Origin of the sequence: Nocardiopsis sp. CA-288880 (assembly GCF_050955985.1) — a bacterium.
GTDB classification, from domain to species: Bacteria; Actinomycetota; Actinomycetes; order Streptosporangiales; family Streptosporangiaceae; genus Nocardiopsis; species Nocardiopsis tropica.
Genome location: NZ_CP192105.1, coordinates 285,380 through 400,722, shown reverse-complemented (window position 1 = coordinate 400,722; position 115,343 = coordinate 285,380). Strand labels below are relative to the sequence as shown.

91 protein-coding genes (2 of these 91 running past the window's edge) are annotated in these 115,343 nt (G+C 73.6%); 53 read left to right on the top strand and 38 right to left on the bottom strand.

Features of this window, described 5'->3' with window-relative positions; all coding sequences use genetic code 11:
* The 4 genes from ACQPYD_RS01805 to ACQPYD_RS01790 all read right to left on the bottom strand — a co-directional run.
* On the bottom strand, positions 1–250 hold the start of the coding sequence (locus ACQPYD_RS01805; protein ID WP_433699487.1) for a fibronectin type III domain-containing protein. 1,961 nt of this gene lie to the left of the window's left edge; 250 of the gene's 2,211 nt are visible here — the first part of the coding sequence; it begins with the start codon at positions 248–250; the stop codon falls past the left edge of the window.
* Between the two features lie 286 nt (positions 251–536).
* Positions 537–2,015, bottom strand: a complete 1,479-nt coding sequence (locus ACQPYD_RS01800) for a PQQ-binding-like beta-propeller repeat protein (RefSeq protein ID WP_433699486.1) — start codon at positions 2,013–2,015, stop codon at positions 537–539.
* Between the two features lie 116 nt (positions 2,016–2,131).
* The gene (locus ACQPYD_RS01795) at positions 2,132–2,752 is read right to left on the bottom strand and encodes a YigZ family protein (RefSeq protein ID WP_267947673.1); all 621 of its coding nucleotides are present in this window, start codon (positions 2,750–2,752) and stop codon (positions 2,132–2,134) included.
* A 125-nt stretch (positions 2,753–2,877) separates the two neighbouring features.
* Complete coding sequence (locus ACQPYD_RS01790) at positions 2,878–4,464, bottom strand: SLC13 family permease (protein ID WP_433699485.1); 1,587 nt, start codon at positions 4,462–4,464, stop codon at positions 2,878–2,880.
* A 403-nt stretch (positions 4,465–4,867) separates the two neighbouring features.
* Between ACQPYD_RS01790 and ACQPYD_RS01785 the strand changes: the two genes are divergently transcribed.
* A complete protein-coding gene (locus ACQPYD_RS01785; protein ID WP_433699484.1) occupies positions 4,868–5,485 on the top strand; it encodes a superoxide dismutase family protein in 618 nt (205 codons plus the stop codon).
* Between the two features lie 22 nt (positions 5,486–5,507).
* On the opposite strand, the gene ACQPYD_RS01780 is transcribed toward ACQPYD_RS01785, so the two are convergent.
* Positions 5,508–6,227, bottom strand: a complete 720-nt coding sequence (locus ACQPYD_RS01780) for a YidC/Oxa1 family membrane protein insertase (protein ID WP_433699483.1) — start codon at positions 6,225–6,227, stop codon at positions 5,508–5,510.
* A 111-nt stretch (positions 6,228–6,338) separates the two neighbouring features.
* Positions 6,339–6,629: a DUF6412 domain-containing protein gene (locus ACQPYD_RS01775; RefSeq protein ID WP_330161725.1), complete on the bottom strand. Its 291-nt coding sequence runs from the start codon at positions 6,627–6,629 to the stop codon at positions 6,339–6,341.
* Between the two features lie 225 nt (positions 6,630–6,854).
* Here ACQPYD_RS01775 and ACQPYD_RS01770 point away from each other — a divergent pair, with 225 nt between their 5' ends.
* Positions 6,855–7,172, top strand: coding sequence for a hypothetical protein (locus tag ACQPYD_RS01770; RefSeq protein ID WP_267947668.1), 318 nt, complete (start codon positions 6,855–6,857; stop codon positions 7,170–7,172).
* Positions 7,173–7,303: 131 nt separating this feature from the next.
* Here ACQPYD_RS01770 and ACQPYD_RS01765 read toward each other — a convergent pair whose 3' ends face one another.
* From ACQPYD_RS01765 to ACQPYD_RS01750, 4 genes are all read right to left on the bottom strand, one after another.
* Positions 7,304–7,537 carry a helix-turn-helix domain-containing protein gene (locus ACQPYD_RS01765; RefSeq protein WP_433699482.1) on the bottom strand — a complete coding sequence of 78 codons (234 nt, stop codon included), beginning with the start codon at positions 7,535–7,537 and terminating at the stop codon, positions 7,304–7,306.
* Positions 7,537–8,034 carry a DUF2975 domain-containing protein gene (locus ACQPYD_RS01760; RefSeq protein WP_433699481.1) on the bottom strand — a complete coding sequence of 166 codons (498 nt, stop codon included), beginning with the start codon at positions 8,032–8,034 and terminating at the stop codon, positions 7,537–7,539. Before ACQPYD_RS01760 ends, ACQPYD_RS01765 begins: the two co-directional genes overlap by 1 nt.
* Positions 8,035–8,287: 253 nt before the next feature.
* Positions 8,288–9,190, bottom strand: a complete 903-nt coding sequence (locus ACQPYD_RS01755; protein WP_433701919.1) for a sugar kinase — start codon at positions 9,188–9,190, stop codon at positions 8,288–8,290.
* An 89-nt stretch (positions 9,191–9,279) separates the two neighbouring features.
* Positions 9,280–10,878: an N-acyl-D-amino-acid deacylase family protein gene (locus tag ACQPYD_RS01750; RefSeq protein ID WP_433699480.1), complete on the bottom strand. Its 1,599-nt coding sequence runs from the start codon at positions 10,876–10,878 to the stop codon at positions 9,280–9,282.
* Between the two features lie 186 nt (positions 10,879–11,064).
* Between ACQPYD_RS01750 and ACQPYD_RS01745 the strand changes: the two genes are divergently transcribed.
* Positions 11,065–11,445, top strand: a complete 381-nt coding sequence (locus tag ACQPYD_RS01745; RefSeq protein WP_402915277.1) for a RidA family protein — start codon at positions 11,065–11,067, stop codon at positions 11,443–11,445.
* A gap of 180 nt (positions 11,446–11,625) precedes the next feature.
* Here ACQPYD_RS01745 and ACQPYD_RS01740 read toward each other — a convergent pair whose 3' ends face one another.
* Positions 11,626–12,312: a class I SAM-dependent methyltransferase gene (locus ACQPYD_RS01740; RefSeq protein WP_433699479.1), complete on the bottom strand. Its 687-nt coding sequence runs from the start codon at positions 12,310–12,312 to the stop codon at positions 11,626–11,628.
* Positions 12,313–12,554: 242 nt separating this feature from the next.
* A complete protein-coding gene (locus tag ACQPYD_RS01735; RefSeq protein ID WP_267947662.1) occupies positions 12,555–13,154 on the bottom strand; it encodes a TetR/AcrR family transcriptional regulator in 600 nt (199 codons plus the stop codon).
* Between the two features lie 257 nt (positions 13,155–13,411).
* Here ACQPYD_RS01735 and ACQPYD_RS01730 point away from each other — a divergent pair, with 257 nt between their 5' ends.
* A complete protein-coding gene (locus ACQPYD_RS01730) occupies positions 13,412–15,127 on the top strand; it encodes an MDR family MFS transporter (RefSeq protein WP_433699478.1) in 1,716 nt (571 codons plus the stop codon).
* Positions 15,128–15,172: 45 nt separating this feature from the next.
* Here the strand turns inward: ACQPYD_RS01730 and ACQPYD_RS01725 are convergent, their stop codons facing one another.
* On the bottom strand, positions 15,173–15,622 hold the full coding sequence (locus ACQPYD_RS01725; protein WP_267947661.1) for a GNAT family N-acetyltransferase: 450 nt from the start codon (positions 15,620–15,622) through the stop codon (positions 15,173–15,175).
* Positions 15,623–15,771: 149 nt separating this feature from the next.
* Complete coding sequence (locus ACQPYD_RS01720; RefSeq protein ID WP_433701918.1) at positions 15,772–16,989, bottom strand: cell division protein DivIVA; 1,218 nt, start codon at positions 16,987–16,989, stop codon at positions 15,772–15,774.
* Between the two features lie 394 nt (positions 16,990–17,383).
* Between ACQPYD_RS01720 and ACQPYD_RS01715 the strand changes: the two genes are divergently transcribed.
* From ACQPYD_RS01715 to ACQPYD_RS01705, 3 genes are all read left to right on the top strand, one after another.
* Positions 17,384–17,947, top strand: a complete 564-nt coding sequence (locus ACQPYD_RS01715) for a gamma carbonic anhydrase family protein (protein WP_433699477.1) — start codon at positions 17,384–17,386, stop codon at positions 17,945–17,947.
* Positions 17,948–18,218: 271 nt separating this feature from the next.
* A complete protein-coding gene (locus ACQPYD_RS01710; protein WP_433699476.1) occupies positions 18,219–18,776 on the top strand; it encodes a hypothetical protein in 558 nt (185 codons plus the stop codon).
* Between the two features lie 154 nt (positions 18,777–18,930).
* Entirely contained in the window at positions 18,931–19,683 is a 753-nt protein-coding gene (locus ACQPYD_RS01705; RefSeq protein WP_433699475.1) for a hypothetical protein, read from the top strand.
* Between the two features lie 115 nt (positions 19,684–19,798).
* On the opposite strand, the gene ACQPYD_RS01700 is transcribed toward ACQPYD_RS01705, so the two are convergent.
* The 7 genes from ACQPYD_RS01700 to ACQPYD_RS01670 form a co-directional block, all read right to left on the bottom strand.
* Positions 19,799–20,986 carry a sensor histidine kinase gene (locus tag ACQPYD_RS01700; protein WP_433699474.1) on the bottom strand — a complete coding sequence of 396 codons (1,188 nt, stop codon included), beginning with the start codon at positions 20,984–20,986 and terminating at the stop codon, positions 19,799–19,801.
* Entirely contained in the window at positions 20,983–22,239 is a 1,257-nt protein-coding gene (locus ACQPYD_RS01695; protein WP_433701917.1) for a sensor histidine kinase, read from the bottom strand. The genes ACQPYD_RS01700 and ACQPYD_RS01695 overlap by 4 nt, the downstream gene beginning before the upstream one ends.
* Positions 22,240–22,618: 379 nt before the next feature.
* Positions 22,619–23,494: an ABC transporter permease gene (locus ACQPYD_RS01690; RefSeq protein WP_433699473.1), complete on the bottom strand. Its 876-nt coding sequence runs from the start codon at positions 23,492–23,494 to the stop codon at positions 22,619–22,621.
* A gap of 75 nt (positions 23,495–23,569) precedes the next feature.
* Positions 23,570–24,568 carry an ABC transporter ATP-binding protein gene (locus ACQPYD_RS01685; protein ID WP_433699472.1) on the bottom strand — a complete coding sequence of 333 codons (999 nt, stop codon included), beginning with the start codon at positions 24,566–24,568 and terminating at the stop codon, positions 23,570–23,572.
* Positions 24,569–25,600: 1,032 nt separating this feature from the next.
* Entirely contained in the window at positions 25,601–26,503 is a 903-nt protein-coding gene (locus ACQPYD_RS01680) for a serine hydrolase (RefSeq protein WP_433699471.1), read from the bottom strand.
* Positions 26,500–27,393 (bottom strand): LysR family transcriptional regulator, encoded by an 894-nt coding sequence (locus ACQPYD_RS01675; protein ID WP_433699470.1) that lies wholly within the window; start codon positions 27,391–27,393, stop codon positions 26,500–26,502. The genes ACQPYD_RS01680 and ACQPYD_RS01675 overlap by 4 nt, the downstream gene beginning before the upstream one ends.
* Positions 27,394–27,470: 77 nt before the next feature.
* Positions 27,471–28,106 (bottom strand): TetR/AcrR family transcriptional regulator, encoded by a 636-nt coding sequence (locus ACQPYD_RS01670; protein WP_433701916.1) that lies wholly within the window; start codon positions 28,104–28,106, stop codon positions 27,471–27,473.
* A 64-nt stretch (positions 28,107–28,170) separates the two neighbouring features.
* Between ACQPYD_RS01670 and ACQPYD_RS01665 the strand changes: the two genes are divergently transcribed.
* Positions 28,171–29,505 carry an alpha/beta hydrolase fold domain-containing protein gene (locus ACQPYD_RS01665; RefSeq protein WP_433699469.1) on the top strand — a complete coding sequence of 445 codons (1,335 nt, stop codon included), beginning with the start codon at positions 28,171–28,173 and terminating at the stop codon, positions 29,503–29,505.
* Positions 29,506–29,997: 492 nt separating this feature from the next.
* On the opposite strand, the gene ACQPYD_RS01660 is transcribed toward ACQPYD_RS01665, so the two are convergent.
* Positions 29,998–32,205 (bottom strand): (Fe-S)-binding protein, encoded by a 2,208-nt coding sequence (locus tag ACQPYD_RS01660; protein ID WP_433699468.1) that lies wholly within the window; start codon positions 32,203–32,205, stop codon positions 29,998–30,000.
* A gap of 688 nt (positions 32,206–32,893) precedes the next feature.
* Here ACQPYD_RS01660 and dnaK point away from each other — a divergent pair.
* From dnaK to ACQPYD_RS01625, 7 genes are all read left to right on the top strand, one after another.
* Complete coding sequence (gene dnaK / locus ACQPYD_RS01655; RefSeq protein WP_433699467.1) at positions 32,894–34,747, top strand: molecular chaperone DnaK; 1,854 nt, start codon at positions 32,894–32,896, stop codon at positions 34,745–34,747.
* A 37-nt stretch (positions 34,748–34,784) separates the two neighbouring features.
* Positions 34,785–35,555: a nucleotide exchange factor GrpE gene (gene grpE / locus ACQPYD_RS01650; protein WP_433699466.1), complete on the top strand. Its 771-nt coding sequence runs from the start codon at positions 34,785–34,787 to the stop codon at positions 35,553–35,555.
* 139 nt (positions 35,556–35,694) lie between these two features.
* A complete protein-coding gene (gene dnaJ, locus ACQPYD_RS01645; RefSeq protein ID WP_267947647.1) occupies positions 35,695–36,861 on the top strand; it encodes a molecular chaperone DnaJ in 1,167 nt (388 codons plus the stop codon).
* Positions 36,858–37,466: a heat shock protein transcriptional repressor HspR gene (locus ACQPYD_RS01640; protein WP_433699465.1), complete on the top strand. Its 609-nt coding sequence runs from the start codon at positions 36,858–36,860 to the stop codon at positions 37,464–37,466. Before dnaJ ends, ACQPYD_RS01640 begins: the two co-directional genes overlap by 4 nt.
* Positions 37,467–37,551: 85 nt before the next feature.
* Positions 37,552–40,164 (top strand): ATP-dependent chaperone ClpB, encoded by a 2,613-nt coding sequence (gene clpB / locus ACQPYD_RS01635; RefSeq protein WP_433699464.1) that lies wholly within the window; start codon positions 37,552–37,554, stop codon positions 40,162–40,164.
* 410 nt (positions 40,165–40,574) lie between these two features.
* On the top strand, positions 40,575–40,991 hold the full coding sequence (locus tag ACQPYD_RS01630) for a spore-associated protein A (RefSeq protein WP_433699463.1): 417 nt from the start codon (positions 40,575–40,577) through the stop codon (positions 40,989–40,991).
* A 243-nt stretch (positions 40,992–41,234) separates the two neighbouring features.
* Entirely contained in the window at positions 41,235–42,683 is a 1,449-nt protein-coding gene (locus ACQPYD_RS01625; protein WP_433699462.1) for a BTAD domain-containing putative transcriptional regulator, read from the top strand.
* Positions 42,684–42,753: 70 nt separating this feature from the next.
* Here ACQPYD_RS01625 and ACQPYD_RS01620 read toward each other — a convergent pair whose 3' ends face one another.
* The 3 genes from ACQPYD_RS01620 to ACQPYD_RS01610 all read right to left on the bottom strand — a co-directional run bounded on the left by ACQPYD_RS01620 (position 42,754) and on the right by ACQPYD_RS01610 (position 45,655).
* A complete protein-coding gene (locus ACQPYD_RS01620) occupies positions 42,754–43,740 on the bottom strand; it encodes an NAD-dependent epimerase/dehydratase family protein (RefSeq protein WP_433699461.1) in 987 nt (328 codons plus the stop codon).
* A 171-nt stretch (positions 43,741–43,911) separates the two neighbouring features.
* The gene (locus ACQPYD_RS01615; RefSeq protein ID WP_433699460.1) at positions 43,912–45,174 is read right to left on the bottom strand and encodes an RNA polymerase sigma factor; all 1,263 of its coding nucleotides are present in this window, start codon (positions 45,172–45,174) and stop codon (positions 43,912–43,914) included.
* 55 nt (positions 45,175–45,229) lie between these two features.
* On the bottom strand, positions 45,230–45,655 hold the full coding sequence (locus ACQPYD_RS01610; protein ID WP_433699459.1) for a YciI family protein: 426 nt from the start codon (positions 45,653–45,655) through the stop codon (positions 45,230–45,232).
* A gap of 396 nt (positions 45,656–46,051) precedes the next feature.
* Here ACQPYD_RS01610 and ACQPYD_RS01605 point away from each other — a divergent pair, with 396 nt between their 5' ends.
* From ACQPYD_RS01605 to ACQPYD_RS01590, 4 genes are all read left to right on the top strand, one after another.
* Positions 46,052–46,774, top strand: coding sequence for a DUF1449 domain-containing protein (locus tag ACQPYD_RS01605; RefSeq protein ID WP_433699458.1), 723 nt, complete (start codon positions 46,052–46,054; stop codon positions 46,772–46,774).
* Between the two features lie 192 nt (positions 46,775–46,966).
* Entirely contained in the window at positions 46,967–49,012 is a 2,046-nt protein-coding gene (locus ACQPYD_RS01600) for an SPFH domain-containing protein (RefSeq protein ID WP_433699457.1), read from the top strand.
* On the top strand, positions 49,009–54,048 hold the full coding sequence (locus ACQPYD_RS01595) for a DNA repair ATPase (protein WP_433699456.1): 5,040 nt from the start codon (positions 49,009–49,011) through the stop codon (positions 54,046–54,048). The genes ACQPYD_RS01600 and ACQPYD_RS01595 overlap by 4 nt, the downstream gene beginning before the upstream one ends.
* A gap of 286 nt (positions 54,049–54,334) precedes the next feature.
* Positions 54,335–55,369, top strand: coding sequence for a hypothetical protein (locus ACQPYD_RS01590; protein ID WP_433699455.1), 1,035 nt, complete (start codon positions 54,335–54,337; stop codon positions 55,367–55,369).
* 70 nt (positions 55,370–55,439) lie between these two features.
* Here ACQPYD_RS01590 and ACQPYD_RS01585 read toward each other — a convergent pair whose 3' ends face one another.
* On the bottom strand, positions 55,440–56,045 hold the full coding sequence (locus ACQPYD_RS01585) for a suppressor of fused domain protein (RefSeq protein ID WP_433699454.1): 606 nt from the start codon (positions 56,043–56,045) through the stop codon (positions 55,440–55,442).
* A gap of 802 nt (positions 56,046–56,847) precedes the next feature.
* Between ACQPYD_RS01585 and ACQPYD_RS01580 the strand changes: the two genes are divergently transcribed.
* The 3 genes from ACQPYD_RS01580 (at position 56,848) to ACQPYD_RS01570 (ending at position 58,527) form a co-directional block, all read left to right on the top strand.
* The gene (locus tag ACQPYD_RS01580) at positions 56,848–57,609 is read left to right on the top strand and encodes a hypothetical protein (RefSeq protein WP_433699453.1); all 762 of its coding nucleotides are present in this window, start codon (positions 56,848–56,850) and stop codon (positions 57,607–57,609) included.
* A gap of 406 nt (positions 57,610–58,015) precedes the next feature.
* On the top strand, positions 58,016–58,192 hold the full coding sequence (locus tag ACQPYD_RS01575) for an FAD-dependent oxidoreductase (protein ID WP_433699452.1): 177 nt from the start codon (positions 58,016–58,018) through the stop codon (positions 58,190–58,192).
* A 29-nt stretch (positions 58,193–58,221) separates the two neighbouring features.
* A complete protein-coding gene (locus tag ACQPYD_RS01570) occupies positions 58,222–58,527 on the top strand; it encodes a YrhK family protein (protein ID WP_433699451.1) in 306 nt (101 codons plus the stop codon).
* 51 nt (positions 58,528–58,578) lie between these two features.
* On the opposite strand, the gene ACQPYD_RS01565 is transcribed toward ACQPYD_RS01570, so the two are convergent.
* On the bottom strand, positions 58,579–59,061 hold the full coding sequence (locus ACQPYD_RS01565; RefSeq protein ID WP_433699450.1) for a hypothetical protein: 483 nt from the start codon (positions 59,059–59,061) through the stop codon (positions 58,579–58,581).
* On the bottom strand, positions 59,061–61,520 hold the full coding sequence (locus tag ACQPYD_RS01560) for a molybdopterin oxidoreductase family protein (RefSeq protein ID WP_433699449.1): 2,460 nt from the start codon (positions 61,518–61,520) through the stop codon (positions 59,061–59,063). The genes ACQPYD_RS01565 and ACQPYD_RS01560 overlap by 1 nt, the downstream gene beginning before the upstream one ends.
* A 360-nt stretch (positions 61,521–61,880) precedes the next feature.
* Between ACQPYD_RS01560 and ACQPYD_RS01555 the strand changes: the two genes are divergently transcribed.
* The 3 genes from ACQPYD_RS01555 (at position 61,881) to ACQPYD_RS01545 (ending at position 64,685) form a co-directional block, all read left to right on the top strand.
* Positions 61,881–63,698, top strand: coding sequence for an acyl-CoA dehydrogenase (locus ACQPYD_RS01555; RefSeq protein ID WP_433699448.1), 1,818 nt, complete (start codon positions 61,881–61,883; stop codon positions 63,696–63,698).
* Positions 63,699–63,919: 221 nt separating this feature from the next.
* Positions 63,920–64,351, top strand: coding sequence for a hypothetical protein (locus ACQPYD_RS01550; protein ID WP_433699447.1), 432 nt, complete (start codon positions 63,920–63,922; stop codon positions 64,349–64,351).
* Positions 64,352–64,376: 25 nt separating this feature from the next.
* Positions 64,377–64,685 carry a winged helix-turn-helix domain-containing protein gene (locus ACQPYD_RS01545; RefSeq protein ID WP_267947629.1) on the top strand — a complete coding sequence of 103 codons (309 nt, stop codon included), beginning with the start codon at positions 64,377–64,379 and terminating at the stop codon, positions 64,683–64,685.
* Positions 64,686–64,751: 66 nt separating this feature from the next.
* Here ACQPYD_RS01545 and ACQPYD_RS01540 read toward each other — a convergent pair whose 3' ends face one another.
* Positions 64,752–65,534, bottom strand: a complete 783-nt coding sequence (locus ACQPYD_RS01540; RefSeq protein ID WP_433699446.1) for a GNAT family N-acetyltransferase — start codon at positions 65,532–65,534, stop codon at positions 64,752–64,754.
* A gap of 164 nt (positions 65,535–65,698) precedes the next feature.
* Between ACQPYD_RS01540 and ACQPYD_RS01535 the strand changes: the two genes are divergently transcribed.
* Positions 65,699–66,541: an SDR family oxidoreductase gene (locus ACQPYD_RS01535; protein WP_433699445.1), complete on the top strand. Its 843-nt coding sequence runs from the start codon at positions 65,699–65,701 to the stop codon at positions 66,539–66,541.
* Between the two features lie 672 nt (positions 66,542–67,213).
* Complete coding sequence (locus tag ACQPYD_RS01530) at positions 67,214–68,074, top strand: SigB/SigF/SigG family RNA polymerase sigma factor (RefSeq protein WP_433699444.1); 861 nt, start codon at positions 67,214–67,216, stop codon at positions 68,072–68,074.
* Between the two features lie 338 nt (positions 68,075–68,412).
* Here the strand turns inward: ACQPYD_RS01530 and ACQPYD_RS01525 are convergent, their stop codons facing one another.
* Positions 68,413–69,699: an MFS transporter gene (locus ACQPYD_RS01525; protein WP_433699443.1), complete on the bottom strand. Its 1,287-nt coding sequence runs from the start codon at positions 69,697–69,699 to the stop codon at positions 68,413–68,415.
* A 575-nt stretch (positions 69,700–70,274) separates the two neighbouring features.
* Between ACQPYD_RS01525 and ACQPYD_RS01520 the strand changes: the two genes are divergently transcribed.
* From ACQPYD_RS01520 to ACQPYD_RS01485, 8 genes are all read left to right on the top strand, one after another.
* On the top strand, positions 70,275–70,655 hold the full coding sequence (locus ACQPYD_RS01520; protein ID WP_330160857.1) for a hypothetical protein: 381 nt from the start codon (positions 70,275–70,277) through the stop codon (positions 70,653–70,655).
* A 148-nt stretch (positions 70,656–70,803) separates the two neighbouring features.
* Positions 70,804–71,127, top strand: coding sequence for a putative quinol monooxygenase (locus ACQPYD_RS01515; protein WP_267947623.1), 324 nt, complete (start codon positions 70,804–70,806; stop codon positions 71,125–71,127).
* A gap of 83 nt (positions 71,128–71,210) precedes the next feature.
* Positions 71,211–72,260, top strand: coding sequence for an aldo/keto reductase (locus tag ACQPYD_RS01510; protein WP_267947622.1), 1,050 nt, complete (start codon positions 71,211–71,213; stop codon positions 72,258–72,260).
* Between the two features lie 379 nt (positions 72,261–72,639).
* Entirely contained in the window at positions 72,640–74,724 is a 2,085-nt protein-coding gene (locus ACQPYD_RS01505; RefSeq protein WP_433699442.1) for a WD40 repeat domain-containing serine/threonine protein kinase, read from the top strand.
* Between the two features lie 146 nt (positions 74,725–74,870).
* Positions 74,871–77,006, top strand: coding sequence for a WD40 repeat domain-containing serine/threonine protein kinase (locus tag ACQPYD_RS01500; RefSeq protein WP_433699441.1), 2,136 nt, complete (start codon positions 74,871–74,873; stop codon positions 77,004–77,006).
* A gap of 13 nt (positions 77,007–77,019) precedes the next feature.
* Positions 77,020–79,071, top strand: coding sequence for a protein kinase domain-containing protein (locus ACQPYD_RS01495; protein WP_433699440.1), 2,052 nt, complete (start codon positions 77,020–77,022; stop codon positions 79,069–79,071).
* A gap of 132 nt (positions 79,072–79,203) precedes the next feature.
* The gene (locus ACQPYD_RS01490) at positions 79,204–81,306 is read left to right on the top strand and encodes an acyl-ACP thioesterase (RefSeq protein ID WP_433699439.1); all 2,103 of its coding nucleotides are present in this window, start codon (positions 79,204–79,206) and stop codon (positions 81,304–81,306) included.
* 161 nt (positions 81,307–81,467) lie between these two features.
* A complete protein-coding gene (locus ACQPYD_RS01485) occupies positions 81,468–81,965 on the top strand; it encodes a hypothetical protein (RefSeq protein ID WP_433699438.1) in 498 nt (165 codons plus the stop codon).
* Between the two features lie 149 nt (positions 81,966–82,114).
* Here the strand turns inward: ACQPYD_RS01485 and eccD are convergent, their stop codons facing one another.
* Positions 82,115–83,449 carry a type VII secretion integral membrane protein EccD gene (eccD, locus tag ACQPYD_RS01480; RefSeq protein ID WP_433699437.1) on the bottom strand — a complete coding sequence of 445 codons (1,335 nt, stop codon included), beginning with the start codon at positions 83,447–83,449 and terminating at the stop codon, positions 82,115–82,117.
* Positions 83,450–83,722: 273 nt separating this feature from the next.
* Here eccD and eccCa point away from each other — a divergent pair, with 273 nt between their 5' ends.
* From eccCa to ACQPYD_RS01420, 12 genes are all read left to right on the top strand, one after another.
* On the top strand, positions 83,723–87,637 hold the full coding sequence (eccCa, locus tag ACQPYD_RS01475) for a type VII secretion protein EccCa (protein ID WP_433701915.1): 3,915 nt from the start codon (positions 83,723–83,725) through the stop codon (positions 87,635–87,637).
* A 333-nt stretch (positions 87,638–87,970) separates the two neighbouring features.
* Positions 87,971–89,311 (top strand): PQQ-binding-like beta-propeller repeat protein, encoded by a 1,341-nt coding sequence (locus tag ACQPYD_RS01470; RefSeq protein WP_433699436.1) that lies wholly within the window; start codon positions 87,971–87,973, stop codon positions 89,309–89,311.
* 277 nt (positions 89,312–89,588) lie between these two features.
* A complete protein-coding gene (locus tag ACQPYD_RS01465) occupies positions 89,589–90,728 on the top strand; it encodes a hypothetical protein (protein WP_433699435.1) in 1,140 nt (379 codons plus the stop codon).
* Between the two features lie 262 nt (positions 90,729–90,990).
* Complete coding sequence (locus ACQPYD_RS01460; protein ID WP_355014066.1) at positions 90,991–91,317, top strand: hypothetical protein; 327 nt, start codon at positions 90,991–90,993, stop codon at positions 91,315–91,317.
* A gap of 105 nt (positions 91,318–91,422) precedes the next feature.
* Positions 91,423–93,951, top strand: coding sequence for a hypothetical protein (locus ACQPYD_RS01455; protein ID WP_433699434.1), 2,529 nt, complete (start codon positions 91,423–91,425; stop codon positions 93,949–93,951).
* Positions 93,948–94,544, top strand: coding sequence for a hypothetical protein (locus ACQPYD_RS01450; protein ID WP_433699433.1), 597 nt, complete (start codon positions 93,948–93,950; stop codon positions 94,542–94,544). Before ACQPYD_RS01455 ends, ACQPYD_RS01450 begins: the two co-directional genes overlap by 4 nt.
* A 331-nt stretch (positions 94,545–94,875) precedes the next feature.
* Entirely contained in the window at positions 94,876–95,211 is a 336-nt protein-coding gene (locus ACQPYD_RS01445) for a hypothetical protein (RefSeq protein ID WP_433699432.1), read from the top strand.
* Positions 95,212–95,257: 46 nt separating this feature from the next.
* The gene (locus ACQPYD_RS01440; protein ID WP_267947611.1) at positions 95,258–95,551 is read left to right on the top strand and encodes a WXG100 family type VII secretion target; all 294 of its coding nucleotides are present in this window, start codon (positions 95,258–95,260) and stop codon (positions 95,549–95,551) included.
* Positions 95,552–95,565: 14 nt separating this feature from the next.
* Positions 95,566–95,922, top strand: coding sequence for a hypothetical protein (locus ACQPYD_RS01435; protein ID WP_433699431.1), 357 nt, complete (start codon positions 95,566–95,568; stop codon positions 95,920–95,922).
* Between the two features lie 96 nt (positions 95,923–96,018).
* Positions 96,019–98,481, top strand: a complete 2,463-nt coding sequence (locus ACQPYD_RS01430) for a serine/threonine protein kinase (RefSeq protein WP_433699430.1) — start codon at positions 96,019–96,021, stop codon at positions 98,479–98,481.
* Positions 98,482–98,628: 147 nt separating this feature from the next.
* The gene (locus tag ACQPYD_RS01425) at positions 98,629–99,558 is read left to right on the top strand and encodes an AEC family transporter (protein WP_267947608.1); all 930 of its coding nucleotides are present in this window, start codon (positions 98,629–98,631) and stop codon (positions 99,556–99,558) included.
* A gap of 111 nt (positions 99,559–99,669) precedes the next feature.
* The gene (locus ACQPYD_RS01420; RefSeq protein ID WP_433699429.1) at positions 99,670–101,577 is read left to right on the top strand and encodes a serine hydrolase domain-containing protein; all 1,908 of its coding nucleotides are present in this window, start codon (positions 99,670–99,672) and stop codon (positions 101,575–101,577) included.
* Between the two features lie 311 nt (positions 101,578–101,888).
* Here ACQPYD_RS01420 and ACQPYD_RS01415 read toward each other — a convergent pair whose 3' ends face one another.
* From ACQPYD_RS01415 to ACQPYD_RS01400, 4 genes are all read right to left on the bottom strand, one after another.
* Positions 101,889–103,304: a dihydrolipoamide acetyltransferase family protein gene (locus ACQPYD_RS01415; protein WP_433699428.1), complete on the bottom strand. Its 1,416-nt coding sequence runs from the start codon at positions 103,302–103,304 to the stop codon at positions 101,889–101,891.
* Between the two features lie 21 nt (positions 103,305–103,325).
* The gene (locus ACQPYD_RS01410; RefSeq protein ID WP_433699427.1) at positions 103,326–104,306 is read right to left on the bottom strand and encodes an alpha-ketoacid dehydrogenase subunit beta; all 981 of its coding nucleotides are present in this window, start codon (positions 104,304–104,306) and stop codon (positions 103,326–103,328) included.
* A gap of 3 nt (positions 104,307–104,309) precedes the next feature.
* Positions 104,310–105,425 carry a pyruvate dehydrogenase (acetyl-transferring) E1 component subunit alpha gene (pdhA, locus tag ACQPYD_RS01405; protein WP_433699426.1) on the bottom strand — a complete coding sequence of 372 codons (1,116 nt, stop codon included), beginning with the start codon at positions 105,423–105,425 and terminating at the stop codon, positions 104,310–104,312.
* A gap of 924 nt (positions 105,426–106,349) precedes the next feature.
* On the bottom strand, positions 106,350–106,973 hold the full coding sequence (locus ACQPYD_RS01400) for a sigma-70 family RNA polymerase sigma factor (RefSeq protein WP_267947603.1): 624 nt from the start codon (positions 106,971–106,973) through the stop codon (positions 106,350–106,352).
* 291 nt (positions 106,974–107,264) lie between these two features.
* Here ACQPYD_RS01400 and purS point away from each other — a divergent pair, with 291 nt between their 5' ends.
* The 5 genes from purS to purL all read left to right on the top strand — a co-directional run bounded on the left by purS (position 107,265) and on the right by purL (position 112,237).
* Entirely contained in the window at positions 107,265–107,510 is a 246-nt protein-coding gene (purS, locus tag ACQPYD_RS01395; protein WP_267947602.1) for a phosphoribosylformylglycinamidine synthase subunit PurS, read from the top strand.
* A 243-nt stretch (positions 107,511–107,753) separates the two neighbouring features.
* Positions 107,754–108,233: an ATP-binding protein gene (locus ACQPYD_RS01390; protein WP_433699425.1), complete on the top strand. Its 480-nt coding sequence runs from the start codon at positions 107,754–107,756 to the stop codon at positions 108,231–108,233.
* Positions 108,234–108,615: 382 nt separating this feature from the next.
* Positions 108,616–109,311 carry a phosphoribosylformylglycinamidine synthase subunit PurQ gene (gene purQ, locus ACQPYD_RS01385; protein WP_433699424.1) on the top strand — a complete coding sequence of 232 codons (696 nt, stop codon included), beginning with the start codon at positions 108,616–108,618 and terminating at the stop codon, positions 109,309–109,311.
* A 31-nt stretch (positions 109,312–109,342) separates the two neighbouring features.
* Positions 109,343–109,870: a hypothetical protein gene (locus tag ACQPYD_RS01380; RefSeq protein ID WP_433699423.1), complete on the top strand. Its 528-nt coding sequence runs from the start codon at positions 109,343–109,345 to the stop codon at positions 109,868–109,870.
* Positions 109,871–109,942: 72 nt separating this feature from the next.
* Entirely contained in the window at positions 109,943–112,237 is a 2,295-nt protein-coding gene (gene purL / locus ACQPYD_RS01375; RefSeq protein WP_433699422.1) for a phosphoribosylformylglycinamidine synthase subunit PurL, read from the top strand.
* Positions 112,238–112,291: 54 nt separating this feature from the next.
* Here purL and ACQPYD_RS01370 read toward each other — a convergent pair whose 3' ends face one another.
* A complete protein-coding gene (locus tag ACQPYD_RS01370; RefSeq protein ID WP_433699421.1) occupies positions 112,292–112,576 on the bottom strand; it encodes a helix-turn-helix domain-containing protein in 285 nt (94 codons plus the stop codon).
* A gap of 203 nt (positions 112,577–112,779) precedes the next feature.
* Here ACQPYD_RS01370 and ACQPYD_RS01365 point away from each other — a divergent pair, with 203 nt between their 5' ends.
* Positions 112,780–113,019 carry a hypothetical protein gene (locus tag ACQPYD_RS01365; protein ID WP_433699420.1) on the top strand — a complete coding sequence of 80 codons (240 nt, stop codon included), beginning with the start codon at positions 112,780–112,782 and terminating at the stop codon, positions 113,017–113,019.
* Positions 113,020–113,162: 143 nt separating this feature from the next.
* On the opposite strand, the gene ACQPYD_RS01360 is transcribed toward ACQPYD_RS01365, so the two are convergent.
* Both ACQPYD_RS01360 and ACQPYD_RS01355 read right to left on the bottom strand, forming a co-directional pair.
* Entirely contained in the window at positions 113,163–114,104 is a 942-nt protein-coding gene (locus ACQPYD_RS01360; RefSeq protein WP_433701914.1) for a glycine betaine ABC transporter substrate-binding protein, read from the bottom strand.
* Positions 114,105–114,228: 124 nt separating this feature from the next.
* Positions 114,229–115,343, bottom strand: partial view of an ABC transporter permease gene (locus ACQPYD_RS01355; RefSeq protein ID WP_433699419.1) — the 3' portion only. 847 nt of this gene lie beyond the right edge of the window; the window shows 1,115 of its 1,962 coding nt (coding positions 848–1,962); the start codon falls outside the window, past its right edge; its stop codon occupies positions 114,229–114,231.

Sequence of the window (115,343 nt, the reverse complement as noted above, 5' to 3'; positions counted from 1 at the left end):
CGTTGTTCCCGTTGACCCGTACGGCCTCGCCGACGGGGCTCGTCCACAGCCAGACGGTGCCGTCGGACATCTCGTCGGCGCGTCCGACGGCGCCGGTCCCGAGGACGGAGCTGACGACGGCCGCCGCCAGGAGCGTGACGGTGATCCCGGAGGCGTGGGAGCGGGTGCGCTCGCCGACCGCCCGCGCCCAGCGCCGCAGGGGGGCGGGGCGGGGAGCCGGCGGCGCCGGGTCGGAGGAGGGGTCCACCATGCTTGGCTCCCGTTTGCGAGTGGCTCACCATCCCGTCGGCCGGCGTGGGCCGGAGGCGTCGACGGGGGATTCGGCGCGGATCAGGGGCCGGGGAGAGGATGAAGGCACAGAATGTCTACCAGGGCACCGACAGCACAGTCAATGTCGTTCTGTGGTGTTCTGTACGGTCACCGGCGCCGGAGCCCCTCCTGGGCGCGCGCTCCCGGGACGCGCTCCTCCGGACGGCCTCCGGGGCGTCGAGCGGCCTCCTGCCGCCCCTCCCCTCCGGTCGGTGCGCCCGGCCCGGTCAGCCCCCGTCGCCGGGGGCACCGGACGGGTCGCCGTCCCGCTCCGGGCCGTCCGCCGGCGCCTCCGAGGGGCCCTCCTGCGGCGGCGGGCCGTACACGAAGCGCTGACGGTCGTGGACGAGGATCGCGTACCCGTCCTCGGTGACCGCCTCGACGTACGCCGACAGGTCGTCGCCCACCACGTCCATGGTGACGGCGTCGAGCACCAGCTGCTCGTCCGCGCCGGTGCTGCCCCGGGAGTCGCCGTAGACGAGGCCGTCGAAGGCGAAGGCGGGGGAGATCGATCCTGCCTCCTCCTCCAGCCCCCAGAGGACCTCTCCCCCGGCGAGGTCGACGGCGACCGTCGTGGCCTCCCCGCTCGCCTGGGGCAGCAGGAGGACGCCCGTGGAGGCGTCGTACAGGTTGCCGACGGTTCCGGCCGGGTCGAACGCGCCCGCGACGGGGTTGGCGCCCGGCTCCTCCAGGGTCCACATCAGGTCCCCGGTGGCGGGGTCGTGGGCGGAGAGCGTCGAAGGGGCCTCGGGCTGGGCCCAGCGCAGGAGCACGACCGCCTCGTCCTCGCCGTCCTCCCCCCGGGCCTCCCCGTCCCCGTCCGCCCCGCCGTCCTCCTCCGGGCCGGGCAGCGGGTAGACGCCCATCACCTGCGGCGGGAGGAGGGGTCCGGAGGCGTCCAGGCCGGCGTCCTCCCCGTCGACCGTCCACAGCTCCTCGCCCGCCGTGTCGGCGGCCACGGAGCGCGCCTGGAGCGAGGGGCCGCCGGACGCGAGCACCACCATGTCGCCGCGGGCGGCCACGGGCACGCCCGGCCCGGGTTCCCCCGCGCCACCGTCCCCGTCGGCGCCGTCCCCGTCCCCGGCGGGCTCCTCGGACTCCTCCGACTCCTCGGGCTCCTCCGGTTCGGCGAACTCGTACGACCACAGCTCGCCGCCGTCGGCGTCGAGCAGCGTGAACTCCCCGTGGGGCTCCTCCGCGCTCCACCCCTCGGGGCGCCGCACCGCCAGTCCGTCGAGGTAGGCGTCGCCCTCCTCCTGCGGCTCCCACACCGGTTCGCCGCGGGAGTCCAGGACGAACGGGACCCCGTCGGCGTCCGCCATCGACAGGACCCGGGCGCCGTCGGCGGCGGAGTCGAAGCCCCGGAAGCGCGCCTCGCCCTCCCACAGGGTGGCGCCGGTCGCCGCGTCGTGCAGGAGGTGGCGGTCCTCGCCGCCGGAGCTGATGAGGAAGGACTCGCCGACCGGGCTGATCCGCACTCCGAGGGGGTCGTCGAGGATGTCGTGGGCCTGCGCGGAGTCGCCGTGCAGGTACCGCAGGACCTCGCCCTCGACCCCGGGCGGCGCCTCACCCGCGAACGAGGTCGGGAGCGGGGCCGGCTCAGCCTCGGGAGAGGGAGCGGGAGGTTCCGGGTCGCCGGTACAGCCGGCCGCCAGCAGCGCCGCGAGGCCGCAGGTGAGGGCCTGGGGCACCCGTGAGCTGCGCATGGACGGTTTCTCCCCGGGAACGACGACGTATACGGCAAATCCTAGGCTGCCCCGTCGTCCGCCGATACACGTGGACCGCCACTGTTACAGCCACGTGAACGTGGCGTCCGGCGGGATCAGGGCTCGACCTCGACGACAGTGGCGCCTCTCACCTCGAACTCGGCCCGGCCCCCGGTCATCTCGGCCAGGCGGAGCCCGAAGCCGTCCAGGTCGGACTCGGGGAGGGCGACCTCGATGCGGACGCGGTCCTCGTAGGCGACCCCGCGCACGGTCAGCGACGAGTCGCGCAGGTCGCTCTCCAGCCGTCCGCCGAGCACGTAGTCGGCGAACACGTCCACGAGGAGGAGGCGCCGGCGTTCCAGGACCCCCACCCGGTCCACCGCGGCGGACACGGCGCCGCCGTAGGCCCGGATGAGGCCCCCGGCGCCGAGCTTGGTCCCGCCGAAGTAGCGGGTGACCACGGCCACGGTGTCGGTGAGCCCGCGGTGGCGGAGCACCTCCAGCATGGGCACGCCCGCGGTGCCCGCGGGTTCGCCGTCGTCGCTGGAGCGCTGCACGCCGCCGTCCTCGCCGAGCACGTACGCGGTGCAGTTGTGGGAGGCGTTCCAGTGCTCCTTGCGCCGCTCGGCGATGAAGGCGCGGGCGGCGTCCTCGCCGTCCGCCCTGGCCAGGGCACAGACGAACCGGGACCTCTTGATCTCCAGCTCGTGCTCGCCGCCGCGTCTGATCGTTCGCATGTCGCCTGTTCGGCAGGGGTCGTGGTCTGCGACCAGTGTCCCATCCCGCCGCGGCCCCGCCCGCCCGGAGGGCGGGGGCCGCGGCGGAGGCCGGGGTCCGGCCGTGCCGGACCCCGGCGGCCCCGTCAGGCGCCGAAGACCCACATGACGGTCGTGTACATGCTCAGCATGATGAGGACCAGCGCGACGACGTTGAGCAGGACGCCCGCCTTCACCATCTGGCCGATCCGGATGTGGCCGGTGCCGAACACGATGGCGTTGGGCGGGGTGGCCACCGGCAGCATGAACGCCATGGACGCGGCGAGGGCGGCCGGGACGACCAGGGTCATGATGGGCAGCCCCAGTCCCAGCGCGACGCCGGCCATCACGGGGATGAAGATGGAGGCGGTGGCGGTGTTGCTCGTGAGCTCGGTGAGCAGCAGCACGACGGCGGCCACGATCAGCACGAACACCCAGCCGGGCACGTCACCGAGGTCCGCGACCAGGTCGCCGATCCACAGGCTCAGGCCGCTGGAGCCGAACTGGCCCGAGAGGCTGAGCCCGCCGCCGAACAGCAGCAGCACGCCCCAGGGCAGCTTGCTCGCCTGCTCCCAGTCGACGGCGCGGACCCCGCGGGCCCCGTCCACGGGCACGATGAAGAGCACGATGGCGGCGGCGATGGCGATCCCCCCGTCGGTGACGGAGGCGAGCCACGGCAGCGCGGCGCTCACCGCCGCGCTGTCCGCGAGGAACGGCACCGTGACCCAGGCGACGGCGGTGAGGACGAACACGGCCAGCACGGTCCACTCGCCGCGCGACATGGGCCCCATCTCGCGCAGTTCCCGGCGGATGTGCTCCCTGGCCTCGCCCATGTCCCCGGCGGCCGGCGGGTAGACGACCTTGGTGAGCAGGAGCCAGCAGACGACGAGGAAGACGGCGGCGAGCGGCGCTCCGACCAGCATCCACCGGCCGAAGCCGATGTGGATGTCGTGCTCCTGCGCCAGGTACCCGGCCATCAGGGCGTTGGGCGGGGTCCCGATCAGGGTGGCCACCGAGCCGATGGACGAGGCGTAGGCGATGCCGAGCATGAGCGCGGTGGCGAAGTTCGGGTCGGCCTTGCCGCCGCGCAGCTGGGCGACCAGGCCGATGACCGCGAGGCCGATGGGCAGCATCATCATGGCGGTGGCGGTGTTGGAGACCCACATGGTGATGAAGCCGGTGGCGAGCATGAACCCGCCGATGATGGTGACGGGTCCGCTGCCGACGGCGGCCACGATCGCCAGGGCCACGCGCCTGTGCAGGTTCCAGCGCTGCATGGCCAGGGCGATGATGAACCCGCCCATGAACAGGAAGATGATCTCGTTGGCGTAGGGGGCGGTGACGTCCCCCATCGGGACGCCGTCCAGGAGCACCGGGAAGAGGACGAGGGGGAGGAGGGCCGTGGCGGGGAGGGGCAGCGCCTCGCTCATCCACCAGACGGCCATGACGACGGCCACGGCGGCGACGATCGCGGCGTTGGAGGAGACCTCGCCCTCGGGGACCATCACGCCGTCGCCCCCGTCGACGGGGAGGGCGATGCCGGGCATGGCGAGGTAGGCGGCGAAGCCGAGGACGGGGCCCATGAGGAGGCCGACGACCTTGCGGACGACGGTGCGCCGGCTGTCGGTCGTGTTCTCGTCGACGGTGGGGGATTCTGGCGACGTCCGGGGGGACGCGCCGGTTTCACTGCTCACAAATCAGTCCTCCGATGACGGCTCTCATTGTGACGACAGTCTCATACTGTCTGTTTCGGGACAAACGAACCCGACTCCGACCTGCACCGGCGCATGCCGGGCGCGGGGCGGGGTGCGCCCCGATCCTCGGCGCACCGCCCGCGTGGGACGCCCGGCGCGCCGGGCCGCGCACCCCGGGAAGGCGCTCCTGGTTCCGCCACGGCCTCCCGGCGGTACGATCCCCACTGTCAGGGGACCGGAAGGCGTCTCGACCTGGTGCGCGAGAACGGCCCCTCCCCCGCGGCCCTCACACTCAGGACGGCCTTCCCGCCTCCGACGCATCACGTTCCGCACAGCTGGTCATACCTTTGTCACCTTGGGTAATGTTGCGGACGACCGTCGAGAACACACCGGGAGTTCCGTCATGCGCACGTCACCGCTCACCATCGGCCTGGCCCTGACCGCGATCCTCGCCACCGGGTGTGCGCAGGAGGAGTCCGGGACCAACGGCGGGTCGGCCGACTCGGAGCCGCCCGTCGCCCAGCCGACCGCCTCCCCCAGCGTGACCGCGTCCATCTTCATGCTGCCGGCCGAGGGGGTGGGGGCCGTCACCTACGACGAGACCGCCGTTCCCGAGGGGGCGACCTCCGACGTGCAGGTCCGCGTCCAGGACGGCCAGACGCACGTGCAGTTCACGGGCACCAGCCTGGAGGCCGACCGCGAGTTCGGCGCCCACGTGCACACCCGGCCCTGCGGCGAGCGGCCCGAGGACGCGGGCCCGCACTACCAGAACGAGCCCGACCCGGCGGCGACCGAGGACGAGCCCTCCTCCGACCCCGCCTACGCCAACCCCGAGAACGAGGTCTGGCTCGACTTCACCACCGACGAGGGCGGCAGCGCCCAGTCCACCGCCACCGTCGACTGGGAGTTCCGCGACGGGGAGGCCCGGTCCCTGGTCCTGCACGAGCAGCACACCATGACCGGGCACGGCGAGGCGGGCACCGCCGGGGACCGCCTCGCCTGCGTCACCGTCGAGTTCTGACCCGCGGGGCGCGGGCCGGCCGTCAGTCCGGGAGCAGGCGGCGCAGCAGGAGCCGCTCCCCCAGGGCCCACGCCGTGGAGGTCAGCAGGTAGAGGACCGCGGCGAGCGGCACGAACGCGGCGATCACGACGGTCGTGTACTGCATGTAGGTGAGCGGGCCGGTGATCTGCGGCATCCCGGGGTTGGCCGCCGCGTTCGCCCGCATCACGGGAAGCATCAGGTAGCGGCGGTTCGCCCACGCCACGAGCGCGATGAGACCGACCAGGACCGCGAACACCGGGGCCACCAGGAGGCCGTCGGCGCTCGACGCCATCGTCGCGCCCAGCCCGACGCCGCCGAACGTGTGCGCCAGCATCGGGTCCTCCGTTCCCCCCGCCCCGATGAACACCCCGTAGAGGGCGATGACCACGGGCATCTGGGCGAGGGCGGGCAGGCAGCCCGCGAACGGCGAGGTGCCCTCCTCGCCGTACACCCTGCGCTGCTCGGCGACAAGCCTCTCGGGGTCGTCCCGGTGCTTGGCGGTGATCTCCGCCAGGCGCGGGGCGATCCGCGCCCGCGTCTTCTCCGCGCGGACCTGCATCACCCCCAGCGGGACGAGCAGGAGGCGGACGACGACGGTCAGCGCCACCACCGCGAGCCCGGTGGCCAGGCCCCCGGTGAGCGGGGTGAGCAGGGTGGTGAACGAGGCGAGGATCGCCGAGAGCAGGGTCATGCCGGCCGCGATCGGCCCGAAGCTGTACAAGGTGGGTCGGCCCTTCGTCTGGGGTGGGAGACAGACGTCAGGCCGCTCGGACCGCGCCCGGGGGCGCGGGCACACGCGTGGAACGGTCGTCGTACGGGTGTGCCGTGACGGTCAGCGAGCGGCCGGAAGGGCCGCGCCGGGAGCCCTGGGACGGGGCCGTCCGGCCGCGTCGGGGTCCCTGAAGGTGAGCACGGGAAGGCGTGCCGACCGGCGGCGCATCGCGTGCGCGGCGCCCGTGGCGGTGTCGCCGACGGGCCACAGCGCGGCGCCGTGGAGGACGAACAGGGCGATGGCCGCGCCGACGGCGGCGACCAGCAGCGCCAGGGAGCCGGGCGCGGGCAGGAGCTCGGAGGGCACGAAGCCGACCATGAGGAACTCGAAGAACGCGAGCAGGAGCCCCATACCGGCCTCCTTCCCCGTTTTCTCCGCACATGCCGGTCGGGACGCATCCTATCCGCGGCGGTGCGGTCCGACAACGCCCTGGGCCGGGCCCGAGAAATCCGCCGACACTCCGCCGGGGCTCCTCACCTTTCGCGGGGCCCTGTAGCTAAATGACACGGAGTAACCATCTCCGCACTCGCCAGGCGCCGTCGTGCCCGTGCGAACCCGGTCGAAAAGGGGAGTCCCGTGCCGATCCGCCCTGCGAACCTCGCCACCATGTCCGCCACCATCGCCGGAGCGATCGCCGGGCTGTCGAGCAGGGACGACCAGGCGCCCCCGGTCAGAGTCACCTTCGAGTCGGGCTACCAGCAGACCGTGGAGAACGGCGGGTGCCGCACCCTCAAGACGGGGCAGGGCGGCGTCACCGAGGTCTCGACCGAGGCGAAGGTCAAGTTCGCGCTGTTCTCGGGCACGAGCTGCCAGGGGAGCCGTGCCCTGGCCTCGGGCCACGGCACGGTCACCTTCGGCGACCCGGTCCTGGCCGGGGCGATCGTCATCGGCTGAGGGCGCCGCGCCGGCGGTCGGCCGCCCCTGGCGGGAGGGTCCGCGTGCTGCCGGTCGCCGGGCCGCCTCTCACAGGAGGGGCGGCGGTGGCCGCCCGGAAGGGGGCGTCGCGGGGCCCGCGAAGGGCCCCGCTACCCCTGGCCCGCCTCCGGCGCCCCGTCGTCGGGCACCCAGCGCAGGACGTCGCCGGGCTGGCACTCCAGCGTGCGGCAGATCGCGTCGAGGGTGGTGAACCGCACCGCCTTGGCACGGCCGTTCTTCAGCACTGCGATGTTGGCCGGCGTGATCCCGACGGCCTCGGCGAACTCCCCGACCGACATGCCGCGCCGGACGAGCAGGAGGTCCAGGTCGACGACGATCGCCATCAGACCACCGCGGAGAGCTCGGTCCGCAGGTCCGTCGCCTTGCGCAGGAGGCCGCGCATGAGGACGAGCACCATCGAGAACACGGTGCCCGCGCAGGTGGTCACGAACGCCGCGCCCAGGGCGGCGAACAGGTCCATGCCGTCGTCCGGCGAGGGGATCTCGGCCACGAACAGGTGCACGGTCACCCCCGCCGTGAGCAGCGTCGCCACCACGGTGGCCCCGATGACGACGTCCACCCGGACGAAGGCCCTCTCGTGGAAGATCGCGTCGCGCTCGACCATGCCCAGGAGGGTCCACACCGCGATGAGCGCGACCTGGACGCAGGCGACCCCGAGGATCGCCACCGTCACGTAGGGCACCTGGAGCGGTGCGTAGGGCGGGAAGAACGCGACCTCGTCGGCCGCCGCCCCGGGGATGACCACGAACTGTCCGAAGAGTCCGAGCAGGAGGGCCATGGCGATCGCGGCGCGGAGGAGGAGGGTGAGGTACCTGTGCATGTATCGATAATCGATTGTTTTCTATCGCAAGTCAATACCCCCTGCCGTCTCGGAGGCCCGGGACCGGAGGCGCAGCCGCACCGCCGGAGGTGAGTTCCCAGGTCCCGGGACGTGTTCCGGGGGTCGTGTCCGCCGCGCCGCCCGCGCCCGGACGGCCGGACCCGGGCCGGCCCTCGCCCCCCGCCCCGCGGGAGGGGCCGGCGACCGCTCCCGGCGACCGGCGCGAGCGCCGAGCCCGCCGAAGGCACCCGCGCTAGTCCCCCGGGGCCTCCACGGCGCGGCCACGGATCCCCGCGAGGCCCTCGGGCAGGGTGTCCAGCGTGTCCCCGTGGGAGCGCAGGACCGCGCCGGCGACCGCGTGACCGAGCCGCAGCCGCCGTTCGGCGGACAGCCCGTCGATCAGCCCGGACAGGAACCCGGCGGCGAAGGCGTCGCCCGCGCCGACCGCCTCCACCACCTCGACCTCCGGGGACGGCTCGAAGACCGCTCCCGTGCCCTCGAAGCACGTCGCGCCGTGCTCCGCGTCCTTGACCACCAGCGTCCCGACCTCGGGCATCACCGCGCGCACGTCCTCGGCGGTCGGGGTGCCCCACAGCCGCTCGGCCTCGTCCCGGCCCACGAACACCACGTCCGCGCGGCGGGCGAGGTCGAGGAGCACGGGCGCGGCCACCCTCGCGGGCCACAGCGCGGGCCGGTGGTTGACGTCGAAGGACCTCAGCGCCCCGCCGCCCGCCCGCCGGTCCAGCAGGCGCTCGACCAGGGCCGAGGCGCGGGCGGACAGGGCCGGGGTGATGCCGGACAGGTGCACGATCCGCGCACCCCGCGACCACACCCGGTCGGCGTCGGCGGCCGAGAGCGCGGACGCCGCCGACCCCGAGCGGTAGTAGAGCACCCCGGCGCCGCCGGGAGCCGTGTCCTTGACGTACAGGCCGGTCGGGAGCGCGGGGTCCACGACGACCCCGCGCACGTCCACGCCCCACTGCGCCACGGCGTCGGTGACGATCCTGCCGAAGGGGTCGTCGCCGACCCTGCTCACCCAGGCGGACGCGTGCCCCAGCCTGGCCAGGGCGACGGCCACGTTGGACTCGGCTCCCCCGGTGCCGACATGGAGCCGTGTCCCGGCCGCGAGCGCCTCGGGCGAGGTGAGCACCGCCATGGTCTCGCCGACGCAGACCGCGTCGACCCCGCCCGGCACCACTCCCGGCGCCCCTTCCGTCCCGTCGGCCTCCCGCGCGGTGTGCTCGCTCACCCGCGGTTCCTCCGGACGGACCTTCCGGGCAGGCGGTCGGTGCGGCGCCCGTCCCTGACGGTGAACTCCCCGGAGACCAGGACGTGGTGGATGCCCTCCGGCGACCGCCGGGGCTCCTCGTAGGTGGCGAGGGCGTCCACGGTGTCGGGGTCGAACACGACCAGGTCGGCGACGGCCCCGGCCCGGATGACGCCCCGGTCGCTCAGCCCGAGTCTTCGGGCGGGCCTGGAGGTCAGGTGGTGGACGCACTCCTCCAGGGTGAGGACGCCGAGATCGCGCGCGTAGTGGCCGAGGTACCGGGGGAACGTGCCCCAGCCGCGCGGGTGCGGCTTGGCGCCGACGAGGATGCCGTCGCTCCCCCCGGTGTGGGAGCTGTGGCGCATGATGGTGCGGATGTTCTCCTCGTTGCCGACCTGGAGGAGGCAGCCGCTGCGCAGCCGGTCGGCGACGAGCAGGTCCATGTAGAGGTCGCCGGGCTGCTCCCCGCGCTCCTTGGCGAGGTCGGCGACGGACGACCCGACCGCCCACGACAGGGAGGGGTCCGCGACGCCGGTGACGACGATGGCCTCCCAGTCCATGGGGACGCCGTGGTTGCCGTCGGTCCCGTCCACCTCGATCTCGCGCAGGACGCGCGCGCGGGTCGGCGCGTCGCGCAGCCGGTCGAGGGTGGCGGCGGTGCCGCCGGTCTGCGCCCAGCTGGGCAGCGGGGCGCCGAGATAGGTGGCGCTCGCCCGGTAGGGGTAGCTGTCCAGGGTGACGTCGAGCCCGTGGCGGACCGTGGCCTCGTCGATGGCGTCGAGGACCTCGGGCGCCCGGCCCCGGTTCTGCGGGAAGTTGACGTGGCAGTGCGCGAGGTGGAGGGCCACCTGGGCGCGGCGGGCCACGTCGAGGCACTCCCGGTAGGACTCCACGACCCTGGAGCCGTAGTTGCGGTGGTGGGGGCAGTAGTAGCCGCCCGCCGCCCTGACCGGGGCGAGCAGGGCGACGATCTCGTCGTCCGTGGCGTACATGCCGGGGGTGTAGGTGAGCCCGCTGGAGAGGCCGTGCGCGCCGTCCTCCATGCCGTGGGCGACGATCGCGCGCATGCGGTCGAGCTCGTCCGGGGTGGGCGGGCGGTCCTCCCCTCCGAGCACGGCCATGCGCACGTTGCCCTGGGGGACGAGGTAGGCGGCGTTGACGGGGGCCCCGGCGTCGACGCGGTCGAGGAACTCGCCGACGGTGCGCCAGGAGTGGTCGAGGTCGGGGGCGCCGTTCCATCCGGCGAGCTGGGCGCGGAGCTCGTCGGCGGTGTCGTCGGTGACGGGGGCGTAGCCGAGGCCGTCCTGGCCCAGGACCTCCAGCGTGACGCCCTGGAGGGTCTTGGCCTCGTGCGCGGGGTCGGCGAGGACGGCCAGGTCGGAGTGGGAGTGCATGTCGATGAACCCGGGGGCGACGGCGAGCCCGGTCACGTCCACGGCGGTCCCCCGGCCGCGGGCCCCGCCGGGCGGGACGACGCGGGTGATGCGCCCGCCGCGCAGGACGAGGTCGGCCTGCCTGGACGGCCCTCCGGTGCCGTCGATGACCCGTCCGCCGGTGAGTACGGTCTCAGGCTGCACTGTTCCTCCGTTCGGGGCCCGGCCCCTCCGGTCCGGCGTGCCGCCGGGCGGTGACCGGTGTGGCCCAAGATACGCTGCCCCGAGGACAATTGGTAACTTTGTTGCCAATAATTCTGCCGACAACCGCCTGCGATTCCGTACGAGCACCGGCGCGCGCACGCGCCACCCGACCAGAGGAGTTCCCCGATGTCCAAGAAGGCGATCCGTACCGACAAGGCCCCCGCTCCCGCCGGCGCGTACAGCCAGGGGGTCGTGGCGGGCGGGTTCCTGTACACGGCGGGCTTCGGCCCCCAGGACCCCGAGACCGGCCAGGTGGCGCCGACCGTGGGCGAGCAGACCGCCCAGGTCCTGGCCAACGTCTCCGCGGTGCTCGCCGAGCAGGGGCTGACCCTGGACGACGTCGTCAAGGCGACCGTCCACCTGGAGAACCTCAAGGCGGACTTCCCCGAGTTCAACGCCGTCTACGAGGAGCACTTCTCCGCCCCCTACCCCGTGCGCACGACCGTGGGCTCCGACCTGGCGAACATCCTCGTCGAGATCGACGTCGTCGCCAAGCTCCGCGACTGACCCGTCCCGCCGGGCCGCGCCGCCCCGCCCGGGGGCGCGGCCCGGCGGCGGGAGGAGAACACCGCGGCCCCTGCAGCGGGGCCGCGGGCCGGCGCGACCGGTGGCGGCCGACCGTGTCGAGGCGCACGGCCGGCCGCCGCCCGCGGGGCCGCGCCGCGGTGCGGTGCGGCCCCGGGCCCGTCAGGGGTTCCGGCGGGCCCGGAACACCAGGTCGTGGGTCGTGTAGGTCACGCCTTCGAGGGTCTGCTCCCCGCGTCGGGCCTCGTCGACCAGCACGGTCCACCCGCCCTCCGGCAGGGCCGCGGCCAGCTCGTCGCCGGTGTAGAACATCTCCTCGACGGGCGGGCGCGGGACACCGTCCTCCAGGTCGCGCGGGTGGTGCGCGACGATCAGGAGCTCTCCCCCCGGCACGACGGACGCGGCGAGACCCGCGACGAGACGGGAGCGCGCGTCCGGGGGCAGGTGCATGTACTGCGCCGACACCAGGTCGAACGCGTCGGCGGGCGGTGTCCACGCGGTGATGTCGGCCTGGCGCCAGGTGATCCTCCCGGCGACGTCCGGACCGCGCTCCGCCGCGTGGGCGGCGGCCCGCTCCAGCGCCACCTCCGAGATGTCGACCGCGGTCACCTCCCACCCGCGTCCGGCCAGCCAGGCGGCGTCCGCGCCCTCGCCGCTGCCGACGTCCAGCGCCCTTCCTGCCGCCAGCCCCTCCGCCTCCGCCACCAGGTGGCGATTGGGGTTGCCGCTCCAGAGCGCGGGGGCCTCGGCGTACCGCCGGTCCCAGTCCTGCGCCGTCACCGGCACACCGGGCGCCCCCGTACCGTGCCCGTGCCCGTGCCCCGTGTGTTCGTGGTTCATGTCGACCACCTCCGCCCCCACTCTTCACGCCGGGAACGCCGAATCCGAAATCCTTTGCCGAAACGGCAAAGCACGTGTCGGCGTCCACGCGGAAAAGGCACGGTCCCGAAAAACGCCGTTCCCGGGAGAACGGGAACGGCGCGGAGAAGGGCGGGTGCTTCCGGGCACGGAAACCGGATCCGCGGACGTGCTTTCGGCCACAGGGGGCGGCCGGGGTGCGCGCCGACCCCGGCCCCGACGGCCCCCCGGCCCTACGCCCCGGGGTCGCCGAAGTCCTCCAGGCACAGGTCCAGCAGGGCCTGGATCCGCGCCGTGAGCCGTTCGCGGTCGAGCGCCCGCAGCGCGGTCGCGCCCTCCACCAACCGCACCCGGCTCAGCCCCAGCATGACCGCCGCCACCAGTGACGCGTGCGACCGCTCCCCCTCCCCGCCCAGGTAGGCGGACAGCGGGTCGATCATCGCCGTGGTGATCCGCCCCTGGTAGACCGCCTGGAGGTCGGGGTCCCCCGCCGAGTCGTCGAGGGCGCGCTGGAGCGCGGTGCCCTCGCCGTGGAGGCGGCTCACCGCGTGCTCGGCCAGGCGGCGGGTGAGGGTTCCGTGGTCCCCCTCGATGAGGCCGGGGAAGACGCCGTCCTCGCGCAGGATCTCGGTCAGGAGCCCGCGCTTGGCCCCGAAGTAGCGGTTGATCAGGGCGACGTTGACGCCGGCGTGGGAGGCGATCATCCGCGAGGAGACGGAACCGTACCCCTCATCGGTGAACAGTTCCCGGGCACTGGCGAGAATGCGCGCCCGTGTCGCCTCCCGGCCGCGCGTCGGCCCGGCACCGCTTCCGGTTTCGTCCGGACGGTCCATCTGCACACCCCTCGGCGGCCGCGGTCTGGCTTTCAGGATTCCAGGTTGACACCTCGGAAGGACCCGCGCATACCGAAACGGGAGCAGAGATACCGATTTGACAGGTCAACACCGTTTACCTATACCAGAGGGAGGACGTCGCCCCCGGCAGTGAGCCGCGGGGCTTTCGTGCGTCCGTGATCGGGGGGCCTGTGGAAGAGTCGTTGCGTCGAGAAGGAGAACCCGGGAGCGCCCCCTCGAAGAAGGCGCCGACCGCCATGACGGGCCCCGATTCCTCCGACCATCCCACCACTGGAACCCCCGACGCCTCCGCCGTCCGCACGGCCCCGGGCCCCGCGGTCGCGCCGGAGCCCCCCGCCGACGACGCCCCCGCGCTCCCCCCGAAGCGCGTCGTGCACCGCATCATGGTCGGCCTCGTCCTGGCCATGCTCACCTCGATGCTCACCAACTCGATCGTCGGCACCGCCCTGCCGACGATCATGGGCGAGCTGGGCGGGCAGGACCGGCTGGCCTGGGTGGCCACCGCCGCGCTGCTGACCATGACCGCCTCCACCCCCGTGTGGGGCAAGCTCTCCGACCTCTGGGGCCGCAAGCTCCTCTTCCAGGTGGCGCTGGGCATCTTCATCGTCGCCTCGGTCGCGGCGGGCCTGGCCCAGGACATCAACTGGCTGATCGCCGCCCGCGCCCTCCAGGGGCTGGGCGTCGGCGGCCTGGCCACGCTGCCCAACATCATCCTCGGCGACGTCGTCTCGCCCCGCGAACGCGGGCGCTACAGCGGCCTCATCGGCATGGTCTTCGGTGTGTCCACGGTCCTCGGCCCCCTGGTCGGCGGGTTCCTGGTGGACAGCCCGCTCGGTTGGCGCTGGTGCTTCCTCATCACCGTGCCGCTCGCGGTGGTCGCGTTCGTCGTCATCCAGTTCCTCTTCACCATGCCGTTCGTGCCCCGGCGCGACGCACCCGTGGACTGGGCCGGAGCCGGCCTGATCTTCAGCGCCGCGAGCACCGTGATCGTCCTGCTCAGCCTCGGCGGCACCCAGATCGCGTGGAACTCACCGCTGGCCTACGCCCTGGGCGCCGCCGCCGTGCTGCTCACCGCGGCGGCCGTGGTGGTGGAGCGCCGCGCCGAGGAGCCGATCATCCCCGCGCGCCTGTTCCGCGACCGGACCTTCGTGCTCGCCTCGCTCGGCTCGGTGTGCGTCGGCATGATGATGTTCGGGCTCATCATCTACATGCCGCAGTACCTCCAGATGGTGCACGGGATGTCGCCCACCGTGTCCGGCCTGATGACGCTGCCGCTGGTGGCGTCGTTCCTGTTCACCTCGATCGGATCCGGCTACGCGGTGAGCGGGAGCGGCCGGTGGAAGGCCTACCCGGTCGTCGGCATGCTGCTGTGCGTGATCGGGTTCCTCGCCCTGAGCCAGGCCCACCTCGACCCGGGGCTGACCACGGTCGTCGTCGGCCAGGCCCTGGTCGGGCTCGGCTTCGGCCTGAACATGCAGCTCCTCCTCCTGGCCACGCAGAGCTCCCTGCCCGTCGCGGACATGGCGTCGGGCACCGCCTCGGTGGTGTTCTTCCGCAACCTGGGCGGCGCCACAGGCGTCGCCGCGTTCGGCGCGGTGATGGTGGGACGGCTCGACACCGAGCTGGCGGAGGCCGCGGCGGCCGCGCAGGCCCAGGGCGCGGCGGACGCCGAGGCCGGGGTGGAGTCGGGCGCGTCCGAGCTCTCGGTCGGCCTGGCCGACGCCGCCGAGGCGGCCCAGGGGTCGCCCGAACTCGTGCACGCGCTCCCCGAACCGGTGCGGGACGTGGTCGTCACCGCCTTCGACCACGCGATGCAGGGCGTGTTCACGGCCGGTGTGCCGATCGCGGCGCTGGGGCTGGTGGCCGTGGCGTTCATGAGGGGCGTGCCGCTGCGCGGCGGCCGGGCGAAGGCGCCGAAGCCGGCGCGGAAGGCGCGTCGGGCACGGACGTGACGCCCGGTCCCCCGGGCCTGCCCGGGGGGCCGTCCCCCGCCCGCCTCAGAGGTAGCGGCGGAACCCCTCTGCGGAGTTGTCGAACCCGAGGGCCGCGTAGAACCGGTGCGCGCCGTGCCTGCTCTCGTGCGACAGCAGTTCGACCTTGTAGCACCCTGCCTGCGTGGCGCGGTCGAGCGCGTCCTCCATCAGGGCGCGGCCGATGCCGCGCCCCCGGGTCAGCGGGTCCACCACCAGGTTGTCCACGACGGCCCAGGGCTGGGCGTCGTGCGTGAGGTTGGCGACGACCAGCAGGTCGAGGGTGCCGATGATCTGGCCCCGCTGCTCCGCGACCAGGACCGTGCGGTCGGGGTCGGTCTCCATCCTGGTCCACGCCCTCACGGCTGCCGAGGACATGCGGACGTTCGCGCTCTGCGTGTCGGTGGTGTCGCCGAGTTCACGCAGAAGACGCAGGATCGCACCGAGGTCGGACCGGATGGCCGCGCGGATAATCATGGCTTCCGGAATCGTAGCCGACAGCCTGCGACAAGGCGGACGTCCCCCTACAACCAGTGACAAAACACCGAAGGGCGGGGACTGTGTCCCCGCCCCTGGAACCCCTGCTCCCCGGGGCCGGCGCACCGGTCGCGGAAAGGTGTCGGGGCCTACGGCTTCCGGATGACCCTGACTCCGTCGTCGCCCGAGGGCGGCTGGTTCTGACCAGTCTCCGGGCGCCGGTAGACACCGGTGATACCGGGGTCGCCGCCCGCCGCGTCACCGGCCGGGGCCTTGGCCTGCTGCCCCGGCTGGGCCTGCTGCGCCTGCGGCCCGTCCGGCGCGGGGCCGGTGAACCGGGCGCCCTGGGGCGGGCGGGGAGCCGAACCGGCGTCGCCGCCCTTGGCCCCCTCCTCCTGAGGACCGCCGGCCGCCTTCGGCCCGGCCTGGTCGGCCTGGTCCGGCCTGATCACCGGCTTGATGCGCACCGTGGCCTGGTCGGTCTCCTGCTGGAGCGGAGGCAGCTTGGCGGTGGCCTCGTCCTTCTGCTCCGGCGCGGGCCGGGGGCCGGGCCCCGCCTCGGGCGTGACCGCCCGGGCGGCCTGGGCCGCCTCGGACCGGACAGGCTGCGAGCCCTCCGCACCGGGTCCCGCCGGCTTGGGAGCGGGCTTGGGAGCGGGCTTGGCCGCGGGCCTCGCCGCGACGGGCCTCTGCTCGGCGGCCGGGCCGGAGGCGTCCTCCCGCGACAGGCCGGTCTCCAGCGCGCCCGCCTTGTCCTCGGCCTCGACCAGGTCGGCCAGGGTCGAGTGCATGTCCTTGAGGCGGCGCAGCGCCTCGGCGTGCGTGGCGGTGAGCGTCGCGAGCCGACGGTCCGCCGTGTCGTGGATCTTCTTCGCCCGCGCCTCGGCCTCGCCCAGGCGGCGGTCGCCCTCCTGCTTGGCCTGCTCGCGGAGCTGGTCGGCCTCCTGCTTGGCGCCGGAGACCATCTCGTGCGCCTCGGCGCGCGCGGAGGACACGATGCGCTCGGCGTGCTCCTCGGCGTCCTTGCGGTGCTTGGCGATCTCCTCCTGGGCCGACTTCTCGATCTCCTCGACCTCGGACTCGACCTTGGAGCGACGCTCCTTGGCCTCTTCCTCGGCGATCCGGAGGATCTCGGCCATGCGCGCGCTGATCTGCTCGTGCTCAGGCTTGACCTGGGCCTTCTCGCGGGCGATGGCGAGATCGCGCTTGTACTGCTCCAGCTCGTCGTCCATCCGCTGCAAGCGCTCGCGGATGCTCTTGAACTGGTTGTCCATGCGTACGTAGTAGTCGTCGACGTGCGCCTTGTCGTAGCCGCCCTTGCGCACCGTCGGGAATCGGTCCTGTTGCAGTCCGCCGCCCGGCAACATATCGCTCATGTGCCCTTCATGTCCTTACACCGTTTGACTGCACGTCGTACAACGTGAGAGTTGCCCCGTACCCCATTGTCCTAGGAACACCCATCGAGTCCTGGAAACGACATCCACTCGATTTTGTCCCTTTTGCCCTGGTACGGCCGCATGAGGGGCACCGGCCGCGAGCAGAGTATGACGCCGCGGACACCGTCCGGACGACCACGGCGGGCACGCGCGGCTCCGCGGCGTCAGGAGTCCCGAGGGGTGGATCGCCGCGCGGACCCCGGTCACGTTCTTACTAAGGTATGCGCGATCATCCCCGTACGGGGGCAGAGCGGTCAACTTCCCGCCGACCTCACCGTGCGCGGGGACGAGAAGCACAGCCGGAGGACGTATGGAGGGCCACGACATGGGTAGTGCGACGGACGGCCAGACGGAGGACGGGGCCCTCGGCCCCCGGATCGGCGGCGCGGCCTTCGGGAGGCCCGAGATCCACCCGACCGCGTGGATCGCCCCCGGCGCCACCGTGGTCGGCCGCGTGCGCCTGGGCGCGGAGAGCAGCGTCTGGTACGGATCGGTGCTGCGCGCCGACGGCGAGGACATCGTGGTCGGGGACAGGGTCAACATCCAGGACCAGTGCGGCATGCACTCCGACCCGGGCCAGCCGGCGATCCTGCACGACGACGTGAGCCTCGGCCACAAGGCCATGGTGCACGGGGCCGTCGTGGAGGAGGGGGCGCTGATCGGCATCGGCGCGATCGTGCTCGGCGGCGCCCGCGTGGGGCGGGGCGCACTGGTCGCCGCGGGCGCCCTCGTCCCTCCCGGCAAGGTGGTCCCGCCCGGCACCCTCTGGGCCGGCGTCCCCGGCAGGGTGGTCCGCGAACTCGACGACGAGGACCGGCTCGTCCTCGCGCACACCCCCTCCCACTACGCCGCGCTCGCCGTCCAGCACCAGGAGGTGGTCTGGGCCTGAGCACCGGACCGGCCCCGGGCGGACGCGGCGCCGCACCCGTCGCGTCCGCCCCTCCCCCACCTCCGGACCACCGGAGCGATGGGGTATTCGGGACTTCTGGCTAACCCGGGTGACCCCCGCACTGGTCCTCACGAGTCATGCGCGACCGATACGCCCCCGCGTAGCCTGAAATCCTCACGCCCGTGGGGCCGGGTTCGTCGCGCCCGCAACCACGAAGGCCCGGTCCGGGGGCCACCGGCACACGCTCGCGACACCCGGGAGGTGGGCGCGCGTGGAACACGACACACACCCGCGACCGATGGTCCGCTCCTCCCTGCACGACCGCGTGGCGCTCGACGAGATCGACCTGTACTCGGAGGTCCTCATCGCCGTGGCGTGCGCGGACCACCCGCTCAGCCCCGCCGAGATCGACCGCGTGCTGGGCCTCACCCCCGGGTCCCCCGGGGACGGGCCGCAGGGCGCCGCCGAAGCGGCCGGCCCCGTGTCCGCCCCGACCGGCCCGGCGCCGCGCACACGGCCGGACACGGGCGGGGCCCCGGGGGAGGACGCCCTCCGCGAGGGCGGATGCGCGGCCCAGGGCGCCGGGGGCGCACGGGACCTGCAGGGCTCCGCTCCGGCACCGCGCAAGGGCGGCGCCCCGTCCAGGTCGGCGAGGCCGTCGCCCCGGGGCCGGGTCCCCGAACAGGGCCGGCCGCCCGAGGCGCCGCTCTCCGGCCCGCGGTTCCTCCCCCGTCAGCGGCCCGCCCCCAAACCGTCCCCGCTCCCGCGCTCCGCGCCCTTCACGATGCGGGCGCTCCCGCGGCTGCCCCTGCCCCCCTGGTCGTACTGAACCGGCGAAGCGGTCTTCCCCTGTCCGCTCCTGTCCACCCGAAATCGGCCTGATCCGGCCACGTCCTTCCGCTCCACCGCGGCCCACACGGGGTATTGGCCTCTCGGGACCCCCTTCCGTCCCCCCGAGGCGCACACCCTTCCAGGAGCCGCAGATGTACCCAGACGAACCGGACCGCCAGGAGCCCCAGGGCGGTGTGGAGTCGCGTTCCCGGCGCAGGCCAGGAGGGGAGGAGGAGCCCGCGCGCAAGGTGACGCTCGCCATCGCGCTCACCGTGACCTTCGTCTTCCTGCTGGCGACCGCGGCCGGACTCGGCTGGTTCCTGTCCGACGGCGGCCCCTTCTCGGGCGGCGGCTCCGCGTCGGAGGAGGACGGGCGCGCCGCCGACGAGACGGGCGATGACGAGGCCGGCGGCGACGAGACGGGCGGCGGCTCCCCCTCCCCCGAGGGCGCGGTCGAGGACCCGCGCTCGGGACTGACCTACCAGCTCCCGGGGGAGGGCTGGCAGCGGCTCGGCGACGACGAGGTCCCCCCGGAGTACTACTCGTACGCCGTGTACGGCTCGGCGGAGGACCCGGACGCGATCATCGTCACCGGCAGCGAGCAGCTCCACGCGGCGGAGCCGATGGCCGTGGCCGGGGTGCGCCTCGCGGTGGAATCGCTGGGCGGCCTGGTGACCGACGTCGCCTCGCTCGAGGTCGAGCCCTCCGGCGCGACCGACGTGGGCGGCTCCCCCGCGTTCGGGGTGGCCGTGGACGGCGGCGGGGACGAGGCGTCCTACGGCCGGTTCCTGCTGGTGGAGACGGGTGACCGGAACGGCGCCTTCATGCTCGGCATCAACACGGACGGAGGGGAGGAGGCGACCGCGGCGATCGACGAGGCGTTCGCCTCGGTGGGCGTCCTCTGACGGGCCCGTGCCCTCCTCGCGGGGAGGGGCCGGCCCACGGGGTCCACGGGCGCCGGACGAGCGGCTCCGCCCGGCACGGCGCCCCCGCCGGGGCGGGCGGACCGGCGGAACCCCCTCACAGGGGCAGGACGGCCCGGAGCAGGAAGCCTCCGCCCCTCGTGCGCGCGGCCGACAGGGAGCCGCCGCCCAGGGAGACGCGTTCGGACAGGCCCGCCAGCCCGCTGCCCGAGGAGGTCCCGCGCTCGCCGCCGTCGCGCGCCCCGTCGTTGGACACCTCCACCACCAGGGCCCGGCCCACGGCGGTGTCCTTCGCCCGGGTGAAGGCGATCTCGCACACGGTGGCGTCGCTGTGCCGGAGCACGTTGGTGACGCCCTCCCGCACCACCCACGCGGCCAGCGACTCCCGGTCCGGCGGCAGGGACAGACCCTCCAGGCCGGTGACGGACACGGCGGTGCCGTTGGCCGCCAGGACCGCGCCGACCGACGCCACCTCCTCCGCGAGGTCGACCTCCCGGTACCCGCTGACGGCGGTGCGGACCTGCTGCAGCGCCTTGCGGGCGAGTTCGTGCACCTCCTCCATCTCGGCGGCGGCCCGTGCGGGCGCGCGGTCGACCAGCCTGCTCGCCAGCTCCGCCTTGACCGCCAGGGCCGACAGGCTGTGGCCGAGCAGGTCGTGCATGTCCCGGGCGAACCGGAGCCGCTCCTCGGTCACCGCCAGCCGCGCCCTGGCCCTCTGGCCCTTCACGGCGTCGTTGGTGACGTCCCACAGCCAGAGGGACGCGAGCGAGCCCGCGGAGAGCATGAGCGCCCACGCGATCGAGACGGCCCAGGTCACGAGGAAGGGCACGAACCGGACATCCACGGGGCTGAACGGGATCAGCGCCCAGGGGAGCGCGAGCAGGAGCGCGCTGACGGCCGCGCCACGCCTCCGGGAGGCCACGAAGACCCCGACGGCCCACCACGCGCCGAGGAAGAACATGCCGCTGATGGGGACCTGGAGGGCCGCGGCGGCGACCGCCGCCATCGCGATCGAGCCCCAGTAGAGCCAGGGCCGCGGGTCGCGCCGCCCGTCCATGCGGTCCCGGAACATGGCCATCAGGGCCACGCCGAGGGGGACGGCGACCGCCTCCGCCAGGAGGGTCCTCCACAGCGCGACCTTGTCGGTCCCGAGCGTCAGCTCCGTCAGGGGCAGGCCGACCAGGACGAGGAGGACGAACAGCATCGAGCCGAGGATGATGCGCCGGGCCACGCGGAGCTTGCGCTCGGTCTGCCGGCTCTCGGCGGGATCGATCCCGCGGTTCATCGACGGCCCTCCCCGTGTTCGGAGGCGGGCCCCGCCCCGGCGCCGACCTCCAGGGGGAGGACCGCCCGGAGCAGGAAGCCGCCGTCCTTCGTGCGCGCGGCCGAGAGGGACCCGCCGCCCAGGGAGACGCGTTCGGACAGGCCCGCCAGCCCGCTGCCCGAGGAGGTCCCGCGCTCGCCGCCGCTCCTCGCCCTGTCGTTGAACACCTCCACCACCAGCGCCGCCGGCCGGTCGTGCCGACCCGGCAGCCGGGAGAACGAGACCGAGCACCGGGAGGCGTCGCTGTGCCGGAGCACGTTGGTGCCGCCCTCCCGCACCACCCACGCGGCCAGGGCCGCGGTCCGCGGGGGCAGGTCGGGGCCGTCCAGGCCGCTGACGGCCACCCTGGTCCCGTTCGCCTCGAGGACGCCGCCCACGGAGGCGACCTCCCCGGCCAGGTCCACCTCGCGGTAGCCGCTCACCGCCCCGCGCACCTGCTGCAGTGCCGAGCGGGCCAGGTCCTGCACCTCGGACATCTCCGTCCTGGCGCGGTCCGGGGAGCGCTCGGCGAGCCGGCCGGCCAGTTCGGCCTTGACCGCCAGGGCGGACAGGCTGTGGCCGAGCAGGTCGTGCATGTCGCGGGCGAACCTGAGCCGCTCCTCGGTCACCGCCAGCCGGGCGCGCGCCGCCTGCCCGCGGATCGCGTCGTCGGTGATGTCCCACAGCCAGAAGGTCGAGGCGAAGAGGAACCGGAACAGCAGCGCGAAGCCGACGCCGAACACCCAGGTGACGGTGAAGGCGAGGGGCGGGATCCCCAGGACCAGGGGCAGGGTGAGCGCCTTGAGCCAGCTCAGGGCCGCGAGCGCCAGGCCCAGGTGCCGGCTCGTCCGGGACGGCACGGCGTTCGCGGCCACCCCCCACCAGGTCGCCAGGACCAGGGCGGAGTTGACGAGGCTCTGGACCAGGGCGAAGGAGACACAGCTCAGGACGAGCGACCAGACGACCAGGCGGCGGTCGGCGGCGCGCGGGCCGTCGACGCGTCCCCGGACGAGGAGGACGAGCAGGACGCCCGAGCCCGCGGCCGGGACGGCCGCCACGGCGGCGATCCACGGGGGGAGGCCGACGTCCGACAGGTAGTCGGCGTCGATCGCGGCCCAGAAGGCCTGGGCCAGAGCCAGCGGGTACGTCGACCAGACGGTGATCGCCCGGGCGATCCTCAGCCGCCTCGCGTTCCTCGCGCTCACGCCGTCCAGGCCGACGTCCCCTTCCACCATGCCCACGGTCCCCTCCGCGTGTCCGACCCGGCGTCCCGGCCTGCGCCGGCCCCGTCGTCCACAGGCTCCGGAACGCACTGGTGCGGCCCCCACCATCCTGCCAGGGTGGTGGGAAGGGCTCCGTGACGGGAACCCGCCGCCGGTCGGGGAGCGGGGCGCCTACGGCCGCATCGCCATCTGAACCGCCGTGTTCGCCCGCGCGGGGGCGCGGGGGTCCTGCTCATGGGCGGGGTCCGCTCCATGGACTGCCGTGCCCGCCCGGGGGCAGGGGCTCCTTCTTCCCCGGCCAGATCACCGGCTGCCGCCGTGCCCGCCCGCTCGGGGGCGCGGAGGCGGCCGTCCGTCCCCGGCCGCCCCGCTCCCCGGGCCCCGCCCCCGGTCACGGCTGGCGGGGGTCCCACTTGAAGAACCTGCGCACCAGCAGCGCCAGGACCGCGGTCCACGCGAGCACGACGCAGATCGAGGGGAGCGCGGCCGCCCACAGCCCGAGGTAGCCGGGCTGCGTCGCCGCCTCCAACCCGCCGAACACGTCGTAGCCGGTGAAGGCGGCCTGGGCCATCAGGGTGACCGGCGCGACCGGCAGCAGCATCATCGCTTCCCGCAGGGGGTCCGGCAGCATGCCCAGCGGGATGAACAGCCCTCCCAGGAACAGCAGGATCATCATGGGCACCATCGCCGCCATCTGGGCGGCCTCGGCGTTGCGCACCATCGGGGTGACCAGCAGGCCGAGCAGGGTCATCGGCACGGTGCTCAGCAGCACCGCCACCAGCAGCATCACCGGGTCCTGCGGCATCGATCCGGTGAACGCGGAGGTCACGGCGGTCATCAGCACGGCGACCAGCAGCGAGAAGAGGGCCACCACGCCGATGACGGCGCCGAAGATCGCCGCCTGCGGCACCCCGCTCACCCGGAGCCGCTTGAGCACCAGCGCCTCCCGGCGCGCCGTGAACACGTTGGAGGCGTGCCCGAGGCCGACGATCAGGCCGATGCTGCCGAGCATCCCCGCCATCGACATCGCGGTGCTGTCCACCCCGGGGAAGACCTCGTAGGACTCCATCCCCAGGGAGACCACGAGCAGGAACATGGGCAGGGCCAGGAACATCCACGCGGTCTTGTACCGCACGAACAGGGTGAACTCGGTCCGGGTCAGGCGCGCGGCCTGCCGGAATCGGCCGATGGTGGGCCGGGGCCGCCCCGGGGCCGCTGCGGCCCCGGCGGCCGCGGTGGCCGCGGTGGCCGCGGTGGGTGTGGTCATGGTGTGCTCCGTACGTCGTGGGGTGGCCCGGGGGCCGGGGGTGTGCTCGGCGGCCGCTCACGCGGCGCGGGGTGCTCAGTCTTGGACGAGGTCCGCCGCGCCGTCCGCGACCCGGAGGAACACGTCCTCCAGGGAGGCGCCGCGCACCTGGAGGTTCTTGAGCGTGGTCCCGTTCCCGGCGGCCCATCCGATGAGCGCCGCGACGGCGTGGTGGGCCCGGTCGGCGACGTCGCCGTCCAGGACGGTGTACGTGGCCCACAGGGAGTGGTCGCGCGTCTCCACGGCCACCTCGGCCCCGGGCAGGCTCGGCAGGTCCCCCGTGCGCACGTCCTCGGGGAGCAGGAAGCTCACCCGGTCCCCCCACCCGGCGAGGACCCCGGCCAGGGTCCCCTCGACCCGCACCTCGCCCCGGTGCATGATCGCGAGCCGGTCGGCGAGCCGTTCCGCCTCCTCCAGGTAGTGCGTGGTGAGGAGGATCGCGACCCCGTCCCTCTTCAGGTCGCCGATGATGCGCCAGGTCTCCTGGCGCGCCTCCGGGTCCATGCCGGTGGTCGGCTCGTCCAGGTACAGGACCTCGGGGCTGGTGACGAGGGCGAGTCCGAGGTCGAGCCGGCGCTTCTGGCCGCCGGACAGCTGGCGGACGGCGACCCGGCGCTTGTCCAGGAGGTTCACCAGGCCCAGGACCTCCTCGGCGTCGCGCGGGGCGGCGGCGAGGTCGTGGGCGAGGGAGACGGTCTCCCCGACCGTCAGGTCCTCCAGCAGGCCGCTGCCCTGCAGGACCGCGTTGGTGCGCTCCCGGACGCCGACCGGCTGGCCGTAGGGGTCGGCGCCGAAGACCCGGACCGTGCCGGAGCTGGGCTTGCGGAAGCCCTCCAGCGTCTCGATGGTCGTCGTCTTCCCGGCGCCGTTCGTGCCCAGGAGCGCGAAGAGCTCTCCAGGGTGGATCTCGAAGGAGACGCCCCGGACCGCCTCGAAGGACCCGTAGCGCTGGCGCAGGTCCCGGACGACCACCGCGGGCCCGGTGGCGTCCGGGGCGGTGTCGTGGGCCTGGGCTGGGTTCGCTGTCGTCGTCATGCGTCCAGGTTCCCGCGGGGACGGGCGCACGGGACAGACGCCGTTGTCACCGGCTGCCGGTGCGGAACCTCCCGGCCCCCGCACTGACAAATGTCATCCGGGCAGGACGCGGGGCACGACGCGGCCACCCGCACACGTCCGGTCCCCCTGGCTCGCGTGCGGGCGGCCCGCGGTGTCAGCGTGCGCGCCCGGCCCCCTCATCACTCGCGTCGGGCGTGTCCGCTGACCCCGGGTTCCCGGCCGGTGCACCGACCGGTCCCCTCCCCCGCCGGGCGGGTCGGCCGGACCGGTGGGGAGCGGCCCCCGACCGCGTCCCCGCCCTGTATCCGACCGTGTCCACCCGAGGGCGGTTTTGTCCGTTCCGGCATGCTCGGAACGGACCGACACCTGCGCGCGGTGTCGACAAGAGTTCTACACGAAGACCGGCTTCCGCGTAGGGAGAACGGCATTCATGAGAAAGTTTCATGCGAGGAATCCCCGTACCGGTGAGTTCGTTTCGCGGAAAACGTCCTCCCGGGGAAACCGGTCCGGGGCGGAGCGTCCGCGCGACCGCCCCGCGGGTACCGACCGCCCACGCGCCGGGGGCGGCCCCGGCGCAGCTCGCCGGGCCCCGGCGGCCCCGGGGCGACGGCTTCCGCCCGGCCCGCCGCCGATGCCGTCCGCCTTCCCGGCGGGCCCGCCCGAAACGGCGGTTCCGCACGCGGATCCGGGGCCGGGGCGCCGACCGTCCCGTTTCTTCCGAACCGCGCCGAGGGGCGGATCCCCGGCGAAACGGCTCCGTTCCGGGAAAGGCGCCGCACCGGAACACACCGGAGTTTCACGGCGCCGCCCCGGGTCCCCCTGCCTTTCCTCCGGAAGGGCGCGCCCCGGGGGGGGCGGCCGCTCCCCGGGCGCGGGGGCGGGTGGATAGCGCGTGGTGACGGCGACCTGGTCGGAGCGCCGCTCCCCCGGGTGCGGGTGCGGGTGCGCCGTGCCCGCGGCGCGGAAGCCCTCGCGCCACGGGCCGGAGGACCGGTCACGGCGGCGCGGGGTTCACCAGGCGCGGAGGTGGTCGCGCAGGGAACGGGCCACACGGGCCATGAGTGCCTCGGCCCCGGGCTGGTGGACGGCGGGCACCCGCGACTCGGTGAGCACCGACACCGCGAACGCCTGGCCGTCCGCGTGCTCGACCACGCCGAACTCGTGGCGCAGGTTCAGCAGGGTGCCGGTCTTGGACGACCAGGTGGACGCGTCGGAGGTGAAGTCCGGGGCGAGGCGGTGGCGCAGCACGTTGCCGCGCATGAGCTCCCGCACCCGCGCGGCGATCCCCGGATCGATCACCGAGGGCCGCCACAGGGCCTCCAGCAGGTCGGTGAACGCCCGGGCCGAGCCGGAGCTGGCCCGGGTCACGTCGAGCTGCGGGATGCGGTGCCCGCGCCCCGCCGTGCCCTCCCCGATGGCCAGGGAGTGCGCCAGGTGCGCCTGGTCGGGTCCGAGCCGGTCGGCGGGGGTCTCGTTGAGGTCGCGGAGCTTGTGCCGGACGGTGATGCCGCGCAGTCCCGCGGAGCGGAGCCAGGCGTCGACCCTCTCGGGCGGGGTGACCTCGAAGAGGGTGTCCGCGGCGGTGTTGTCGCTCAGGCACGTGCTGAGGTACAGGAGGTCCTCGACGCTGACCTTCGCGGGGTGGCGGAACCTGCTCATCCCCGTGTGCATCGGGAGGTCGCTCCGGCCCGGCTGCACGAGCACCTGCTCGGCGCCGTCGATCTCGCCGGCCCGGATGCGTTCGAGCGTGGCGATGGCGAGCGGCACCTTGACGAGCGAGGCGGTCGAGAACTCCAGCTCGGGCTCGATGCCCAGCTCCTCGCCCGTGTCGAGGTCCCGGACGAGGAACGATCCCCGCAGCCCGCCCTCGTCGAGTTCGCGGCGCAGGTCCCGGACCAGTGCGGTGGCGCTCACTCGGACTCCTCCCGACCGTCCGGCGCGCCCAGGCAGCGGGCTATGCCGCGGCCGAGGAGCGAACGCAGCCGCTCGGCCTCCTCGCCGCTGTCGGCGGCCACGTCGTAGCCGCGGGCGAGGCCGATCCCGCCGATCGGGCGCCAGTGCAGCCCCAGGTCGCCGGCCTGCCGCCGTGAGCACAGGAGGAGGTCGTCCGAGCCCAGCGCCTCTGCGGCGGCGGAGGCCAGGGAGGCGGCCACGGAGACCTGGGCGGGTCTCAGCCCGACGGCGTCCCGCAGCCGGTTCAGGGGGTCGCGGACGTGGGGGACGTCGTCCTCGGGCTGGATCCAGACGCGTCGGCCCCGCACGGCCGACCTGCCGCGGTCCACGCGCAGGGTCTCCATGTGGAAGGAGCCGACCCGGGGCTCCGCTGCGCTCGCCAGTCCGAGGGGCACGGTCCAGGCCCCCTCGCCCGGCGGGGTGCCCGTCAGCGCGGCCCGGACCTCGCGAGAGCCCAGGAGCTCGGTCCGGACGGCCGGCGGTGCGGGCCGGAAGTCCAGGTGCACGCCCTCCCTTCGGGCCTCGGCGCCGAGCGCCGCGAGGTCGCGGGTGGCGCAGACGTCCGGCACGGCGAGGCGCAGGGGCCGCAGCGCGGCGCGCTCGGCGTCGTGCTCCATCTCCTCCGCCAACTGGACCAGGCGCCGGGCGGACGGGAGCATGTCGCGTCCGAAGCGGGTGAGGACGGCCCGACGGGTGGAGCGGTCGAACAGCCGCGCCCCCAGGTGGCTCTCCAGGGCCGCGATGCGCCGGCTGGCCACGGGCTGGGGGATGCGGGCGGCTGCGGCGCCGAGGGTGAAGCTGCCCCTGTCGCTCACGTTCACGAAAGCCTTGCAGGCGCCGACGAGGTCCATGCCGGCCACCCTATGACCTTTCGGCATGGAAAGGACCCCTGCCTCCGGGGAGCGCATCGGCCGACGGTCGCGGGCGGTCAGCCGGGGGTGGCGGGGCCGCCCGGCGACCGGGAGGCGACGGCGCCGACGGCCGCGTCGATCGCCCTCCGCTGGGGATCCAGGGACGTGCCCGGCGGACGGCGGGCGGCGCTGAGCCAGATCCCGTCGACGAGGACGAGCAGCAGCTCCACGAGGGAGTCGACGTCCTGGCCCGGCGCGAGCTCCCCCTGCTCCGCGGCGTACCCGAGGGCGGCACGGAGGGCGGTGCGGGCCTGGGCGTCGAGCTCGGCGAGGACCTCGGCGAAGTCGGCGTCCACGGAGGCGCGCGCGTAGAACGCGGACCAGACGCGGGCCTCGGCCAGGCGGTCGCCGTCCGTGGGCAGCAGGTCGAGCAGGACCTGGCGCAGCCCCTCGGCGAAGGTCAGCTTCCCGGGGCCGATGCGCACACGGGAGATCCGGGCGGACACCGCCGCCAGCGCCTCGCGGAGCGCGAAGCGGAGCAGGTCCTCCTTGGTGCCGAAGTCGCGCTGGACGGCCCCCGCGGACAGTTCCGCCTCCGCGGCGACGGTCCGGATGCTGACGCCCTCGAGACCCTCGCGGGCGGCGATCCGGTGGAGCGCCGCGGCCACCCTCCGGCGGCGTTCTTCCCTGTCTACGTACCTGGGCACGGCCACATTGTGGCACACCCCCACGATTCGATACACTCGTATCGATACGAACGTATCGAATGGAGGACGCATGGACCACCCACACGAACGCGGCGCCGTCCGACGGCGGTTCGCCTCCGCCGGACGAAGGGCCGCCCTCGCCACCGCGTGCATCACCGCCCTTCCGGGAGCGGCGGCCGCCGCACTCGTGCTGCTGCCGCCGCCGTCGTGGGACGCGTGGCAGTACGCGCTGCTGGCGCTGGAGTTCAGTCTGGTGTTCGCCGTACCGGCCGCAGCGGGGCTGCTGATCGCCCTCACCGTCCTGTCCCGCTCCCGGGGCCGGAGCCCCCGGGAGCGGGACGGGGCCCCGGCGCCGGGCCCCCCGTCCGGCCGGGGGCGGCGACGGCTCGCGGCGGTCGCCGCCGCGGCCAACGCGGCCGTGCTCGCCGCGGCCCTGGCGCCCCCCGCCGCGATCTGGTCCACCGCGCGCGCCGAAGGGGCGCGGCTCAGCCTCGCCGAGTACACCGCGGGCCTGTCCACCAGCGCCGACCGTGAACCCGAGACGCGCGTCTACCTGCGGCTCGACGAGTCCGGGGAGGAGATCGCCGATCCCGCGGGCAGCGGCGCCCCCGAGGCCGCGGAGGAACTGGTCCTCGACGTGTGGGAACCGGAGCGGAGGGAGGACGACGCACCGCTGCCCATCGTGGTGAACGTCCACGGAGGCGCCGACGACCTGCCGCAGAGCCTCCTCCCCCGCTGGGACGCGTGGCTGGCGGACGGCGGTCGCGTGGTGTTCGACGTCGACTACCGGTACTTCCCGGACGGTGACTGGTCCGCGCCCGTCTCCGACGTCAAGTGCGCCGTCGGCTGGGCCCGCGCGCACGCGGAGGAGTACGGGGCGGACCCGGACAGGGTCGCCGTCACCGGCCAGTCCGCGGGCGGCCTGCTCGCGCTGCTCGCCGGGTACACGTCGGCGGAGGAGATCCCGCCGAGCTGCGACGTCCCCGAGACGGCCCCGGACGCGGTCGTGGCCTGGTACTCCGTCGCCGACGGAACCGACGGGGCCCCCGAAGCGCCGTGGCGGCAGCGCCACTCCCCCGTCGGCGACGACCTGGACGAGGGCTCCGTCCGGATGATGGGCGGGACCCCGGAGGAGGTCCCCGAGGAGTACGAACTCATCTCCCCCCTCCACCAGGTGTCGGCCGACAGCCCGCCCACCCTGCTGGTCATGTCGGGCCACGACCTGTTCCTGGGCACGGAGGACAACCGCCGCATGGCCGCCCGGCTGGACGAGGCCGGGGTCGCGCACCGGTACCTGGAGATCCCCTGGGCGGAGCACATGTTCGACCTGAACTGGGGCGGATTCGCGAGCCAGCTCACCCGGCACACCCTCGACGGCTTCCTCGCCGAGCACCTCGCCCCGTGACCCCCGGGGCCCGGCCCTCCCGTCCCGGCCCTCCCGCCCCGGTCCGCCCGGGACGGGTCGGGGAGCGGCGGGCCGGCGGCGGGCCGAGGGCCCCGCGGGCTCGTAGCCGCGGAGCCGCGTGCGCCTCCGCGCCGGACGCGGCCGACGCGGGACGGAGCGGGACAGGGCGAGGCAGAGCGAGGCGGGACGGAGCGGGACGGGTCGGGGTAGCGCGATGCGGTGCGCTGTCCACAGGCTGTGGACGACGCCGCCGGACGACCCCGGCCCCGGGCACGGGGCGCCCTCCCCGACGCCGGACAGGCCCCGCCCCCGCCGGAACGCTGCCCCGGAACGCGGCCCCGCCACGGCGTCAGCCCTGCTCGGCACCGCTCCGCCCGGGCTCCGCGGGCGTCGGGGGAACGCCGGAGGGGCCGGGCTCCGATCGCGAGAACCCCCGCGCCCCGGGCCCGGCCCCTCCCCGCCCCCGCCGACGGCGGGGGCGCGTGCCGACGGTCAGGCGTCGGCGGCCTCGGCCTCCTTGGGCGCCTCGCCCCGGACCGAGCGCAGGAGCAGCTGGGAGACGTCCACGACCTCGAGCGTCTCCTTGGCCTCGCCCTGCGACTTCTTCTCGTTGATCGCGTCGCCGAGCATGACCTGGCAGAACGGGCAGGCGGTGGAGACGGTGTCGGGGTTGGTGGTCAGCGCCTCGTCCACCCGCTCGGTGTTGATGCGCTTGCCGATCCGCTCCTCCATCCACATGCGGGCGCCGCCCGCGCCGCAGCAGAAGCCCCGCTCCTTGTGGCGGTGCATCTCCTGGGTCTTGACCCCGGGCACCTGGGCCATGATGTCGCGCGGCGGCGTGTACACCTTGTTGTGGCGGCCCAGGAAGCAGGGGTCGTGGTAGGTGATGTTCTCATCCACGGAGTTGACCGGGGTGAGCTGCCCCTCCTCCACCAGCTTGGCCAGCAGCTGGCTGTGGTGGACGACCTCGTAGGTGCCGCCGAGCTGCGGGTACTCGTTGGCGAGGGTGTTGAAGCAGTGGGGGCAGCTGGCCACGATCTTCGTGACGCCGGCGTCGTTGAGCGTCTCCACGTTCTGCTGCGCGAGCATCTGGAAGACGTACTCCATGCCCAGGCGGCGGGCGGGGTCGCCCGTGCAGGCCTCCATGCCGCCCAGGACGGCGAACCTGACGCCCGCGATGTCCAGCAGTTCGGCGATGGCCTTGGTGGTCTTCTTCGCCCGGTCCTCCAGCGCCCCGGCGCAGCCGACCCAGAACAGGTACTCGGTGCCCTCGGGCAGCTTGTCCTCGACGACCTGGACCTCGACCGGGTTCTCCTGGGAGGCCAGCTCGGCGATCCAGTCCATGCGCCGGTCCTCGGCCATGCCCCAGGGGTTGCCCTTGTTCTCCAGGTTCTTGAGGAGCGTGTTGGCCTCGGACGGGAAGTTGGACTCGACCATGACCTGGTAGCGGCGCATGTCGAGGATGTGGTCGATGTGCTCGATGTCGACCGGGCACTGCTCGACGCAGGCGCCGCAGTTGGTGCAGGCCCACAGCTCGTCGGGGTGGATCACGCCGCCCTCCTCCTCGGTGCCGACCAGCGGCTTGTTGAGGAGTGCGAGGACGTCCACGCCCGCGTGGCTCTCGTCGGGCTTCTCGGCGAGGGTCTCCTCGGTGATGCCCTGGAGGAGGTACGGGGCCTTCTCGTACGCGTGCCGCTGGAGGTCGAGGATGACCTTCTTGGGCGAGAGGGGCTTGCCGGTGTTCCAGGCGGGGCACTGCGACTGGCAGCGGCCGCACTCGGTGCAGCTGCTGAAGTCGAGGAGGCCCTTCCAGGTGAAGTCCTCGATCTTGCCCGCGCCGAACGGGTCCTCGTCCGGGTCGGCCTCCTCGAAGTCGAGGGGCTTGGTGCCCGACTTGTCCATCATCTGCTTGGCCGCGCCGAGGGTCGGCTTCCCGTCGGCGTTGCGCTTGAAGTAGATGTTGACCGGCGCGATGAAGCGGTGCCAGGCCACGCCCATGGTGAGATTGAGCGCCAGCACGGCGAAGAACGCGTAGCTGAGGATCAGCTTGAACGCGGCGACCAGGGCGATGCCGGGGTCGGCGATGGACGGGTCGCCGGGCAGGAGCGCGCCCACGGCGTGGGAGATCGGGGTCGCCCAGACCGGGAACGGGAAGGTGTCGGAGGCGACCTTGAAGCCGCGGATCACGAAGATCGCGAACATCAGGCCGATGATGTACGCCTCGACGTAGTAAGCGGTCCAGTGCTTGGAGTTCATGAAGCGGGACGCGCGGCCGATCCGCGCGGGGCGGTTGACGAACCGGTAGGCGGTCAGGCCCAGGATGCCGACGAGGCTGGCCCCGGCGATGAACTCGACCGCCAGGCCGTAGATCGTCCAGTCGGCGATGACCGGCAGCGCGAAGTGGGGGTCGAAGACCTCGCCCTGCGCCTCCACGACCGTGAAGACGAGGAGGGGGAAGGAGACCATCACGAACCAGTGCGCGACGCCGATCCACGGCCGCTTGAGCATGCGCCCGTGCCCGAGGATCTCGATGACCGTCATGGTGAACCGTTGTCCGAACGGCCCCTTGCGCTCGGGCTCCACCGCACGGCCCACACCCACGGTTCGCACGATCTGGCGGACGGCCAGAGCGAACATGGTGAACGCGACCACGGCGAAGACCGAGGTGATGATGCCCAGCGTCAAGTACAGAGGATGCATCGTCCGTGGCCTCCCATCCTGCTTCTCGTCGACCGGTGCGCCACACACCGGCGGTCGGAACTTATGTTACTAGCGGGTAATCGCGCACCAGCCACCGGATCGCCCCGGCGCCGGGCGCGGGCCCGGCAGACGCCCCTTCCGGTGCGGACCGGCACCGCGGCGCCCGCCCGCGCCGAGGCCCGCGGGCGCCGACGCAACAGAACCACGGTGGTGCGCCCGGGACGACCCCGGACACACCGCGCCTCCCCCTATATGTAGCGGACCGCGGACACCGGCGGGCGCCCCGGGCATCGGTGGGACCACCAGGGATCTCCCCCGATCCCAGGTTGGGCCACGGCGGGGGCGGGGGCAACCGGGAACCCGGGTCCTGTGGACGGCCGGACCGGACGCCCCGCCCCCGGCGGGGACCCGCACCCCCGCCCCCGCCCCCGCCGTACGGAGCCGCCGGGGCTACCCCCGGACGCCCCTGACCTCCCCTGGTTTCCAGGTCAAGGATGTCCCCGAGTTGTCCCGGGGTTCCCCCATCTTCCTCGTGGGGAGTGCCCAGGTCGGGAACATCCCGGCTCGTCCGGCCGTTGTCAGGGCGTAGGAACCAACTTGAGTCTGGTCGACTCAACTGACTTGACAGCCCTCGCTCGACGAAGCAAACTTACGCCTGAACGACTCAACTTTGACGGAGGAAGCAACCATGGCTCGTGCGGTCGGAATCGACCTCGGTACGACGAACTCGTGTGTCGCGGTCCTGGAGGGCGGCGAGCCGACGGTCATCGCCAACGCCGAGGGCTCCCGTACCACCCCGTCCGTCGTCGCCTTCGCCAAGAACGGCGAGGTCCTCGTCGGCGAGGTCGCCAAGCGCCAGGCGGTCACCAACGTCGACCGCACCATCCGCTCGGTCAAGCGCCACATCGGCACCGACTGGACGGTGAAGATCGACGACAAGACCTTCAACCCCCAGCAGATCAGCGCCTTCGTGCTCCAGAAGCTCAAGCGCGACGCCGAGGCCTACCTCGGCGAGGACGTGACCGACGCGGTCATCACCGTCCCCGCCTACTTCAGCGACTCCCAGCGCCAGGCCACCAAGGAGGCCGGCACGATCGCGGGCCTCAACGTCCTGCGCATCATCAACGAGCCGACCTCGGCCGCCCTCGCCTACCACCTGGAGAAGGAGGAGGAGGCGACCATCCTGGTGTACGACCTGGGCGGCGGCACCTTCGACGTCTCCCTGCTGGAGGTCGGCGACGGCGTCGTGGAGGTCAAGGCGACCAACGGCGACAACCACCTCGGCGGCGACGACTGGGACCAGGCGATCGTCAACTGGCTGGTCGAGCGCTTCAAGAACTCCAACGGCGTGGACCTGTCCAAGGACAAGATGGCCCTGCAGCGCCTGCGCGAGGCCGCGGAGAAGGCCAAGATCGAGCTGTCCAGCTCCAGCGAGTCGGGCATCAACCTGCCCTACATCACGGCCTCGGCCGAGGGCCCGCTGCACCTGGACGAGAAGCTCTCCCGCGCCGAGTTCCAGCGCCTGACCTCCGACCTGGTCGAGCGGACCAAGACGCCGTTCCAGCAGGTCATCAAGGACGCGGGGATCAGTGTCGACCAGATCGACCACGTGGTCCTGGTGGGCGGCTCGACCCGTATGCCCGCCATCGCCGACCTGGTCAAGGAGATGACCGGCGGCAAGGAGCCCAACAAGGGCGTCAACCCGGACGAGGTCGTGGCGATCGGCGCCGCGCTCCAGGCCGGCGTGCTCAAGGGCGAGGTCAAGGACGTCCTGCTCCTGGACGTGACCCCGCTGTCGCTGGGCATCGAGACCAAGGGCGGGGTGTTCACCAAGCTCATCGAGCGCAACACCACCATCCCGACCAAGCGCTCCGAGATCTTCACGACGGCCGACGACAACCAGCCGTCCGTGCAGATCCAGGTCTACCAGGGTGAGCGCGACATCGCCCAGTACAACAAGAAGCTGGGCGTCTTCGACCTCACCGGCCTGCCCCCGGCGCCGCGCGGCGTCCCGCAGATCGAGGTCGCCTTCGACATCGACGCCAACGGCATCGTCAGCGTCACCGCGAAGGACCTGGGCACCGGCCGCGAGCAGTCCGTCACCATCTCCGGCGGCTCCGCGATGTCCAAGGACGACATCGACAAGATGGTCCGCGACGCCGAGCAGTACGCGGAGGAGGACCGCAAGCGCCGCGAGGAGGCCGAGGTCCGCAACAACGCCGAGTCCCTCGTCTACCAGACCGAGAAGGTCATCAAGGACAACGAGGACAAGATCCCGGCGGACGTGCGCTCCGAGACCGAGGCCGCGGTGGCCGAGCTGAAGACCGCCCTCGAGGGCACCGACGTCGAGGCCATCCGCTCCGCGAGCGAGAAGGTCGCGCTGGCCAGCCAGAAGATCGGTTCCGCGATCTACAGCCAGGGCCAGCAGGGCGGCGCCGAGGGCGACGCCGGCGCTTCGGCCTCCGACTCCGCCGACGACACCGACGTCGTGGACGCCGAGATCGTCGACGAGGACAACGGCAAGGGCAGCCAGCAGTCCTGAGCCCCAGGTCGAGTCGAGGAAGGAGGGCACGTCGGACATGGCACCGTCGGACAACAACAAGAACAACTCCGACACCGGTGACGGTGAGGAGAGGCAGGGCCCGGTGATCCGCGACAACCGCCGGATCGACCCCGAGACCGGTGAGGTCCGCGAGCCCAAGGGGGCCACCGCCCCCGAGGAGCCCGCCGCCGCGCCGGACGACTCCGACGAGGACGTCGTCGAGGCCGAGCTGGAGGACTTCCCCGAGATTCCGGACACTCCGGAATCCGTGGTCACGGACGCGATCAACGCGGACGAGCGGGTCATCGAGCTGACCAACGACATCAAGCGCGTGCAGGCGGAGTACTCCAACTACCGCAAGCGCGTCGAGCGCGACCGCGTCGCGGTCCGCGAGACGGCGACCGCCCAGGTCCTCGGCGAACTCCTGCCGATCCTGGACGACATCGGCCGGGCGCGGGACCACGACGAGCTCAACGGCGGGTTCAAGGCGGTGGGCGAGGCCCTGGAGGCCTCCGTCACCAAGCTGGGCCTGGAGCGCTACGCGGACCAGGGCGACGAGTTCGACCCGAACATCCACGAGGCGCTCACCCTGGTGCCGGTCCCCAACATCTCCGTACAGTCGGTGATCGAGGTGTTCCAGCCCGGGTACCGCATCGGTGAGAGGATCCTCCGTCCGGCCCGCGTGGTCGTCGGGGACCCGGTCGACGGCGGCGAGGCCCCGGCCGGAGCCGCCGAGGACGGCGGGGCCCCCGGAGCGGACGAGGCCGACACCGCGGCCGAGTCCGGTGGCGAGGAGAACAGCAAGTAGCGGGCACGCCCGTGACCTCCGGCCGTGACCGCCGCTCGCGCGGAGGTCACGGCCGGAGTCGGACCCCGGCCCGCCACGGGCCGGGGTCACGTGGAACCATCGGACGCAACCGGCACCAGCGGGGAGAAGGCACCAGTCGATGAGCACCAAGGACTACCTGGAGAAGGACTACTACAAGGTCCTCGGAGTCTCAAAGACCGCCTCGAAGGACGAGATCAAGCAGTCCTACCGCAAGCTGGCCCGGGAGAGCCACCCCGACGCGAACACCGACGACCCCAAGGCGGAGGACCGCTTCAAGGAGGTCTCCGAGGCGTACAACGTCCTGTCGGACGACAAGCGCCGCAAGGAGTACGACGAGGCGAGATCGCTGTTCGGGGGGTCGTACCGCCCGGGCGGCGGCACCGGGCCGGGCGGGTTCGACATGGGCGACCTGTTCGGCCAGGGCACCTCCGGGGGCGGTGGCGGCGCGGGCGGTGAGCGCCTGAGCGACATCTTCGGCGGCCTGTTCGGCAACCGCGGCCGGGGCGGCGGGGCGACGCGCAGCCGGCGCGGCGCGGACGTCGAGACCGAGACCACGCTGACCTTCCGCGAGGCGGCCGACGGGGTCACGCGCTCCTTCCAGCTGACCAGCGAGGAGGCGTGTCCCACCTGCAAGGGCACGGGCGCCAAGCTCGGCACGGCCCCGCGGATGTGCCCGAAGTGCTCCGGCACCGGGCACGAGAACACCAACCTGGGCGGCTTCTCGCTGTCCGAGCCGTGCAGCGAGTGCAAGGGCCGCGGCCTGGTCGTGGACGACCCCTGCGCCACCTGCAACGGCAGCGGGCGCGGCAAGAGCACCCGCACCATCCAGACCCGTATCCCGGGCGGGGTGACCGAGGGCCAGCGGATCAGGATCAAGGGCAAGGGCGCGCCGGGCGAGAACGGCGGTCCGGCGGGTGACCTCTACGTCGTCGTCCACGTGAAGGAGCACCCGGTGTTCGGCAGGAGCGGCGACAACGTGACGATCACCGTGCCGGTGAGCTTCCCCGAGGCGGTGCTCGGCGCGGAGGTCCGCATCCCGACGCTCAACGGCTTCCCGGTGACCGTGAAGGTCCCGCCGGGCACGCAGAACGGTCACAAGCTGCGGGTGCGCGGCAAGGGCGCGACCCGCAAGGACGGCACCGCGGGCGACATGCTCGTCACGATCGAGGTGGCGGTGCCGAAAACGCTCAGCGGGGACGCGCGCGAGGCCCTGGAGAAGTTCCGCGCCGCGACGTCCGACTACGACCCGCGTGACGGACTCGAGGCGCGGGCGAAGGGTGCGTGAACGACGTGAACGACTCCTTCGGCGCTGACGCCCCGGTCTACGTGATCTCGGTGGCCGCCGAACTCGCGGGGATGCACCCGCAGACCCTGAGGCAGTACGACCGGCTGGGGATCGTCTCCCCCGGCCGGGCGTCCGGCCGGGGGCGCCGCTACTCCATGCGCGACGTGCAGACGCTGCGCGAGGTGCAGCGGCTGTCCCAGGAGGAGGGCATCAACCTCGCCGGGATCAAGCGGATCCTCGAGCTGCAGCACGAGGTCGAGCAGCTGCGCGAGCAGATCTTCCATGTGGCGAACGAGCTGGAGGCGGCCCGGCGGGCGGTGTCCAGGCGCGGCAGGCCGGCCCGCCCCGAACCGGGGCCCGCGGTCCGCGGCGAGCTGGTGCGCCGGACCCGTGTGACCATCTTCAACACCGCCGAGCCCTTCGGCGCCGCCGGGGGCGACGACGAGCCCCGCGACGCGGGGCCGGGCTCCCCCGGCCAGCCGGGCGCTCCCGGCCGGGGCGCCGCCGGACCGGGGGTCCCCGGGCAGGGCGGCCCCGGGCAGGAGGGCCCGCAGCGCGGGACCGGCGGCACCGAGAGGGGCCGCACGGAGAACGGGCGGGACTGAGGGACGTCCGCCCCACCGCCGGGGGTCGAGGTCGGCCACCGAACATCACTGTGAGTGACATTAGTTTTTCTAGGAGTCACCGAACATGAACTACAAGCTCACCCAGAAGAGCCAGGAGGCTCTGTCGGTGGCCATCCGCCGCGCCACCGCGGACGGCAGCCCCCAGACCGAGCCCGCGCACCTGCTGGCGGCCCTCCTCGACCAGCCCGAGGGGATCACCCGTCCGCTGCTCAAGGAGGTCGGCGCCAACCCCGACACCCTCAAGGACAAGGTCGAGGCCGCCGTCGGCGCCCTGCCCAGGGCCGCGGGGTCCACGGTCAGCTCGCCCAGCTCGTCGCGCCAGCTGATCGTCTCCATCAACACGGCGGCGCAGCGCGCCCAGCAGATGGAGGACGAGTACGTCTCCACCGAGCACCTGCTGGTGGGGCTCGCCACCGACGGCGGCGAGGCCGCACGGCTGCTCACCGAGGCGGGGGCGACCCCCGACGCGCTCCTGGAGGCGTTCGAGCGGGTGCGCGGGACGGGGAAGATCACCACCGAGAACCCCGAGGACACCTACAAGGCGCTGGAGAAGTTCGGCGTCGACCTCACCGAACGCGCCCGCGAGGGCAAGGTCGACCCGGTCATCGGACGCGACGGGGAGATCCGCCGGGTCGTCCAGGTGCTCAGCCGCCGCACCAAGAACAACCCCGTGCTCATCGGTGAGCCCGGCGTCGGCAAGACCGCCGTCGTCGAGGGGCTCGCCCAGCGCATCGTGGCCGGGGACGTGCCGCAGTCGCTGGTCGGCAAGCGCCTGGTCAGCCTGGACCTGTCCGCGATGGTGGCGGGCGCCAAGTACCGGGGCGAGTTCGAGGAGCGGCTCAAGTCGGTGCTCTCCGAGATCAAGGCGTCCGAGGGCCGGGTCATCACCTTCATCGACGAGCTGCACACCATGGTCGGCGCGGGCGCCGCCGAGGGCGCCATGGACGCGGGCAACATGCTCAAGCCCATGCTGGCGCGCGGGGAGCTGCGCATGGTCGGCGCGACCACCCTGGACGAGTACAGGGAGAAGATCGAGAAGGACCCCGCGCTCGAACGCCGGTTCCAGCAGGTCATGGTGGGCGAGCCGTCGGCGGCGGACACGATCGCGATCCTGCGCGGGCTCAAGGGCCGCTACGAGGCCCACCACAAGGTCCAGATCGCCGACGCGGCGCTGGTGGCCGCCGCGACCCTGTCCGACCGCTACATCACCGCCCGCTTCCTGCCGGACAAGGCCATCGACCTCATCGACGAGGCCGCGTCCCGGCTGCGCATGGAGATCGACTCCAGCCCGGTGGAGATCGACGAGCTCAAGCGCACCGTCGACCGCCTGAAGATGGAGGAGATGGCGCTGGAGAAGGAGTCCGACCCGGCCAGCGTGCAGCGGCTGGAGCGGCTCCGCTCCGACCTCGCCGACACCCAGGAGCAGCTCACCGGCCTCGTGGCGCGGTGGGAGCAGGAGAAGGCCGGGCTCAACCGGCTCGGCGAGCTCAAGGGCCAGCTGGACGACCTGCGCACGCGCGCCGAGCTGGCGCAGCGCGAGGGCGACTTCGGCGAGGCCTCCCGGCTCATGTACGGGGACATCCCGCAGCTGGAGAAGCAGGTCGAGGAGGCGTCCAAGGCCGAGGAGAGCGCGGCGCCCCAGAGCGGCGACACCATGGTCAAGGACGAGGTCGGCGCCGACGAGGTCGCCGACGTGGTGTCCGCGTGGACCGGCATCCCCGTCGGGCGGCTGCTGGAGGGCGAGACCTCCAAGCTGCTGCGCATGGAGGACGAGCTGGGCTCGCGGATCATCGGCCAGCGGGACGCCGTCGTGGCGGTGTCGGACGCGGTGCGCCGGGCTCGGGCGGGGATCTCCGACCCGGACCGGCCGACGGGTTCGTTCCTGTTCCTCGGGCCGACGGGCGTGGGCAAGACCGAGCTGGCCAAGGCGCTGGCGGAGTTCCTGTTCGACGACGAGCGCGCGATCGTGCGCATCGACATGAGCGAGTACTCCGAGAAGCACTCCGTGTCGCGCCTGGTGGGCGCGCCCCCCGGATACGTGGGGTACGAGGAGGGCGGCCAGCTGACCGAGGCGGTGCGCCGCCGCCCGTACACGGTCGTGCTGCTGGACGAGGTGGAGAAGGGGCACCCGGAGGTGTTCGACACCCTGCTCCAGGTGCTGGACGACGGCCGCCTGACCGACGGGCAGGGCCGCCAGGTCGACTTCCGCAACACGATCCTCATCCTCACCTCCAACCTGGGGTCGCCGTTCCTGGTGGACCAGTCGCTGGAGGAGTCGGTGCGCCGGGACCGCGTCATGGACGTGGTGCGGGCGACCTTCAAGCCGGAGTTCCTGAACCGGCTGGACGACGTGATCATGTTCGACGCCCTGTCCACGGCCGACCTGACGCGGATCGTGGACCTGCAGGTGGACAAGCTGGCCGGGCGCCTGGCCGACCGGCGGTTCGGCCTGGACGTCACACCGGGCGCGCGGGAGTGGCTGGCGCTGACGGGCTACGACCCGAACTACGGCGCGCGTCCGCTGCGCCGCCTGGTGCAGTCCACCATCGGCGACCCCCTGGCGCGTGAGCTGCTCTCGGGCTCGTTGTCCGAGGGCGACACGGCGGTCGTGGACGTGGACGACGTCTCGGACAAGCTGCGGGTGACCGTGCGCCGGGGCGACGCTCCCGCGGCCTGACCGGGCCCCGCGCGCGGGGGCCGCGGGGCCCGGCGGGGACGGGCACGGAGCAGAGGCGGCGGGGGCCGCCCCCGGTCGGGGGCGGCCCCCGCCGTGTGCCGGACGCCCCGGGAGGGGCGGTCGTCCGCCCCGGGCCGGGCCCACCGCAGCCCCTGCTCACCCGGCGGCGAGCCACCGGACGACGCGTGACGGTGGAAGGCGCGAGTGCCCATGTCCTACGGCGCCGACGACGTCGGTTCGAGCGGGGGCCCGGCCCCCGGACGGGACGCAAGCAGGGGTGAAGCCGACACGAAGCGGCCTCTGTCAGCCTCTCCCCGCACCCGCACCACGAAGGGCGCCCCGGTGACGGGACCGACCGGGGCGGTCCGGCACTCCGCGTATCCGCTCGGGCCCACGATGGGACACGAATCATGAGGAAGCTCCTCCGCAAGACCGCCTCCGTCGCAGCCGCCGCGGGCCTCGCGGCGACCGGCCTGCTCGCCACGGCCGCGCCCGCCGCGGCGGCCTCCTACGGGGGCGAGTGCGGCAGCGGCTACTCCGTGGTCAACTCGGCCGCCGTCGGGACCAAGGGCACGGTCTTCCTGACCTACAACAACTCCAACGGCCGCAACTGCGTGGTCACCAAGCGCAACTCCGCGGGGTCGGCCGTCATCATCGAGGCGGGCCTGTCGATCAGCCCGGCGGGCGGCCACTGGGACGTGTACGAGGGCGACTACTTCACCAGCTACGCGGGCCCGATCTACCTGAACGCGTCCGGGCGGTGCGTGGACTGGATGGGCCGCATCAGCGGCACCGAGGGCGGCAAGCGCGGCACGAACTGCGGCTGACCCCGTTCGGGCGGCCCGGACGCCGGGCCGCCCGACCCCGCCGGATCACTCCCGTACCGGTTTCGCTCCGGCGGTGAGCACAGCCGTCCTACGACCGAAACCCGATGACGCAGGTCAACATCCGGCGCATTCCGGACCTGTCACCTGTATGCGCGACGATCTGTGGACCGGGCCGCACAGCGTGTCGTATGCTCCGCCACGGCCGTGCGGCGCAGGGGTCGCCGCGGGGCGAGGGGGCGCGGGGTGCAGACCAACCTGTCAGTGATCCGGTACCGGCTGCTCGGCTCGGTCGAGGCCCACTCCGGGGGGCGGCGCGTCGCACTCGGCGGCCCCAAGCGCAGAACCGTCCTCGCGGCCCTGCTCCTGCGGCCGAACACGGTGGTCGCCGACGACAGGCTCGTCGACCTCGTCTGGGGGGACGACCCGCCGCGCAGCGCCCGGCCCCAGCTCCAGGTGCACATCCACGAACTGCGCAAGCGCCTGGGCCCCTCGACGATCGTCCGGCACAGCTACGGCTACCAGCTGCTGGCGGCCCCCGGGGCCACCGACGCGGAGGAGTTCCGGCGGCTCGTCGCCCTGGCCCGGGTCCACCGGTCCGAGGGTCGCCGCGACCAGGCCGCCCGGACCCTGCGCTCGGCGATGGCGCTGTGGACCGGCCCGGCCCTCGGCGGGGTCACCGCGCCGCTGGAGGAGAAGGCGCGCCCCGCCCTGGAGGAGTCGCGGCTGTACGCCCTGGAGGAGCTGTACGGGGTGGAGGTCGAACGCGGGCAGGGCTCCTCCGCCGTGCCCGAACTGCGCACCCTCTGCTCCGAGCACCCCACCCGGGAGAGCTTCGTCGCCCTGCTCATGTCCGCCCTGCACTCGTGCGGGCGCACCGGCGAGGCGCTGGAGGCGTACGCGTCGCTGCGCGACCTGTTCGCCCGGGAGATGGGGATCGCTCCGGGCGCACAGCTCCAGCGGCTCCACCTGGGACTCCTGAGCCCGGAGCGGGAGGAGGGGCCGACCCGCCGCGGGCCGTCGGTCCGCCCGGCGGAGCTTCCCCACGCCGTCCGCGGGTTCGTGGCGCGGGACCGGGAGCTCGCCGTCCTCGACGCCGGACGGGAGGGACGGGCCTCCCTGTTCCTCGTCACGGGGGTCGCGGGCGTCGGCAAGACCGCGCTGGCCCTGCATTGGGGCCACACCGCGCGGGAGGACTTCCCCGACGGACAGCTGTACCTGGACCTGCGCGGATCCGCGTGCGGCGAGGCGCCGACGCAACCCGACGACGCCCTGCGCCAGCTGCTGCGCAGCCTCGGCGCCGACACGCGCGAGCTGCCGGCGGACTCCCCGGGGCTCGCCAAGCTGTTCCGCTCGATGACGGCCGACCGGCGGCTGCTGATCCTGCTGGACGACGCCGCGTCGGCGGAGCAGGTCGTCCCGCTCCTCCCGGGCGGACCGGACAGCACGGTCCTGGTGACCGGCCGCCGCGACCTCCCCGACCTGGTGGCGCTGTTCGGCGCGGTCCGGATCCGGCTCGACGTGCTGTCGGAGGAGTCCTCCGTCGAGCTGTTCCGGTTCGTCGCCGGGGACGCCGGGCCGGCCTCCGGCCCCTCGGCCGCCCCGGCGATCGCGGGCGGCTGCGGCGGACTCCCCCTGGCGCTGCGGATGGCCGCCGCCACCATGGGCGCCGTCGGCCCTCCCCGACCGGTCTGACCGGCGGGCACGCCGTCCCGCCGCTCCCGGCGGAGGAGCGCCGTCCCGCCCGCGGGGCGCGACGCGCGGGTCACCCGGCGGCGAGCACGCGTGCCTCGACCTCCGGGTCCAGTCCCGGCCTCGGGCGGTCCGCGCGCTGCGGAGCCCCTCCTCCGACGGACAGCAGCCACTCCCAGGTGTCGGTGACGGTCTCGGCCACCGGGCGGCAGCGCAGACCGGCCGCGACCGCCCTGGCGACGCCGGCGCCGTGCAGCGCCTCGTGCATCTCGCCCGGCGGCAGCCAGACCGGCAGGTCCGTCCACGGCCGGATGCCCGCTTCCGCGACGACGTCCGGGTCGGTCCAGCGGAACTCCGCGTCGGAGCCCGTGGCGGCGGCGCAGGCGGTCAGCAGCCCCTCCATGGTGGTGTGCCCCGGCGGGCTCACCAGGTTGTACGGGCCGCCCAGGCCCTTCCCCGCCGCGTCGAGGGTCCACGCGGCGAGGTCGCGCGCGTCCACGTACTGCAGGGCCAGGTCGCGCGGGCCGGGGGCCAGGACCGTTCCGCCGCGGGCGACGCGGTTCAGCCACCAGGGCAGGCGGCCGACGTTCTCGTGCGGGCCGAGGACGAGTCCGGCCCGCACGGACAGGGCCCGGTCCCCGAAGGCCCGCTCCGCGGCCAGCTCCCCGCCCCGCTTGTCGTTCGCGTAGTCGGTGGCGCCCGCGTCCGGCGCCCCCTCCACCACCGGCCAGTCCTCGTCGGAGCCCGCAGGTGAGGGGTAGGTGTAGACGGAGCGGCTGGAGACGTAGGCGTAGTGCCCGGCACGGTCCGCGAGGAGGTTCGCCGCGGCGGCCACGGCGCTCGGCGCCGCCGACCAGGTGTCGACGACGGCGTCCCACTCCCCCGTCCCCAGTTCCGCGAGCCCGCCCTCCGCCAGCCGGTCGCCGTGCAGCACGGTGGCGCCCTCCGGCGCCGGCCGGGTCCCCCGGTGGAACACGGTGGTGTCCCACCCGCGTCCCAGCGCGTCCTCCACGACGGCTCGTCCCACGAACTCGGTACCGCCCAGTACGAGAAGTCTCATGGGGAGGAGTCTGGCGTCTCGCGCCCCGGCACGCCAGAGGTGACTGCTCTCGGCAGAACCGCACGTGACCGGACGCGCCGGCGGGCCCCGGGTCACGCCGCACGGTTCGGCCCGACCCCCGGTTCCGCCCGGGTCACCGGCCGCGGAGAGGGCCCGGCCCGGCCGCCGCGGTCAGCCCGCGCAGGCGACGGCGCGCCCCCGGAGGTGGTCGCGCTCGCGCTCGTTGAGGGTGAGGTCCGCCGCGCGCTCGAACTCCTCCCGCGCCTCGTCCGGGCGCCTGAGGCGCAGCAGCAGGTCGCCCCGGACGGCGGCCAGGAGGTGGTAGCCGTCCAGGACCCCGGCCTCGCTCAGGGAGTCCACGATGTCCAGCGCCGGCCCCGGCCCGTCCGCCATGGACACCGCGACGGCGCGGTTCAGTTCGACGACCGGGGACCGGGTGACCGCGGTCAGCTCCGCGTACAGCTTCGCGATCCCGGCCCAGTCGGTGTCCTCCACGGTCGCGGCCCGGGCGTGCTCGGCCGCGATGGCCGCCTGGAGCGCGTAGGGGCCGCGCGGTTCGGCCGGGTCGGCGGAGAGCGCGTGCCTCAGCGCCCGTAACCCCCGCAGGACGAGCCTGCGGTCCCAGCGGGCGCGGTCCTGCTCGGCGAGCGGGACGGGCTCGCCGCCCGGCCCGACACGGGCCCGGAACCGCGAGGCGTGCAGTTCCATGAGCGCGACCAGGCCGTGCACCTCGCGCTCCCCCGGCAGCAGCGCGGTGAGCACCCTTCCCAGGCGCATGGCCTCGTCGCACAGCTCGGGGCGTATCCAGTCACCGCCGGAGGTCGCGGCGTAGCCCTCGTTGAACACCAGGTAGACGACCTCCAGGACGGAGGCGAGCCGGGCGTCGCGGTCCGCCCCGACCGGCACCTCGAAGGGCACCTGCCTGGCGGCGAGCGTGCGCTTGGCGCGCACGACGCGCTGGGCGACGGTGGACTCCGGCACCAGGAAGGCGCGGGCGATCTCCTCCGTGGTGAGCCCGCCGAGCAGGCGGAGGGTGAGCGCGACCCTCGCCTCGGTGGACAGCACGGGGTGGCAGCACACGAACATCAGCTTGAGGAGGTCGTCGCCGTAGTCCTCCTCCAGGACGGCGTCGAACTCGGCCTGTCCGTCGTGCCCGGCGATGTCGCGGCCCAGGTCGGCCATCCGCTTCTGGAAGCGCTCGTCCCGCCGCCAGCGGTCGAGCATCCGCCGCTTGGCCACGGTGGTCAACCACGCGCCGGGGTTGTCGGGAACCCCCTCGCCGGGCCACTTCTCCAAGGCGCTGACCAGGGCGTCCTGGGCGAACTCCTCGGCGAGGCCGACGTCGCCGACCATGCGGGTGAGCGCGGCGACGAGGCGGGCCGACTCGATACGCCAGACCGCCTCGACCGCGCGGGTTGCGTCGGTGTGGCTCACGGACCAATGACAGCACCATGAGCCACACCACCGCAAGCCCGGACGAACCGGCCTTTCAGGCCTCGTGCTCGTTGTGGGCGCGCATCTGGCGCTCGCGCTCCTTGAGCTCCTCGGGCATCTCGTCGCCGAAGTCGTCGGTCCCCATGATGCGCCGCAGCACCAGGCTCGTCTCGCCGGCGCCGCCGTGCGGGCAGCGCTTGGCCCACTCCACGGCCTCCTCGTGCGAGGACACCTGGAGGATCCAGTAGCCGGCGATGAACTCCTTGGCCTCGGCGAAGGGGCCGTCCGTGACGTTCGTCCGGCCGCCGGAGAAGGTGACCCGGGTCGCCTCCTCGGAGGGGGCCAGGCCGTCGCCGGCGAGCAGGACCCCGGCCTTGACCAGCTCCTCGTTGTAGTCGGCCATCGCCTGGAAGATCTCCGGCGTCATCTCCGTGTCGGCCTCGGCCTGCGGGTCGGACATGATCGACATCATGTAGCGCATGGTGTTCGCCTCCCGTGCGGCGGAGGAGTCCCTCTCCCCCGCTCTCGTCTACACGTCGAACGGAACGGCGGGGGATCGACACGGCGGCCGAACTTTTCTCCGACTTTTTTCGGGGAGTCCCGCCCGGGCCGCCGCCCCGGTCCCGTCGATCCGCCTCACCAGGCCTTACTACCCGGAACGGCCGGGACGACCGCGGATTCCGCGACCGCTCGCCGCGCACGGGACGGTCCGCCCCCGGACGGGACGCCACCCGCCGCGCGGCCGGGGGCGCCCTCCCCCGCCCCATGGCCACAACCGGTCATACCGGTGGCCGCCCCGGAGCCCGACCTGGGCCGTTCGGTAGAGTTCCGGCACGGTCGCGCCGGGCGGCGGTCGCGGAGCGAGGGGGCGGTTCGGGTGGGCTTGTTCTTGGACACCGCCCTCGGGTTCCCGACGGTGCTGCTCACCCCCGCGCTGGTCGTCGTCGCGGGCTACTGGCTGTTCGTCGCGGTCGGCGCCGCCGACCCGGACCTCCTCGACGGCGTGGACGCCGACGGCGACGCCGTGGGCCTGAGCGCCTTCATGGGCAGGGTCGGACTGAGAGGGACCGCGCCGAAGGCGTCCGTCGAGGGCGGTGGCCCGTCCCGCGCGCAGCGCCCCACGGGCGGTGGCGGGCGACGGGCGGGCGTCCCGGTCACGGTCGCGCTCACCGCGCTCGTCTGCGTCGCCTGGTTCGTGAGCATGATCGGAGGCATCATGACCAACCTCCTGGACACCACGTCCACCCCCCTCCTGCTGGCGCTCGGCGCCGTGGTCCTGCTGATCGCGCTCGTCGCCGCGTGGGCGGTCACCAGCGGACTCGTCATGTCGCTCCAGCGGTTCCTCCCCCGGCGCACCGAGGACTCCAAGCACGAACTGGTCGGGCGCACCTGTGTGATCCGCATCGGCGAGGCGGACGAGTCCTTCGGCCGGGCCGAGATCACCACCGCGGGCGGGGCGTCCATCTCCATCCCGGTGCGCACCACCGGCGGCGAGGTCCTGCCGCTGGGCAGCACCGCCCTGATCTTCGACCACAGCCCCGAGGGCGACGTCTTCCTCGTCACCCGCTTCGACGCGGCGCTGGACCCCGGCCGGCCCTGAGCCCCGGCCCGTGGCTCCGCCGCTCCTGGGCGCCCCCTCCGGGACGGGGCGGACCGGGCGGAACGGAACCGTTTCGGATGGTCCCGCGTCCCATGTGTACGAGCGTCCCTCCCGGGGCGGCCACCCGCAGCCGTCCCGTCCCCCCGAACCGCTCGCTTCCCCCGTACGCCACTCGCGGAAAGAGACCCCCACGTGTTGCTGAGTGCTACCACGAACGGCCAGGAGGCGGCGGACGCGGCCTTCCTCACCGTCGGTGTCGCCGTGGCCGTCGGCCTGGTCGTCCTCCTCGCCCTGCTGCTGATGGTCACGCGCCTCTTCCGCAAGGTCGAGCAGGGCAAGGCCCTGATCATCTCCAAGGTGAGGGACGTCCACGTCACCTTCACCGGGGCGATCGTCCTCCCGGTCCTGCACAAGGCCGAGATCATGGACATCTCCCTCAAGACGCTGACCCTCGACCGGCGCGGGCGGGAGGGGCTCACCTGCAAGGACAACATCCGCGCGGACATCAAGGTGTACTTCTACGTCCGGGTCAACGAGACCGCCGAGGACGTCAAGAAGGTCGCCAAGTCGATCGGCACCGCGCGCGCCAGCGACCAGGACACGCTCCAGGAGCTGTTCAACTCCAAGTTCTCCGAGGCGCTCAAGACCGTCGGCAAGCAGTTCGACTTCGAGGAGCTGTTCACCCACCGCGAGCAGTTCCGCCACGCGATCGTCTCCCTGATCGGCACCGACCTCAACGGCTACAGCCTGGAGGACGTCGCCATCGACGAACTGGAGCAGACGCCGCTGCACCAGCACGACAGCAACAACATCCTCGACGCGCAGGGCATCTCGAAGATCACGGAGCGCACCGCCAAGGAGCACAAGCGCACCAACGAGTTCGAGAACGACCGCAAGAAGGAACTCGACCGGCAGAACACCGAGACCGCCGAGACCCTCGCCGAGCTGGAGAAGCGCCGTGAGGAGGCGGCCGCGAAGGCCAAGCGCGAGATCGAGATCATCCGCGCCCGCGAGGAGGCGGAGACCGCCCGCGTGCAGGCCGAGGAGCGCCTGAAGGCCGAGACGGCGAACATCCGCACCTACGAGGCGCTGGGCGTCCAGACCCAGAACCAGCAGCGCGAGATCGCGGTCGCCGAGAAGAACCGCGAGCGCGTCATCGCCATCGAGAGCGAGCGCATCGAGAAGGACCGCATGCTGGAGGTCATCGGGCGCGAGCGCGAGACCGAGCTGAGCCGCATCTCCAAGGACAAGGAGGTCGAGGCCGAGCGCCGCGAGGTCGCCGAGGTCGTCCGCGAGCGGATCGCCGTGGACCGCACCGTGGCCGAGCAGGAGGAGGCCATCAAGCGCCTGCGGGCCGTCGAGGAGGCGGAGCGCCAGCGCCAGGCCGTCATCATCCACGCCGAGGCCGAGGCCCAGGAGAACCTGGTCAAGGACATCAAGGCCGCCGAGGCCGCGGAGGCCGCCTCCAAGCACCGCGCCGCCGAGGAGCTCACCCTCGCCGAGGCCCGCCAGCAGGCCGCCGAGCTGGACACCCGCGCCAAGATCCGCCTGGCCGAGGGCACGCAGGCCGAGGCCGCCGCCGCGGGCCTGGCCGAGGTGCAGGTCCGCCACCAGGACGCCGAGGCCATCGAGAAGGTCGGCCGCGCCGAGGCCGTCGTGGCCCGCGAGAAGGCCCGTGTCGAGGCCGAGGCCGTCGAGCAGAAGCTGCGCGCCGAGGCTGCCGGCCTCACCGACAAGGCCGAGGCCATGGCGGCCCTGGACCAGGTCAGCCGCGAGCACGAGGAGTACCGCCTGCGCCTGGAGGCCGAGAAGGAGGTGCGCCTGGCGGGGATCAACGTCCAGCGCGAGGTCGCCGAGGCACAGGCCACCGTCCTGGCCACCGGTCTGGAGAACGCCGACATCAACATCGTCGGCGGCGACGGGGCGTTCTTCGACCGCATGGTCGGGGCCATCGGCCTGGGCAGGTCGGTCGACGGGTTCGTCAACAACTCCGAGACGGTGCAGGCCCTGGGCTCGGGCTGGCTCAACGGCGAGGGCGACTTCGGCGGGTCGATCCGCAGGGTGCTGTCCTCGGTCGACACCGAGGACGTCAAGAACCTCACCGTGTCCGCTCTGCTGCTCAAGCTGATCAGCGCCGGCGGTCCGCAGACCGACAAGCTCAACGGCCTGCTCGGCACCGCCCGCTCCCTCGGGGTGGACCACCTGCCCGCGGCCGCCCTCGCCGGCTCCGAGCGGTGAGGCAGCCCTCCGCGGCCGAGGCCGGATCCCAGGAGAACGAAGGCGCCGGGCCGGACGCCGCCGACGCGCAGTCGCTGGACGCGGGCGCCTACGAGGTGCTCCGCGCCCGGCTGCGCGAGCAGTCCGGCGAGCTGGCCCGACGGACCGAGGAGCTGAACGCCCGCCGGCTGGAGGCGTTCGGCGGCACCGAGATGACGCTCCTCGGCACCGAGCGCATCCGCACCGAGCACAACTGCGTGCCCCGGGACATCGTCAGCGTGGGCGGCTCCGCCGCCTCGGGCGCCGACGACATGATCCTGTTCGGCTACAACGTCTTCATCGGCATGCAGCGGGAGACGCACGTCTCCGACGTGTTCTCGCTGCACCGGTACGAGCACGGCGGCGACGGGTTCACGTTCGCCGACGCCGCCGGGGACGCCGTCCCCGGGCTGCTCCCCGACGAGGCGTTCCGGCAGGACTTCGCGAAGCTCTACCGCTACTACCGCGACGCCCGCCTGCTCCAGCTGCGCCGGATCGAGGACCGGCTGCTGGCCGTGTTCCAGACCGGTCCGCGCACCGAGGACGTGCGCGTGCTGCGGTGGTCGGTGGAGCCCACGGGCGGTATCGCCTACCTCGACGACCGCGGCGAACGCGACCACGTGTTCCCGCCGTCGCACGACTTCACGTGGGTGGAGACCACGCGCGAGGACCACGTGCAGGGCCGCCACCCGCACATCTCCGTCCTCGACGAGCTGTTCGTCGAGACCGTGGGCGGCGACCTCACCATCAAGGTCGAGAACAACACCGAGGTCGGCGAGGGCGTCTACAGCGAGCCGGTGGACGAACCGCTCCAGAGCCTGGCCGACGCCTCCGTGTCGTACGCGAGGGTGGGCGCGCTGATCCTGCTGCGCGTCCTCCCGTACAACGAGACCGCGTGGCGCCACCTGGTCTTCAACACCCGCACCAAGGAGGTGGAGCGCCTCGACGGCATCGGCCAGGCGTGCCAGCGGCTGCCCGACGACCAGGGGCTGATCTTCCCCGGCGGCTACTACCTCGCCACCGGTACGGCGCGGACGTTCGACACCGACGTCACCGACCTGGAGTTCGAGCGCGTGGTGCGCTCGCCCAACGGCGAGGACGTGCTGTACGTCTTCCACTCCCGCGCGGACGGCCGCAGCCTCCTGCTGCCGTACAACACCATCCGCAAGGAGGTCGCCAACCCCGTGGTCTGCCACGGGTACTCGCTGTTCGACGACGGCACCATGACGGTGTTCAGGAGCGACGCGGGCGAACCGACCCGGGTGCATCCGATGCAGGTGTGGCAGACCCCGTACGTGTCCGACGTGTACGCGGCGGCGCAGCCCGCGGGGACCGGCCCCCTGGAGCGGATCGGCAACGCCGAACTGGTGAGGGGCGTGTCCGAGGCGCTGTCGGTGGCGCGGATGACCACCGACATGCGCCCCTCCACGGAGGTCTTCGAGGCGCTCATCGCCGCCTGCCGCCGGGCGCTCGACCAGTTCCACTGGCTGGGAGAGGAGGAGCTGGGCGACCTGGCGACGCCGCTGGCGGAGGTGCGGGACACCGCCCGGCGGGTGCTGGAGGAGTTCGAGACCGTCCAGGCGCTCACCCGCCAGGCGGCCGAGGCGCTGGCGGGGGCCGAGGACCGGGCGGCCGCGCTCGTCCGCACCGCCCGGGGCGAGGCCCCGCGGTCGGCCGAGGGGTGGGTGGCGCTGCTGACCGGGCTGCGCCGCGCCCAGGGGCAGGCGGCCACGCTGCGCGAGACGCGGTACGCGGACACCGCCCGCCTCGACGCCCTGGACGGCAGGATCGGCGGGGAGATCACGGCGGTCGGCCGCCGGACGGTCGCGTTCCTGGAGCAGGACGACGCGTTCGCCGGGTACCACTCCGAGGTGGACCGGCTGGTCGCGGACGCCGAGACCATCGACGCGGTCAGCGCGGCCACGGCCGTCGGCGAGCGCATCGCCGAGCAGACCGAGGGCCTCCAGGTCGTCACCGAGGTCGTCGGCTCCCTGGACATCGGCGACGCCAAGGTGCGCACCCGCATCCTGGAGCGGGTGAGCGAGGTGCTGGCCGGGATCAACCGGGCGCGCGCCACGCTGGAGGCCCGGCGCACCGAGCTGCTGGCCCTGGAGGGGCGGGCGGAGTTCGCGGCCGAGTTCGCCCTGCTGGGCCAGGCCGTCACGGGCGCGCTGGCGGCGGCGGACTCCCCCGAGCGGTGCGACGAGCAGCTGGGGCGCATCATGCTCCAGCTGGAGAACCTGGAGTCGCGGTTCGCGGAGTTCGACGACTTCCTCGGGGAGCTGTCGGACAAGCGCGAGGACGTGTACGAGGCGTTCTCCACCCGCAAGCAGTCGCTGGTGGACGAGCGGGCGCGGCGGGCCGACCGCCTGGCGTCGTCGGCCGCCCGCGTGCTGGAGGGGGTGAACCGCAGGGTCGCGACGCTGGCGACCCTGGAGGACGTCAACACCTACTTCGCGTCGGACGCGATGGTGGCGCGGCTGCGCCGCACCTCCGAGGAGATGCGCGCGCTCGGGGACACCGTGCGCGCGGAGGAGCTGGACGGCCGGATCGCGGCCGCCCGGCAGGAGGCCGGCAGGGCCCTCCAGGACCGCACCGACCTGTTCGAGAGCGGCGCGGGAGGGGAGACGATCCGGCTGGGAAGGCACCGCTTCGCGGTGAACACCCAGCCGATCGACCTGACGCTCACCCCGCACGGCGGTGGGATGTCGGTGGCGATCACGGGCACGGACTTCCGGGAGCCCGTCACCGACGAGGCCTTCGGGCGGACCCGGCGCCTGTGGGACCGGCTGCTGGTCTCCGAGAGCCCGGAGGTGTACCGGGCCGAGTTCCTGGCGACGTCGATCCTGGCCGCCGCCGAGGAGGGCGCGGACGGGCTGTCGCTGGAGCGGCTGCGCGAGGCCGAGCTGGACGCGGACGGGGCCGGCCTGGCGGGACTGGTGCGCGAGGCCGCCGAGGCCCGGTACGACGAGGGCTACGAGCGGGGCGTGCACGACCACGACGCCGCGAAGGTGCTGTCCGCCCTGCTGCGGCTCCGCGCGGGCGCCGGACTGCTCCGTTACCCGGGCGCGGCACGGGCCGCGGCGCAGTTGTTCTGGGCGTTCGGGGCCGGGAAGGACCGGCGGTCGGCGTGGGCGGTGCGCGCCGCGTCGCTGGCCCGCGCCCGCTCGGTGTTCGGGGCGCGGCGCTCGGCGGCGATCGACGGGCTGCGCACGGAGCTGGCGGGGGCCGTGGACGCCTTCCTGACCGACAGCGGGCTGCACCAGGACGCCGACCTGGAACTGGTGGGCGAGTACCTGTTCGAGGAGCTCGCGGCGGACTCCCCCGCCGCGCGCGGGTTCGTGTCGGGTGCGGGCGCGCGGAGGCTGCTCGACCGGTTCCACTGGGCCCTGGGCAGCACCCGGGAGACCACGCGGGCGGCGTTCGCGGAGGACCTGCGCAAGCTCGACGGCGACCTGGCCGCCCGGCACCAGCTGGTGTCGGCGTGGCTGGAGGCGTTCGCGGGCACCCTGGACGGGGTGGCCCCGGGCGACCTCCCCGAGGCGGCGGCGATCGAGCTGACCGGGTCCGGCGCGGACCGGTACGAGTCGTCGGCCGCCGTGGCCGAGACGGTCGGCGGGATCCTGGGGGCCCACCCGCGCGTGCGCGAGCGGTCCCTGGAGGTGCGGCTGGACGAGATCCTGCCGCGCACCCGCCGGTTCCGGCTGGAGGAGGTGCCCGCGTACCGGGACTTCCAGCGGCGCCGCAACGAGCTGGTGGCCGCGGAGCGCGAGCGCCTGCGCCTGGAGGAGTACCGGCCGAAGGTGATGAGCGGGTTCGTCCGCAACCGCCTGCTGGACGAGTCGTACCTGCCGCTCATCGGCGACAACCTGGCCAAGCAGCTGGGCGCGGCCGGTGACGACAAGCGCACGGACCAGAGCGGCCTGCTGCTCCTCATCTCGCCTCCCGGGTACGGCAAGACCACGCTCATGGAGTACGTGGCGAGCCGTCTGGGTCTGGTGTTCGTGAAGGTGAACGGGCCCGCCCTGGGGCACGCGGTGACGTCGCTCGACCCGGCGGAGGCGCCCGACGCCACGTCGCGGCAGGAGGTCGAGAAGATCTCGTTCGCCCTGGAGATGGGCGGCAACACCATGCTGTACCTGGACGACATCCAGCACACGAACCCGGAGCTGCTCCAGAAGTTCATCTCGCTGTGCGACGGCCAGAGGCGCATGGAGGGCGTGTGGAACGGGCGTACCCGGACCTACGACCTGCAGGGGAAGCGGTTCGCGGTCTGCATGTCCGGCAACCCCTACACCGAGCAGGGCAAGCGGTTCCGGATCCCGGACATGCTGGCCAACCGCGCCGACGTGTACAACCTGGGCGACGTGCTGTCGGGCAAGGAGGAGCTGTTCTCGCTGAGCTACATCGAGAACGCGCTCACCTCCAACCCCACCCTGGCGCCGCTGTCCACCCGCGAGCGGGAGGACGTGTACCGGTTCGTGCGGATGGCGCAGGGCGACGACTCGGTGGGCACGGACCAGCTCGCGCACCCGTACTCGGCGGTCGAGGTGGACCGGATCGTGTCGGTCCTGCGCAAACTGCTGCGGGTGCAGGAGGTGGTGATGGCCAACAACCGGGCCTACATCGCGTCGGCGGCGCAGTCGGAGGACGCGCGCACCGAGCCGCCGTTCCGGTTGCAGGGGTCGTACCGGAACATGAACCGGCTCGCGGAGAAGATCGTGCCGGTCATGAACGACGCCGAGGTGGAGGCCGTCATCGACGACCACTACCTGGGCGAGGCGCAGACGCTCACGTCGGACGCCGAGGCCAACCTGCTGAAACTGGCGGAGCTGCGCGGGGTGATGACCCCCGGGCAGAGGGCCCGCTGGGCCGAGGTCAAGGAGGGGTACCGCCGGGGACGCGCGCTGGGCGGAGCGGACGACGATCCGCTGACCAGGGCGATCGGCGCGGTGGGGCTGCTCGCCGACCGGGTCGGCGAGATCGGCGCCGCCATCGACCGCGGCCGCGAGGGGTAGCGGGACGGTCGGAGGGGGCCGGTCGGGCGGCCGGCGCCCCGGCGCGGACGGGCCGCGGTTCCCGGGGGCGACCCCGGGAGCCGCGGCCCGTCCGCGCAGCGCCGGAGGGACCCGACGGGTCCGCCCCCGTTACGGGGGGTTGTGGGGCGGCCACGGGGAATGTAGTTTTCCTTCCACTTCCGCCCTGAGCCGCGAAGGATACCGCCGCCCCGGAAGCACGGTCGCGCAAGCGCGGCCCCGGGGACGCGGTCCGCCCCCTCCCCCCGCTCGCGAGAGGTGCACAGACATGAGAACGACCCCCGCCGGCCGCGCCCGGCCCCGGTTCCGCGCGCGCCCCGCCGGACGGCTGATCGCCGTGCTGGCCTCGGCCGCCCTGGTGGCCGCCCTTCCCCAGCCCGCCCTCGCCTCCGGCGCGGACCCCGCCGTCGACCGCCCCGTCACCGCCGAGGAGCAGGAGGTCATCGACCTCAAGCTGGCCAACTCGCCGGTGAACCCCGGTCCGCTGGTCTTCGGCGCCGAACCCCTCCAGGACGTCAGGACCGCCGCGGGCGCGGCCTCGGCGGACGCCTCGTGCGCGATCTCCCCGCAGGAGGCCACCGCCATGACCCTGGCCCCGGTCTGGCCGGAGGTCGGCGCGGGTTCGCCCGGCGCCCCCTCCCCCATGACGCTGTCCCGGTACGACAACCAGGACACCCTGTACGACCCGGCCCGCCGCGACGGGCTGTTCTTCAACCCCGGCGTCGGCCTGTGGCAGATGGACTCGGCCGGGCTCGGCGCGCACAACACCGCGGGCGAGGCGATCGACACCGCGTGGGTCGCCGGATTCGTCGCCCCCTACATCGTCGACCGGTACTGCGCCGCGATCACCAGGGGCTCGACCGCGCCCGCCGCCCGCGCCACCGCGTGGCGCGACTGGAACGCCTGCGCGGACGGCTCGTGCGACAACGTCTACTGGCGCGCGTACAACAGCGGTGTGACGCCGGACGCGGGTGTGGGACGGCTCGGCGGCGCCGAGCCCCGCACCTGTGTCTTCGAGGGCGTCGGCCACGACTGTCTGTTCGTGGACACCGCCGCCGCGGAGGGCGGGAACTGGTGGACCCGGCCCGGCAGCGGGCGGTCCCCCGTGCCCCACCCCTTCTACGTGTTCCGGAGCGAGGCCGGGGGCGTCACCCGGGAGGTCCGCAGCTGGCTGGCGGAGGACTCCGGGGCGGGCACGCACGTGACCGTCACCCGGCCGTTCGGCGCGAACGCCCGGGGCGGCCTCACCTGGGCGGACGGCGCGGGCGTCTGCGACACCACCGCCGACCGCGGCGACTGCTGACCGGTCCCCGGTCCCGGTGCGTCCCCGCCTCCGCGGGCGCCGGACGCACCGGGTCGGCCGGGGCCGCGGGTCAGAGCCGGACGGCGTCCCGGGACGGGTCGGTGAGCATCTTCGGGTCCCGGTCGCGCAGGAGGGCGACGAGCGGGGCGGCCGTCCCGGCCTCCTGGACGGCCGCCCCCTCCTCGGCCTTCAACCCGACGAGCTGGAAGAAGAGGACGATCCCGTTCGGGGTGTCGATGGCGCGGATCTCGACGTCCGGGACGATGACGAGGGACGTCATGTCGCCGTTGGCGGGCTCTCCGCCGAGCGGGGACGGGGTGACGATCCAGTGGCCCACGTCCAGGTCGGTGCCCGCGAGGAAGCGGTCGGCCAGGGCGTGGAGGACGCGCAGGACCCAGGAGGGCACGGCCTCGTCGCCGTCCTCGCGCGGGACCCTGCAGGTGAACTCGAAGCCGGAGCCGGAGACCCGGGCCTCCTCGCTGGTCTTCTCCCCGAGTTCGGTCAGGCCGAAGGTGACCAGGAGCCAGTGGCCGTCCAGGGGGTAGGCGAGCACGCCGTCGAGCCCTCCCCCCGACTTCCCGTCCGCCGCGAACTGGACGGTCAGCGGCTGTACGCCGGGGTACCGCTCCGCCCACTCCTCGTAGATCCGGACGAGTCCGGGCAGCATCTCCAGCATCGCGTCGTCGCTCTCCAGGTCGGTGGTGGCGGCGGCCGGCTCCGACGGCCCCCGCGGACGGTCCGGGCCGCCGGAGCCGGCCGCCGCCGGTGATCGTCCAGGTCCGAGGATACGAGCGCGCGGCGGGCGCCCGGTCCGGCGACGATCCTGGCACGGCGCCCACCGGCGGCCGACCCGCGTTGGCCCCCCGGCGCCCCCGAAAAAGGCGCGGAAGGCAAGAACCCCACAGCCCGCACAGCCGTCTAAAGCGCCCCTCTCCGCAAAAGGGGGAGCCGGAAAGCACCAATACAAAATAAGAGTGATCTGTTTCACAGTAACAAATAAGGGAAACCTGCACCGCCCAATCGAATCCCTTCTCCATATCTCGAAACATTGGCCCGCTCTTGTCAGAACTTTTCTCATAGAAACGCACCGTGACCGATCGGACACGCCAAAGGAAGCCCATCCACGAAACCCACACAGGTCCTGAACTGGCCTTATGAGGGGAGACACTTCGAACTCCCGGGTTCTTCGCCGCCGGTCCCCCACCGCAGCCCACCCCGCGCTGCGACCCGGCCCGCGCCGCGGCCCGTCCCGCATCCGAGGCGGAACAAGGGCTCTCCAAAACACGGGAATGCGGAATTCAGTGATACATTCAAGGAGTTATCAGGGCGGACGCGGTTCCCATGCCCCTGTAACTCCCTCCCTTACCTTCGCCAAGCGTTTCGGGAAGCCCCGGCGAACCCGCTCAAGCGGCAGACCAAAGCTCTCGAACCCCGGCGTGAACGTTCCTCGCACCTGCTCCCCGAAAGAAACGAACATGATGAGCCGCAGCACCCGGTCCTCCCTCCTCGCCCTTCTCACCGCCGGCCTGCTCACCCTCGGCGCGACCGGCTGCTTCAGCCCGGACGCGGTCGACGCGGAGGCGTTCGACGCGGAGGCCCAGAGCACCGAGAACAACGGCGCGGAAGGGGTGACCGCGACCATGGCCGGCGAGGTCACGTACCTGTCCCCGAACGAGTACCTCGTCGAGAACCAGGCGTTCCACGTCGACGAGACCACGCAGGTCCTCGGCGGGATCAACGTCTGCCCCGCCGAGGACGGCGTCGACGAGGGCGGTTACGGAATCGTGGAGTGCTCCTACGAGGAGCTCGACGCCGCCCTTCAGGGGGGAACCGTCGTTCTCGCCGAGGTCGCGATCGTGGACGGGTTCGCCGAGTCGATCTCCGAGTACCGGACGGACGGCCACGGGGATCCCGACACCACGGAGAGCCCCGACAACGGTTCCGCGGGCGGGGGCTCCTCGAACGGAGGGGTGAACACGACCCTGACGGGCGAGGTCACCTACCTGGCCCCGTACGAGTACCTCGTCGGCAACCAGGCGTTCTACGTCGACGAGACCACGTCGCACGTCGGCGGGATCTACGTCTGCCCCGGCGAGGAGGGCCTCCACGAGGACGGTCACGGAAACGTGTCGTGCCCCTTCGACGAGCTCGAAACCGCCCTTGCGGAGGGAACCTTCGTCTACGCCGAGGTCGTGATCGTGGACGGCCTCGCCGAGACGATCACCGAGTACCAGGTCTGATCTCCGGAACCCGGGAGAGCGGGCGGCCGGGCCCGCCGGGCGGCACCCCTCCAGGGGTGCCGCCCCTGCCGTTCCCTCGGCCGGCTCCCGGCGTTCCGGGCGGAGGGCGGAGGCTCCGGTGGACGGGACAGGCCGCTGGAGCCGGCCGCCGCCGGTGATCGTCCGGGGCCGGGGACACGAGCGCACGGCGTGCGGTCCGGGCGCGCCGCCCGGCCCCGGCCCGGGATCCCCCCGGGGGGCGCTTCGGCGGCTCACCGGTCGACGTCCGGGCCTGCGCCGGGGCGCGGGCCTACGCTGGCCGGGTGACCGATCTGCCGAGGAGCTGTGACGTCGTCGTCGTGGCGCAGAGGCGGCCCGCCTCCTCGGCACCGGCGACACGGACTGGGAGCACCTGGACACGGTGCACGTGCCGGACGCACTGCCGGCGGCGCCGCCGCCGCTGGGCGACCTGCGCAGGCCGCCGGCGGTGGGCGGGGGCGTCTACGTCGCCGGGGACCACCGGGACACGCCCTCGCTCCAGGGCGCCCTCGTCAGCGGCGGGCGTGCCGCCGCCGCGGTCCTGGCCGACCTGGGCCTGGGCTGACCGGTCCGACGGAAGCAAGGGAGACCACCATGCCCGGTTCACAGCGGGGACGGCCCCTGGTCGTCCACATCGGCCGCGAGGAGCTGGTCGTCCGCCGCCGGTACGAGGCGCTGAGCATCGCGAACGACACGCTCATCGCGCTGTGGTTCATCACGGGCAGCATCATGTTCTTCCTCCCGGACTGGATGACGGTCGGGACGTGGTGCTTCCTGCTCGGCAGCGTCGAACTGCTGATCCGCCCCGTCATCCGGCTCAGCCGACTGGTCCACGTGCGGAACATCCGCGCGGCCGGCGGCCCCTCGACGGCGCCGGCGGAGTCCTCCACGGACTTCTGACCGCCGCTCCCGGCCGCGCCCCCGGAGCGCGGCCGGGGACGGGCCCGCGCCTCAGCCGGACAGGATCTGCGGGGAGAGGGCCTTGAGCATGCCGTCCGCCCAGTTCATCTGCCGCACCGTCCGCGGGTGGCACCGCCGGGCGAGCGCGAGCAGCGCGGTGTCGGCGAGCGCCTGGGCGCTCTGGCCGAGGAGTTCCCAGTCCACCGACACCCCCGCAGCCATGCGGTACAGCCTCCTCAGGTCGGCCAGCAGCAGGAGATCCGGATCGGAACGGGTGTCCAGCGGCTCCCCCGGGTCCTCGCGCGTCCCGCCGAGCGGCTCCGGGCCCTCCTCCGACAGGTCCTCCGGCTCCAGGCCGTAGCGGGGGCCGGTCGCGGCGAGCTCCCGCACGTGCTCCCGCGACCACGCGGCGAGGTCCCCGGCCACGTGGTGGATCTCGGGTTCGTCCCGGTGGCGTTCGACCAGGGCGAGGAGCTCGTGGAGCAGGTGGGTCTCCGAACGGTGCAGTTCCCGCAGCGCGATCGCCATCCCCATCACGAACCGCCCTCCACCCGCTCCTCCGCCATCGCCCCCGGCCCGCCCCGGGTCTCGGGCACCCCCTCGCCGACGGGCCGGGACGCGGTCGTCGTCGGCGCGGGCGCAGGCGTCCCGCCGCCGGGCTCCAGGAGCCGCAGACTCGCCGCCGAGGTCTTGAAGAGGGGCTGCTTGGACACCGGGTCCCAGTCGGTGACGGTCATCTCGTTGGCCGCGCGGTCCTTCGGGACGCCCTCTCCCCCGCCGAGGTCCTCCGAGTCCCAGTAGCCGTAGTGGAAGGGGACGAACAGCACGCCCGGGCGGATCCCGGCGATGCGCGCCCGCGCCCGGACCGCTCCGCGCGGCGAGGCCACCTCCACCAGGTCCCCCTCGCGGACCCCCGCGTCCTCCGCGTCGGAGGGGGCCACCTCCACCCAGACCTCGGGGGCCGCACGCCGCAGCTGCGGGACGCGCCCGGTCTTGGTGCGGGTGTGGAACTGGTAGAGCGTGCGGCCGGTGACGAGGGCGAAGGGGTACTCCCCGTCCGGCGCCCCGTGGGGCTCCAGGTACTCGGCCGCCCTGATGACCGCACGCCCGGAGGGGTTCATCGCGGCGTATTCGGTCGCGCCCGCCGGAGCTCCGGTGACCAGGTCCCGCCCATAGCTCTCGCACTGGTCGGGCGCGGCCCAGAACCGGCCGTCGGCGTAGAGCCGCTCGGTCCCGTCCGGGTTGTCGGCGTTGCAGGGCCACTGGACGCCGCTCCCGCCGCGCAGCTTCGCGTAGGTGATGCCCGTGTAGTCGCACGGCCGCCCGGCGCTGGCCCGCTTCCACGCCTCGAAGGCCGACTCGGGGTCGTGCCACTGCGGGAACGGCTCCCCGTCCCTGTCGCGGAAGTCCATCCTGCGCGCGTAGTCGAGGAAGACGTCCAGGTCGGGCCGGGCCTCGCCGGGCGGGTCGACGGCCTTCTCGGACAGGTGGACGGTGCGGTCGCTGTTGGTGAGCGTGCCCGTCTTCTCGCCCCAGGCCGCCGCGGGGAGCACCACGTCGGCGAGCTCGGCCGTCTCGGTCATGAAGATGTCCTGCACCACCAGGAACAGGTCCTGCCCCGCGAGCAGGGACCGGATCCGCCGCAGCTCGGGGAGCGACACCGCCGGGTTGGTCGCGCTGACCCACAGGAAGCGCACGGAGCCCTTCTCGGCGTAGCGCATGATCTGCATCGCGTGGGTGGGCGGCGCGTAGTGCGGGATCCTCGCGGGGTCGAGGTTCCACACCGCGGCGAGGTCGGCGACGTGGGCGTCGTTGCTCCAGTTGCGAAAGCCCGTGAGGTCGCCGTCGGCGCCGCACTCCCGCGTGTTCTCCGCCGTGGGCTGCCCGTTCATCTGGAGCACACCGGCGCCGGGCCTGCCGAGCATCCCGCGGATCAGGTGCACGTTGTTGACCTGCACGGACGCGGCGGTCGCCTGGTGCGACTGGTAGAAGCCCTGGAGCACCGTCGACAGCAGGCGCTCCGCGTCGCCCAGCATCCGCGCCGCCTCCCGCACGTCGCCGGCGGGGACGCCGCAGACGTCGGCGACGTACTCGGGCGGGTACTCGGCCACCCTCTCGACGAGCTCCTCGTAGCCGACCGTGTGGGCGTCGACGTAGCCGTGGTCGACCCTGTCCAGGCGGACGAGCTCGTGGAGGATGCCGTTCATGAGCGCGAGGTTGGTCCCCGGACGCGGCGCGATGTGCAGATCGGCCTCCCGTGCCACGGGGGTCGTCCGGGGGTCGACGCACAGGAGGGAGGGCGGGCGGGGGCCGGCGAGCCGGTCGAGCACCCGGGACCACAGGACCGTCTGCGTCTCGGCCATGTTGTGGCCGTAGAGGGCGATGACGTCGGCGTGGTCGACGTCGGCGTAGGAGCCGGGCTGGCCGTCGGAGCCGAACGACTCCTTGAGCGACTCCGCCGCCGTCGCCGTGCACAGCCGGGTGTTGCCGTCCACGTGGTTGGTGCCGATCGCGCCGTGGGCGACGGCCGCGAGCGTGTAGTACTCCTCCAGGAACAGCTGGCCGCTGGTGTAGAAGGCCAGCGCACCGGCCCCCCGCTCGTCGAGCAGTTCCCGGCTGCGCCGCACGACCGCCCCCATGGCGGTGTCCCAGTCGGTCTCGACCAGCTCGCCGTCCCGTCTGACCAGGGGCCGCGTGAGCCGGTCCTCCGCGTTGCCGGCCTGCCACCCGAAGAGGTCCTTGGGGCCGAGCCGCCCGCGGTTGACCCGGTCGTCCGCCCTGCCGCGCACCCCGACGACGCGGTCGCCCCGGACCGCGATGTCCAGGGCGTCGCCGTTCGAGTGCAGGACGGTGGCGGACCGCACCCAGCGCTCCACCTGGTCGGGCGCGACGCCCTCGGCCAGGTGGCCGTCCACCCTGACCGGCCACTCCTGCCCCGGCCCGTACGGGGTCCGCGACCCCCACGGTTCGGCGATCCTGTCCCTCGACGGCATCGCTGCTCCTCCCGGCGGCGGAAACGTGCCTGCCCCACTACCCGGGCCCCCGGCGGGCAAACGGTAGGCTCCGGGGGCCGCCGACGGCTCGCGGCGGGCGGACGCGGCGCGCCCGGCCCGCTCCCCGGGGCGAACGGCCGGACACGCGGGGTCGGCATCACGGACGGGAGCGGTCCCACGGCGCCGCGCCGGGGCCCTCCGCTCCCGGGGACCCCGCGTTCCGCCACTTCCGGGTGTCTCGCGGGCCACAAGTCCCTCGCGCTACTGGCATAGGGGTCTACTCGGTAGTAACATTGTCTTGTTACTAGTCGGTAGATCCGCGTGTACAGACACCGCGGCCAGGACACAGCGGAGCTGTCCATGACGCATTACAAGAGCAACCTGCGCGACATCGAGTTCAACCTCTTCGAGGTCTTCAGGCGCCAGGACGTACTGGGCGAGGGCCCCTTCGAGGAACTCGACGAGGAGACCGCGCGCACCATCCTGGCCGAGGTCGACCGCCTCGCCACCGGCGTCATCGCCGAGTCGTTCGAGGACGCGGACCGCAACCCGCCGGTGTTCGACCCCAAGACGAACACCGTCGCCGTCCCCGAGAGCCTGAAGAAGTCCTACCAGGCCTACATGGACGCCGGCTGGTACAACCTCGACCTCCCCCAGGAGCTGGGCGGCCTCGGCGCCCCCCGATCCCTGGTCTGGTCCGCCGCGGAGCTCGTGCTCGGCGCCAACCCCTCCGTGCACATGTACTCCGCCGGCCCCGGCTTCGCGAGCATCCTCTTCTCCGAGGGCAACGAGAAGCAGAAGGAGTTCGCGAGGCTCGCGATCGAGCGCGGCTGGGGCGCCACCATGGTGCTGACCGAGCCCGACGCGGGGTCGGACGTCGGCGCCGGCCGCACCAAGGCCGTGGACCAGGGCGACGGCACCTGGCACATCGAGGGCGTCAAGCGCTTCATCACCTCGGCCGAGCACGACATGTCCGAGAACATCTTCCACCTGGTGCTCGCCCGCCCCGAGGGCGCGGGCCCCGGCACCAAGGGCCTGTCCCTGTACCTGGTCCCCAAGTTCCTGGTCAACGAGGACGGCTCCCTCGGCGAGCGCAACGGCGCCTACGTGACCAACGTCGAGCACAAGATGGGCCTCAAGGCCTCCACCACGTGCGAGCTGACCTTCGGCGACAAGCACCCCGCCATCGGCTACCTCGTCGGCGACAAGCACGACGGCATCCGCCAGATGTTCCTCATCATCGAGTACGCGCGGATGATGGTCGGGACGAAGGCCATCGCCACCCTCTCCACCGGCTACCTGAACGCCCTGGAGTACGCCAAGGAGCGCGTGCAGGGCAACGACCTCGCCGGGTCGAAGAACTCCCCCAAGGTCACCATCACCCACCACCCGGACGTGCGCCGCAGCCTCATGACGCAGAAGTCCTACGTGGAGGCGATGCGCGCCCTGGTCGTGCTGACCGCCACGCAGCAGGACAAGATCCAGATCGCGCACTCCAGGGGCGAGGACGTCACGGAGCTGGAGGCCATGAACGACCTCCTCCTGCCGATCGTCAAGGGCGTGGGCTCCGAGCGCTCCTACGCGCTGCTCGCCGAGTCCCTCCAGACCCTGGGCGGCTCCGGGTTCCTGCAGGAGTACCCGATCGAGCAGTACATCCGCGACGCCAAGATCGACACCCTCTACGAGGGCACGACGGCGATCCAGGCCCAGGACTTCTTCTTCCGCAAGATCGTGAAGAACGGCGGCCAGGCACTGGGCGCCCTCTCGGGCGAGATCAGGGCCTTCGCCGAGAGCGAGGCCGGCAACGGCCGCCTCAAGGAGGAGCGCAAGCTGCTCCTGGAGGGCCTCGGCAACATCGAGAAGCTCGTCGAGCTCATGGTCGGCCACGCGATGGGCTCCGCCGAGAACCCGCGCGAGCTGTACAAGGTGGGCCTGAACTCCACCCGCCTGCTGATGTCGTTCGGCGACGTCGTCCTCTCCTGGCTGCTGCTGCGCCAGGCCGAGGTGGCCCTGAACAGCATCGACGGCGCCGACGAGGCGGACAAGGACTTCTACACCGGCAAGATCGCCGCCGCGCGCTTCTTCACCGAGCAGTTCCTGCCGCGCATCGCCGCCGAGCTGCGCGTGGCCGAGGGCGTCGACCTCGACCTGATGGACGTTCCCGAGTCCGCCTTCTAGGGCGAACCGGACCCGCGACGGGCGGGGCGGCCTTCCGGGGCCGCCCCGCCCGTCCCGTGTGCGCGGCCCCCGCGGGCCCCGCCCCCGGGCGGGGGAGCACCCCGGGTCGGGTGGGCCGGAACGGATCCGAAAACAGAAACCACTTTCCAACTTGGAAAGTACATGTCATCCTGGAAACACCAAGGAACCACCGACGGCGGGAGGCGCCCGTGGAGCAGGACATGGACCGGAGAGAAGCGGCCGAGATCCTCGACCACGCCGACGCGGTGGGCCGGAGGATCCGCGGCCGGGCGCGCTGGACGGCGCTGACCGTCACGGGCCTGGGCGCCCTCATGGTCTGCGCCGTCCTCGTGGTCGGCCTCGCCCCGGTCGGGCCCGTCCCCCGCGCCGTCGCGTACGCGACGGCCGTGCTCACCCTGATCGCGATGAACTGGTACGCCTACAGCCGCCCCGTCGCCCTGCGCCACCACCTGGCCGTGCACTACGTTCTGACCGGGGTGGGCGTCCTCCTCCTCGCCGGCACGGTGTCCGTGGGCCTGACCGTGTTCACCGGCTCCGTCGTCTGGTGGTCCGTCGGGGCGGCGCTGAACGGCCTGCCCTTCCTCGCGGCGGTCCTGGTGAACCTGGTCGGCGTCCGCAGGGCCACCAGGTGAACGACCGGCGATCCGGAGAACGACCATGAACCACCCGCGCAAGTCGCTCGACCCCGTCATCCACGCGCCCGTGCGCCTCTCCATCCTCGCCGCGCTGGCACCGGTGGAGCAGTCGGACTTCGCCTCGCTGCGCGACGCCGTGGAGGTCTCCGACTCCGCGCTCTCCAAGCAGATCACCACGCTGGAGAACGCGGGCTACGTCGTCGTCCGCAAGGCGTTCGCGGGCAGGCGGCCGCGCACCTACTTGTCGCTCAGCCGGGAGGGGCGCGACGCGCTCACACTCCACCTCAGGGCACTGCGGCAGATCGCCGAGGGCGTGGAGGGGCAGGTCTGACGGGCGGGGCGGCCTTCCGGGGCCGCCCCGCCCGTCCCGTGTGCGCGGCCCCCGCGGGCCCTCGGCTCAGGCCGGGGACCAGACGTACGGGGTCGTGGTGGTCACCCCCTCGAAACCCAGGCGTCGCAGGACGGGCGCGCTGGCGTCGGTGGCGTCGACCCGGAGGTAGCGGACACCGCGTGCCGCGGCGATGTGCGCGCGGGCGGCCACCAGGGATCGGTAGATCCCCTTCCCCCGCCACGGCGGCAGGGTCGAGCCGCCCCAGAGCCCGGCGAACTCGGTGCCCCTCAGGAACACCAGCCACGCGGCCGACACCACCTCCCCGCCGGCCTCGGCCACGAGGACGACGATGCCGTCCGGGTCCTCGGCGGTCCGGGCGGCCAGGTCCTCGCCCAGCCAGCTCCAGTCGCCGCCCCACACGCGCGACTCCATGTCGGCGACGCGGCGCATGTCGTCCGGTTCGCCGACCCGGCGGAGGACGATCCCCTCGGGCGGGACCGGGGCGGAGACCACGTCGGTGCGGCCGATCAGCACGGTCTCCCGCTCCTCGGGCGCGAACCCGGCGGCGCGGAGGCGGTCGGGGAGGTCCTTCGGCAGGTCGTGCCCGTGGGTCTTCCACTCCACCGCCTCGCCGCGCGCGGCGAAGCGCTCCCGCTGCCGGGCGATCAGCCGGTCCAGCTCGTCCCCGCGCACGCCCGGGTCGGGCGGCGCGGTGACGAGCCCCCGGCGCTGTCCCACCAACCGCGTCACCGGTCCGTCCCGCTCCACCGTCACCCCGGCGGGGAGGTCCGCGGGGGCGCCGCGCAACTGCTCGTCATAGGCCGCGAGCAGGCCTTCGATGTTCGTCACAGGCCATGACACCACGTGACCGGCGGGCGCGGTCAACCCGTTTTCCGACGGGAACCCGGCCCGCCGCACCGCCCGGACGCACGTGTACGGAGGCACCGACCGGGTAGCCGGGACCCCGAGTGCGCGCGCCCGGCCGGGCGCGGGGAACAAGGGGGTGCGCAGCCATGGAGCAACGACGTGACGACGCCCGCGTGGACGGGGTGCGCGAGTTCGACGGCTACGACCGTGTGGCGGTGGTGACCGGCGCGGACAGCGGGATCGGGCGGTCGACGGCGGTCCGCCTGGCGCGCGAGGGCTTCGACCTCGGCGTCACGTACCACTCGGACGAGGAGGGCATCCGCCGGACGGAGACCGAGATCCGGGAGGCCGGACGCCGGGCGGTGGTGCGCAGGCACGACCTCTCCGACCCGGTGGCCGGGTCCGAGGCCGTCACCGAGCTGATCGGGGAGCTCGGGGGCGTCGGGGTCCTGGTCAACAACGCCGGGACCGGGTCGGACGAACCGCTGCTGGAGACGGACTACGAGCGCTGGCGCGAGGTCCTGGCCGTCGACCTGGACGGCCCGTTCCTCTGCTCCAGGATCGCGGCGACCCACATGCGCGACGCGGGACGCGGCGGACGCATCGTCAACATCACCAGCGTGCACGAGGAGTTCCCCCGGGTGAACGCCGGGGCCTACTGCGCCGCCAAGGGCGGCCTCAAGCTCCTGACCCGGGTGCTCGCCCTCGAACTGGGGCTGTACGGCATCACCGTGAACGCGGTGGCGCCGGGCGAGATCGCCACGCCCATGACCGGACAGCACGAGGAGCCGCCGGGCCTGGACACGCGCGGCGGCTACCCGATCTCCCGCCCCGGCCACGCCGACGAGGTGGCGGACGCCGTGGCCTTCCTCGCCGGACAGGGCTCGTCCTACGTCACCGGGGCCTCGCTCTTCGTGGACGGGGGGCTCTCGCTCATGGGTCCCCAGGCGGGAGGAGCGCTCCAGGACGGCACCTGGCGCGCGGGCTGACGGCCCCGGGCCCGGGTCGTCGGCGCCCTCCCCGGCACGTGCCGGGGAGGGCGCCGTGCGTGGCGCCCGGACACGGCCCTCCGGAGGGCCGGACACCGGCACCGCTCGACCGGTCCGGGCCGGAGGCAGGGGCGGTGGCCGCCCGCACCCCTTCGTCCCGGCCCTTCTCCGGGGGAGGGCAGCCGCCGCCGGGACGCCTCCGGGCATCCCCTCGGACCGGAACAGGAAAAGGCATTCCGCGGAACGGGCACTCCGCCCCGACAGCGCGGATAAGAACGACGTAAAAAAGGAAACAGGCGCGGACGGCAACCTTCCCGTACCTACCCGGGCCATTGTCAGAACGGCATAAAAAAGCAATTCCCTCGAAAACCGAAACACTTCCCCCAGGCGGGCAGCGCCGAGCACCACCGCCCGGAGCAGGGCAGCAGTGTGTGTGCCACGCCACGAAAGGCGCCCCTCCGGACGCTGGCATAAGACACGGAGAGTGACTTCATCGGCCCCTACCTGGGGAAGGGTAAAAAATTCCGGTCCGCACTTTTAAGCGCTGTCCTGAGGGAAGGAAGAAGGTCCACGAAGTTTTTCCTCCACCCCTTCCACCCATCCGCCCGCACTGAATTCCCAGTCGACGCCACCGGCGTTCTGTCCGGACCCACCAGACCACCGGGAGCTCTCTTGCCGAACACCGCCACCACCCCGAAGACGCCCCGCACCGCCCGCAAGCGGACCCGCCCGCTCTCCCGCCCCCGCACACGCATCCCCGGCGAGAACGCCTCCGCCGAGGAGCTGCTGGCCGCGGCGAGGCGCCTGGGCGAGGGCGACCCCCGCGCGGACCGGCTCCGAGAGCGCGTCGTACTGCTCCACCAGCCCCTGGCCAAGAAGATCGCGCGCCGCTACCAGGGCCGCGGCGAACCGCTGGAGGACCTGTACCAGGCAGCCATGGTCGGCTTCACCAAGGCCATGCGCGGCTACGACCCCTCCTACGGCAAGCCGTTCGTCGCCTACCTGGTCCCCACGGTCACCGGAGAGGTCAAGCGCCACTTCCGCGACCACACCTGGGCGATGCGCGTCACCCGGACCCAGCAGGAGGAGCGCAGCAAGCTGCGCAGAGTGACCTCCGACTTCCAGCAGGAGCACGCGCGCACGCCCACGACCGCGGAACTGGCCGAGAGGATGGACATGTCGGAGGAGGAGGTGCACCAGCTCATCCAGGCGTCCAACGCCTACCAGTGCCTGTCCCTGGAGGCCCCGGACACCTCCGGCGCCGAGGAGGAGCCCATGCGCCTGGAGGACCACCTGGGCAGCGAGGACCACGGCCTGGAGCTGGTGGACCAGCGCGAGAGCCTCAAGCCGGCTCTCGCACGCCTTCCCGAGCGCGACCTCCGGCTCCTGGGCCTGCGCTTCTTCTGCGACCACACCCAGACCGAGATCGCCGACCGGATGGGCTGCTCCCAGATGCACGTCTCCCGGCTCCTGTCCGGGGTGCTGGACCGGCTCCGCGCCGAGATGGGCGAGACGGCGCAGGCCCGCGCCTGAGGTCCGTGTCCGGGGGCGGGGGCCGGGGACGCGCGGGGGCCGTGCCCGGCCCGCCCCCGAGGCACGGGGACCGGGGGAGGCCGCCCCCTGCCGGGGCGGCCTCCCCCGCGCGCACGCGCGCGGGTCGGAACCTGTCCGCCTTGCGGTGGTGGCCCGGCTCGGCCTCTCCCGCGCACGCGCGCGGGTCAGGAGGGCCGCCACGGGCACCCTCTCCTCGCGTGCGCGCGCACGCGCACGCGGGCACGCGCGCACGCGCGCGAGGAGTAAGGGGAGAGGGGGAGCCGTGGGCCTCCGGGCCCGCGCCCCTTCCGCCCCGGCCTCCCCGCGGGCCCCGGGGCCTAGGACCGGGGGCGGGACAGCACGAAGAAGTACAGCACCGCGGTCGCGGCGACCGTCGTCACGCACATCGGCACGAACGCGATCTGGTAGGACTCCGGCTCGTCCGGAAGCGCCTGGAGGATCGCGCCGGCGGCGACCGTGCACAGCACCGCGGTCGTGAAGCCGCTCATGTTGACCAGGCCGGAGGCGACACCGGTGCGGCTGGCGGGGATGCCGTCGCGGGCGAAGTCGAAGGAGATCGTCGGCGCGAGGGTCTGGCCCACCGCGCTCACCGCCATCACCGTCAGCCCGGCCGCGACGGGCGCTCCCCCGGGCCACACGACCAGCAGCACCCAGCCCGCGCTCAGCACCGCCCCCAGGGTCAGGGCCAGCCACCGGCGCGCCCGGGGGTGCCGGCCGACCAGGAGGCCCACGAACGGGGCCACCCAGAGGCCTCCCGCCGCCAGACCGGTCAGGGTCAGCGCCGCGGCTCCCTCGGCCAGGCCCAGCCCGTTCACGAGGTACGGGTAGCCCCACAGCACCATCATCATCGTGAAGGGCGCCATCACGGCCGCGTGGTGCGCCATGCCGATGAGCGGGCCGCGCGCGCGAAGGGCCTCCTTGAGCGCCTCCCACACGGAGATCGGGTCGGCCACGGTCGACCGTCCGGCCGCGTCGGCGGGGCGGTCGCGCACGACCAGCAGCACGAGGAGCGCCATCAGCGCGGTCAGGGCCGTGGTGGAGAGGAAGGCGGCCACCCAGCCGACCTGCCCGAGGGCCCACGCGAGGGGCGCCGCGCTCGCCACCTGGCCGATGCCGCCGACCACGCCGGTGAGGCCGCTGACGAGGGCGTAGCGCGCACGCGGGAACCACAGGGCGGCCAGCCGGATGACGTTGAGGAAGACGAGGGCGTCGCCGAGGCCGATGAGGAACCGTCCGGCGACCGCGGCCTCGATCCCGGGCGCGAGCGCGAACAGGCAGGAACCGACCACCATCGCCACCATGCCCATGGCGAGCGTGTAGCGGGGGCCGAGCCGGTCGGCGAGGAGGCCCGCCGGAACCTGGAGGAGGACGTACACCAGGAGCTGGAGCATCGGCAGCAGGGACAGCAGCGCCGGGCCGACGTCGAACCGGGCCTGGGCCTCCAGGGCCGCGACGCCGAGGCCGTTGCGGTGCAGCATCGCCAGGAAGTACCCGGCGACGGCGACCGCCCACACGATCCACGCGCGGGCGCCGCCCGCGGGTTCGGCGGGCACGGTGCTCCCGTCCGGGGTAGTCCGGTCACCGGATGTCTGGGTCTGTGTCACTGGACGACTTCTCTCCGTTTTGTACGACCTTCCCAGTGTCCTCCAGCGACCGGACCATCCCTTACACCGGGGTGACAGGGTGCGCAAAACCGGCCGACGCCCGTGTGCGCCGCCGGACCCGGCATCGGCAAGACCCGCGCTTGACAGAGTCAAGAACGCGTAACCAGCAAGAAGTCACCATGAGTCACCAGAAGCACGCCAGGAGTTGCCAAAACGGGTGAGACTCGCGACAGCCGGAACGGGACTCAGAGGCCTTTATTCGACCCGCGCCAATCGAACACAGGTACAGGAAAACCCCCCTGACCAGCGGGTTCTTGGTTTTGCCCAGTCGATACAGTTTCGTTAAATGTGACATTGGTCACTCGTAGAAGCCTCGACTGCAAGGGGTGAGTTGCTGCTAGCATCCGGAGCGCAAAGAATAACTACGAGGTAACGACACCGTTCGCACCTCACCAACTTTGTGGAGGGAACCCGCCAAGGTCCCAGGACGGGCGGAAACCCTCGAACCGCGGCGACTGTGGCCGCACCGAGCACACGGTCAGCACCGCGGCACCCGAGACCCACTGGAGACGACCTTGAGTCACTGGCGCCTGAACAATCCCCGGGCCTCCCGGGCGAAGTCGGCCCTCGCCAGACGAATCAAGCACAAGCCCCGCCACGCCTTCTGCGCCGAGCGCGCGATCACGGCGCTCCTGGGCGAACTCGTCTCAGCCACCCAGCGGCAGTTCTACTGGTCGGGCACCACCGAGATGGCCGTCATGTCGGTCCAGCGCGACGTCAACGTCTGGTGTCGCGACGGGCGCTTCTTCTGGAACGACCTGTTCCACGGCGGCACGGTCTCCCATCCCGCGAGCGACCCGGTCGGCGCCGCCGAGCTCCTCAACCCCTTCGCCCGGGGACCCGAGCCCGTCTACAGCCACGGTTTCGGCGCCGCACGCCAGCCGGTCGCCGCCTGACACCGCGCCTCCTCTCCCCGCTCCACCGCCGCCCGGCCCTGGTCAGCCGTGCGCTCCGCACCCGCAGCGCTCTGGAAGACTGGGACGGGGGGGGACATATCGTGTCCCCCCGCGCAGTGAACAGAGCACAGTGAGGAGACCGGGAACCATGATCCTGATCGTCGTCAAGTACAGGGTCAGGCCGGAGGCCGTCGACCGCTTCCTCGACGAGGTCGCCGACTTCACCGCCGCCACCCGGGCCGAGCCCGGGAACCTGTGGTTCGAGTGGTCCCGCAGCGTCGAGCGCGACGACGAGTTCGTCCTGGTCGAGGCGTTCCGGGACGGCACGGGCGAGGCCCACGTCAACAGCGACCACTTCCGTGAGGGCCTGGCCCGGATGAAGCCGCTGCTCGCCGAGACCCCGCTCATCGTCAGCCGCTCCGTGGAGGGCGAGGGCTGGGACCGCATGGGCGAGCTCACCGTCGACGCCTAGGCGTGTCGGCCCCCCGCCCCCTCGGGCGGACCGCCGGGCGGGTTAGTCTGCCGGTCGGTCATCCGACGAGGGGAAGGCGGTCCGTGGGCACCTACGTGGCGAGCGAGGATCGGTACGAGACGACGGAGTACCGCAGGAGCGGTGACAGCGGGCTGCACCTGCCCCGCCTGTCGCTGGGCCTGTGGCAGAACTTCGGCGCGGACCGCGACCAGGAGAACCAGCGCCGCATCCTGCGCCGGGCGTTCGACCTCGGCGTGTTCCACTTCGACCTCGCGAACAACTACGGACCGCCGCCCGGCGCCGCCGAGGAGAACCTCGGTCGCGCCCTGGCCGAGGACTTCGCCCCCTACCGGGACGAACTGGTCATCACCACGAAGGCCGGGTGGGTCATGGGCCCCGGCCCCCACCAGCGGGGCGGGTCGCGCAAGTACCTGCTCTCGTCGCTGGACCGGTCCCTGGCCAGGATGGGCCTCGACCACGTGGACGTCTTCTACAGCCACCGGCCCGACCCGGACACGCCGCTGGAGGAGACCATGGGGGCCCTCCACCACGCCGTGGTGTCCGGCCGGGCCCTGTACGCCGGCATCTCGTCGTACGGCCCCGCTGCCACCAGGGAGGCCGCCCGCATCATGCGGGAGCTGGGCACCCCGCTGACCGTGCACCAGCCGTCGTACTCGATGCTCAACCGGTGGGTGGAGGGCGGCCTGCTGGAGGCGGCGGCCGACGAGGGCATGGGCGTGGTGGCGTTCTCGCCGCTGGCCCAGGGCGTGCTGACCCCGCGCTACCTCGGCGGCGAGGTGCCGCCGGACTCCCGCGCGGGCGTGGGCCGCCCGAGCTGGCGCGACAACATGCTGTCCGAGGAGGTCCTGGAGCGGGCGCGCGCCCTGGACGCCATCGCCTCGGAGCGCGGCCAGACGCTCGCCCAGATGGCGATCTCCTGGGTGCTGCGGGACCAGGGGCCGCGCACGGTGACGACCGCGCTCATCGGGGCGTCGAGCGTGGAGCAGCTCGAACAGAACCTCGCCGCGCTGGACTCCCCCGGGTTCAGCGACGAGGAGCTGCGGCGCATCGACGAGTGGGCCGTGGACTCCGACGTCAACATCTGGTCCGGGGCCACCGCCTCCCGCCCGTAGGGCGTGTGCCGGGGGCCGGCGGGGGCGTCGCCCCGCGCGGCCTCCCGGCCTCCCCGGGGCCGCGCGGCGCACGCGGTTCCCCGGGGCCGCCCATTGGGGCCCGCCCTCCGGCGGGGTCCCGGGCGGTCCCTATTCCGGGCGCCGGGGGGCGGGCGCGCGCGTTCACCGGGTTTCGCGGCGAAGTCGGGCACAACAGATCTTCGGATCTGAACCACCAAAGGGTGACATAAGGGCACACACCCCCTGTGAACCGGCCGGAATCGTGCTCTATCAGCGATCTTCTCGGGTTACGGTGACTCCTGAGAAACCTCCGGCAGACGCACCGGACCGTCCTGGCGGGCCCCGAGGCGTCCTCCGCCCCTGGCCCCCCAGAGGACCCATGCGCCCCCTCAACCCCGACGAGCCCACCCAGCTCGGGGAGTTCCGCCTCATCGCCCACCTCGGCTCCTGCGGCATGGGCCGCGTGTACCTGGGCGCGGACCCGCACGGGCGCCCCGCCGCCGTCACGGTCGTCCGCGCCGCGTACGCCGTCGACCTGGACTTCCGTGCCCGCTTCGCCCGCGAGGCCGCCCTCGCCCCCCGGACGGTCAGCCGCTTCGCCCCGCCCCTCCTCGGCCACGACCTGTCCGCCCCCATCCCCTGGACCGCCACCGCGTACGTCCCCGGGCCCACGCTGCGCGAGCTGGTGGAACGCACCGGGCCCCTCCCCCCGGCGGCGGCGTCCGTCCTCGCCCGGGGGATCGCCGAGGCCCTGGGCACGGCCCACCACGCGGGCGCCGTGCACCGGGGCCTCACGCCCTCGACCGTCCTGGTGGACGCGCACGGCCCCCGGCTCATCGACTTCGGCGTCGCCAGGGCCGTGGACGAGGCCCGGCTCACCCGCCCCGGCGAGGGCGTCGGCTCCGCCGCCTACACGGCGCCCGAGCTCCTCTCCGGCGGCAGGGCCGCCGCCGCCGGCGACCTGTTCTCCCTCGGCGGAGCCCTGCTGTTCGCGACCACGGGGGCCGACCCCTTCGGGGAGGGGCACCCCTCGACCCTGCTGTACCGGGTCCTGCGCGAGCCGCCCTCCCTGGACGGGGTCCCGGGCCCCCTGCGCCCGCTCGTGGCCGCGTGCCTGGACAAGCTCCCCGAGAACCGGCCGACCGCGCAGGAGGTCCTCGACCACCTCGGCGGACCGCTCCCCGAGGAACCCCCGACCGCCCCGTGGCTGCCGCCGCGGGCCCGCGCCGCGGTCGCCGCGGCCGAGGAGTCCTACCGCTCCGCGGCCGGCCCCCGGGGCGGCGGCCCCCCGGCCCCCGATCCCTGGGCCGCGCTCGCTCCGGGCGCCCGGCCGGCGCCCCCCGCACGCACCGCTCCCCGGCGGCGGGGCAGGGCCGTGCTGCGCGTCGCGGCCCTCCTGGGCGTGGCGGTCCTCCTCGCGGGCGCGGGCCTGTTCGCCGTCGCGGCCCCGGCGTGGGAGGCGGCCGGGGAGACCGGCGCCGCCCGCGACTGCTCCGCGTCCGGAATCCTGGCCGGGAACCTCGCCCTCACCGGCCCGCCGCAGGTCATGTTCCCCCCGGACGTGCCCCTCGAACTCTCGTTCTCCCCCGACGGCACCGTCCTGGCCGTCTCCCAGGTCGACCGCGTGACCCTGTGGGACTGGGAGGGGTCACGGCCCCTGGCCCGGATCGACAACGAGGCGGCCACGGTGCCCCCCGCCCCGGCCGCGTTCAGCCCGGACGGCTGCCTGCTCGCCTACGGCACGCTCCACGGGACCGCCGTCACCGACCTGTCCACGGGCAGGGCGTGGAACGTCGGACCGGAGCAGGCCGTCCGGTCCGTCGCCTTCAGCCCCGACGGCTCCTCGCTGGCCGTGGGCGTGCGGAGCGACCCCGGGGCGCGGTTCCTGCACCTCTACGAGACGGAGCACTGGAAGCTGACGGCCGCCCTGCCCGGCTCCGGGAGCCTCGGCGCGATCCAGTACTCGCCCGACGGCACCACCGTGGCGGGCGGCGAGGTGGGCGGGGGCGTCGCGGTGTGGCGCACGGGGGCCGGGGGCCTCGACCGGCTGGGCCTGGTCGACGAGCGCGCGCGGGTGGGCGCGGACGCCTTCGACATCCTCCCGGACGGCTCGGGCGTCCTGCTCATCCGCTCGGACCGCGTCCTGCTGGTCGAGCCGCAGAACGAACGGGTCCTGCGCGAGTTCGTGCCCGACGACGAGGACCACTTCCTGGTCGACGTCGCCTACAGCGAGGCGAGCGGCCGGGTCTTCGCCGCCATGCTGGCCCCGGGCGCCGGGTCGGGCAGCACGATGGCGTGGGACTACGGCGACGCGGCCAGCGCCCGGCTCGGCCCGGACCTGCCCCGGCTGTTCCCGCTCGTCCTGTCCCCGGACGGGTCGCGGCTCGCCGGGCTGCGCGCGGACACCGGCGACCTGGCCGTCTACGACACCGACCTGTCGCTGCTCGGGGTGATCGGCGACTGACCCGGGCGGGCCGCGACCGGTCACCCGTCCGGGCGGTCCGCCCACGAACCGCTACATTGGCGGAGGAACCCTCCCGAGCACCGCCCCGACCCCGCGCGACCGCCCCCGCGCCGGTGCCATGACGCAGTGAGGAACGCGTACCCGCCGTGCAGCCCCTCGCCTCCGACGACCCCCGGCACATCGGCCGCCACAGGCTCCTCGCCCGCATCGGCGCGGGCGGCATGGGCAGGGTGTACCTGGCGCGCACCCCGGACGGCCACCTGCGCGCGCTCAAGGTGGTCAAGGAGGACCTGGCCCACGACATCGGGTTCCGGGACCGGTTCGCGCGGGAGGTCCGCGCCGCCCGGCGGGTGCGCGGCCCCTTCACCCCGGCCGTGACCGACGCCGACACGGACGCCGACGTCCCGTGGATGGCCACCGAGTACGTGCCCGGCCCCACGCTGAAGGAGGCCGTGAGCGCGAACGGCCCCTTCCCCGGCCCCTCGCTGCTGGTTCTGGCCCTCGGGCTCGCCCGGGCCCTGGAGACGGTCCACGAGGCGGGGCTGATGCACCGCGACCTGAAGCCGGGCAACATCCTGCTGTCCCCGCGCGGCCCGCAGGTGATCGACTTCGGCATCGCCCGCGCCGTCGAGGGCACGGTGCTCACCCGCACCGGGCAGACCTTCGGCACCCCCGCCTACACCTCGCCCGAGCAGATCACGGGGCACGGCGTCTCCCAGCTCAGCGACCTCTTCTCCCTGGCGGGCGCGGTGGTGTTCGCCGCCTCGGCGGAGCCCCCGTTCGGCTTCGGGCGCCCGGTCGACTCCCTGCGCCGGATCACGGCCGACGAACCCGCGCTGGGGGCGGTCCCCGAGGGCCCCCTGCGCGACGTGCTGGCCCGCTGCTTCGCCAAGGACCCCGCCGGGCGGCCCGACGCCGCGGAGGTCCGGGGAGCACTCTCCGCGCTGCCCCTCCCGTCGGCCGAGCACGGCTGGCTTCCCGCCCCCGTGACGGAGCAGATCGACGCCCGGGAGGGCGAGGTCCGGAGGGCGGAGGAGGCCGGGCGCACCACCGTGGACCTCGGGGACGGGACGCCGCCGCCGTCGGGCGGGTCCGACGGCGGCGGGTCCGACGGCGGCGGGTCCGACGGGCGGTCCGCCCGAGGGGGCGGGGCACCGGAGGGCGCCGGGGGCGGACGGCCGCGGTGGCGCCGCCGGACGGCGGTCGCCGCGGCGGCGGCCGCATCCGCGCTGGTCGTCGCGGGAGGGGCGGCCCTCGCGCTCACCGCGCTGCCCGGCGGCGGGGACCCGCGGGAGGCGGCCGGGGGCGGTCCCCCGGCCCCGCCCGGCCCCTCCGCCTCCCCCTCGGCGCGGGGCGCGCCGGAGGTCGACCTGGAGGGGTGGATCTACGAGGTCGACTTCTCCGTGGACGGCGAGTCCCTGTACGTGTTCGGCATGTCCCTGTCCAGGTGGGACTGGCAGGCCGGGGAACCCGTCGACGTGTTCGAGCCCGCCCCGTCCGCGGCGGACATCGGTCCCGACGACCACGTCGCCGGCGCCTACAGCGACCAGATCCGCGTGTGGGACGGCGGCAGCGGCGACGAGGTCAACCGGTTCGGCCAGGACAACGGCGGCCGCGGGTTCTACGACATGCCGGCCCTCTCCTCCGACGGGTCCCGGGTGGCGGTGCTCGCCGCCGAGAACGGCGACCCCCGCGAGGAGCGGGTCGTCCAGGTCTGGGACGTGGCGGAGGGGACGCCCGGCGTGGAGTTCCCCGCCGGAGGGGTCCTCACCGACCTGAGCTACACCGCCGACGACTCCCTGCTCGTCGGCACGGTCATGGAGGAGGGGTTCGACTCCTACGTCGGGGTGGCCGTGTGGGACCCCGCGACCGGCGAGCGGCTCCACCTGTTCGAGGGCGGGGACCACTACGCGTTCGCCCTCGCGCCCGACGGGCGGACCATGGCCCTCCAGAGCGGCGCGAGGCGGGTCGACATCGTCGACCTCCGCACCGGCGGGGTCGTCCGCCCCCTCGCCGAACCGGACGCGAGCCACGAGTCCGTCACCGGCATCGGCTACTCCTCGGACGGCGAGCGGGTCCTCGCGGGCTCCTTCGGCTGGGACGACGACCGGGGAAGCGTGTGGGACGCCTCGACGGGCGGACTCCTCCGCGACGCCGACGTGATGGTGTACGCGCCCATGGGGTCGCACCCGGAGGACGAGTACCTGGCCACGGTCGCCGACGGCGGCGGACGCGTCCTCGTCCTCGACGCCGACTACACCGTCGTCAACGAGCTGAGCTGACCGGAGGGCCGCCATGCAGCACCTCGCACCCCGCGATCCGCGCCGGATCGGACCGTACCGGACCGTCGCCCTGCTGGGCGCCGGAGGCATGGGCCGCGTCTACCTGGGGATCGACCGGGAGGGCCGCACCGCCGCCGTCAAGGCGGTGCGGGCGGAGTACGCGTACGACCCCGACTTCCGGGAGCGGTTCGCGCGCGAACTCGACCTCGCCCGCCGGGTGCACGGCGCCCACACGCCCCGGGTGCTGGACGCGGACACGTCCGGCCGGACCCCCTGGATGGCCACCGAGTACGTGCGGGGCCCCTCCCTGCACGACCTGGTCCGGTCCGTGGGGCCGCTGCCCGAGGACAGCGTGCGGTTCGCCGCCCGGGGCGTCGCCCAGGCCCTGGAACGGGTGCACTCCCACGGGCTGGTGCACCGCGACCTCAAACCCGGCAACGTGATGGTCTCGGCCGCGGGGCCGCAGGTCATCGACTTCGGCATCGCCGCCGCGCTGGAGGACACCGGGCAGGGCGGGGACGGGCGGCTCGTCGGCACCCCGGGGTACATGGCCCCCGAGAACATCCGCCGGGAGCCGGGCGGCGCCGCCGCCGACGTCTTCGCCCTGGGCGGGATGATCGTGTACGCGCTGACCGGCACCGGGCCGTTCGGCGAGGGCCACCCCTCCGCCGTGATGTACCGCATCACGAACCAGGACCCCGTGCTGACGGGCATCCCCGAGCGGCTGCACGGCCTCGTCTCGGCGTGCCTGGACAAGGACCCCCGGGAGCGTCCCTCCGCGTCGCGGGTGCTGCACGCCCTGGGCGGTCCGGCCGCGCCTCCGACGACGGCGTCCGCCTGGCTGCCCCCGCCCGCCGTCCACATGCTCGAACGGATCGACGGCGAGCACCGGGACGCCGTCGCCGCCGCGGGCCCCGGGGCCGCGGGCGGCGCCCCCGCCTCCCGGGCCCGGCGGCGCCCGCCGCTCGTCGGCGCCGCGGCGGCCGCGCTGCTCCTCACCGCCGGGGCGGGGACGTGGGCCCTGGCCGGCCCGTCCGGCGGCGGGACCGCGGAGGAGGGCCCCGGCCGCCGCACCCGGTGCGACCTCACCGAGCACATCGCCCCGGAGTTCGCCGAGGCGGCCCGGCCGGCGCCGGACATCCCGTCGTCGTCCGTCCCTCCGGGCACCGTGTTCTCCGCCGACGGCCGGGTCCTCGTCGTCGCCGGGAGCCAGGGGCTGGCCCTGTGGGACTGGGAGGAGGGCACCGAGATCGCCCGGATCGAGGACGAGGTCCCCGGCCTGTCGCCCACCCCGCTCGTCAGCCCGGACGGCTGCCGCGTGGGCTACAACGGGACGGGCGTGCACGTGTACGTCGCCGGAACGGGCGAGCACACCGTGTACCGGGAGGACGTGGAGGTCGTCGCCTCGGCCTTCGACCCCGGCGGCGAGGGCCTGTACCTGGTCGAGGGCACGGGGGAGCCGGAGTCGGCCGTGCTGCGCGTCGACCTGGAGACCGCCGAGGTCACCGACACCTACAGCGGGACCGACGGCGCCCACACGATCGCGGTCTCCCCCGGCGGCGGGTACCTGGCGGCCGTCGACTACACGGGGCAGGTGCGGGTCTGGGACACGGAGAGCGGCGCGACCCTCTTCGAGGCCGGGGGCGCCGAGCCCGGGTACGGGCCCAACCTCGAACTCCCCGACGAGGACGGCGGCATCCTGTACATGACCGGGGACGGGGTCGTGCACGAGGACTTCCTCGACGGGGGCCCGCCCCGCACGTTCGCCCCGGCCGCGATGCCGGAGAACGGGCTCAGCGAGTTCGTCCTGAGCCCCGGGGCGGACCGGCTGTACGCCCCGTACACGTCCGGGGAGCTGATCGTCGACGAGGACTCGGAGGGGTTCGGGATGAAGGTCTGGGAGTTCTCCACCGGCGAGGAGCTGACCGGGGAGGAGGACGAGGGGTACGTCAGTCGGCTCGGTATGCACCCCGACGGCCACGTGTTCACGGGGGTCCCGCTCCTCCTCCCGGACGTCTGGATCGTGGACGCGGAGCGCCTGCGCCTCCACAGCAGCATCGGCTGACCCGCCGCGGCCCCCTCCGAACGGGCCGGGGACCCGGCTCCGGGGCCCCGGCCGCCCCCGCCCAAAGCGGTCCCGCACCGGACACGGGACCGTCCCGCCCCCGCCCGCACCGCCACGACACCGGTAAGGCCCATGCTCTCTCTCCACCCCCACGATCCCCCGGCCGTCGGCCCCTACCGGCTCCACGCCCGCCTGGGCGAGGACGCCTGCGCGCGCGTCTACCTGGGCTCGGCGCCCGGGGAGCGCCCCGTGGCCGTGAGGGTCGTGCGCTCCGGGTACGCCGCCGACCCCGGGTTCCGGTCGGCGTTCACCCGCCTGGTGGAGAGCGCGTACGGACCGGACGGCCGCCACGTGTGCGGCGTGCGCTCCGCCGACCCGGGCGGAGCCGTGCCGTGGGCGGCGGTCGACCGGCCGCCCGGCCCGACCCTGGCCGACCACGTCCGCGAACACGGCCCGGTCCCGGCGGACGCCCTCCACGCGCTCGCCCTCGCCCTGGCGCAGGGGCTCGCCGAGCTGCACGCCCGGGGCCGCTCCCACGGCGCGCTGCGGCCCGACGGGGTGGTGCTCACCCGGGAGACCGCGCTCCTCGCCGACGCCGGGCTGGAGCGGGCCGCGTCGGACTCCGGTCAGCGCGCTCCCCGCCCCTCCTTCGCGGCGCCCGAGGGCGGCGCGGCCCCCGCCGCGGACGTGTTCTCGTGGGCGGCGACCCTGTCCTTCGCCGCGAGCGGGGCCGAGGGGGCTCCCGGCCTGCCGCGCGTCCCGCTCCAGCTCCGGGGGCTGGTCGACGCGTGCCTGCGCCGGGGTCCGGACCTGCGCCCCAGCGCCGCCGACCTGGTGCGGATGCTCGGCGGCCCCGCCGAGCCGGGCCCGTGGCCGCCGGGGTTCCGCGACCGGCTGGAGGAGGCCGCGGCACGGCAGGAGGCGGCGGTGGCCGCCGACGGGCCGGGACGGTCGGAGCGGCCCTCCGGGACCGGGCCGGGGGAGGCTGGCGTGCCGGACGGGGGCGCCGGGGGCACAGGGGCGGACGCCCGGGGGCGCCGGAACGGCCGGAGGGCGGTCGCCGCGGCCGCGGCGGTCCTCGCCCTGGCCGCCGTGGGCGGGGCGGCCGTGTGGGGGCACCGCCTGTCGACCGGGGACGGTGGCGCGGCGGGGGAACCGGACAGGGCGGACACCGCCGGGCTGGTCACCGAGGGCGGCTGCCCGGACGGCGGAGGGTTCCCGCCGCCCGGCGAGGACGTCGACGGCGCGCGGACCACGGTGTGGGAGACCGCCTTCAGCCCGGACGGCGACCGCCTGGCCGTCACCACCGCCGAGCACGGGCTGACGGTGTGGGACTGGCGGACCGGGGAGGAGGTCGCCAGGCCGGCGGGATCGGTGGGGCTCGCGGTGGGCCCGGTGTTCGCCCCGACCGGGTGCACCCTCGCCGTGACCGTGCCCACGTCCTTCGAGGGCCGGGGCGACGAGCAGGTGCGGGTCGCCCGCACCTTCGACCTCGCGGCCGGCACGTCCGCCGAGCACCTGGGACCGCAGGACGGGCCCGTCGGGACCGGGGGGACGTGGACGGCCAGGCCGCGCCACGCGGAGGGCCTCGCGTTCAGCCCCGACGGGTCGCGGCTGGCCGTCTCCCTGGAGCGGGCCGGCGACAGGCCGAGCGTCGCCGTCGTCGACACGGGGACCGGCGCACGGGTGTCCGAGATCGCGGAGGTCCCGGTCCACGGGACGGCCTTCGCGGACGCCGGGCGCGTCCTCACCAACGACGGGGGGACGATCACCGTGTGGGACGCGGAGAGCGGCGAGGAGCTGCACACCGTCCGGGGGACGTCGCACCGCCTGTTCGCCGCGGTGCCCGGAACCGACGAGGTGGTCCACCTCGTCGGCGACCGGATCGTGTGGTGGGACTACGCCGCCCGCTCGGAGGTGCGGTCCTTCGAGCTCACGGGCTTCGCCGACGCCGAAGGGCCGATCCCCGTGGACCTGGTGCTCTCCGCCGCGCTCGACCGCGTGTACGTGAGCTGGCTGGCCCCCGGGGACGACCCCCTGGAGGACGGCGCGTACACGACGCACGCGTTCGACGCGGAGACCGGTGAGGACCTCGCGGCCGACGGCCGTGGAGCCGTCGGACTCCAGGAGGTCTCCGCGCACCCCGGGGGCGAGGTCCTGGCGGGCGTCTCCGCCGAGGGGCGCGTCGTCCTGGTCGACCCCGACACCCTGGAGCCGGCCGAGACGCTGTTCTGACGGGGCCGGCATGGGCGCCGGGACGGCCGGCGCCGCAGGGCGCCGGGTCCGCGTTCCGCCCGCGCCGTCCCGGGCGCGCCGGAAGGACCCGATTCCTCACGGTGCCGCCCGGGCGCTATAGCGTGAAAGCCCGTGCCCGTACCCCGAGAGGACCAGAGGCCATGCCGGAAAACGTCAGCAGCCGCATCCGCGAGGCGGCCTCCGGCCGCCGCACCAGCCCCGCGCTGTCCGTCCTGTCCGACCTGGTCCGCAGCACCGGGTCCGCGGCCCGGTCCGCGACCGTCTTCGGCGACCCGGTGACGTCGGGGGGTTCCACGGTCGTCCCGGTCGCGAGGATCACGTCCCTCACCAGCATGGGCGGCGGTTCCAGCCGCCTGTTCGCCGCGGGAGGGGACGGCGCGGGCGGCGGCGGGTTCGTGCGCGCCCGGCCCGCGGGGTTCATCGTCCTCGACGGGGCCGGGGCGCGCTTCCACGGCATCCGCCAGCCGGTGACCATGCTCGTCCTCCCGCTCGCCGTGGTCGCCGGCCTCACCGCCGCGCGCATCGTCGGGGTCTCGCTGCGCGAGGCGCGCCGGCGCCGCGGCCTCCGCGCGCACTGCGAGCCCGCCGCCGCTCCCCCCGCCGAGGGCTCCGCGGCCGGGGAGGAGCGGAACGCCTGACCGGTTCCGGCCGTCTCCCCCGGACCTCCCGGCCGGCCCCGCACCCGCCGACGGGCCCGGGACTCCGGGCCCGGACGGTGGGCCGCTCCGGAGCGGGTCCCGCGGACGCCCGCCCCGACGGGCGGCGGCCGGCGTCCGCGGAACGCCGCCTAACCGGTCATGCGGGCGACGAGGGCGAACAGCCCCATCGCCCACGCGAACACCGCGGACATGCCGATGATGACCAGGATCTCGGTCCAGTTCAGGAGGCGGCGCAGCGAGGCGCGGGGCACGTCGGTCAGCCGCACCCAGCTCAGCACCCCGAGCACGATCCCGGCCAGGAGCACGATCAGCGGCAGCCAGGGGCCCATGAACGGGTACTCGCCCACGACCGCGACGCCCGTGGCCCCCACGCCCAGCACCCCGGCCAGCCGCAGCGGCAGCACGTGGCGGATCCGGTCGAACAGCCGCGAGCGCAGGACCAGCAGGACCGAGAGCAGACCGCCCAGCAGCAGGTCGGGCAGCCCTTGGGCCAGGACGGCGAGGAGCACGGTGACGGCGCCGCCGCTCACCGCCGCGCCCAGCACGATCCCCAGCAGCAGGCGGTCGGTGTTGCCGTACGTGTCCTCGAACCGCTCCGTGGGCACCTGGCCCGAGCGCCCCACCTCGTAGTCGAGGCCGGACAGGCCGCCCATCACCATGGCGACGCGCGGCAGGGCCCCCACGCACAGCGCCAGGGCGATGCCCATGGACCGCACGCCCTGGACCGGCTCGGTGAAGATCCCCACCACGACGAGGACGGCCGCGGCCACCGCGACGACCCCGAGCCCGGCGATGTACGCCAGACCCGTCTCGTGCATGGCCCAGCCGATCACCGCGACCAGGAGCGCCCCGGAGAGCGCGAAGGCCGCCGTCACCAGCGGGTTCGTGCTCGCCACCAGGGCGGCGGCGAGCACCGCGGTGACCGCGCCCCACACGCAGGCCGCCGCGAACAGCACGTGCGCGACGGCGGGCAGGGGCCTGCGTGCGGCGAGCAGCATGACGGCGACCGTGAACAGGGTCCCGACCGCGGCGACGCCCAGGTGTCCCGCCGACGGGAGGAGCCGCATCATCAGCCCCAGGAGGACCAGGGGGCCGATACTGGCCACGAGAAGGCCGAAGGACAGCGTCGTCGCGGGGTTCCAGATGCGCGCGGTGTCGTCGACCCTGTCCTCGACGGCGCCGCGGACGTCGTCCACGTGGGAGGGGCGGCTCGGGGCGGTGCGGCGGTCCAGCAGCAGGACGTCCCCGTCGTAGACCCCGGCGCTCTCCAGGGGTTCGTCCGGGTGCACGGGCGCCCCGTCCACCGTGGTCAGAGACCAGGCGGCGGGCTCCGTCCGCTCCTCGTCGGGCGCGCAGACCTCGATGATGCGCGGCATCAGGGTCGCCACGGGAACGGTGCCGGGAAGTGCCAGATCGGCCCAGCGCTCCGGTCCGGTGACGGTGACCCGGCAGTATCCACTCACACCAATGGTTCCTTCTGTCGTCGTCGTGGGCGGCATTCGCCGCGAAGGGGGAGGACGGACGCGAATTAGGTGATTCGCGGGGTTCGCGAGATCATTCCTAGCGTAGTCACCCAGACACCAACCCCCGTAGGTGGACGGAAAGAGATCGCTGTGGCGACGAGACCTGTGCCCCGCCCTGCCCGCAGTGTCCCTCCTGCTCCCGGGAACACTCCCCTGGTCATCGCTGCCCCGCCGCAGCTGCCCGAGAACGCGCCGGCGTCCAGCTCGGGGGCGATGATCATCATGCCGATCATCACCGGTTCGGGTTCGCTCCTGATGTCCATCACCATGGGCCACCGCCCCCTGATGGCCGTCGCCGGCGTCATGATCATGATGGCCAGCGTGGTCGTCGGCATCATCATGTTCGTGGCCCAGCACAACGGCCCCCGCAAGCGCATGCGGGAGCAGCGCGAGCGCTACGTCGACTACCTCGACCAGCTCCGCGAGATCGTGCGGGACGTCGCCTCCACCCAGCGCGCGGACAACGCGTTCCGCCACCCCGACCCCTCGCTCCTCACCGAGCCCGCCCGCTCGCGGACGAGGAGGTGGGAGCGGCGTCCCGCCGACCCCGACTTCCTCGACGTGCGCGCGGGCACGGGCACGCGCCCCCTCTCCCGGCGCCTCAGGCTCAAGGTCGACACCTCCTCCCCGCTCATCGAGTACGACCCCGTCTGCCAGGGCGCCGCCGACCAGCTCATCGAGCTGTACGCGGACGTCCCCGAGATGCCGCTCGTCGTCCCGCTGCGGGAGCACGGGGTGGTGTCGGTCGTCGGGGACCGCGAGGCGGGACGCGGGCTGGTCCGCAGCATGATCGCCCAGATGGCCGCCTTCCACTCCCCGCACGACCTGCGGATCGGCGTGGTGCGGGACACCAAGCTCCGCGACCGGTGGGAATGGCTCAAGTGGCTGCCCCACAACACGTTCGACGACGCCCAGGACGGGCCGATGCCCGCCCGGTTCGTGTCCGCCAACACCGTGCAGGCCGGCGAACTGCTCGCCGACGAGATCGAGCGGCGCACCGTCGACCTCCAGCGGCGGCGCGGCAAGCCCCCGGGGCCCGGGACCCAGCGGCTCGTCGTGGTCCTCGACGGCGAGCACCAGTCGACCCTGTCCGGCCTGCACGCCGAACCCCCCGTCGCCTCCCTCTCCGACCTGGGCATCCACATCATCGCGCTGGTGGCGGACCGGCGCGAGGAACCGGAGTCGGTGGACCTGCGCCTGAACGTCGATGCCGACGGCACCCTCACCGAGGACACCGAGCTCCCGGGCGCCGACGACAACCCCGACCGCACGCCGCTCCGCGGGACCGCCGACCGCTCGGACGTCGCCCACCTGACGAGCCTGGCCCGCATCCTGTCCCCGTACGGCATCGCCGCCTCCGACGGCGACGACGCCATGCACGCCACCGTGGGCCTCCCCGAGATCCTGGGCGTGTCCGACGTCGCCCAGCTGGACACCCGCCGCACCTGGCGCAAGCGCAGCACCGGCGACTACCTGCGCGTCCCCATCGGCGTGGGCCCCAACGGCAACGCGGTGCTGCTGGACCTGAAGGAGTCGGCGTTCGGCGGCATGGGGCCGCACGGCCTGGTGGTCGGCGCGACCGGTTCCGGCAAGTCGGAGATGCTGCGGACCATGGTGGCGTCGCTGGTCATCAACCACTCCCCCGAGTCGCTGGCGCTGCTGCTGGTCGACTTCAAGGGCGGCGCGACCTTCGCCGACACCGACCGGCTGCCGCACAGCACGGGGCTGATCACCAACCTGGCCGACGACGACTCCCTGGTGATGCGGTTCCGGGAGGCCACCTTCGGCGAGCTGACACGGCGCCAGCAGATCCTCAAGGACGCGGGCAACCTGCCCAACCTGCACGCCTACGAGGCGGCCCGGGAGGAGGACCCGGGCATGGAGCCGCTGCCGCACCTGCTGATCATCATCGACGAGTTCTCCGAGCTGCTCACCGCCCACCCGGACTTCGCCGAGCTGTTCGTGGCCATCGGCCGGATCGGCCGGTCCATCGGCGTGCACCTGCTCCTGGCCACGCAGCGGCTGGAGTCGGGCAAGCTCAAGGGCCTGGAGTCGCACCTGTCCTACCGGGTGGGCCTGCGCACGTTCTCCGAGGCGGAGAGCCGCGAGGCCATCGGCGTCGGCGACGCCTACCACCTGCCGCCCGAGCCCGGATCGGGCTACCTCAAGGTGGACACCTCCGTCTTCGAGCGGTTCAAGGCCGCCATGGTCTCCCAGCCCTACGAGCCCCCGGCCGAGGAGGAGAAGGAGGAGCACGAGCCCGTTCTCCCCCTGCTGTCCTACAACGGCCTCAGCAAGGTGACCGGCGAGGGCTCCCTGGTGGAGTCGCTCATGGCGTCGGTCCGCGCCAGGGGCGAGGAGTCCAAACCCAGGAAGGACAAGCGCACCACCCTTCAGGTGACCGTGGACCGGCTGGTGGCGTCGGGAGCGGAGAAAGTGCGGCCGATCTGGCTGGAGCCGCTGCCCGAACTGCTCACCCTGGACACCGTGCTCGCCGACCTGGGCGAGGGCGACGACCTGGAGGGCCCCGGGACCGAGCCCCCCGCCGCGGAGATGCGCGCGGTCCTCGGCCTGACCGACATCCCCCGCGAGCAGCGGGTCGTCCCCGCCGAGATGGACTTCACCGGGGCCGAGGGCAACGTCATCGTCCTGGGCGGCCCCCAGTCCGGCAAGTCCACGATGCTCCGCACCCTCATCGCGAGCCTGGCGTGGCGGTACCCGCCGGGCCGGGTGGGCGTGTACGCCATCGACTTCGGCGGCGGCGCGCTCCAGGCCATGGAGGACCTGCCCCACGTGGCGGGTGTGGCCGGGCGGGCCGACCCCGAGAAGGTGCAGCGGGTCCTGGTGGACGTGCGCGCCCAGCTCGACCGGCGCCAGCGGGTGTTCCGCAAGTACAAGCTGGACTCCCCCGCCGCGCTGCGCCAGGCGCGCGCGGACGGGAAGGTGGCCGGGAACGTGGTCGGCGACCTGTTCCTGATGATCGACGGCTGGTCGTCGGTGCGCGACACCTTCGACGAGGCCGACGAGGTCCTGATGGACATCGCGACCCGGGGCCCCTCCCTCGGCGTGCACACTGTGCTGACCGGCGCGGCGACCTCGCAGGTCCGCTCCCGGCTCCAGGCCCTGTTCGGCGGCCGGTTCGAGCTGCGGCTGAGCGACCCGATGGACTCGGGGATCGGCCGCAAGGTCGCCGACGAGATCCCCAAGGACACCCCCGGGCGCGGCCTGACCTCGGCGGAGCACCACACGCACGTGGCGCTGCCCCGGGTGGACGGGGTCGCCTCGGACCAGGACGTCACCGACGGCATCCGGGACCTGGTCAAGCGGGTCGGCGAGCGGTGGCCGCAGAAGGCCGTCCAGGGCGTCAAGACCCTGCCCTCCAAGGTCGAGCTGGACGACCTGCTCAAGGGGCGCCGCGCCCCCCGGGGCCGCCGTGACGCCGAACTGGTGCTGGGCATGGCCGAGAGCACGCTCGCCCCCGTGGCCACGAACCTGGACCGGGACCCCCACCTGGTCGTGTACGGGGACCCGCAGACCGGCAAGACCGCCCTGCTGCGCGGGCTGGTCAGGCAGATCGTGCGCCGGCCGGCCGACCAGGTCGGCGTGGTCATGGTGGACTTCCGCCGCAGCCACCTGGAGCTGGTCCCCGAGGAGCACCTGCTGGCGTACTGCACGAGCGCGGAGCAGACCAAGGCGGTCGCGGCGAACCTGGCCGGGTCCCTCAAGGAGCGGATGCCGGGACCGGACGTCACCCCGAAGCAGCTGCGCGAGCGCAGCTGGTGGAAGGGCCTGGACCTGTTCATCGTGGTGGACGACATGGACATGCTGGGAGCGCGGTCGAACCCGCTCGCACCGCTGGCCCCGTTCATCCCGCAGGGCGCCGACCTGGGCCTGCACGTCATCGCGGCCCGGCGCACGGGCGGTTCGGCGCGGGCGATGTTCGAGCCGGTGCTCCAGGCGCTGACCGACATGGCCACGCCCGGCATGCTGTTCTCCGGCGACCGGATGGAGGGGCGCCTGGCCAACGGCACGGCGTCCAAGCAGCTCCCGGTCGGCCGCGCCCAGCTGGCGCGCCGGGGGCAGCGCCCCGACCTGGTGCAGGTCGGCTGGAGCGACTCCCCGGCGTAGACCCGAGGGACCCGTGCGCCCCCTGAGTACCCGGGGGCGCTCGGCCCGGGGTCCGCCGTGGGCGGCCCGGGCGCGCGTGGCCGGATGCGGCCACCGTCACAGACCCGCCGCCCACCTGGGGGTTCACCGACCCGGCGTGCCCGGCCCCGCACCTGTCGTGACATTCGTCCGGTTCAATGTCCCTCGTCCCTGGAACCGTGTGCCGGTACGGGCGCCACCGCTTCGACACTGCGGCGGAAGACCCGAAGGCCGGGCGGGGAGTGCTCCCCGCCTGCGATCGTGGCCGCATCCCCCAGGACGGCGAGAAGACACCTGAGAGCGACCTGGTTGACCATGAACAGAAGAACCGGCTGGTCCGCCGCGGCGGCGACCGCCGTGCTCCTCCTCGGGGCGCCCGGATGCGGGATCCTCTCCGGCTCCGGACAGCAGGCCCGGGAGCTGGCCGGACACGAGGTCGTCCACGAGATGTCCGGGGACGAGCTCGAGGAGCTCGCGGTGCCGACCACGGTCTCCGAGGCGTCGTGGGTCTGGGAGGGCCCTCGGGACGGGGAACTCGTAGGGGTCCACCCCGTGCCCACCGGCGCGGTCCTGCACCTGAACGACGGCGTGGTGGGCCTGGACACCAGGACGGGGAAAGAGGTGTGGAGCTACCGCCTCCTGGGCTCCGAGGCCGAGGCCGCGGTCTCCCCCGACGGGACGTTCGTGGCCGTGAGCGCGAGCGGCTTCCTCGTGCTCCTGGACTCCGGCACCGGGGTGGAGACGCTCGTGCTCGAACACGGCAGCTCCGGGACGGACCGGCTGTCGGTCCAGCACGCCGGCCTCGTGACCGACGACGGCCTGGTGACGGCGGGGCCCGGCGACGGGGGCGGAGTCGCCGTCTCCTTCTCCCCGTGGGACGACGAACCGGGGTGGCGCGGCGAGCGCCTGCGGTGCCCCGGCGGCGCAGGGGGCCCGCGGGTCGAGGACGGCTTCCTCACCCCCAGCGGCGTCGTGGTGGTCTACGCGTGCGGCGGCTCCGACCTGCGCCTGACGAGCCTCGACACCACCACCGGGGAGGAGCAGTGGAGCCTGGTGCGGGGGCAGGACTTCGACGACGCGGCCGAGCACCCCGAACAGCTCGACGAGGAGGCGTTCGCCGCCGCGGGCGACGTGGCCGTGCTCCAGAACATGGCGCTCATGCGCGGCACCGTCGTGATCGACACGGTACGCGGGGAGGTCCTGTCCGAGGCGCTCCCCTCCGGCCCGGAGGACACCGTGCTGCGCGTCCTGCCCCACGGCTACCTGGCGGTCCGCTCGGAGCGCCTGGAGAACGGGCAGTGGGAGGACCGCTTCGAGGTCCGGGACTTCTCGGGCGCGGTGAAGGACACGGTCGTCACCGACGAGAACAGCGTGGGAAGCACCGTCTCCGGCCAGCTCCCCCTCAAGGACTCCCTGCTCAAGCCGAGGTGGTCCGAGGAGGAGGACAACATGGAGGTCGCCGTCTTCGACTGGGACGCGGAAGGCCCCGAGGAGGCGATCGCGCTTCCCGTGGAGGTCGACCTCGGCGGGATCGACAGCGTCTGGGAGGTCGAGGAGGCCCTGGGCCCGGGGACCTTCCAGGAGGTCCCCGGCGCCGTGCTCGTGCGCGAGCACACGCGCGGGGAGCCGGTCCCCCGCGTGGCGGGGCTGACGTGACCGCGCCGGAAGCGCGCGCCCGCGCACGTCCCGCGGTCCGCCGCGCCGCACCCGGGAGGAGAACGGCATGGACGGCGCCCCGTGACGCCGACCGCCGCGACGGTGGCCGCCCTGACGTGCACCGCCGCCCCGGTGCCCGTGTCCCGAGCGAACCCGGTCCTGGATGCGCTGCCGGGGAACGAACCATGACACCCTCGGAGTGATCCCACCCTTCTGTCCCCGCCCCCGTGCACCCTCCCTCCGCTCCCGCCACCGACCTTCCCCGAAAGGCAGCTCCATGCGGCGTTCCCCCGCCCTGACCCCGGCCGTGTGCCTGCTCGCCCTCGCCGCCCTCACCGCCTGCACGGACGCGTCCGGCGGATCCGACGGACCCGCCGAGACGGTCGAGGACCTGGCCGAGGAGGGGCTGACCGGGCTGGCCCTGCTGCACCGGGGGTTCGAGGGCGGCGACCCGGAGACCGACCAGGTCCTCGTGTTCCACGACCCCGCGACGGGGCAGCCGAGGCACCGGATCGCGCTCCCCGACGGGGCGGTCGACCCCATGGCCCCGTCGGTCCCCGTGCACGCGCAGTTCTCCGAGGACTGGGCGTTCTTCGCGTACGCGACCACCGAGCCCAACGCCGTGAACGTCGCCGTGCTCACCGACCCGGAGGACGCCGGGCAGGCCGACGTGGAGGAGATCTCCTACCAGCCGGTCGAGACCGTCGCCCCGGCCGCCGGCGAGGTCCTGTCGCAGCCGGTCATCCACGGCGACCGGCTCTGGTTCGTGTCCGACAACGAGCAGGACGGGGCTCCGCCCCAGGTGCTGTCGGTGCCGCTGGACGCCCCCACCGGCACCCCCAACCAGGAGGGGAGCCTCGCCCTGGGCGAGGCCCAGCGGCCCAGCGACTGGACCCTCACACCCGAGGGGGCGCTGCACATCCGCAACAGCGTGCAGACCCAGCAGATGAGCGCCTCGGACGGGGGCAGCCTCGTGGTGCGGCAGACCGACGGCAGCGTGGTGAACGCGACGCTCAACGTCGGCGGCGGCCAGTGGCAGACCTTCGACGGGGCCCCGGTGTGGGGCGAGGGCACCGCCCTCCTGCGCCCGGACGCCGTGGGCGGCGCCGACACGCCGCCGGGCGCGTACCTGGTGACGGTCGAGGGCCAGGGCCACCGGGCGACCCGGCTGCTGGAGGACGCCGACGGTCCGGTCGAGCAGTACGCGCCCGCCCCCGGGCGGGAGGCCGTCCTGCTCCAGACCGGTGAGGCCTGGTTCCGGGTGGACCTCGCGGACGGTTCCGTGGAGGGGACCGCCGAGGCCTTCCCGCGCTTCCACGACGCGTCCATGGACGGGTGGCCCCTCGCGGTCCGCTGGGCGACGGAGCCGGCGGCCGACGGCCCCGGCGCCGACCCCTCCGGGTCCCCCTCCTCCTGAGGCCCCGGCGCGGCCGCCCGTCCGGCCGCCGCCGGGCCCCCGCTGTCCGCCCCGGGGGCCCGAACGGCGCACCGGACGGTACCCGGGCCCGGCTCCGTCCCAGCCCACGGCCCCTGTCCGGCCGACCGCCGCGGAGCATCCGATACCGATCCGTAGTGAACTTCGCCATCGGCCCGCGACTCACATGACCGACGATGCGTCGCAGAAGGGAGCGCGTCGGATCGACTCCGACCGGCGCCGAACAACGACGGGGGACACGCGGATGACCGAGGCAGGCGGCAACCCGATCGAGGGGATGCAGGGCGGCGAGTACGCCGAGACCCTCGCGTCCGCCATGGCCGGGCTGGCCGAGATGTTCGACCACCTCATGGGGGACGCGGAGGGCGCCGCCGGGAACAGCGACGTAGCCCTCGGCTTCTCGCTGTTCCGGCAGGACATGCTCCCCGTCTTCCAGGGCGTCCAGGAGCACGGCCTCCAACTGGCCGAGAACATCCAGGCGGGCGCGGGCGGGATCGCCCTGAACGACGTGCGGTCCGCCGAGGAGTACGACTCCCCCTGGGGCTCCCACCGGGACATCAACTTCGACTGACGCGCCACCGGTCCGACACCGCTCCGCCCTCCGGCGCCCCGCCCGGTCCTCCGGCACGGCCCGGCCCCGCCACCGGACCCCCGCTCCTCCCCCTCTAGGAAGACCATGGCCTCATTCCAGCTGTTCTTCTCGCCCCGCTCCATCGAGTCGTTCGAGAGCCGGATCCGTCCGGTGAGCGAGGACCTCGTCACCCTGGAGGCGCGCCTCCTGGGCAGGGCGGACGACCTGGAGGGCGGCTTCGACTCGGCCGCCTCCCACTTCACCGACATCGTCGGCTGGGACATCACGTCCCTCGGCGCCGAGAACTACCAGCAGTGGGTGGACGCCGCCGTCAACCTCCGGTTCGCCATCGACGTGAACGAAATGTGGGCGGACCACGTCAAGGAGTTCTGGGACAAGCGCGACGCCATGTGGGACGACTGGGACGAGGCGGTCGCCTCCAAGGTGTCCCAGGTCCCCGACGAATACCGGGGGACGGTGATCACCGCCGAGTCCCCGACGCCGGACCACTGGTTCGACTCCGACGCCAGGAAGTGCCGGGAGCTGTACGACGAGCTCAGCGGCTACCTGGAGGAGGTCCAGGGGCGCGAGCGGGCCAACTGGGACGCGCACGAGGAGAACGCCCTGGAGATCCTCGGGATGCTGCGGGGCGGGCCGACGGCCGAGAACGTCCAGAAGCTCATCGACGGCGGCTACGCCGACATGGCGTACGCCAACCTCGACCCCGGCAAGTACCTCTCCCTGGAGTCCGACTTCGAGCTGACCCCCGACTCGGCGGAGGAGGCGGCGTCGGAGCTGGCCCCGTACTGGTCGGGCGACAAGCCCCTCGACGACCGCTACCACGAGCTGATGCTGGTCATGAGCATGATCGGCACCAACGCCCGCAACGCCCAGAACGACGGCGGCGAACTGCGGGAGGAGGAGGTCGACTTCCTGGAGGCGTTCTACGCCCAGCTCGAGCTGGAGGGCGGCGGTCCGTACACGGGCGTCCTCTCCGTCCCCGGCTGGATGGAGGGCGGCCACATGACCGGGGAGGAGCGCGAACACGCCCTCGGGACGCTGGGCGACGGTCTGCTCGCCCTCTCCGACCCGGAGCTGGGCGGGGGCTACGAGTCCCTCCCCGAGAGCGTGCGCAGGGCCGCCGAGGGCCCCTTCCTCACGACGGACCCGGACGAGCCTGTCTACGCGCTCGTCACCTACAAGGACGACGTGGAGGCGCTCACGTCCCTGCTCCGGCACACCGACGGGGACCTCGGGGCCGGCTACACCCTCTCCACCAACCTGACCATGTCGGCGGGCTCCTACAACTACTTCTGGGGTTCGGCCGGGGAGGGGGGCTACGTGATGTCCGAGGACCTCGCCGTGCTGGCCGACGTGGGCACCCGCAACGAGGACGCGAACCACTACGTGCTCACCGGGGAGCACCCGTCCCCGGCGCCGGAGACCGGCGCCGACTACCCCGACAAGTTCCGCCGGGACGCCGTCCAGGGGCTGCTCACCTACGAGTGGCACGACCACGGCGAGGCCGCGTCGGGGCTGATCGACTGGATCTCGGCGGACTCCCTGAGCGAGGACGAGGACGTGCGGAACCGGGCGGGCGAGGCCGCCTCCGGGTTCATCGGCATGGTCACCACCCCCGAGATGCAGCAGGCCCTCACGGACACCGGCGTGGACGTGGGCGACAGCGAGGACGCGTCCTTCACCGAGTTCAACCCCGCCCTCGCCGACAGGTTCGCCGACGTCTTCGACTCCTACCTGTTCAGCTTCGCGGCGAGCGAGATCAAGTCCTCCGAGGAGGGCAACGCGCTCCTCACCGGCGTCACGGACTACAACCCGGAGACCGGGGCGTTCAACATCGGCGTCCAGGAGCGCGCCGCGTACATGCAGTACCTGATGGGCGACGACGGCTCCGCGATGCGGGCCGTCAACTCGGCCATGGCCTACGAACAGGCCCAGATCGAGCTGTACCTGGGCACGGGCGACACCGACCTGACGGCCCCGGGCGCGGCCAGCCTGTACTCCCTCATCGACCTCGGCCTGGAGATGGAGGTCGAGGACCGCACCGGCGACCTGGACGCGGCCCGGGAACGCAAGGAGCAGCTCTACACGTTCGCGCTGGAGGAGGGCGGCAACCTGGCGGAGAAGATCCCCGTCGTCGGCGCCGCCATCAACCGGGGGCTGGACCTGGGGGCCGACGCGATCGTGCAACAGCTGGTGGAGACCGACATCGATATCACGCCGAAGGTGCCCAGGAACGAGGACGAGGAGATCCGCCGGGTCGACCAGCAGGCCGAGTTCCTGAGCTACGTCATGTCCTCGGGCAGCGACTCCGTCGTGACCCCTCCGAGCCGGGAGCACCTCGACGTCCTGGAGGAGTACGGGGTGGTCTCCTACGGGGACGACGGCTCCGTCACCGTCCGGACGGACTCCACCGGGTGGGACGTCACCGACGAGCCGGGCGGCGGCAGGTCCGACGTGGTCAACGCCCTGCACGGCGCTCTGAACAGCACCCAGATCGACCCGTCGAACAGGGAGCAGGACAACGGGAACGTCTTCTACAACGAGTTCTCGGGACCGTACAACGCCCGCTACGACCTGATCCAGGCCGAGGGCAAGCGCGAGGAGGGGAAATGACCGGAGAGCCCGCGAGGTCTTCCGGAAAACGCAGGAGGCGGGCCGCCCTCGCCCTGGCCGCCGTCGCCGGGGTCGCCGTGCTGCTCGTGGCCGCGGTCCTCCTCGTCCGGCAGGCCGGCGGCCCCGAGGAGCCGGAGGCCGGTCCCGCGGCCTCCCCACAGGAGGGCGGCGAGCCCCGGGCGGACGAGGAATGGGTCAGGCGCCAGGTCAGGATCCTCACCTTGGAGCGCATGTTCGCGGAGGGCGACCCGGCCGAGATCCTCGGGGAGGCCTCGGAGGACACCAGGAGCGCCCTCCTGGAGGGCGGGGCCGTGGTCGAGGACGGCCCGGGGTTCCGGGTGGAGACCGACCCCGCCGGGTGGACCGTCGCCGACCACCTCGGGGAGCAGGGCGTCCGGCCCGGCGGTGTCGACAACGCCATGGACGCGCTCCTGTGGGAGAACGACGTCACCTGGTGCGGCGGCGCGGCCGTCGCCGGCCGCGACTTCGTGCACGCCTACCTGGACACCCACGAGGGGGCCTTCGACACGCAGGAGGAGTACCTGGAGAGCATCGCCGACCACGTCGACTGCGGCTCCGGGGCGACCGGGTGACACCGTCCGGATCGCGGCCGGACGCGTCGGCGCGGCCCCGCACATGGCCGGAAGCGGCCAGCCGCATCCGCCTCCGCTCCCGGACGGCCCGGGACGGGAGGCCGGGAAACCCCCGTCCGGGGTGGCTCGATGCGGCGCCGGGCCGCCGGGACCCGCGAGAGCCGGGTCTTCCTGCACGCCGCCCGAGGTCACGAGACGCGCGCCTCCGTTGACCGAGAGGTGAGATCCTTACTATCGTCCGTATCCTCCCCTTCCTCCTGTGGCCACACGCATCCCCGTGCGAACAGGGGCCGGAGGGCGAGCCCCCACCCGACTTTCCGGAAAGGTCCAGATGTCGCACGTCGGTCTTGAAAACGTCAACAGCCTCTCCACCGGCGGTGAGCAGCTCGGGCAGGAGTCCGACGGCCTCCGCACCCAGATGAACCAGCTCATCCAGGACATGGTCAACGACGCCGACTCCCTCCAGGGCCAGGCGCTCACCGACTTCCGCATGGCCCGCGAACAGCTGACCGAGCGCTTCGACGAGCTCATGACCTGGTGCAGCCAGAACGGCATCAGGCTCAACGAGGGCCAGCAGGAGTTCAACGTCACCGACACGGACTCCAGCGCCGAGTACTCGCAGGCCGGGAACGACCTCGGCGGCCTCAGCCGCCCGGTCAACGCCTGAGCCCCCGCACCTCTCCCCGCTCCTCCCTCCAGAAAGGCTTTCCCCCATGGGTTCCCAGTTCGACGTGTACGGCGACGTCGCCGGCCTCCAGGGCCTGGCCGAGGACCAGCAGGCCCACCTGGGCCGCTTCTCCGCGATCATGAGCCAGATCAACGAGCAGTCGGAGTCGACGGTCAGCCAGTGGGAGGGCTCCGGCAGCGCCCAGTTCCAGGCCAAGGCGTCGGAGTTCGACACCCAGTTCTCCGAGGTCAACTCGGCCTTCGCGAAGGTGATCGCGGCCACCAGCAACACCGCGGACAACTACGGTCGGCTGACCAAGTACCTCGACGGCCTGTTCTAGTAGGCTGAGCGGCGATGTCCTCCCCGACCCCGACGTCCCCGCCGGCCTCCTCCGATCCGGACCCGCAGCTCCCCGAGGCGTTCCACTACACGCCCAACGAGGAGAAGTACGTCCTCCAGGCGGACGCCCTGCGGCACCGGCAGCTGCGGTCGGCGCTGCTGTACGGGTCGAGCCGCTACTGGCGCCGCAGGCAGCAGGTGTGGCCCGCGGTGATCGGCGGGCTGATCCTGGTCGCGCTGATCTGCGGGGTCATCGCCCTCATCGGGGCCTTCGGCCGGCAGCAGGAGGTCAACGAGGAACGCGGGTGGGGCAACACCACCCGTCAGCAGATGGTCCAGAGCCCCCTCACCGACGTGTCCCCGATCCCGTAGCACCCGTGACACCGGTGCCCTCGGGGCCCACTCCCCCACCGCCCGAGAGGCGGAGGGGATCCTCCACCACGAACGCCACAAGGGGGTCGCTCTCCCGTGTCCGGCTCCGAGCACGCCCCCTGGGCACCCGGGTACGACACGTCCGCACTGCTCCACCAGGGGCGGCGCGCCCGGATCATCCGGGCGACGCGCTCCACCAGCGGTGCCGACGTCGTCCTCAAGGTCCTCCCCGAGGCCCTGGGCCGCGCCGAGCTGAACCAGCTCCGCGACCTCGCCGGGGTCCCCGGCGTGGTGCCGCTGCTGGACGCGGGGACCACCGCCGACGGTGACGTGTTCGTGGTCCTGCCGTTCTACGCGGACGGCTCCTTCGGCGACATGCTCGTCCGCAGGGGGCCCGCGCCGGTGCAGGAGGCCGCGGCCGTCGCCCGTGGCGCGGCGGCGGCGCTGGGGTCGATGCACGGGCGGGGCCTCCTGCACAACGACGTCTGTCCGGGGAACATCCTCCGGGCGGGACGGACGCCGGTCCTGACCGGTTTCGGCTCGGTCCGGAGGTCCGGTGAGGCCCTGCCCCCGCCCGCCCCCGGCACGGAGGCCTTCCTGCACGCGGCGCCGGAAGTGCTGCGCGGCGAGGCCCGCACGCCCGCGACCGACGTCTACCAGCTGGCCTCCACGGTCTGGACGATGCTCGCCGGGCACGCGCCGTTCTCTCCGACGGACGGCGGCCCGTTCGACGCCCGGACGTACGCGGAGCGTGCCCTCTCGGAGGAGCCGAGCCCGGTCCCCCGGCCGGACGTCTCCCGCAAGCTGCGCGGTGTGCTCACCCGTGCCCTGGCCAAGCTCCCCGAGGAGCGCTTCCCGAACGCGTCGGCGTTCGCCGCGGCGTTCGAGCAGGCGCGCACGGCCCGGTCCGCCGCGGCGTCGGCCGGTTCCACCGGCGGCCAGGCCCCCTTCCCGGGTACGCGGGAACCGGTGGGCGGGGCGCCCGCCCCGGCGACCGGGCCCCAGGCGCCCCTGTCGGGACCGCAGTCCCCGGCCGCGCAGTGGTTCCCCAGCGGCCCCCAGGCCTCGCACGCTCCGGCGGCCCCGTGGGCCACTGGGCCGAACACCCCTCCGCACGCCCCCGCGGACCCGTACACCGGTCCGCAGGGTTCCCACGGCGCGCGGCAGGCACCCCACGCCTCCCCCGGGACGGACCCGGCCCCGCCCACGGGCCCCGAGGCGCCGCCGCCCGGCCCCCCGGCCCCCGCCACGGGACCGCGTGCGCCCCTCTCCGCGCCCAGCGGAGCACAGAACCCCTATTCCGCGCCCTCGGGGCCGTGGACGCCCCCGGCGGCGCCGTCCGGCCCGCAGGTCCCCCACGGTGCGTCCTCCGGGCCCCAGGCCCCTCCTGAGGCCGCCTGGCCCCCCGACGACCCGTCGGCCCACCGCGCGCCCTCCGGACCCCACGCCCCGCCCACCGGCCCCCGGGCGCCGCAGGCCGACCCCGGACAGCCCCCGTACCCCGCGTACGCGCCGTCCGGCCCGCAGGTCCCCCACGGTGCGCCCACCGGCCCCCGGACACCCCCCGGGGCCCCGCCGACCCATCACGCGCCCTCCGGACCCCAGGCCCCGCCGGCCGCCCAGCACGGACCGGCGGCGCTCCCCGCCGCCCCCTCGCCGGCCGCGGGCCCGCCCGGCACGCCTCCGGGCGGCGCCCGGCCCCCGGCCGGCCCGCCGCCCCCGCGGGAGCGGCGGGCGCCGCTGCGCCGCCCCACCGGCCTGGAGGGGAGCAGGCTTCCGGCCCTCGACGCCGGCGGCACGGCCGAGATCATGATGGCCAAGATGCGCGGCGAGGAGATCTCCCCGCTGCGCGCCTGGTCCCGGCTGGAGGGGTGGACCGGCACCGCCGAGTCCTCCTTCCTCCCCGTGGACCGGACACCGGACGACAAGGACGACGTCCCCGTGTGGTCCCCCGCGCAGGACGGGGACCGGGTCCAGGCGCGCTGGCGCCGCCACCTCCACATCGGCGTCACCGTCTGCGGCATCCTGCTCGCCACCAGCGTCTCCGGCGTGTTCGCCGCGACCGGCCCCGAGGAGCCCGTGGTGACGGCCGCGGCCGAGGAGCCCGAGCCGGAGGCCCCGGCCGGGGACCCCGCCGCGGACGAGGTCGTCGCGCCCGAGGCCCCGCCGGAGGTCTCCGCGCCGTCACAGGTGCTGTTGTCCGACAACTACGGTTCCGTCGAGCTGACCTGGACGGACAACAGCGGGGGCACCGCCTCGTTCTTCGTGTTGGGCGGCCCGCAGGACCACCCCCCGGCCACCCTGGCCAGGACCGGCCCCGGCGTGGTGTCCGCCCAGGTCGTCACGGCCGTCACCGCCGTCGAGTACTGCTTCACCGTGGTCGCCGTGGACGGCGCGTCCGCCCCCTCCGACGAGGTGTGCACGACCCGCGCCGCGGACCGGGCGGAGGCCGAACGCCTGGAGGAGGAAGAGGAGGAGCGGCAGCGCGAGGAGGAGGAGCGGGAGGCGGAGGAGGAGGCCGAGCCGTCGCCCTCGCCCAGTCCCGGGGCCGCCGACTGACCCCTCCGTCCCGACCGGGGCGGCGGGTCCGGCGGCGCCGTGCCGCCCTGCCCGACCGTCCGTCTGTGACGGGGGGCATACCGGGCGAGAACGTCCTCGGATAGCGTTTGCTGACTTCAGCCGCGCGTCTACTCTGGGAGCCGTCCCTTGTCCGGGGTCATCATCGGGTTCGGCGTCATCGCCAGCATCGTCGTCATCGGCTACATGTTGGGACGTCTGCCCATCCTGGGTCCAGGGGCCAAGGAGGTCCTCAGCAAGCTGGCCTTCTTCGTGGCCGGCCCCGCGCTGATGTTCACCATCCTGGCCGACACCGACCTGTCCCTCCTCGCCTCCGGTCCGGTCCTGGTCAGCGCGCTCAGCGTCGCCCTGGTCTCCGTCCTCTTCATCGCCGTGGGCGCGGTACGGCGCTGGGGCGTCGGTCTGACCACCGTCGGCACCCTGTCCGCCGTCTACGTGAACGCGGGGAACCTGGGCATCCCCATCGCCGCGTACGTCCTCGACGACGCCTCGCTGGTCGCGCCCATCCTGCTCATGCAGCTCCTCTTCCTGGCCCCGGTGGCACTCACCGTCATGGACCTGAGCCGGGGCGAGGTCCGCGGGTTCGGCCCGGTGCTCCGCCGCGCGCTGGGCACCCCCTTCCGGAACCCGGTGGTGATCGCCTCCCTCGCGGGCGTGCTGCTGTCCCTGTCCGGCTGGGAGCCGCCCGCGCCCCTGCTGGAGCCCTTCGAGCTCCTCGGCGGCATGGCGGTCCCGGCGATGCTGCTGGCGTTCGGCATCTCCCTGCACGGCGGGGGCGTGCCGGGCCGGGGACCCGACAGGGCGAAGGTCCTGTTCGGGGTCGTCCTGAAGTCGGTGGTCCTGCCCCTGACCGCGTGGGCCCTGGGCGCCCTGGCGTTCGGGCTGACCGGGCCGTCGCTCTTCGCCGTGGTGGTGCTGGCGTCCCTGCCCACCGCCCAGAACGTGTTCACGTACTCGGTCCAGTACGGGGTCGGCGAGAACATGGTGCGCGAAGTGGTGCTGCTGTCCACCTTCCTCACCGTCCCCGTCCTGGTCACGGTCGCGTTCCTGCTCGGTTGACCCTCCTCGGTGGTGCTGGCTGTAGTACGGGAACGCCCGGACGCACCAGTGTTCCCGGGAGCCCGGAAACCTAGGTTCGAGGGGTAGGAAGACCACCTCACGGGAGCACACATGCAACGAGTCCCCCGCGCCCTCCCCCTTCTGGCCGCGCCCCTGATGATCGCCGCCGCGCTCCTGCCCGGCGCGGTCCCCGCCGCCGCCGCGGTCGGAGCCGTTCCCGCCGCCGAGCCCGTCCCGCTGACCGCCGAGAGCGCCCGGGAGTTCGTCGACACCCGTGTCGCCGAACTCCTGGAGGAGCACGGCGCCCCCGGGGTGGCCGTCACCGTCGTCGGCGGCGGGGAGCAGCTGGCCTCCGCCTCCCACGGCTACTCCGACCTGGCCGAGCGGACCCCGCTCGACCACACCGCCCAGGTCTTCCCCCTCGCCTCGGTCTCCAAGTCCCTGACGGCCGCGGCGGTCCTCACCCTGGTGGACAGCGGGGAGATCGACCTCCACGAGGACGTCAACGCCTACCTGCCCGAGGACGCCCGGCTCGCCACCGACGGCATCACCATGCACCACCTGCTCACCCACACCGCCGGCTTCGAGGAGCTGGTCGACATCCCGTTCGCGAGCGACACCGCCGCGCACCTCACCCTGGACGGGGTCGCCCGCACCAGGGAGCCGGAACAGCTCAACGAGCCCGGCCGGTTCCCCGCCTACTCCAACCACGGGTCGGGGCTGGCCGGGTTCATCGCCCAGGAGGTGAGCGGGGTCCCCTTCGACGAGTTCGTGGAGCAGGCCGTCCTCGGGCCGCTCGGCATGGAGGACAGCGGGTTCGTCCAGGTCCACGAGGCCCGGGGGTCCCTCGACCTGCCCGCGTTCCACCTGGCGGACGGCTCGGTCCCCGAGGACCTGCACGTGTCCGCGACCCCCGCCGGCGCCGCCCTCGCCACGACCGACGACATGGCCCGGTTCATGCTGGCCATGCTCGGCGGGGGTGAGCTCGACGGCGAACGGGTCCTGCCGGAGAGCGTCCCCGCGCTGATGACGGACCGGCAGTTCGAGGTCCACCCCGAGCTGGCATCGATCGGCTACGGCACGTACCAGTGGCGCGGCGGGGACTCCCCCGTCGTCGGCCACGGCGGGGACCTGGTGGGCATGCACACCGCCTACACACTGGTCCCCGCCATCGGCGCGGGCCTGTTCGTCGCCGTCAACGGCGACGACACCTCGCCGGAGACACAGGCCAACCCGCTGCTGGACCTGCGCATGGCCGTGGCCTCCGCGTTCTCCGAGACGTTCGCCCCGCAGGCCCTGCCGTCCGGCGAGGCCGACCCGGGGGCCGACCTCGGCCCGTACACCGGCAGCTACATCACCAGTCGGCGCGCCGGGAGCGGGCCCGCCCAGCTCACCGTCCTCCTCGACAACCTGGTCGTGCGGGACGGCGGGGACGGGACGCTCTCGGTCGGCGGCGGGATGGTCCTCGACGACCGCTGGCTCCCCGCGGGGGAGGGCCGCTTCGTCGCGGAGAACGGCGAGGACGAGCTGGTCTTCCTGGAGGAGGACGGCGAGGTCGTCGCCCTCGCCACAGGCTCCAACCCCACACAGGTCTACGAGCGGACCTCGTTCCTGACGAGCCCCCTCACGCACGGCGTGGCCGCGGCGGCCTCCCTGCTGGTCCTGTTCACCGCGTTCGTCCAGTTCCGGCGGGCCCGCGACCGGTTCACCGTCGCCGCCCGGGTGCTGGGGTCGCTGACCGCCCTGGCCTGCTACACCGGCGTCGGGATCCTCGCGTACGGGCTGTTCGTCGCCCCCCACAAGGTGGAGGAGTGGGTCTTCGGGGGGTCCCTCATGCTGACCGCGCCCCTGGCCGCCGCCGTCCCGCTGACCCTGGCCACCGCCGCCGTGGCCGCGACCGCCTGGGCGCGGGGGCGGCTGAGCACGGCCGGGCGGGTCCACCTCTCCCTGGTCGCGGTGGCCGCCGCCGTGTTCGTCGCGGTGGGCGCCCAGTACGGCTTCGTGTGGGGGCTGTCCTGACCCGCTCGGGGTCGCGCGGCGGCCGGACCGGGGCCCGGTCACCGGAATCCCGCGTGTCGGCGGGGCTCCCGGGGGAATACTGACGGTGCGGGCCCGCCCCCTCCCCCTTGGGGGACGGGCCCTCCTCGCGGGAAGGGGCCGGTGCGCTCGCGCACCGGCCCCTCACCTCTGCCGTGTGGCCGCGGTCCCTCCCGTCCGTGGCCGGGCGCCCGGCCACGGCTCCCCGGTCCCCGGAGGAGCGGCCCCGTCCGCCCGGTCACGCGGGCGCCCGAGCCGGCCGGGGCCGGGTCGGGCGCCGACCGGGACGGGGCCTACCCCCAGGCCAGGGCGGTCAGCTCGGGGTCCTCCAGCGCGGTGCCGATGTCGCGCAGCACCTTGGAGCCCAGCTCTCCGTCGACCAGGCGGTGGTCGAAGGACAGCGACAGCGTCGTCACCTTGCGGATCTTGAGCTCGCCCTTGTGCACCCACGGCATGTCCCGGATCTGGCCGAAGGCGAGGATCGCGGCCTCGCCCGGGTTGAGGATCGGGGTGCCCGCGTCCACGCCGAACACGCCGACGTTGGTGATGGTGATGGTGCCGCCGGACATGTCGGCCGGACTGGTCTTCCCCGCCCGCGCCGTGTCCGTCAGCCGTTTGAGCCCCGCCGCCAACTCGGGCAGCGTCATGGCGTCGGCGTCCTTGACGTTGGGCACCACCAGTCCGCGCTCGGTGGCGGCCGCGATCCCCAGGTTGACGTAGTCCTTGACCACGATCTCCTGGTTGTCGCCGTCCCAGGTGGCGTTGATCTCCGGGTGGCGGCGGACCGCCATGAGGAGCGCCTTGGCGACCAGCAGCAGCGGCGACACGCGCACGTCGGCGAAGTCGGGCCGCGCCCGCAGGCGCGCGACCGCCTTCATCGTCTTCGTGACGTCCACCTGGAGGAACTCGGTGACGTGCGGCGCCGTGAACGCGCTGCCGACCATCGCCGCGGCCGTGTGCTTGCGCACCCCCTTGACGGGGATGCGCCGCTCGCGGGCCGACCGGTCCGCGGGGGCCGCCGGCGCGGCCTCCGGCTGCGGCTCGGCCTGTGCCGGGGCCAGGGCGGCCTCGGCCGCGGCGCGGACGTCGTCACGGGTGACGATCCCGCCGTCGCCGGTGGGCGCGACCGACCCGAGGTCCACTCCGAGGTCCTTGGCGAGCTTGCGCACCGGGGGCTTGGCCAGCGGACGGCCCGCGGGGCCGGACGCCGGGGCCGGGGCCGGGGCCGCGGGGACCGCGACCACGGCGGGGGCGGGCGCCGGAGGCGCCGCCGACGGCGGGACGGGCGGTGACGACGGTGCGGACGGGGCCGGGCGGCGGCGGGCGCGGCGCTGCGTGGAGGCCGCCTTCTCGCCGTAGCCGACCAGCGGCTTCTCCCGCGCCTCCGTGTCCTCGCCCTCCTCCTCACCGGGGCCGGCGCCGGACGCGGAGCCGCCTGTGCCGTCGTCCACGGTGATGATCACCGCGCCGACGTCCACCGTCTGGCCCTCCTCGGCCAGCAGCTCCCGGACCGTGCCCGCGAACGGGCTCGGCAGCTCGACGACCGCCTTGGCCGTCTCGATCTCGCAGATCATCTGGTTGACCTTGATCTCGTCACCCGGCTTGACGTACCAGCTGAGGAGTTCGGCCTCGATCAGGCCCTCGCCGACGTCGGGCAGCCTGAACGACTGCACGCCGTCGACGGCGGGCGCACTCTTCTGAATCGCCATGTGCTTCGGTTTCCCCGATCCCTAGTACGCGAACGCCCGGTCGACCCCGTCCAGAACCCTGTCGAGGTCCGGGAGGTAGTACTCCTCCAGACGCGACTGCGGGTAGGGGGTGTCGAAGGCGGCGACGCGGATGACCGGCGATTCCAGGTGGTAGAAGCACTCCTCCGTGACGCGGGCCGCGATCTCCGCGCCGGGGCCGCCGGTGAGGACCGCCTCGTGGGCGACGACCAGGCGCCCGGTCCGGCGCACCGACTCGACCACGGTCGGGTAGTCCACCGGGGAGAGGGAGCGCAGGTCGATGACCTCGATGGAGTGCTCGGTGTCCGCCTCGGCCGCCTGGAGCGCGGTCTTGACCATCGGGCCGTAGGCGAGCAGGGTCACGTCGGTGCCGGGCCGGGCCACGCGCGCGGCGCCCATGGGGGCGGCCTCGGCGATGGAGGCCCCGGTGTCGACCTCGGACTTCTCGTAGTAGCGCCGCTTGGGCTCCAGGAAGATGACCGGGTCGTCGGAGCGGACGGCCTGCTGGATCATCCAGTAGGCGTCCTCGGGGTTGGCCACCGTGACCACGCGCAGGCCGGAGGTGTGCGTGAAGTACGCCTCCGGGGACTCGCTGTGGTGCTCGACGGCGCCGATGCCGCCGCCGTAGGGGATCCGCATGACCACGGGCATGCTGAGCTTGCCCGCCGAGCGCCTGCGCATCTTGGCCAGCTGGGTGAAGGTCTGGTTCGCCGCCGGGAAGAAGAACCCGTCGAACTGGATCTCGACCACGGGGCGGTAGCCGCGCATGGCCATGCCGATCGCGGTGCCGACGATGCCGGACTCGGCGAGCGGGGTGTCGATGACCCGGTCGGCGCCGAAGTCCTTGTACAGGCCGTCGGTGACCCGGAAGACGCCGCCGAGCCTGCCGACGTCCTCGCCCATGACGAGGACCTTGGGGTCGTGCTCCATGGACGCGCGCAGGCCCGCGTTGATGGCCTTGCCGATCGTGAGGCTGGTTCCCATGGCCTAGCGGCCCCCTTCCGCGCCGGCGCTCTCGAAGGAGGCCAGGTAGTCGGCGAACTCGGACCGCTGCCGGTCGATGTGGACGTTGGGCTCGGCGTACACCTCGTGGAAGATGTCGAGCGGTTCCGGGTCGGGAAGCGCACGGCACTCGGTGCGCACCTGCTCGCCGATGGCCTCGGCCTCGGCGTCGACGGAGGCGAAGAAATCCTCGTCCGCGAGGCCGTTGAGCTCGAGGTGGCGGCGGACGCGCAGGATCGGGTCCTTGGCCTTCCACTCGTCGAGCTCGGCGGAGGCCCGGTACCGGCTGGGGTCGTCGTTGGTGGTGTGCGCGCCCATCCGGTAGGTGAACGCCTCGACCAGGGTGGGGCCGTTGCCCTCGCGGGCGTTGTCCAGGGCCGCGCGTGTGACGGCGAGGACCGCGAGGACGTCGTTGCCGTCCACGCGCACGCCCGGGAAGCCGAACCCGGCGGCGCGCCGGTAGATCGGCACGCGGGCCTGGCGCTCCAGGGGCTCGGAGATCGCCCACTGGTTGTTCTGGCAGAAGAACACGACCGGGGCGTTGTTCACGGAGGCGAAGTTGAACGCCTCGTTGGTGTCGCCCTGGCTGGTGGCCCCGTCGCCGAAGTAGGAGATGACGGCGGTGCCGTCCTCGCCGAGGGCGCCGTCGCGCTGGACGCCCATGGCGTAGCCGGTGGCGTGCAGCGCCTGGCTGCCGATGACGATCGTGTACAGGTGGAAGCCGTGCTCGTGGGGGTCCCAGCCGCCGTTGGTGACGCCGCGGAACATGCCGAGCAGTTCCTTGGGCTCGATGCCGCGGCACCAGGCGACGCCGTGCTCGCGGTAGGAGGGGAACGCCATGTCGTGTTCGCGCAGCGCCCGGCCGGAGCCGATCTGCGCGGCCTCCTGGCCGAGCAGTGAGGCCCACAGGCCCAGTTCTCCCTGGCGCTGGAGGGAGACGGCCTCGCTGTCGACCCTGCGTACGAGGACGAGGTCTCGGTAGAGCGCGCGGATCTCCTCCGCGCCGATGTCCAGGGGGTAGTCGGGGTGCCCCGTGAGCTCCCCTTCCGGTGTCAGGAGCTGGATGAGCTCCGGTTCCTCGTGCGCGGTGGTGTCCGACACGTCGCTCCTCGGGTTCTCGGGGCCGGGTTCGCGTGGGTGAACGCTGATCGGCCGTTTCACGGTCCGCCTCACCCGGGGGTGGTGGGTGAGGGCGGACAGCCCTCCCCATATCGTGACAGACCTCACTATGGAGAGCGCAAGCCCTCGGCGTCACCTTTTACGCTGTGGGCCCCATGATCCACGACGGTCGGCCGACCCGATTACCAGGGCTTCCTAGCATGTACAAGGTCTTCCAACAACTTTGTGGACGCTTGTCGGAGCGGAGCGCACGACGCCCGGACGGGCCCTCGGCCGGGGCCCGTCCGGGCGTGTCGGAAGAGGCGGTACGGACCGGCCGGGGCGTGCCGGGCGCGAGCGGCGCCGGGGGACCCGCCGACGGGCGGCCGGCGCGGGCGTCGCCCCCGGCAGGCGGGCCGGCGGCGCGTCGGGAGCGGCCTGCCGGAGCGCGGAGAAGGCGCGCGGGCGGGACGGGCGCGCGGGTCCGCGGGAGCGGTGGTCCAGGGGTCGCTTCGGGAGCCGGGGCCGGTCGGGCCCGGCTCGCCGACCGGCGGGGACGGCTCGTCGGTGGCCGTCGGCGGTCGGGCGGCGGGTCTGCCCGCCGGGCGATGACGGCGCTACCGGCAGGCGTGTGCGCCGACGGGGCTCGGACCGGGCGGCTCACGGCCGGGACCGGCCACGGGGGACGGGTACGGGGGACCGAAAAGGCCTCGGGGCGGGTCTCCGGCCCGCCCTCGACCGGGCTCGCCGGTGTCGCGCGCGGCCCAGGGCGTGTTCCGTGGATGCTGTCCGTCGCGAGCGGCGCATCCGGTGCGTTCATCGCAAGGCCGAAGAAGGAGTCAGGGTGGGGTCCTGTCGACAGATGAGAACGCCGCGAGGGGCGTGCCGGGGCGACGCGCAGCAGGGCGAGTGTCCGCGGAACACGGCCTAGTCGGCGGCCTGCGCCGGAACGCGCATGCCGCGGTCGCGGGCGTAGTCGGAGAGCATCTCGCGGAGCTGGCGGCGGGCCCGGTGCAGACGCGACATCACCGTCCCCAGCGGGGTACCCATGCGCGCGGCCACCTCCTTGTAGGCGTAGCCCTCGATGTCGACGAGGTAGATGACCTCCTGGAACTCCTCCGGCAGACGGGCGAGCGCCTGCTTGATGGCGGAGTCCGGCAGGTGGTCCAGGACCTCGTTCTCGGCGGACCGCATGCCCGAGGACGTGTGCGCCTCGGCTGCGGCCAGCTGCCAGTCCTTGATCTCGTCGGTCGTGTCCTGGCGCGGTTCGCGCTGCTTCTTGCGGTAGCTGTTGATAAAGGTGTTGGTCAAGATCCGGTACAGCCAGGCACGCAGATTCGTACCCGCACGGAACTGGTGGAAATTGGCGAACGCCTTGGCGAAGGTCTCCTGTACGAGATCCTCGGCGTCCGCCGGGTTGCGGGTCATCCGCAGGGCCGTGGGATAGAGCTGGTCGGCGAACGGCGTGACCTCGGTGGCGAAGTCCAGTGTCTGGTCCTCGCTCCCGGGTCCACCGGTCGTGGAGGCCTGGTCCATTTCGATAGTCGTCAAGATTCCCCCTCCGTGACGACCGGACGATTACTTCCACACTGTTAGACGCCACCACGTGCTCTCAATGATGACATCAATGCACGTGATACGAGTCACGAACGTACCGAAAACGTCCCCGGCACTGTTAAGCGTGCGGTAAAAGCCCGGCGTGCCGCCTGGTCAGAACCTGGTCCCGAGCCATACCCGTTCCCGCGTGCCGTACGCTTGCGTCGCCCCCTCCGGCCCGTCCGGGGAGTGTGGCCCGCCAGCCGCAGGCACATGCGGCACAACCGTTTCCTTGTGGAGGACCCTGTGGCCCGCGTCGTTGTGGACGTCATGCTCAAGCCCGAGATCCTGGACCCCCAGGGCCAGGCCATCGCCGGGGCCTGCCCCCGTCTCGGCTTCGAGGGGATCGGCCAGGTCCGCCAGGGCAAGCGCTTCGAGGTGGAGGTCGAGGGCGAGGTGGACGACGCCAGGCTCGCGGACGTCCGCCGCCTGGCCGAGACCCTCCTCGCGAACACCGTCATCGAGGACTTCGAGGTCCGCGTCGAGGCCTGAGCCCCCGGTCGGCCTCCCGTGAGATCCGGCACACCGGACACCGGTGTCACGCCGACGACCGGCCCGGACCTCGGAAAACGGGTGGCACCGAGCAGGCCCCGAGTGTCCCGGGTGTCGGAAGTGTCCAGAAACCACCAGCCGCGTCCCCAGGGGGCGCGGCTGTTCGTTTTACTCCGGCCGCCCTCGGGAAGGTTCTTTACCGTGCCGGGCTGCATACGACAACGGAGTACGAGAGGTCTACGGATGGACACCGTTTTCTCGATCTCCCTGCCAAGGCAGGCGTACACGGTCTCCGTGGTACGCGACGTCCTCGGCACCTTGCTCCACAGGGCCGGTCTCTGCCGGAGCTGTGCCGACGACGTCCTGCTGGCCGTCTCCGAGGCCAGCGCCAACGCCATCGACCACGGCGGGCCCGCCCGCGACTACGTGGTCGAGGCGGAGCTGGGGGGACGCTGGTGCGAACTGCGGATATCCCATACCGGTAGGGCGCCGGACCCCGAGGCCGTCGCCGAGCGGTTCACCACGGACAGCATGCCCCTCCCGGGTCTGGACTCAGAATCCGGAAGGGGCATCCTACTGATGCGGTTCCTGATGGACGAGGTCGCCTTCGAGGGGGAGCCTGGCACGACGGTCCTGCTGCGCAAGCGGGTCGCCCTGTGCGACGAGGCGTCGGAGGCGTCGGCCGCGGGCCGCGTCCCGGAGGCGAGATTCGCCCTGCTCTGAACCAGCCGAACCCCGCGCACCGTCCGCGCGGGGTCCGGTGCGTCCGGAGCCGCCTCCCCGGTCCGCGACATGTGTCGCACACCACGCGGCGGCCCCGTGCCCCGCGTCGCGACCGGGACCGGACGCCCCTGCCGTCCCCGCGCGGGGCCCGGTTCCTGTGGGGTCGCACACGCGGACCCCCGCCCCCGGGGCCCCCACTGGGAGGATCACACAGGAGCGGGCCGCCCGGAGGGGGTGACCGTCGTACCCGAGCACAGGTGAGCGGGTACGCTGCGGAGTGCGGAAGTCCCCGCCCCCGGTTGGCGGGGCCAGGCACCGGCATCTCCTCGCCGAACGCTCCCCGTGCACGCGGGGGCGGATCCCAACCTCTCGGAGTGTGCTCATGACAGCCCGTGTGGGCGTCGTCACCTTCCCCGGCTCCCTCGACGACAAGGACGCCGCGCGCGCCGTCGCGCTGGCGGGCGCCGAACCCGTGTCCCTCTGGCACGCGGACACCGACCTCAAGGGCGTGGACGCGGTCGTCCTGCCCGGCGGCTTCTCCTACGGCGACTACCTTCGCGGCGGCGCCATCGCCCGGTTCGCGCCGCTGATGTCCGAACTGGTCCCGGCCGCCCGCTCGGGCGCGCTGCCGGTCCTGGGCATCTGCAACGGCTTCCAGATCCTCTGCGAGAGCCACCTCCTCCCCGGCGCCCTCACCCGCAACGCCTCGCTGCGGTTCGTCAACCGCGAGCAGGTGCTCCGGGTCGAGAACGCCGGCACCGCGTGGACCGGCGACTACACCGAGGGCCGGGAGATCCTGGTCGTCCTGAAGAGCGGCGAGGGAAGCTACGTCGCCGACGAGGCCACCCTGGACGAGCTGGAGGCCACCGGCCGCGTCGTGGTCCGCTACGTCGGCGGCAACCCGAACGGGTCCCGCCGGGACATCGCCGGGATCACCAACGAGCACGGGAACGTCGTCGGCCTGATGCCGCACCCCGAGCACGCCGTCGAGGCCCTCACCGGCCCCTCCACCGAGGGACTCGGCTTCTTCACCTCGATCCTCAGCCACATGGCCGCCGGTTCGCCGGTGAACGCCTGACCCGCACACCGAACAGGGGAGGGTCCTCGCGATGATGGCGCTGCTGCGCTCCCGGAACACGATGTTCGTCCTCGCCGCCGTGGTCATCGTCGGCCTGGTGGTCTCGGCGGGGCTCGGCCTCTTCAATGCGATGGGCTCGGCCCCCACCGCTCCCGCCGCCCCTCCGCAGGGGCAGGGGCAGCAGGGGCAGGGTGGACAGGGTCCCGCCCCCGACGCCCCGCCGGACGTGGACGTGCTCGGACAGGCCCCGGCGGGCCTGTCCTACGTCTCCGACCCCGAGGCCGACGTGTACTGCGAGCAGAACGAGTGCGTCCGCCTCGTGATGGTCCTGACCGAGGGCGGCGAACTGCCCGAGGACTCCCGCGAGTCCGTCGAGACGGTCCTCGCCCACCTCGCCGAACACGGGTGGGAGGAGCAGAGCCCGCAGGGGGCGCCCGAGGGCCGGGCGTTCCTCACCGACGGCGACCACCTGCTGGCCGACACCTCCTCGCACGACACGGCCGACGCCTCCGCGATGCTGATGCTCGGCAACGCCGAACAGGCTCCGGCCACCCCCTGACCACGACCTTCCGCGCCGGTCGGCGGACGCCGCGGCCCGGGCCCCATCCGCACATCCCGAACGGAACCACGCATGTCTGAAGTACCTGGTCTCGACACCGTCGCCGTGGCGCACGAGAACCCGGACACCCCGCAGCCGTACGCCGAGCTGGGCATGGCCAAGGACGAGTACGAGCGGGTCAGGGAGATCCTGGGGCGCAGGCCGACCTCCGCCGAGCTGGCCATCTACTCGGTCATGTGGAGCGAGCACTGCTCGTACAAGTCGTCCAAGGTGCACCTGCGCCAGTTCGGCGAGAAGGCCCCCGAGAACGACGCCCTCCTCGTCGGCATGGGCGAGAACGCGGGCGTGGTGGACGTCGGCGACGGCCGCGCGGTCACGTTCAAGATCGAGTCGCACAACCACCCGTCGTACGTGGAGCCGCACCAGGGCGCGGCCACCGGCGTGGGCGGCATCGTCCGCGACATCCTCACCATGGGCGCCCGCCCCGTCGCGGTGATGGACGCGCTGCGGTTCGGTCCCGCCGACGCCGACGACACCAAGCGGGTCCTGCCCGGCGTGGTCTCCGGCATCTCCTTCTACGGCAACTGCCTGGGCCTGCCCAACATCGGCGGGGAGATCGGCTTCGGGGCGGGCTACATCGGCAACCCGCTGGTCAACGCCCTGTGCGTGGGCGTGATGAAGCACGAGGACATCAAGCTGGCGCAGGCGCCCGGCCCGGGCAACAAGGTCGTGCTGTTCGGCTCCACGACCGGTCCAGACGGGATCGGCGGCGCCTCGGTGCTGGCCAGCGCCACGTTCGACGACGAGTCCCACGCCAAGCGGCCCAGCGTCCAGGTCGGCGACCCGTTCATGGAGAAGCTCCTCATCGAGTGCAGCCTGGAGCTGTTCGAGAAGGACATGGTCGTCGGCATCCAGGACCTGGGCGCGGCCGGCGTCTCCTGCGCCACCACCGAGCTCGCCGCCGGCGGCACCGGCGGCATGAACATCCGGTTGGACCGCGTGCCGCTGCGCGACCACCGGCTCACTCCCGAGGAGATCCTCATGAGTGAGTCGCAGGAGCGCATGATGGCGATCGTCGAGCCCTCCAAGATGGAGGAGTTCCTGGCGGTCTGCGACAAGTGGCAGATCCTGGCGACCGAGATCGGCGAGGTCACCGACGTGACGGCCGAGGAGGCCGCGCGCGGCGGCCGCCTCGTGATGACCTGGCACGGTGAGACCGTGGTGGACATGCCGCCCCGGACCGCCTCCGACGAGGGCCCCGTCTACGAGCGCCCGTACGCGCGCCCCGCCTCGCAGGACGCCCTCCAGGCCGACGACGCCGCCGGCCTGGCCCGGCCCGGCACCGACGCCGAGCTGCGCGAGCAGCTGCTGCGCGTCCTGGGCGCTCCCGGTGTGGGCGACCCGACGTGGGTCACACAGCAGTACGACAGCTACGTGCGCGGCGACACGGTGGTCTCCACGCCCCACGACGCCGGGATGATCCGCATCGCCGACGACTCGCACCGGGGCGTGGCCCTGTCCACCGACGGCAACGGCCGCTTCACCCGCCTCGACCCGTACGCGGGCACGCAGCTGGCGTACGCGGAGGCGTACCGCAACGTCGCGGCGACGGGCGCCCGTCCGCTGGCCGTGACCAACTGCCTCAACTTCGGCTCGCCGGAGGACCCCGGGGTGATGTGGCAGTTCGCCGAGTCCACCCGGGGCCTGGCCGACGCCTGCCTCCAGCTGGGCACCCCGGTCACCGGCGGCAACGTGAGCTTCTACAACCAGACGGGCGACGTGGCGATCAACCCGACGCCGGTCATCGGCGTGCTCGGCGTGATCGACGACGTGCGCTCCCGGCTGCGGACCGCCTTCGGCTCCGAGGGCGCCCGGGTGTTCCTGCTGGGCGAGACCAGGCCCGAGTTCGGCGGCTCCGCGTGGGCCGACACGATCCACTCCCACCTGGGCGGACTGCCGCCCCGGGTGGACCTGGCCGCCGAGGCCGCGCTGGGCGAGGTGCTGGCCGCCGCCGCCGAGCGCGGGCTGGCCGACGCCGCGCACGACCTGTCGGACGGCGGCCTCGGGGTCGCCCTCGCCGAGTCGGCGATGCGCGGCGGCCACGGCGTGCGGGTGACCGTGGACGGCGACGCCTTCACGGCCCTGTTCAGCGAGTCCGGCGCCCGCGCGGTCGTCGCGGTCCGGCCGGGCGAGGAGGAGGCGTTCGTGGCGCTCGCCGACTCGCACGGCGTCCCGGTCGAGCAGATCGGCGTGGTGGGCGGCGACTCCCTGTCGGTCACCCACCCGGGCGGCGCCGTGGAGGTCCCGCTGGCCGAGCTCCGCGAGGCCTACGAGGCGGCGCTGCCCGCCCTGATGAGCGGCGTGTAGCCACGGTTCCGCGCGGAGGCGGGGGCGCCTGTCGGGCGTCCCCGCCTCCGCGTCTCAGCCGACCTTCATCTGCTCGTCCCCGAAGTCCGCGATGATGAGCAGCGTCCCGCCGAGCGCGGTCACGTAGCGGTCGAGTACGTCACGGGTGGAGAGGTCTCCGGATTCGATCTGCGACACCCTCGCGACGGACACCCCCATCCTCTGGGCCACCTGGGACTGACTGAGCTCCCGGTGCTTGCGCATCTCGACCAGGCGCCAGGCCCTCGCCCGATCGCGAAGGCGTGTGACCTCCTCCTCGAACTGCTCCTGCCCCCCCCGAGGACTCCACGGCCTTCTCAAGATGGCCGCTCTCCCGCCAACGCCGGCATCCGCTCATCCCCCCACCTCTTCCCGCCGCTCCGTCAAGTAGGAAAGGAAATCCTAAAGAGATCTGCTCGTGCGTATACGGGCTTCTCGAAAGTCGGCGGCGCCTCCGGAAGGGCCGGGGCGGGGGAGGGGCCGGACGGTCCTGGGGTAGGACTGGTGGAGGGAGGTGGTGCGGTATGCGACGAGGCAGGTTGAGGGGACCGCTCGGCAGTCCCGAGCGCCCCGCGAGCGCACTGGGGTTCCGGCTGGTCCTGGCCGTGTTCGGCGCCCTGGTGATGCTGGTCGGCCTGGTCCTGGCCCTGGCCTGGGACGCCGAGGCGTGGCTGCTGGTCCTGCTGGTCGCGGGGTTCGTCGGCACCTGCGTGAACGTGTACTGGGTGGACCGGCGCCTGAGGTACGAGCGGCCGCGCTCCTGACGGTCGGCCCGGGACGCGCGGCGCCGCGGTGCGGGGCTGCGGGGCTGCGGGGCTGCGGGCCGGGGACCGTACCGGTGACGGCGGACCGCCGGGGCGGGGCCTCCCCCGTCCCGGCGGCAGATCGTGCGGCCGGCAGCCCGCGGTCAGCGGTCCGCGCGGCCCTCCGGGAGCCAGGGCTCCCACACGTCGCGGTTCCCGTTCACCCAGATCTCGGCGGCGTCGGTGGGGTCGAGCCCCTCGTCGGCGATCATCCGGGCGACCTCGTTCTGCTGCTCGTTGGTCCACGTCCAGTTGTCGAGGAACTGGTAGGAGGGCTCGTCCGCCTCCACGAACCCGGTCCGGAAGATCTTGTTCATGTCGTAGACCGGGTAGTCGCAGGGCACCCACTCCAGGTCCTCGTCGCACCCGGGCTCCCACGCGGGGAAGTCGACGCGGACCAGTTCCAGCTCCTCCTGGAGCCACTGGGGGTCGTAGAAGTAGAAGAGCACGGGCTCCCCCTCGGCGTAGCGCCGCCGGACCTCGGTGATCTGCGAGGCCTCCGATCCCGCGAAGACGATCTCCAGGTCCAGGTCGAAGGCGTTGATCATCCCCTGGTCCTGGGTGACGAACCCGGGGGCCCCGCCCAGGAACTCCCCCCGGTCCCCGGTCTCGGCGGTCCGGAAGAGGTCCGTGTGCTCCTTCAGCCCGTCGACGGTGGCGATCTCCGGGTACTCGTCCACCACGTAGCCGGGGACGTACCAGCCGATGCCGCCGACGTTGCCGTTGGGGCCGCCGTCGACCACGGTGCCGTTGCCCTCGGGCCCGTAGAGGTCCATGAGGTCCTCGTGGCCCCAGTTCTCGACGATCACGTCCAACACGCCCTGGTCCAGGGCCTGCCACGACGGCTGCTCGTCCGTCCGGATCAGCTGGACGTCGTAGCCCATCTCCTCCTGGAGGATGTACGCCAGCACCTCGGCGCTGGCCTCGTAGCCCACCCAGCCGTTGAGGGCCATGCGGACGACGCCCGGGTCCCGGGCGATCTGGTCGGTGCGCACCGCGCACGCGCTCACCGCGGCCAGGGCCAGGCCGACCGCGATCCCCCTCACCAGGAGGGAGGCGCGGCGGGGCGCGGGCGCGCCCGGTCCCCGCCGTGCGGACCGGGGCGCGGTGCGGGCTCCCGTCCCGAACAGCGCCCGGACACGGTCGGGGAACGGGCGCCGGGGGTCCTGTCTAGGCACGGGGTGCCCTCCTTCCCTGCGTCAGGCGGTCCAGGAACAGGCCCAGGCAGACGATCGCCAGCCCCGACGCCAGGCCGAGGCCGAGCTGGTTCTGCGCCAGGCCGAACACCACGTCGAAGCCGAGCGAGCCGGCCCCGACGAGGGCGCCCATGACCACCATGGACAGCACCAGGATGATCCCCTGGTTGACGGCGAGCAGCATCGAGCCGCGCGCCATGGGCAGCTCCACCTTCGTGAGGAGCTGCCACTTGGTGGACCCCTGGGAGCGGGCCGCCTCCAGGGTCGGGGCGGGTACGCCCCGGATGCCGTCGTCGACCAGCCGGATCACCGGCGGCAGGGCGAAGACGACCGCCGCCACCAGGGCCGGGACGCGGCCGATCGAGAACAGCGCCACCGCCGGGATCAGGTAGACGAACGGCGGCAGGGTCTGCATGGCGTCGAGGACCGGCTTGAGGATCGCGGCGAGCACGTCGTTGCGGGACATCAGCACACCGATCACCACGCCGAGCGCGATGGTCAGGGCGGACGCCACCAGCACCTGCGAGAGCGTGTCCATGGCGTTGTCCCACACACCCAGCAGGCCCACCGCCACGAAGGCCAGCCCGGACACGACGCCCGCCCCGAAGCCGGAGAAGATCCACGCCAGGGCCGCCGCGGCGAGCGTCACCAGCCACCAGGGCGACCCCGTCAGGAGCGAGCTCAGCGGCCCCAGGACCCAGTCGAGGGTCCATGCGCCCAGCGCGGCCGTGGCCGGGCCGATCGCCGCCTGGACGGCCTCGTAGGCGGCGTTGACCGGGGCCGCGAGGTCGACCGCGGCCTCGCGCGGCCACCCGCGCACGCCCATGAGCCGTGCGACGGCGACCACGGCGACCGTCAGCGCGAGCCCGCCGCCGAGGAGCGGCAGCCGGAGCCGCTCGGGGACGTCCGGGGTGCGCGCGCCGTGGCCGACCGCGCCCGTCACGCGGTCCAGGGCGATGGCGAGCATGACGATCGCCAGGCCCGCCTGGAACGCCTGGCCGACGTTCACCTTGGAGAGCGCCTGGTAGATCGCGTCGCCCAGCCCGCCCGCGCCGATGACCGACGCGATGACGACCATGGACACGGCGA

Coding starts and splice junctions, on each gene's coding strand:
- ACQPYD_RS01800 (WP_433699486.1), bottom strand. CDS start 2,015: ATGCGCAGCTCACGGGTGCCCCAGGCCCTCACCTGCGGCCTCGCGGCG.
- ACQPYD_RS01795 (WP_267947673.1), bottom strand. CDS start 2,752: ATGCGAACGATCAGACGCGGCGGCGAGCACGAGCTGGAGATCAAGAGG.
- ACQPYD_RS01785 (WP_433699484.1), top strand. CDS start 4,868: ATGCGCACGTCACCGCTCACCATCGGCCTGGCCCTGACCGCGATCCTC.
- ACQPYD_RS01775 (WP_330161725.1), bottom strand. CDS start 6,629: ATGGGGCTCCTGCTCGCGTTCTTCGAGTTCCTCATGGTCGGCTTCGTG.
- ACQPYD_RS01765 (WP_433699482.1), bottom strand. CDS start 7,537: ATGGCGATCGTCGTCGACCTGGACCTCCTGCTCGTCCGGCGCGGCATG.
- ACQPYD_RS01760 (WP_433699481.1), bottom strand. CDS start 8,034: ATGCACAGGTACCTCACCCTCCTCCTCCGCGCCGCGATCGCCATGGCC.
- ACQPYD_RS01755 (WP_433701919.1), bottom strand. CDS start 9,190: ATGGCGGTGCTCACCTCGCCCGAGGCGCTCGCGGCCGGGACACGGCTC.
- ACQPYD_RS01745 (WP_402915277.1), top strand. CDS start 11,065: ATGTCCAAGAAGGCGATCCGTACCGACAAGGCCCCCGCTCCCGCCGGC.
- ACQPYD_RS01735 (WP_267947662.1), bottom strand. CDS start 13,154: ATGGACCGTCCGGACGAAACCGGAAGCGGTGCCGGGCCGACGCGCGGC.
- ACQPYD_RS01730 (WP_433699478.1), top strand. CDS start 13,412: ATGACGGGCCCCGATTCCTCCGACCATCCCACCACTGGAACCCCCGAC.
- ACQPYD_RS01725 (WP_267947661.1), bottom strand. CDS start 15,622: ATGATTATCCGCGCGGCCATCCGGTCCGACCTCGGTGCGATCCTGCGT.
- ACQPYD_RS01720 (WP_433701918.1), bottom strand. CDS start 16,989: ATGTTGCCGGGCGGCGGACTGCAACAGGACCGATTCCCGACGGTGCGC.
- ACQPYD_RS01715 (WP_433699477.1), top strand. CDS start 17,384: ATGGGTAGTGCGACGGACGGCCAGACGGAGGACGGGGCCCTCGGCCCC.
- ACQPYD_RS01705 (WP_433699475.1), top strand. CDS start 18,931: ATGTACCCAGACGAACCGGACCGCCAGGAGCCCCAGGGCGGTGTGGAG.
- ACQPYD_RS01700 (WP_433699474.1), bottom strand. CDS start 20,986: ATGAACCGCGGGATCGATCCCGCCGAGAGCCGGCAGACCGAGCGCAAG.
- ACQPYD_RS01695 (WP_433701917.1), bottom strand. CDS start 22,239: ATGGTGGAAGGGGACGTCGGCCTGGACGGCGTGAGCGCGAGGAACGCG.
- ACQPYD_RS01690 (WP_433699473.1), bottom strand. CDS start 23,494: ATGACCACACCCACCGCGGCCACCGCGGCCACCGCGGCCGCCGGGGCC.
- ACQPYD_RS01685 (WP_433699472.1), bottom strand. CDS start 24,568: ATGACGACGACAGCGAACCCAGCCCAGGCCCACGACACCGCCCCGGAC.
- ACQPYD_RS01675 (WP_433699470.1), bottom strand. CDS start 27,393: ATGGACCTCGTCGGCGCCTGCAAGGCTTTCGTGAACGTGAGCGACAGG.
- ACQPYD_RS01665 (WP_433699469.1), top strand. CDS start 28,171: ATGGACCACCCACACGAACGCGGCGCCGTCCGACGGCGGTTCGCCTCC.
- ACQPYD_RS01660 (WP_433699468.1), bottom strand. CDS start 32,205: ATGCATCCTCTGTACTTGACGCTGGGCATCATCACCTCGGTCTTCGCC.
- dnaK (WP_433699467.1), top strand. CDS start 32,894: ATGGCTCGTGCGGTCGGAATCGACCTCGGTACGACGAACTCGTGTGTC.
- grpE (WP_433699466.1), top strand. CDS start 34,785: ATGGCACCGTCGGACAACAACAAGAACAACTCCGACACCGGTGACGGT.
- dnaJ (WP_267947647.1), top strand. CDS start 35,695: ATGAGCACCAAGGACTACCTGGAGAAGGACTACTACAAGGTCCTCGGA.
- clpB (WP_433699464.1), top strand. CDS start 37,552: ATGAACTACAAGCTCACCCAGAAGAGCCAGGAGGCTCTGTCGGTGGCC.
- ACQPYD_RS01630 (WP_433699463.1), top strand. CDS start 40,575: ATGAGGAAGCTCCTCCGCAAGACCGCCTCCGTCGCAGCCGCCGCGGGC.
- ACQPYD_RS01620 (WP_433699461.1), bottom strand. CDS start 43,740: ATGAGACTTCTCGTACTGGGCGGTACCGAGTTCGTGGGACGAGCCGTC.
- ACQPYD_RS01610 (WP_433699459.1), bottom strand. CDS start 45,655: ATGCGCTACATGATGTCGATCATGTCCGACCCGCAGGCCGAGGCCGAC.
- ACQPYD_RS01590 (WP_433699455.1), top strand. CDS start 54,335: ATGAGAACGACCCCCGCCGGCCGCGCCCGGCCCCGGTTCCGCGCGCGC.
- ACQPYD_RS01585 (WP_433699454.1), bottom strand. CDS start 56,045: ATGCTGGAGATGCTGCCCGGACTCGTCCGGATCTACGAGGAGTGGGCG.
- ACQPYD_RS01580 (WP_433699453.1), top strand. CDS start 56,848: ATGAGCCGCAGCACCCGGTCCTCCCTCCTCGCCCTTCTCACCGCCGGC.
- ACQPYD_RS01570 (WP_433699451.1), top strand. CDS start 58,222: ATGCCCGGTTCACAGCGGGGACGGCCCCTGGTCGTCCACATCGGCCGC.
- ACQPYD_RS01565 (WP_433699450.1), bottom strand. CDS start 59,061: ATGGGGATGGCGATCGCGCTGCGGGAACTGCACCGTTCGGAGACCCAC.
- ACQPYD_RS01560 (WP_433699449.1), bottom strand. CDS start 61,520: ATGCCGTCGAGGGACAGGATCGCCGAACCGTGGGGGTCGCGGACCCCG.
- ACQPYD_RS01555 (WP_433699448.1), top strand. CDS start 61,881: ATGACGCATTACAAGAGCAACCTGCGCGACATCGAGTTCAACCTCTTC.
- ACQPYD_RS01550 (WP_433699447.1), top strand. CDS start 63,920: ATGGACCGGAGAGAAGCGGCCGAGATCCTCGACCACGCCGACGCGGTG.
- ACQPYD_RS01545 (WP_267947629.1), top strand. CDS start 64,377: ATGAACCACCCGCGCAAGTCGCTCGACCCCGTCATCCACGCGCCCGTG.
- ACQPYD_RS01535 (WP_433699445.1), top strand. CDS start 65,699: ATGGAGCAACGACGTGACGACGCCCGCGTGGACGGGGTGCGCGAGTTC.
- ACQPYD_RS01515 (WP_267947623.1), top strand. CDS start 70,804: ATGATCCTGATCGTCGTCAAGTACAGGGTCAGGCCGGAGGCCGTCGAC.
- ACQPYD_RS01505 (WP_433699442.1), top strand. CDS start 72,640: ATGCGCCCCCTCAACCCCGACGAGCCCACCCAGCTCGGGGAGTTCCGC.
- ACQPYD_RS01495 (WP_433699440.1), top strand. CDS start 77,020: ATGCAGCACCTCGCACCCCGCGATCCGCGCCGGATCGGACCGTACCGG.
- ACQPYD_RS01490 (WP_433699439.1), top strand. CDS start 79,204: ATGCTCTCTCTCCACCCCCACGATCCCCCGGCCGTCGGCCCCTACCGG.
- ACQPYD_RS01485 (WP_433699438.1), top strand. CDS start 81,468: ATGCCGGAAAACGTCAGCAGCCGCATCCGCGAGGCGGCCTCCGGCCGC.
- eccCa (WP_433701915.1), top strand. CDS start 83,723: ATGATCATCATGCCGATCATCACCGGTTCGGGTTCGCTCCTGATGTCC.
- ACQPYD_RS01470 (WP_433699436.1), top strand. CDS start 87,971: ATGAACAGAAGAACCGGCTGGTCCGCCGCGGCGGCGACCGCCGTGCTC.
- ACQPYD_RS01465 (WP_433699435.1), top strand. CDS start 89,589: ATGCGGCGTTCCCCCGCCCTGACCCCGGCCGTGTGCCTGCTCGCCCTC.
- ACQPYD_RS01460 (WP_355014066.1), top strand. CDS start 90,991: ATGACCGAGGCAGGCGGCAACCCGATCGAGGGGATGCAGGGCGGCGAG.
- ACQPYD_RS01455 (WP_433699434.1), top strand. CDS start 91,423: ATGGCCTCATTCCAGCTGTTCTTCTCGCCCCGCTCCATCGAGTCGTTC.
- ACQPYD_RS01450 (WP_433699433.1), top strand. CDS start 93,948: ATGACCGGAGAGCCCGCGAGGTCTTCCGGAAAACGCAGGAGGCGGGCC.
- ACQPYD_RS01445 (WP_433699432.1), top strand. CDS start 94,876: ATGTCGCACGTCGGTCTTGAAAACGTCAACAGCCTCTCCACCGGCGGT.
- ACQPYD_RS01440 (WP_267947611.1), top strand. CDS start 95,258: ATGGGTTCCCAGTTCGACGTGTACGGCGACGTCGCCGGCCTCCAGGGC.
- ACQPYD_RS01435 (WP_433699431.1), top strand. CDS start 95,566: ATGTCCTCCCCGACCCCGACGTCCCCGCCGGCCTCCTCCGATCCGGAC.
- ACQPYD_RS01420 (WP_433699429.1), top strand. CDS start 99,670: ATGCAACGAGTCCCCCGCGCCCTCCCCCTTCTGGCCGCGCCCCTGATG.
- ACQPYD_RS01415 (WP_433699428.1), bottom strand. CDS start 103,304: ATGGCGATTCAGAAGAGTGCGCCCGCCGTCGACGGCGTGCAGTCGTTC.
- ACQPYD_RS01410 (WP_433699427.1), bottom strand. CDS start 104,306: ATGGGAACCAGCCTCACGATCGGCAAGGCCATCAACGCGGGCCTGCGC.
- ACQPYD_RS01390 (WP_433699425.1), top strand. CDS start 107,754: ATGGACACCGTTTTCTCGATCTCCCTGCCAAGGCAGGCGTACACGGTC.
- purQ (WP_433699424.1), top strand. CDS start 108,616: ATGACAGCCCGTGTGGGCGTCGTCACCTTCCCCGGCTCCCTCGACGAC.
- ACQPYD_RS01380 (WP_433699423.1), top strand. CDS start 109,343: ATGATGGCGCTGCTGCGCTCCCGGAACACGATGTTCGTCCTCGCCGCC.
- purL (WP_433699422.1), top strand. CDS start 109,943: ATGTCTGAAGTACCTGGTCTCGACACCGTCGCCGTGGCGCACGAGAAC.
- ACQPYD_RS01365 (WP_433699420.1), top strand. CDS start 112,780: ATGCGACGAGGCAGGTTGAGGGGACCGCTCGGCAGTCCCGAGCGCCCC.